This is a genomic window from Enterobacter cloacae complex sp. HYC080_NIDB, from assembly GCF_056673325.1.
The window spans coordinates 743635-858977 of record NZ_CP114212.1 but is presented as its reverse complement, the minus strand read 5'-3'; the positions used below and the strand labels follow the sequence as shown (position 1 = coordinate 858977).

Below are 115343 nucleotides of genomic sequence, written 5' to 3'. Positions count from 1 at the left end.
CTCCACCATCAGCGTACCCGCAACCGGGAACGACATGGTTGGTGCGTGGAAGCCGTAGTCGATCAGACGCTTGGCGATATCCAGTTCGCTGATACCCGTCGCTTCTTTCAGCGGACGAATATCGAGGATGCACTCGTGTGCCACACGCCCATCGCGGCCGGTGTAAAGCACCGGGAAAGCCGACTTCAGGCGAGTCGCAATATAGTTAGCATTCAGGATCGCGACCTGGCTTGCCTGTTTCAGCCCTTCCGCGCCCATCATGCGGATGTACATCCAGCTGATTGGCAGGATTGAAGCGCTACCGAACGGTGCAGCAGAGACCGCGCCCTGACGGGTCAGCATACCTTCTATCTGCACGACGCTGTGACCCGGCACGAACGGCGCCAGATGCGCTTTCACGCCGATAGGCCCCATGCCCGGACCGCCACCACCGTGTGGGATGCAGAAGGTTTTGTGCAGGTTCAGGTGCGACACGTCCGCGCCGATGAAGCCCGGAGAGGTAATGCCCACCTGAGCATTCATGTTCGCGCCGTCGAGGTACACCTGACCGCCGAACTGATGCACCACTTCACACACTTCGCGGATGGTTTCTTCGTACACGCCGTGAGTCGACGGGTAGGTCACCATGATGCAGGAGAGCTTATCGCCCGCCTGCTCGGCTTTCGCGCGCAGGTCGGCCAGGTCGATGTTACCGTTCTTATCACACGCCACGACCACCACTTCCATGCCCGCCATCTGGGCAGACGCCGGGTTGGTGCCGTGGGCAGAGCTCGGGATCAGGCAGATATCACGGTGGCCTTCGTTACGGCTTTCGTGATAGTGACGGATTGCCAGCAGCCCCGCATATTCACCCTGCGCGCCGGAGTTCGGCTGCATACAGAGCGCGTCATAACCGGTCAGTTTCACCAGCCAGTCGGAAAGCTGGTTGATCATGACATGATACCCTTCCGCCTGCTCTGGTGGGCAGAACGGGTGCAGCTCGGAGAACTCAGGCCAGGTGATAGGGATCATTTCTGCCGCGGCGTTCAGCTTCATGGTGCACGAGCCCAGCGGGATCATCGCCTGGTTCAGCGCCAGATCTTTGCGCTCCAGAGAGTGCATATAACGCATCATCTCGGTTTCGCTGTGATAACGGTTGAACACAGGATGCGTCAGGATAGCGTCATTGCGCAGCATGCTCTCCTGAATAGAGCGGCTGTCATGCGCGACCTCTTTGTCCAGCGCATCAATATCCAGACCGTGCGCATCGCCCAGCACGACATTAAACAGGTTGACGATATCGTCGCGCGTGGTGGATTCATCAAGAGTGATGCCCACGGCATGATGAATGTCGCTGCGCAGGTTAATTTGTGCGGCATCCGCACGTGCCAGCACCGCCGCTTTATCCGCCACGTCCACGCACAGCGTGTCGAAGTAGTGCTCATGACGCAGCTTCAGGCCTTTCTGCTGCAGGCCACAGGCCAGAATATCCGCCAGACGGTGGATGCGGCCGGCAATGCGTTTCAGCCCAACCGGGCCGTGGAAGACGGCGTACAGGCTGGCGATGTTTGCCAGCAGAACCTGAGAAGTACAGATATTAGAGTTCGCTTTCTCGCGACGGATATGCTGCTCGCGAGTCTGCATCGCCATGCGCAGCGCGGTGTTACCGGCGGCATCTTTCGATACGCCAATAATGCGGCCTGGCATGGAACGTTTAAATTCATCTTTCGCGCCAAAGAATGCCGCGTGCGGTCCGCCGTAGCCCATCGGCACGCCGAAACGCTGGGCCGAGCCGAATACAATATCCGCACCCTGTTTGCCCGGAGCCGTCAGCAGCACCAGCGCCATAAAATCAGCGGCAACGCTGACCACCACTTTGCGGGATTTCAGCTCGGCAATCAGCGCGCTGTAATCATGCACTTCGCCGGTGGTGCCAACCTGCTGTAGCAGCACACCAAAGACGTCCTGATGATCCAGCACTTTGTCAGCGTCGTCGACAATCACATCAAAACCAAAGGTTTCCGCACGGGTACGCACCACGTCCAGCGTCTGCGGATGCACGTCCGCCGCCACGAAGAAGCGGTTGGCATTTTTCAGCTTGCTGACGCGTTTTGCCATCGCCATGGCTTCAGCTGCCGCGGTCGCTTCATCCAGCAACGAGGCGGAAGCGATATCCATCCCGGTCAGGTCGAGCGTCACCTGCTGGAAGTTCAGCAGCGCTTCAAGACGGCCCTGGGACACTTCCGGCTGATACGGGGTATAGGCGGTGTACCAGCCCGGGTTTTCCAGCATATTACGCAGGATAACCGGCGGTAACTGCACGTTGGTGTAGCCCATGCCAATGTAAGACTTATAGCGCTTGTTAAGGCCAGCGATGGCCTTCAGCTCCGCCAGTGCGGCGAATTCCGTGGTGGCTTCTCCCACCTGAGGCGGCGTGGCAAGCTGGATGTCTTTTGGCACGATCTGGCCGATCAGTGCGTTTAATGAATCCGCGCCAACCGTTTTCAGCATCTCCTGCTGTTGCTGAGCATCCGGCCCAATGTGACGTTCAATGAAAGCGCCACGGTTTTCAAGCTGGCTTAAAGTCTGTGTCATGAGCGATGGTTCCTGAAACGTGCAGTGAATTTAAGTTCCCTCTCCCCTCGGGAGAGGGTTAGGGTGAGGGGAAGATGGGCACCCTCACCCCTGCCCTCTCCCGGAGGGAGAGGGGGATTAACAATTACTCGTCTTCTAACAGGGCTTCGTACGCGGTCGCATCCAGCAGCGCGGCAACCTGAGATTCGTCACTGGCTTTGATCTTGAAGATCCAGCCACCTTCATAAGGCTCGCTGTTCACCAGCTCCGGCGAATCGCTCAGCGCGTCGTTTACGGCCACAATTTCACCGCTTACCGGTGCGTAGATATCGGATGCTGCTTTAACGGACTCCGCCACGGCGCAGTCATCGCCCGCGCTCACGGTTGCGCCCACTTCCGGCAGGTCAACAAACACCATGTCGCCCAGCAGCTCCTGCGCATGCTCGGTGATCCCTACGGTGTAAGTGCCGTCCGCCTCTTTGCGCAGCCACTCGTGTTCTTTGCTGTATTTCAGTTCTGCTGGCACATTGCTCATTGAAGTTCTCCTGATAAAAATAGTTAGGCGACCGGCTTACCGGCGCGAACAAAAATCGGTTTGGTCACGTTGACCGGCATTTCGCGGTTGCGGATTTGCACCACCGCCGACTCGCCAATGCCCGCCGGCACGCGAGCCAGTGCAATACTGTAGCCCAGCGTCGGGGAGAAGGACCCGCTGGTGATCACGCCTTCGCGCGGATTGCCGTCGGCATCGGTAAAACGCACCGGCAGTTCTCCGCGCAGCACGCCTTTTTCCTTCATCACCAGGCCAACCAGCTGTTCAGTGCCCTTCTCGCGCTGCATTTCCAGCGCTTCACGGCCAATAAACTCACGGTCAGCGGGTTCCCATGCGATGGTCCAGCCCATGTTGGCCGCCAGCGGAGAGACGCCTTCGTCCATCTCCTGACCGTAGAGGTTCATCCCCGCTTCAAGGCGCAGCGTATCGCGCGCGCCCAGGCCAGCCGGCTTCACGCCCGCTTCCACCAGCGCACGCCAGAAATCAGCTGCTTTCTCGTTTGGCATGGCAATTTCATAGCCCGCTTCACCGGTATAGCCGGTCGTGGCAATAAACAGATCGCCCGCCTGCACGCCAAAGAAGGGCTTCATCCCTTCGGTGGCTTTACGCTGCTCGTCGCTGAACAGAGACGCGGCTTTCGCCTGCGCGTTCGGCCCCTGCACGGCAATCAGCGACAGATCGTCACGGACGGTGATGTCGATGGCATAAGGTTCGGCGTGTTGGGTGATCCAGAAGAGGTCTTTTTCGCGGGTGGCGGAGTTTACAACGAGGCGGAAGAAGTCTTCGGTGAAGTAGTAGACGATAAGGTCATCAATCACGCCACCCGAGGCGTTCAGCATACCGGTATAGAGCGCTTTCCCCGGTGTCTTCAGCTTCGCGACATCGTTCGCCAGCAGATAACGTAGAAACTCCCGGGTGCGGCTACCGCGCAGATCGACAATCGTCATGTGGGACACGTCGAACATACCGGCATCGGTGCGCACCGCGTGGTGCTCATCAATTTGCGAGCCGTAGTGCAGCGGCATCATCCAGCCATGGAAATCCACCATGCGGGCGCCGCATAACACGTGCTGTTCGTACAAAGGAGTCTGTTGAGCCATCTTGTCCTCGTTGAAAAATTCACCGTGAAACCCGGTATCGGCCTCGTTTCCGAATGCCGACGCAAACGTTCTCTTTTACCTGAACTTACCACCGAAACCGGCGGTTAACCATAAGGTAAAACGGGTCATCACATTAGCTTATGACCAAAAAACGCTGAAAAGCCTACAGAGTTATTCACTGGAAAAATGCGATTAACCCCGCACAAAATTAACAATGATCTAACAGGATTTAGCACATGATGATATTTCATGCGGAAAAACGGGCCGAATTTCCGTCACATAAAAATCATGACATTAGATTATCTAATGCGAAAAATGACGTGGAATTAGAATATTTCAAACGAGGGAATTTTCCCGGCACAGAGGCCGGGAAAAGAAAGTGTGACGGGGGTCTATTTTATTTCAGCCAGTCCGGCAGGTCGTTAAGACCCATCGCCTGACGCAGGAGTTGAGGTTTGACGCCAGGGAGGGTATCGGCGAGCTTGAGCCCAATATCACGCAGCAGTTTTTTCGCCGGATTTGCCCCGGCAAACAGCTCACGGAAGCCCTGCATGCCTGCAAGCATCATCGCCGCACTGTGCTTGCGGCTGCGCTCGTAGCGACGCAGATACACATGCTGCCCAATATCTTTACCCTCTCGCTGCAGACGACGCAGCTCTTCTACCAGCTCCGCCGCATCCATAAAGCCGAGATTAACGCCCTGCCCGGCCAGCGGATGAATGGTATGGGCCGCGTCGCCCACCAGCGCCAGACGGTGCGCGGCAAACTGACGCGCATAGCGTCCGGTTAAGGGGAAGACCTGACGCTCGCTCTCAAGAGTACAAAGCCCCAGACGGTTATCAAACGCCACGCACAGTGCCTGGTTAAAGGCCTCTGGCGTCGCCTCCTGCATCTGCTGCGCTTTTTCCGGCACCAGAGACCAGACAATTGAGCAGAGATGCGGATCGCTTAACGGCAGGAATGCCAGAATGCCGTCGTTGTGGAAAATCTGGCGCGCCACGCCGCCGTGCGGCTCTTGGGTACGGATCGTCGCCACCATGGCATGATGGCGGTAATCCCAGTAGGTCAGCGGAATATCCGCTTTATTGCGCAGCCAGGAGTTAGCGCCATCGGCACCGACCACCAGACGCGCGGTGAGCATATCGCCACTTTGCAGGGTGATAAACGCCTCGTTTTCGCCCCACGCAACCTGCTGGATTTGCGCAGGCGCAACCAGCGTTACGTCGCTGCACTGCTGAGCTTTCTGCCACAGCGCGTGGTGGATCACCGCATTCTCAATGATGTGACCCAGATGGCTATAGCCCATGCTTTCATCATCAAAAGCAATATGACCAAAGCTGTCTTTGTCCCATACCTCCATGCCGTGATAGCAGCTCGCACGCTGGGCTACGATATCTGACCAGACGCCAAGGCGCGTCAGCAGCTTTTCGCTGGCCGCATTTATTGCCGACACGCGGAGTTCCGGCGGGGCATCAGGTGCGACGGGCTGAGGCTGCTTTTGCTCCAGCACGGCCACACGCAGGCCGCTGCCTTGTAATCCGCAGGCCAGGGCCAGTCCAACCATTCCGCCGCCAACGATGGCAACATCAACATTTTGCACAGTGATAACTCCTTAACGCGCGACCCAACCCAGGGTCCGCTGCGCCAGCACGTCGCGTGCCGGAATGAACAGTTCCATCGCCATCAGCCCGAGGTTGCGACCGGCAACCAGCGGCGCCCAGCGATTGGCAAAGAGATGGACTAAACCATCGGTAACGCCGATTGTCGCCTCTTTATCGGCCTGACGTCGCTTCTGGTAATGGCTGAGTACCGGGTATGCGCCGCAATCTTTCTGTTCGCTCCACGCTTGCGAAAGCGCTTCGGCCAGGCTCATCACATCCCGCAGACCCAGATTAAAACCCTGACCCGCGATGGGGTGAAGCGTTTGCGCGGCGTTGCCGACCAGCGCCACGCGGTGCGGAACAGACTGTGATGCGGTAGTTAACGACAGCGGGTATACCGCACGTTTTCCCGCATGGGTAATGCGACCCAGCCGCCAGCCAAACGCTTTCTGCAGTTCACTGCAAAAACGTTCGTCGGACCAGGCCTGAACGTCTTCCGCCTTTTCCTGCGGATGGCACCAGACCAGCGAGCAACGACCATCCGACATCGGCAGCATCGCCAGCGGACCGTGCTGCGTGAAGCGCTCAAACGCCCGGCCGTTGTGTTCTGCGGCAGTAGAGACGTTCGCAATGACCGCAACCTGCCCGTAAGGCTGCTGCTGCCACTCAACGCCGCACTGGGTTGCGAGCGCCGAGCGCGACCCGTCCGCCGCCACAAGAAGCTGGCCGTCGAGAACGGTGCCATTATCCAGCGTCACGCTGACCGTTTCTTCACTGCGGATAAAGCTCGCAACGCGTGACGGACAATGCAGGGTCACGCCTGGCGCGTCCTGCAACAGACGGAACAGGCGCAGGCCAACATCATGGAGTTCAACGACCTGACCCAGGGCGTCAATACGATAATCATGAGCATCCAGCGTCACAAACCCGGCATGGCCGCGATCGCTCACATGCACGGTATGAATGGCGGTGGCGCAGTCGGCAATCGCCTGCCAGATGCCAATTCGGGAAAGCTGTTGGCAGGTTCCCTGCGCCAGGGCAATGGCGCGAGAATCAAAGCCGGGGTGATTCTTCGTTTGTGGTGCAACCGCCTCAACGAGATGCACCGGAAGCTGCCCCTTCGTCAAATGCGAGATCGCCAGTGCCAGGGTGGCGCCGGTCATGCCGCCGCCAACGATAATCACGCTCATACGCGTGCCGCTGCCATCAGCGCCTCGATATCGTCTGCGTGTTTCACCACGCTCGCGGTCAGGTTTTCGTTACCGGTTTCGGTGATGACGATGTCATCTTCAATACGAATGCCAATTCCGCGGTACGCTTCGGGCACATCGGCATCCGGCGCGATATACAGCCCCGGCTCGACGGTCAGCACCATGCCCGGTTCCAGCACGCGTGAACGGTCGGTACCGTACGCCCCCACATCATGCACATCCAGCCCCAGCCAGTGGCTCAGGCCGTGCATAAAGTACGGACGATGCGCATTTTCGGCGATCAGGGTGTCCACGTCGCCTTTCAGGATGCCAAGCTTCACCAGTCCGGTGATCATGATGCGCACAACTTCGCCGGTCACCTCCTGAATGGACGTGCCCGGGCGATACAGCGTGAGCGCCGTTTCAAGTGATTCGAGAACGATGTCATAAATTGCTCGTTGCGCGGGCGAGAACTTACCGTTCACCGGGAAAGTACGGGTGATGTCACCCGCGTAGCCCTGATATTCGCAACCGGCGTCAATCAGCACCAGATCGCCATCACGCAGCGCACTTTCGTTTTCGGTGTAATGCAGAATGCAGCCGTTCTCCCCGCCGCCGACAATGGTGTTGTATGACGGGAAGCGCGCGCCGTGACGGTTAAATTCGTGTTGAATTTCGCCTTCCAGCTGGTATTCGAACAGACCAGGACGGCATTTTTCCATGGCGCGGGTGTGTGCCAGGGCGCTGATTTCGCCAGCGCGGCGCATCACGTTCAGCTCTTCTTCAGATTTGAACAGACGCATCTCATGCACCACCGGACGCCAGTCCGTCAGCGTGGCCGGCGCGGACAGATTCTGACGCGAGCCTTTGCGCAGCTTATCCAGAGCGGTGAAAACAATCTCATCGGCGTACGCATATTCGCCCTGCGCGTGATAAAGCACGTCGAGGCCGTTGAGTAACTGATAGAGCTGCTGATTGATTTCGCTAAACGCCAGCGCGCGGTCGACGCCCAGCTTCTCCGGTGCGGCCTCTTGCCCTAAGCGGCGGCCAAACCAGATTTCAGCGGTTAAATCGCGTACGCGGTTAAAAATCACGCTGTGGTTGTGGGTGTCATTGCTCTTAATCAGCACCAGGACCGCTTCCGGCTCGTTAAAGCCGGTGAAGTACCAGAAATCGCTATTCTGGCGATAGGGGTATTCGCTGTCGGCACTGCGCGTCACTTCCGGCGCGGCAAAAATCAGCGCCGCACTGCCAGGCTGCATTTTTGCCAGCAGCGCCTGACGACGGCGCAAATACTCTTGTTGCGAGATAATCATGACACCCTCCTGTGCGTTATTTTTCTTAATGTAAGGTTGGCTTACGAACTTCCGGCGCGGTCGGCTGTGAGCGCGTAAAGTTGTCGTGGCACAACAGCGCCGCCACGCGCACGTACTCAATAATCTCTTCGAGGGACATTTCCAGCTCTTCCTGGTCTTCCTCTTCATCGTAGCCGAGCTGGGCGATGTTACGCAGATCGTCGATCGCTTCACCCGCTTCGCCGGTCACTTTATCAAGCTTAGGCTGGGTTACGCCCAGGCCAAGCAGATAGTGGTTTACCCAACCCGCGAGCGCATCGGCACGATCGAAGACGCTGACGTCATCACCTTCAGGCAGATAAAGCTGAAAAAGGAAGCCATCGTCTTCCAGCGAATCACTGGTTGCCGCATGCATTTTACGCAGCGATTCTGCCAGCTCGTGGCCAAACGCCAGCCCTTCGTTCGTGAGGTCGTGGATCAGCGGCTGCCATGAGCTGTCGCTGTTTCCGCCGCACAGTATGCCGCTGATCAGACCGTGCATTTCCGCAGGGGTAAGTCCTACTCCCTGCTGGTTCAGTAACTGGTTTAAATCCTTGTAACCAGGCATTTCGTTCTGTATAGACATACGCATTCGTCATCAAAGGGAGGATATTCATGATATGCTACCACTTTGGACCCTGGTGATACCAGAAAAGGGCTTGTATCTTCACATCAGGGTAGCTATAGTGTCGCCCCTTCGCAGCCCCCGGGGCAGTAAGCGAAGGCAGCGCAGTCAATCAGCAGGAAGGTGGCATGTCTGCACAACCCGTCGATCTCCAGATTTTTGGCCGTTCACTGCGAGTGAATTGTCCGCCTGAACAAAGGGATGCTTTGAATCAGGCTGCGGACGATTTGAATCAGCGGTTGCAAGATCTAAAAGAACGCACTAGAGTCACAAATACTGAGCAGCTGGTTTTCATCGCCGCGTTGAACATCAGCTATGAACTGACTCAGGAAAAAGCGAAGACCCGCGACTACGCGGCTAGCATGGAGCAGCGCATTAAAATGCTCCAGCAGACCATAGAACAGGCATTGCTTGATCAAGGTCGCAATCCCGAAAGACCGGGACCAAAGTTTGAATAACACTTCTCAGTTGACTATGGTAGAGTAACTGTGAAGACAAAATTTCTCTGAGATGTTCGCAAGCGGGCCAGTCCCCTGAGCCGATATTTCATACCACAAGAATGTGGCGCTCCATGGTTGGTGAGCATGCTCGGTCCGTCCGAGAAGCCTTAAAACTATGACGACACATTCACCTTGAACCAAGGGTTCAAGGGTTACAGCCTGCGGCGGCATCTCGGAGATTCCCTCTTTCTTCTTCTACCTACTACCATGACTCAATTCCCTGAAGTTTCTGCCTCACGCCAGGATATCCGTCAACTTATTCGCCAGCGTCGTCGTGCACTTACGGCTGAACAACAGTCGCATTTTGCCCAGCAGGCCGCCGCCCGCATGATGGCGTGGCCCCCGGTGGTTATGGCTAACACGGTCGCTCTGTTCCTGTCGTTTGATGGCGAGCTCGATACCCAACCACTTATCGACCAGCTCTGGCGCGCCGGGAAGAAGGTTTATCTGCCGGTGCTGCATCCTTTTAGCAAAGGCAATCTTCTGTTTCTGCACTACCATCCGCACAGCGAGCTGGTGGTGAATCGTCTGAAAATTACCGAGCCCAAACTCGACGTGCGCGACGTGCTCCCGCTGTCACAGCTGGACGTGCTGATTACGCCGCTGGTGGCGTTTGATGAACAGGGTCAGCGCCTGGGTATGGGCGGCGGTTTTTATGACAGAACGCTGCAAAACTGGCAGCAGTACGGATTACAGCCGGTGGGGTATGCGCATGATTGCCAGGCTGTAGAAGCGTTGCCCGTCGAGAAATGGGATGTGCCGTTGCCAGCGGTAGTGACGCCATCGACGTTGTGGGAGTGGTGAAACAGGCGTGCAGCCTGATGCCCTCACCCCAGCCCTCTCCCACAGGGAGAGGGTGAAAACATAAAAAACGGTAACGATAGTTACCGTTTTGCATTTACCTCGCCACCCGACACCATCAGTAAAGCAGACGCGCGCGAATCGTCCCCGGAATAGCTTTCATGCTCTGCAGCGCTTTCTCGGCAACATCTTCATCCGCTTCGATATCAATTACCACGTAACCCATCTGCGAGTTGGTTTGCAGGTACTGGGCGGCAATGTTGACGCTCTGCTCGGCAAAGATTTGGTTGATAGCCGTCAGCACGCCAGGACGGTTTTCGTGGATGTGCAGCAGACGGCGACCACCGTGCAGCGGCAGAGACACTTCCGGGAAGTTCACCGCAGAGAGCGTGGAACCGTTGTCGGAGTATTTGCTCAGCTTACCCGCCACTTCAAGGCCGATATTCTCCTGCGCTTCCTGAGTAGACCCGCCGATGTGTGGCGTCAGGATCACGTTGTCGAATTCGCAGAGCGGAGAGTTAAACGGATCGCTGTTGGTGGCTGGCTCCGTCGGGAACACGTCAATGGCCGCCCCCGCCAGATGCTTACGCTTCAGAGCATCGCACAGCGCAGGGATGTCGACCACCGTACCGCGCGCGGCGTTGATCAGCAGTGAGCCTGGTTTCATCAGCGCCAGCTCTTCTGCACCCATCATGTTTTTGGTGGACGCATTTTCCGGCACATGCAGGCTTACCACGTCGCTCATGTTCAGCAGGTCAGAGAGATGCTGCACCTGCGTCGCATTCCCTAGCGGCAGCTTGCTTTCGATATCGTAAAAGTAGACGTGCATCCCCAGAGATTCCGCCAGAATCCCCAGCTGAGTACCGATGTGGCCATAGCCGATGATACCCAGTTTTTTACCGCGCGCTTCGTATGAGCCCGCAGCCAGTTTGTTCCACACGCCGCGGTGCGCTTTGGCGTTAGCCTCCGGAATACCGCGCAGCAGCAGCAGTAATTCGCCAATCACCAGCTCCGCCACGGAACGGGTGTTGGAGAACGGGGCGTTAAATACCGGGATACCGCGTTTGGCGGCAGCATTCAGATCAACCTGGTTGGTACCGATGCAGAAACAGCCAATCGCAACCAGCTTCTCCGCCGCAGCAATAACGTCTTCCGTCAGTTGAGTACGGGATCGCAGGCCAATGAAATGGGCATCACGGATGGACGCTTTCAGCTCTTCGGTATCGAGCGCGCCCTTGTGAAATTCGATGTTGGTGTAACCCGCCGCACGAAGGCTATCAAGCGCTTTCTGATGCACGCCCTCGACCAGCAGGAATTTAATCTTGTCTTTCTCCAGTGATACCTTTGCCATTTCCCCGACCCTGTTTTTTATCTGAACTGATGTTGTGCTGGATTGAAATCCGCTGTAGCCAACATATCAAAAAAAACTATTGCAGCAATATGAACGTTTGCGTCGGCACTCTGAAGAAAAGTCATACAGGGCAAAATGGCAGAGCAAAATGCTAAGGAAAATTACAAACGTGGCAGGATCGGCAAAAGAGGTGGAAAAACGTGACACAAGTCACCGAATTTAGCTTTTCAAAAATTTTTTAGCGGGGGGAGCGCTCCCCCCGTCAGATCATTTTACGATGGTTTTCACACCGTCAGCGGTGCCGATCAGCGCCACATCCGCGCCACGGTTGGCGAACAGCCCTACGGTGACAACGCCTGGAATACCGTTAATCGCATTTTCCAGGGCAATCGCGTCGAGAATTTCCAGGCCGTGCACGTCGAGGATGACGTTACCGTTATCAGTGACCACACCCTGACGGTATTCCGGACGACCACCCAGCTTCACCAGCTGACGGGCAACCGCACTCCGCGCCATCGGGATCACTTCGACCGGCAGCGGGAAATTCCCCAGAATATCGACCTGCTTGGAGGCGTCAGCGATGCAGATAAATTTGTCTGCAACGGAAGCGATGATCTTTTCACGGGTCAGCGCTGCGCCACCGCCTTTGATCATCTGCATGTGGCCGTTGATTTCGTCTGCGCCATCAACGTAAATCCCAAGACGATCCACTTCGTTGAGATCGAAAACGGTAATGCCGAGGCTTTTCAGCTTTTCCGTGGACGCATCAGAGCTCGAAACCGCGCCCTCGATCTGCCCCTTCATCGTGCCCAGCGCATCGATAAAGTGTGCCGCCGTTGACCCCGTACCAACACCGACAATGGTACCTGGCTGTACGTACTGGAGAGCGGCCCATCCTACTGCTTTTTTCAGTTCATCCTGCGTCATGATCGTTTTGCCTGTGGTGTGAAAACTCAGGGCGCATTATAGAACACGTCGAATGGATTTCGTCTGCCACAAAGGGAAAATTGTGTCATAGTGCAGATTAAGCAAAATTTAGGAGCCAGCCAGAGCAATGAAACGTCCGGACTACAGAACACTACAGGCACTTGATGCAGTTATTCGTGAACGCGGTTTTGAGCGCGCAGCGCAAAAGCTGTGTATCACCCAGTCCGCCGTATCACAGCGTATCAAACAGCTTGAAAACATGTTCGGGCAGCCGCTGCTGGTGCGTACCGTGCCGCCTCGCCCAACGGAGCAAGGTCAAAAGCTCCTCGCCCTGCTGCGCCAGGTTGAGCTGCTGGAAGACGAGTGGCTGGGTGACGAACAAACGGGCTCCACGCCGCTGCTGCTCTCTCTGGCGGTCAACGCCGACAGTCTGGCAACCTGGTTACTGCCCGCCCTTGCCCCGGTCCTGGCCGACTCCCCGATTCGCCTGAATCTACAGGTTGAAGATGAAACCCGTACCCAGGAACGTCTGCGTCGCGGTGAAGTGGTTGGGGCGGTCAGTATTCAGCCTCAGGCGCTGCCAAGCTGCCTGGTGGATCAACTGGGGGCGCTGGACTACCTGTTTGTGGGTTCAAAAGCCTTTGCGGAGCGCTACTTCCCTAACGGCGTCACCCGCGCCGCGCTGCTGAAGGCGCCTGCCGTGGCGTTTGACCATCTGGACGATATGCATCAGGCGTTCCTGCAGCAGAACTTTGACCTGCCGCCGGGCAGCGTGCCGTGCCATATCGTCAACTCGTCTGAAGCTTTTGTGCAGCTTGCGCGTCAGGGCACTACCTGCTGTATGATCCCGCATCTGCAGATTGAGAAAGAGTTGAAAAGCGGTGAGTTGATTGATTTAACGCCGGGGCTGTATCAGCGCCGGATGCTCTACTGGCATCGTTTTGCGCCGGAAAGCCGCATGATGCGCAACGTCACCGATGCACTGCTGGCGTATGGGCATAAGGTGTTGAGACAGGATTAAAAAGAAAAAGCCGGGTGGCGGCTACGCCTTACCCGGCCTACAGGTTACTGAGCCGGTTTCGGCTGTGCTGCAACGGGCTCCAGCTGGAACACCACATCCACCTGATCGTCGAACTGAATGGTTGGCTGCTCGTAAGTTTCCTGCGCAGAAACCGGTGCCGCGTCAGCCTTCATCATCCGTACCATCGGGCTTGGCTGATAGTTAGAGACGTGGTAACGCACGCTGTATACCGGGCCAAGCTTGCTCTTGAAGCCGGACGCCAGTTGTTCAGCCTGGTGAATGGCATCATCAATCGCCGCTTTACGCGCTTCGTCTTTGTATTTCTCCGGTTGCGCAACGCCCAGCGACACGGAACGGATTTCGTTCAGACCGGCCTTCAGCGCACCATCCAGCAGTGAATTCAGCTTGTCCAGCTGACGCACGGTCACTTCAACCGTACGCACGGCACGGTAGCCTTTCAGGATGCTTTTGCCGTTCTGGTAGTCGTAATCCGGTTGGGTACGCAGGTTAGCAGAGCTGATGTCTTTCTTGGCGACACCGTTCTGTTCCAGGAAGGAGAGATATTGCGCAACGCGGTCGTCCGCCTGTTTTTTGGCAGAGGCGGCATCTTTCGCAGCCACGTTGACTTCAATTGCCAGGGTTGCAACATCCGGTACCGCGTCCACGCTTGCGGTGCCTGACGTGACAATGTGCGGGCCATCCGGCAGTTCACTCGCCTGCGCCGACACCGCACCTAAACTCACTAATGCCGCCAGGGCCATCACTTTAAACTTCACTGTCATTCCTCCATGTTGCGAAGAGTGCCCCAGAAACAGGGCGCATGCCAGCAAGCTTAGCGGGTCTGGCTCAGTTGTCCATAAGACAACGCTTAGTTGAGCAAACCCTGAACATGATGAACGCCCTCTTTCGCCAGCTGGAAAGCGATAAACCACATCACCAGACCGACCAGCGTATTAATGATGCGCTGGGCTTTGGCGGTCCGCAGTCGTGGCGCCAGCCACGCCGCCAGAATCGCAAGACCGAAGAACCACAGGAACGACGCGCTGACGGTTCCCAGCGCAAACCAGCGTTTAGGCTCAACGTCTAACTGTCCGCCGAGGCTACCCAGCACCACGAAGGTATCCAGATAGACATGCGGGTTAAGCCAGGTCACCGCCAGCATGGTGACGATAATCTTCCAGCGCCCCTGCTTCATCACTTCAGCGCTTGCCAGTTCGAGGTTACTGCTCATCGCCGTTTTCAACGCACCGAATCCGTACCACAGCAGGAAGGCCACACCGCCCCAGGTCACCAGCGCCAGCAGCCACGGCGACTGCATCAGAAGCGCACTCCCGCCAAAAATCCCGGCGCAGATCAGCAGCAAATCGCTCACCGCGCACAGCAGGGCAATCATCAGATGATACTGGCGGCGAATACCCTGGTTCATCACGAACGCATTCTGGGGGCCGAGGGGAAGGATCATGGCCGCACCTAAAGCAAGCCCTTGAAAGTAATAGGATAACATGACGAAATTCTCACAGTAATGTTCTGGATGCAGACTATACTGCGCGAATCACATTAGAGGAAATGGATAATATTAATTGGGGATTAGCGGGGCTTATAAAAGTAAAGCCCGGTGGCGCTGACGCTTACCGGGCCTGGGTGTGACGTTACTCTGCTTCTTTGACTTTTTTGACGTTTACGTCCATCTGCGGATACGGGAAGCTGATGCCGTTGGCGTCAAACTCACGCTTAATACGTTCCAGCACGTCCCAGTATACGTTTTGCAGATCGCTGCTTTTGCTCCAGATACGCACCACGAAGTTGATAGAGGACGCGCCCAGTTCGTTCAGGCGTATAGTCTGCTCTTTATCCTTCAGAATACGATCGTCGGAGGCAATGATGTTGCTAATCAGTGACTTCACCTGATCGATATCAGAGTCGTACGCTACGCTGATAATCAACTCATTACGACGTACCGGCTCACGGGAGAAGTTGGTGATGTTCCCGTCGATGACCTTCTTGTTCGGCACTATCACGATTTTACCGTCTATCGAACGCAGCGTGGTGGAGAAAATCTGCACATTCAGCACGGTACCCGCCGTGCCGCCAAGATCGACATATTCACCGGCGCGGAACGGACGGAAGGTGACCAGCAGAACGCCAGCCGCCAGGTTAGCGAGCGAGCCCTGAAGTGCCAGACCAACGGCCAGACCGGCGGCACCCAGCACGGCAATGACGGAGGCGGTCTGAACACCAACACGGCCTAATGCCGCAATGAGGGTAAACGCGATAATGCCATAGCGCACCAGCGCTGACAGGAAATCAGCAACCGTGGCGTCAATGTGGCGAGTGAGCATGACGCGATTGATGGCTCGGGAAACGGTACGGGCAACAATCATCCCCACGACAATAATGGCAATTGCCGCCGCAATATTCACGGCGTAGCTGATGAGCAGCGCCTGATTGCGCACCAGCCAGGAGCCAGCGTTATTGATGCTATCTACAACACCGAGATCTTCCATTTATCTTTCCTTATGCTCTTATAAACAACAAAAACCATCCCATAGCGAGACAGGCAGGTCAGTAAAGGGTAAACAAAAAGTACGCGTATTGCCAAGCAGATCACAAAAACAGGTATTGCAGGGTATTGAAAAAGCATAAAAAAAGGCCCGCTATTGCGGGCCTTTTAACGCTTTCAGCAGCTCAAATTACAGAACGTCAACCGCGTTCAGTTCTTTGAATGCCTGCTCCAGACGAGTAATCATTGAAGTCTGTGCAGCGCGCAGCCATACGCGTGGATCGTAGTATTTCTTGTTCGGCTGGTCTTCGCCTTTCGGGTTGCCCAGCTGACCCTGCAGGTAAGCTTCGTTAGCTTTGTAGTACTGCAGGATACCGTCCCAGGTAGCCCACTGGGTGTCGGTATCGATGTTCATTTTCACCACACCGTAGCTGACGGAGTCTTTGATTTCCTGAGCAGAAGAACCGGAACCGCCGTGGAAGACGAAGTTCAGGCTGTTGTGAGGCAGGTTGTGTTTCTTAGAAACGTATTCCTGAGAATCACGCAGGATGGTTGGAGTCAGAACCACGTTACCTGGTTTGTAAACGCCGTGTACGTTACCGAAGGACGCTGCAATGGTGAAGCGTGGGCTGATTTTGCTCAGCTCGGTGTACGCGTAATCAACGTCTTCTGGCTGGGTGTACAGGGCAGAAGCGTCCATGTGGCTGTTGTCCACGCCGTCTTCTTCACCACCGGTGCAACCCAGTTCGATTTCCAGAGTCATGCCCATTTTGGCCATGCGCGCCAGGTACTTAGAGCAGATTTCGATGTTTTCGTGCAGTGACTCTTCAGACAGGTCGATCATGTGAGAAGAGAACAGTGGTTTACCGGTGGCTGCGAAGTGTTTTTCACCCGCGTCCAGCAGACCGTCGATCCACGGCAGCAGTTTCTTCGCGCAGTGGTCGGTGTGCAGGATAACAGGAACACCGTAATGCTCAGCCATCTGATGTACGTGGTGCGCACCAGAGATAGCGCCCAGGATAGCAGCACCCTGAGGAATGTCAGTTTTCACGCCTTTGCCCGCGATGAACGCAGCACCACCGTTAGAGAACTGAACGATAACCGGTGCTTTAACTTTGGCAGCGGTTTCCAGTACGGCGTTGATGGAGTCGGTACCTACGCAGTTAACTGCTGGCAGAGCGAAGTTGTTTTCTTTAGCTACCTGGAACACTTTCTGTACGTCATCACCAGTGATCACGCCAGGTTTTACGAAATCAAAAATTTTAGACATGTTGCTTAGTCCTGTATCTTCGGCCGTTAGAAAAGGTGCGAGCTCTGATAAGCGCGCTGAAAATTGGGCAGGTTTCCCTGCCCTTGAATGGCTTACTTCTTAGCGCGCTCTTCGAGCATTGCTACTGCTGGCAGTACTTTGCCTTCCACGAATTCGAGGAATGCACCGCCACCAGTGGAGATGTAGGAGATCTTGTCAGCGATACCGAACAGATCGATAGCTGCCAGGGTGTCACCACCGCCTGCGATAGAGAACGCTTCGCTGTCTGCAATAGCGTTAGCCACGATTTCAGTCCCTTTGCGGAAGTTCGGGAATTCGAACACGCCAACAGGACCGTTCCACAGGATAGTTTTTGCGTTTTTCAGGATATCAGCCAGTTTCTGTGCAGAAACGTCGCCCAGGTCCAGAATCTGCTCTTCATCTTTGATGTCGTTAACAGATTTCAGGGTCGCGGTTGCGGTTTCGGAGAACTCGGTCGCCACGCGAACGTCGGTTGGAACCGGGATGTCACAGGTGCCCAGCAGGCGTTTCGCTTCGTCAACCAGGTCCGCTTCGTACAGGGATTTACCCACGTTGTGGCCTTGAGCAGCAACGAAGGTGTTCGCGATACCACCGCCAACGATCAGCTGGTCAGCGATTTTTGACAGGGAATCCAGCACGGTCAGTTTGGTAGACACTTTAGAACCACCAACGATAGCGACCATTGGACGAGCAGGTTCTTTCAGCGCTTTGCCCAGTGCTTCCAGTTCGTCAGCCAGCAGAGGACCCGCACATGCTACGTCTGCAAATTTACCGATACCGTGGGTAGAGGCCTGAGCACGGTGCGCCGTACCAAATGCATCCATCACGAAGACGTCGCACAGTGCAGCGTATTTCTTAGACAGGGTTTCGTCGTCTTTCTTTTCGCCTTTGTTGAAGCGAACGTTTTCCAGAACAACCAGCTCACCAGCAGCCACTTCAACGCCGTCCAGGTAATCTTTTACCAGGCGAACCGGGTTGGACAGTTTGTCTTTCAGGTAATTAACCACTGGCAGCAGAGAGAACTCTTCGTTGTACTCGCCTTCGGTAGGACGACCCAGGTGGGAGGTGACCATCACTTTCGCGCCCTGCTTCAGAGCCAGTTCGATGGTTGGCAGGGATGCACGGATACGCGCGTCGCTGGTCACTTTACCCTCTTTAACCGGTACGTTCAGATCAGCACGGATGAAAACGCGTTTACCAGCCAGATCCAGATCGGTCATCTTAATTACAGACATGGTGAATCCTCTCGTTGATTCTTAAAGTTTTGCAGACGCACGATGCGTCTTACCTGAAACCTTGAGCGGCCATTGCTAACGTGGTGTCGAGCATCCGGTTAGCAAAGCCCCATTCGTTATCACACCAGACCAGCGTCTTGATAAGGTGTGCGCCACTGACCCTCGTTTGCGTGCCATCAACAATAGCGCTGTGCGGGTCGTGGTTAAAATCTACTGAGACCAACGGTAATTCCGTATAGTCAACTATACCATGAAATGCTCCCTGTGCCGCTTTTTGCAGCAACAGGTTGACTTCACAGGCTTTTACCGGTTTTTTCACCGTCACGCTCAGGTCGATTGCGGTGACGTTAATCGTCGGGACACGCACGGCAATCGCTTCAAAACGGTCATTAAACTGCGGGAAAATTCGGGTGATCCCTGCCGCCAGTTTCGTATCTACCGGGATGATTGACTGGCTCGCCGCGCGAGTGCGTCGTAAATCCGGATGGTAGGCATCAATAACCTGCTGGTCGTGCATGGCGGAGTGAATCGTGGTCACGGTGCCGGACTCAATGCCATACGCATCGTCTAACAGTTTGATGACCGGAATAATGCAGTTGGTGGTACAGGAGGCGTTGGAAACGATGAGGTGTTCAGCCTGCAGCTCATGCTGGTTGACGCCAAACACGACGGTCGCGTCGAGGTCGTTACTGCCGGGATGAGAAAACAGGACTTTTTTCGCACCGGCTGCCAGGTGAGCTTCGCCATGTTCGCGATTGCCGTAAACCCCGGTACAGTCGAGCACCACATCCACGCCCAGCTCACGCCACGGTAGCCCTGCGATACTGCTTTCATGCAGCACGCGGATGGCATCGTCACCGACAAACAGCTGCTCTCTTTCCTGGCGAACATCCCAGGCAAAGCGGCCGTGGCTGGTGTCATATTTCAACAAATGCGCCATGCCCGCAGCATCCGCCAGTTCGTTGATTGCCACCACGGTTATTTCCGCACGACGCCCGGATTCATATAAAGCACGAACCACGTTGCGCCCGATGCGACCGAAGCCATTAATCGCTACGCGTACGGTCATAGATCTCCTGCAAAGCTATCCCTGAGTTTGAGGTGGCTGAAAGAGTAATCCAGCTACGCCCGAAGGGGAATCTTTGCTATCACAAACTGCGATTGATTGGTCAATTGTCGAACATTTAATCGACTGAAACGCTTCAGCAAGAATAAGCGAATCGAGGAATAAAAGGAATGGCTGTCCAGATGAATAAGCGTGCTATATGACATGCGTCACATTTTCGGTGGAATAATGCCGGGGAGGTAAAAGCAAAACGGTAACCCAAAGGTTACCGTTTTTAGTGTTTGCACCCTCTCCCTGTGGGAGAGGGCTGGGGTGAGGGCGTCAGCCCGCACCGTACAAGCAATTACAGCAGTTCTTTCGCCTTAGCGACAACGTTATCAACGGTGAAGCCGAACTCTTCGAACAGCAATTCTGCTGGCGCAGACTCACCGAAGGTGGTCATACCGACGATAGCGCCATTCAGGCCCACGTATTTGAACCAGTAGTCAGCGATACCCGCTTCCACTGCCACACGCGCAGAAACCGCTTTAGGCAGAACAGATTCACGGTAAGCCGCATCCTGTTTGTCGAACGCATCGGTAGACGGCATGGAGACCACGCGCGCCTTAACGCCTTCGGCAGTCAGTTTTTCCCATGCTGCAACCGCCAGTTCAACTTCAGAACCGGTCGCGATGAAGATCAGCTCAGGCTGGCCTGCACAGTCTTTCAGCACGTAACCACCGCGAGCGATGTTCGCCAGCTGCTCTGGCGTACGCTCCTGCTGTGCCAGGTTCTGACGGGAGAGGATCAGCGCAGTTGGGCCGTCCTGACGCTCAACGCCGTATTTCCACGCTACCGCAGATTCAACCTGGTCACATGGACGCCAGGTGCTCATGTTCGGGGTCACGCGCAGGGAAGCCACCTGCTCTACCGGCTGGTGAGTTGGACCATCTTCGCCCAGACCGATGGAGTCGTGGGTGTAGACCATCACCTGACGCTGTTTCATCAGCGCAGCCATACGCACGGCGTTACGCGCATACTCTACGAACATCAGGAAGGTAGAGGTGTACGGCAGGAAACCGCCGTGCAGGGAGATACCGTTGGCAATCGCGGTCATACCGAATTCACGTACACCGTAATGGATGTAGTTACCGGCAGTGTCTTCGTTAATTGGCTTAGAACCAGACCACAGAGTCAGGTTAGATGGCGCCAGGTCAGCGGAACCGCCGAGGAATTCAGGCAGCAATGGACCAAATGCTTCGATCGCATTCTGGGACGCTTTACGGCTGGCGATTTTAGATGGGTTCGCCTGCAGCTTAGCGATGAATTCGTTCGCTTTCGCGTCGAAGTCAGACGGCATATCGCCTTTCATACGACGGGTAAACTCAGCCGCTTCCTGAGGGAAGGCTTTCGCATAGGCGGCGAATTTCTCGTTCCAGGCAGCTTCTTTCGCCTGGCCCACTTCTTTTGCATCCCACTGAGCATAGATCTCAGATGGAATTTCGAATGCAGGGTGTTTCCAGCCCAATGCTTCACGGGTCAATGCGATTTCCGCGTCGCCCAGCGGTGCGCCGTGGGAGTCATGCGTACCCGCTTTGTTCGGAGAACCGAAGCCGATGATGGTTTTGCACATCAGCAGGGACGGTTTATCGGTGACCGCGCGCGCTTCTTCTACTGCACGTTTAATCGAGTCAGCATCGTGGCCATCAACGCCACGCACAACGTGCCAGCCGTAGGCTTCGAAACGTGCTGCGGTGTCGTCAGTGAACCAGCCCTCAACGTGACCGTCGATGGAGATGCCGTTGTCATCATAGAACGCAACCAGTTTGCCCAGCTTCAGGGTACCTGCCAGGGAGCACACTTCATGAGAAATGCCTTCCATCATGCAGCCGTCGCCCATAAACGCGTAGGTGAAGTGGTCAACAATGTCATGACCAGGACGGTTGAACTGCGCCGCCAGCGTCTTCTCAGCAATCGCCATACCCACTGCGTTAGCAATACCCTGACCCAGTGGGCCGGTGGTGGTTTCTACGCCAGCGGTGTAACCCACTTCCGGGTGACCTGGAGTTTTGGAGTGCAGTTGGCGGAAGTTTTTCAGCTCTTCAATAGGCAGATCGTAGCCAGTGAGGTGCAGCAGGCTGTAGATCAGCATAGAGCCGTGGCCGTTAGACAGCACGAAACGGTCGCGGTTAGCCCATGCCGGGTTCTGCGGGTTGTGGTTAAGGAAATCACGCCACAGGACTTCGGCGATATCTGCCATACCCATAGGGGCACCCGGGTGGCCGGATTTGGCTTTCTGTACTGCATCCATGCTCAGCGCACGAATAGCATTAGCAAGCTCTTTACGTGAGGACATTTTAACTCCAGATCGGACTGTTAAAGGCCATGCCCTTGACGACAGCGCGTTTTGGGCTACGCCGGAAAAAAGTGCCAACAATGTAACCCAAGCCGCAAGGCATGTACATGGACCATTCTTTTGCAGCTTAAGAAATCTCTGGATCATGCTCGCATGTTGCGCAATCTGCTCGCCCGCGCCTGTAGATATTCCTTATACTTATCCCGGCCCCGGCTTCGTTGCGGGTGCACTTTTCGGATTTTATTGAGATTAACAAGTACGGAAGCAACTTCATGAAAATGCGTGCAATAGTGCTGGCCCTGGGTACAACGCTCATGCTGAGCGGCTGTCAGAATATGGATTCTAACGGTCTGATGACGTCAGGCGCAGAAGCCTTTCAGGCCTACTCCCTGAGCGATGCGCAGGTTAAAGCGCTGAGCGATCAGGCCTGTAAAGATATGGACGGAAAAGCCACGATTGCGCCGGCTAACAGTACCTACACACAGCGTCTGAATAAGATTGCTTCCGCGCTCGGCGATAACATCAACGGTCAGCCGGTGAACTATAAGGTTTACATGGCTAAAGACGTCAACGCCTTCGCGATGGCAAACGGCTGCATCCGCGTCTATAGCGGGCTGATGGATATGATGACCGACAACGAAGTGGAAGCGGTTATCGGCCATGAAATGGGTCACGTTGCGCTCGGCCACGTGAAAAAAGGGATGCAGGTTGCCTTAGGCACCAACGCCATCCGTGCGGCGGCTGCCTCTGCGGGCGGTATCGTGGGCAGCCTGTCTCAGTCACAGCTCGGCGATGTCGGAGAAAAGCTGGTCAATTCCCAGTTCTCCCAGCGCCAGGAGTCCGAAGCGGATGACTACTCTTACGATCTGTTGCGCAAACGCGGGATTAATCCGTCAGGTTTAGCCACCAGCTTCGAAAAACTGGCGAAGCTGGAAGCGGGACGCCAGAGCTCCATGTTTGACGATCACCCGGCCTCAGAAGAACGTGCACAACATATTCGCGACCGTATGGCCGCAGATGGAATTAAATAACTCTGGAAGGAGGCAAATTTGCCTCCTTTTTATTTCGCATGAATTGCCAACTTAATCGCACGTATCGGTAACTCCCGCAAAACCCTCTCCATATCCGGCTCTTAGCGCTGAAACGTCTGGACACATAATTATTGCAATCATTAACCATTCGGGTAATTATCCGACCTGCAGTAATTCATTTTAATATATTAAGACAGAGACGTTCCCTCCGTGAAAAAAGAATTATCGTTAATTGCTTTAGGTTTATTCGCCGCATTACCCGCCGCTGCAAGCCAGCAATCCGACAGTCAGGGTTTTATTGACGACAGCCATCTGGACCTGTTTTTACGCAATGCGTATATCAGTCGCGACTATCATCAGGGCCAGCAGGATAAAGCCGAATGGGGCCAGGGTATTATTGCCACCTTCACATCCGGTTATACCGAAGGGCTGGTGGGCTTTGGTGTAGACGGCATTGCACAGTATGGCGTTCGTCTGGACGGTGGCCGTGGAAAAAGCGGTGCGGGCGGTATCGACTTCTTTAAACAGGAAGACGATGGCCGGGCAAAATCCGATTTAGCGAAATTTGGCGCAACCGCCAAAATGCGTATCTCAAATACCGTGCTGAGCTACGGTAGTCAGCGTCCTGAGCTGCCGATCGTGAATGCCGACAACTCCCGCCTGCTGTTTGAAAGCTACACCGGCACCCTGCTGACCTCAAAAGAGATCGACGGTCTGGAAGTCAACGCCGGTTACTTCACCGACGAGCAGCGCAAAAGTGATGACCGCCACGACAGCGGCCTGAAGAGCCTGACCTTCGGTGGCGCGAGCTACCAGTTTAACGAGCAGTTCAGCGGTGCGGTGTATGCCTCGCATAATGAAGAGGTAATGAACAAGCAGTACCTGGGCCTGAATTTCAAACAACCGTTCAGCACCGGGCAGCAGCTGGTACTCGACTTTAACGGCTATAACTCGCGTCTGGAGCAGGGTTACGCCGACAGCCTCGACACGGGCCGCAGCAACACCATCTGGAGCCTGGCAGCGAGCTATATCTGGGACATTCACACGTTCAAGGTGGCATACCAGCAGAGCAGCGGCAGCACCGGCTACAACTACGGTGGCTACCGCGACCAGGGCGGTGTGGGTGACGGCGGCAACACCATCTGGCTGGCTAACTCCTACTGGTCTGATTTCAACGGCGAAGACGAACGCTCATGGCAGGCATCGTACGGCCTGGACTTTGGCGGACTCGGCCTGCCGGGCCTGAGCTGGACCACCGCCTACGTGCGTGGCGATAACATCAAAACCTCTGAAACCAGCAACGGCAAAGAGCATGAGTGGTTCAACCAGATCCAGTACCAGGTGCAGGATGGTCCGGCGAAAGATCTGAAGCTGAAGCTGCGCTATTCCGTGCTGCGTGTCTCCAGCAACGCCAGCGATTACAACGTGGGTGGGGATGAGATCCGTGCTTACGTGGAATACCCGTTTAACGTGTTCTGATGAAAAAAGCCGGGTGGCGGCTTCGCCTTACCCGGCCTACGGTTTTTTCGCTGTTATTGTGTGAGAAACCGTAGGCCCGGTAAGCGCAGCGCCACCGGGCGATATCCACGATATCAATACAGCGTCTTCTGCGGCGGCCCGGCAAACTTCAGGGCGCCAATCTGCCCCATCCGCACTTCCACTACCGACGGGCCCGGCATCGCCAGCGCTTCTGTCATAACGGCATCAAAATCATCGGCACGCTCAACGCTCCATGCCTGCAGGCCAATCGCCTGCGCCAGCAGAGTGAAGTCCGGCGTATGCAGCTCGTTGTAATACTGACGCCCGCCGAAATACTTATCCTGAATACCACGCATTACGCCGTACCCCCCGTCGTTCATGATCAGCAGCGTCACGTTGGCTTTCTCCTGGGCCAGCGTCGCCAGTTCGCCTAGGTTCAGACTCAGACCACCATCACCCACCAGCCCCACAACCTTGCGCTGCGGGTTAGCTATCGCGGTGCCAATGGCCATCGGCAACCCCATACCAATGGCTCCGGCCAGCGAGTGAATGTTCATCAGCGGGCCGTTGGCGCGGAACAGGCGGCTGCCCCACAGGCTGCCGGACACGGTGATATCGCGCACCAGCAGGCCGTCCTGCGGAAGCGCTTTCTCGATGGCATAGTTAAGTCTCGCATAGGGGCCGCACTGATCGCGCAGGCCCTGCCCGGCTTGCTCAACCGCCTGTTGAACCAGCGCGTCCCACTGCGCGTTGCCCCACTCACGCCCCTGTACGTTGTCGGCCAGCGCGCTAAGCAACGCGGAACAATCGGCTATCAGCGTGTTATCCATCAGATAATTACGGCTCGCCGCCGCCGGGTCGATATCTACCTGTACCCGTGGAGACGGCAGCGCCAGCGTCCATGAGCGGGTTTCGTTGCTGCGCAGGCGTGAACCGGCGATCAGCGTAAAGTCACATTGCGCGATGAGCGCTTCAACGGATGGCGAGTTGTGAAACGCCCGCAGACTACCGCGATGGCTGTCCGGCAGCACGCCGCGCGCGTGGGTGCTGGAGATGACGGTGATGCCTGCATCCGCCAGTTTTTTCACCGCATCAGCGCTTCTCAGCGCTCCGCCGCCCAGCCACAGCAACGGCTGTTTTGCCTGCTTCAGCTGTGCCCAGAGTGCGTCAACTATCGCGGGGTCCACGGTGGCGACCGACGTAGGTTTCATCGGTGCGGTCACCAGCGAAAGCGGAATATTGGCACTCTGAATATCAATCGGGATCTCAACAGAGACCGGCCCGCACGGCGGCGTCTGCGCGTCCTGAATCGCTTTGTGCAGGATAGCTATCGCCTGGTTGGCGTTGCTGATGCGGTACGCCCGTTTGGAGCTGGCCTTCAGGAAGGTCAGCTGGTCGCGGGTTTCATGGATAAATCCGGTATCGGCATCCAGCCAGGCTTTTTCGACCTGTCCGGTTAAATGCAGCAGCGGCGTGCAGGCGTTCATCGCTTCTACCAGCGCGCCTACCGCGTTACCCGCACCCGCACCGGTGCTGGTCAGCGCCACGCCGAGACCGGAAAAACGTCCGTGGGCGTCGGCCATGGTCACGGATCCCGCTTCACCGCGCGCGGGCACGAAGCGAATGTTGCCGCGCTGCCCGACTGCATCCGCGATTGGCAGGTTGTGAATGGAGATGACGCCGTAGATGGCCTCAACCTGATACTGCTCCAGCGTTCTGGCGATGGCGTCGCCGACGGTTATCATTTCGCTCATTGCTCACCCTTTCTCAGTCGCACCAGTGGTTGACGCTGTTACCCGTCGCCAGATAAATGCTCTTTTGCTGCATCCAGGCTTTCAGCCCCTGAATGCCCTTTTCGCGGCCCAGACCGCTCTCTTTAAAGCCCCCGAACGGGGTTGAAATCGCAAAGACTTTGTAGGTGTTGATCCACACCGTGCCCGCCTCAAGCTGTTCGCTCAGGCGCAGCGCGCGCCCGGCATCGCGCGTCCAGATCCCCGCCGCCAGGCCGTACACCGAGTCGTTGGCCTCGCGGATAAGCGTGGCCTCGTCGCGAAACGGCATCGCCACCAGTACCGGGCCGAAGATCTCCTCCTGACACGCGCGGGCGCTGTTGCTCAGCCCTTCGATGAGGGTGGGCAGGAAGAAACTGCCGTTTGCCAGCTCAGGATCGGCCGGGATCTCCCCGCCGCACAGCACGCGGCCCCCTTCGCGCTTCGCCAGCTCGACGTAATCCTGCACGCTCTGACGATGTTTAGGGTTAATCAGCGGCCCGACATGGGTGCCGTCGGTAAACGGATGTCCGACGCGCAGCCCGCGCGTGAGCTCAAGCAGCCGCGACATCAGCGGCGCGTAAATGCTCTCGTGGATAAACAGCCGTGAACCGGCAATGCACGCCTGCCCTGCCGAGCTAAAAATGCCGTAGCAGATGCCGCGCGCGGCCTGCTCGATGTCTGCGTCTTCCAGCACGATGGTCGGTGATTTTCCGCCCAGCTCCAGCGATGCCGGGATCAGCTTTTCCGCCGCCACGTGTGCAAGATAGCGGCCCGTAGTGGTGCCACCGGTAAAGGAGATTTTGCGCACCTTAGGGTGACGCGCCAGCGCATCGCCAATCACCGAGCCTTTACCGGGTAGCACGCTCAGCAGCCCGGCGGGCAGCCCGGCCTGTTCAAAAATACGCGCCAGCTCCAGTGCCATCAGCGGCGTGGCCTCGGCAGGTTTGAGGATCACCGCATTTCCGGCGGCAATCGCCGGGGCAACCTTTTGCATTTCGCTGGCAATCGGCGAGTTCCATGGCGTGATGGCAGCCACCACGCCGAGCGGTTCATAGCGGCTCAGGGTCAGCAGATCCGGCTGGCGTGGCGTCGGGAGTTCCCCTTCCAGCAGCTCGCAGGCAGAGGCAAAGTAGCGCGCCGTCCCTGCCGCACTCATCACCAGCCCACGCGCCTCCGCGAGCGGCTTGCCGTTATCGCGGCTCTGCATTTTCGCCAGTTCCTCGACGCGGGATTCAATCAGATCCGCGACCTTATGCAGAATCCTCGCGCGCATGTGCGGCAGGCTGCTGCGCCACGCGGGATCGCGCCACGCCCGCTCGCCGGCCTCGATTGCGTCATTCAGATCGTCGAGACTTGCCGCATTCAGCGTCGCATTGATCGACCCGTCTGCCGGGAAATGGCTCTGCATCGGGTTGCCTCCACCATGTCGCCAGTGGCCGCCGATAAAAATCTTCAGATCGTCCATCGTCGCTCCTCAGCTCAGGGCCAGCTCGCGGCAGGCGCGTACCGCGCTCAGTGCTGCAAGAGTGGAGGTTTTAGGGTTAGACGCCAGCGGCAGCCCGCTCAGCTCAAGATGGAACTCGCCGAACACGCCTTCGACATGCAGCGTGTGGGTATTGCGCTTCGTTGCCGGGTCGACCATCAGCTGCACGCGCGTCTCGTCCATCCCGACGCCACCGAGCGCCACCGTCGCCGCCACGTTGGCGTTCGCCGGGAACAGGCGCGCCGCCTCGCGGGCGCTGCCTTCAAAGAAAACGCTCGCCTCAGACACCGCGTTAAGGTCGATAAGCTGCTCAGCATAACTGCCGCGCCAGCTGGCCGGGCTTTTGCGCGACTGATAGGTCACGCGTTCCAGCCCGCCCTCTTTCGCCGCCGCAAGCCCGTCGATACCGGCAACCGCGCCGGAGAGCAACGTCAGCTTGCCGCCAGCACTGAGCAAACGCTGCTCCAGCGCGCTGTCCGCCAGCGCGCCGGTGGAGATCACCGCCAGATGCCAGCCGCGACGCAGTATGTCCTCACCGTACTGCGCCACCGCCTGCTGGCTGGCGCACTCCAGCACCAGATCGGGCGTGTCAGCGCACGCCACCGGCGTACCGAGCGCCATCACTGCATCACCAAACTGTGTGTGAATCGCCGCATGATGAGATTCACGCGCCACGATCCAGCCGATAGCCACGCCCACGGGTAAACGCTCAATCACCGCCTGCGCCATGGCGCCAAAACCAATTAACATGATCTTTTTCATAATGTTTCCTTACAGGTGGCGGCAGAAGCCGCCGGAAACGTCCAGCGCGGCGCCGGTGGTGAATGACGCCAGCGGCGAGGCGAGGAACAGCAGCGCCTGCGCGGGCTCCTGCGGCTTGCCGAGACGCGCCATCGGGATGCCACGTTTACGCGCGATATCCGCCGTCCACTCCGGCCAGCTCTGACTTTTGTCCGTCCGGCTCTCAAAGCGGCGCTGCCACTGCCCGGACTCCACCATGCCGAGCAAAATGGAATTCACGCGGATACCTTTACCCACCAGCTCTTTTGAGAGCGTCAGCGTCATATTCAGCAGCGCAGCACGGGCGGCAGAAGTGGCGATCATGTGCTCCTCCGGCTGCAGCGCCAGCAGAGAGTTCACGCAGGTAATGGAGGCGATATCGGACCGCTCCAGCAGAGGCTGAAACGCCTGCACCGGGTTGATCACCCCGAACAATTTCAGTTCGGCTTCGTGCAGCCACGCTTCGCGCGGGGTATCGCTGAAATGCGCCACATAGCCCTGCCCGGCGTTGTTAATCAGCATGTCCGCCGCGCCAAAGCGGGCCTGAACGGCATCCGCAAAGCCCTGGACTTCGGCAGCGTTTAGCACGTCGCAGCGGTAGGAGAAAATCTCGCCGTCGGGGTATTCGTTTTGCAGCGTCGCGTGGGCGCTGGCGAGCCGGTCCGGGTCTCGGCCGCAGAAAGCCACTTTTGTCCCCTCGCCCAGCAGCAGGCGCAGCGTTTCAAAGCCAATGCCAGAAGAACCGCCGGTGACTACCGCTACGCGCCCGTCAATTTGTGCATTCATCGCGCACCTCTTCGTTAATGCGTAAAAGCTGTTGGTTAAAAAACGCCGCGTTATCGAGATAGCTGGCGTGCCCGGCCTGGGGAATGGCGGTAAACGGCATGCCGTAGCGCAGTGCCAGCCCCTGCACCAGCTCGGGCTGCGTGATCGCATCCTGCTCGCCGCACCAGACCTCAAACGTGCCGGAGTAACGTTTAAGCCAGCCGTGAATATCGTCGTGTGCCAGCATCCACGCGGCGGCAAGGTAGCCCTCAGGACGCAGCTTGCGCATGCCCGACGCGACGGTGGCGATATCTTCCCCGCGGGCGCCGGGGCGCAACAGCTTCGCCGCGCGGGTCTGGGCAAGGATTTCACCGCCCAGCGCCATCTGCTGCTCGCGGCTGCGCCAGACCTGCTCGCGTTGCTCCGGTGCGGCCTGACCGTAGCCCTGCGCGGCATCTGCCAGCACCAGATGCCGCACCCGGTCGGGAAACTTCGCCGCAAAGGCGCTGGCGACCAGAGCCCCGAGAGAATGGCCGACCAGTACCGCCTGCCAGACGCCCGCGCGGTCAAGCATTGCCGCCAGTGCATCGGCGTAATCTCCCGCACTCGCCCGTTCTACGGTCAGCATCGGGCTTTCGCCATAACCGGGCATGTCCCACGCCAGCACGCGAAAACCCTTCAGCGCCATCTGCTTATGCCAGGAGGCAGCCCCCGAGCTGATCCCATGCAGCAGCATCAGCGGAATGCCGCTTCCCTGTTCACGAAAACCCGTCATCATGCCCCCTTAGTTCCGCTTCACTTTTGAAAGCGGATGATCGGCGGGATAGGTCGGGATTTCCGGCTTATTGGTCCCCAGCATGACGCACATCAGCGCCTCTTCTTCCCCGTGGTTAAACAGGCCGCGATAGATACCCGGCGGGACGGAGATCAGGTCACGCTCGCGCAGCACGGTTTCGGTGTAGTGTTCGCCGTCCTGGATCATCAGCGTGATTTGCCCTTTAAGCATGAAGAACACCTCTTCCACGTCGTCATGCAGGTGCAGCGGCCCTTCACACTTCGACGGCAGCACCATGGTGGAGAAGGTGAAATGGTCCGCCTGCACGGTGTTGGTGTCGTTCGCCACGCCCGTTGCGCCGGTGCCGATGTAGCGCATCTGCGCCCGGCGATATTTCGGGTCATAGTCGGCCTGGAACTTCAGCGCGTTCCAGTCGTACTTACGGCCTTCAAAGCGCGCGATGCGCGACTCGACCCACTCTTCCATCGTCAGGTGCTCAGGTTTGATGCCTGATTTATGGGTTACGGTTGAATCAGTCATGACACTCTCCTCAGTAACGTCTCAGCAGCGGCAGTAACAGGACGCAGCCCACCGCCGCCATCACCGCCAGAAAAATCAGCCCGGAATCCATGCTGTGGGTGAAGGCGATAAGCGCCCCCATCACCGCTGGCGACAGTGCGCCCGCGAAGTTTCCCAGCCCGTTGAAAATGCCGCCCGCCGTCGCGCTCACCCGTGGATGAGTGGCCTTCGCCAGCAGGGCAAAAATGTTGGGTGCGCCAGTGCCCCACATAAAGGTGCTGAAGCTCATCGCGGCGATGATAGTCAGCGGGGTGTCGAGGTGCATGACCGCCGCCAGCCCGACAGCCGCGCCCGCCATGGAGATAAAGCAGGCTGCCGCACGCTTATCGACCCGGTCAGAGAGCCACGCGCCAATCACTTCGCCGGCCAGCATGGCGATGAACGGCATCGAGGACAGCCAGCCCGCATGCTCCAGGTGAATGCCTTTGCTTTTGATCAGGTAGCCCGGCAGCCAGCCATTGATGCCCCACAGGTAGGTCAGGAAGGCGATGTTAAAGATGCAGATGATCCAGAAGTGCGGGCTGACGAACAGCTCGCGCCGCGCGGCACGCCGCTCATCCTGAGACGCCTGCGTGGTGCCAGGTTTCGCCTCCAGGCGGATACCACGCAGACCGACGCGCACGAAAATCAATACCGGCACGGTAAGCATCGCCATCACGAAGAAGGTGCTCTGCCAGCCGAAGGTGTTCAGCAGCCAGAGGGAGAGCGGAAAACCAATCGCCGCGCCCACCGGCGTGCCAAGCAGCCACAGCATGGTGGCGCGCGCCTGCAGATGCTGCGGGAAGTTGTGACGCACAATGGCGAAGGCCAGCGGGAACAGCGGCCCCTCCGCCACCCCCAGCAGAATGCGCAGCACGATCATCAGCGTATAGTTGTGGGTAAAGCCCATCGCCACCATCAGCACGCACCAGATCGCCATCATCCCGGTCAGCAGGCGCAGCGGCGCGATTTTATCTCCCAGCCCGCTGAGAAAGACTGACGAAAAACCGTAGCTCAGCAGAAAGGCGCTCATCAGAATGCCGAGGCGCGTGGTGTCGAAATCGATCCCCATCGCCTGCTGGAAATGGCTGTCAGAAAACAGCGCCGCAATACTGATTTTGTCGAAAAACGCCAGCAGCACGCAGGCCAGCAGCGACAGCGGGATAGCCCAGCGCACTGCTTTTTCAGGCGTGCGGGTTCCCTCACCGCCTGCCTCAACGGGCGCGGTGTTGGTCTCTAATGTGGTCATCTCTCCCCCTACGGGTGCGGGTTAGCTATCGCAATGACATCAGTGAAAAAGTCGGGTCGGCGAGCGGTACGTCCGATAAATCCCGCCCTGCCGCCATCCAACGTTTCGCCAGCTTGACGGTGCGCGCATCGTTAAACGCCACCAGCTGCGTCAGTCGTCCGTTTTCATCCAGCGAGAAAAAGAGCGAATCTTCACGCGCTATCGTGTTGCTGCCCGGATGCGGAATGCCGAGGATCTGAATATTGTGCTGGTATTGATCCGACCACAGCCACGGCGCGTCGTCGTAGCCTGGCGCATCGGGGTTGAGCATCGCTTTCGCCGTCGCCACCGCCTGATTCTGGGCAAATGCCCACGACTGAATGCACAAGCCGTAGTGGTGATGCTGAGCCACATCGCCAGCCGCAAAGATGAACGGATCCGAGGTACGCCCCTGAGCATCCACCACGATCCCGCGCCCGGTATGAAGCCCCGCATCGCGCGCCAGTTCCAGATTGAGATCGACGCCGATCCCGACCACCACCGCATCAAAGGTTTCGCGCTGGCCATCACAGTGAATAACCGGCAGGCCATTGTCGTCCTCCAGCTCCAGCGCACCGCAGCCGGTACGGATGTCGACGCCCTGTTCGCGATGGATGGCCGCTAAGCGTTGCGATACTTCTCCACTCACCGACCGCATGCACAGCGCGGGCTGCTGCTCGAACAGCGTGACCGCCACGCCGTTTTTGCGCGCGGAGGCGGCGATCTCAAGGCCGATCCAGCCGCCGCCCACTATCGCCAGGGTTTTACTCTGCGCCAGGCGCCCCTTAAGACGCTGCGCGTCCTGCCAGTGGCGCAGGGTATAGACCTGCGGATGCGCCGCCCACGCCTCGCCCGGCAGACGCGCCCGCCCTCCGGTGGCAATCAAAAGAATGTTGTAACTAAGACGCGTACCGTTGCTTAAACACACCGTTTTTGTCTGACGGTCGATCTGCTCCGCACGCAGTGGGCGGTACCAGGTCAGATCCAGCGCCAGCTGTGCCTCTTCGGAAAACAGCCGCGGGAGCGCCGCGTCAGGCTCCAGCAGAGACGCCTTCGACAGCGGCGGACGTTCGTAGAAATCCCACGCTTCTTCCGCCACCACGCAAATCTCGCCCTCGAAGCCCTCGTCGCGGAGGGTTTTTGCCGCCCAGCCGCCCGCCTGACCGCCGCCGATAATGACAATGCGCGACGTCATACCGCCTCCGGCTTTTTCTGCTGACGGCGCGTGTCGTGGTCGATGCCGCCTTCCACCGCCCATTCGGTGAAGGAGACCAGCGAATGCTCCAGCTCGCGCGGCTGCCAGTTTTCAGTCAGGTAGTCATCATTGGTGTAATACTCAAACGCGCCGCCGGTCGGGCTGTTGACGTACCAGAAATAGGCCGACGACACCGGATGACGGCCCGGCCCAATAAACGTGCTCCAGGCGTTTTTATTCATCGCGATACCGCCGCCGATCACCTCGTGGATGTCGCGCACCGTAAACGCAACGTGGTTTAGCCCGCGCTTACGGTTCGGTAATTGCAGCAGGAACAGGTTGTGATGGCCGCCGCGCACGCCGCAGCGCAGGAATACGGCGCGGTTGATGTAGCGGTCAGAGACCTGGAAGCCGAGCACCTCGCGATAAAATGTCTCCACCGCGGCCAGCTCCTCAACGAAAAACACCACGTGCCCGACGTTAATCGGCTGGGCGCGATCGTAGACCGGGCTGGGGGTGTCGATTCGGCGAGCGTCTCCCCACTGGTTAATCGGCTCAACGTTCAGCTCCACGTCGGTCTGCTGGCTGACCTGCACGCGCAGCGTCATGCCGTTCGGATCGCGGCACTCCAGGACGTCACCCACTTCACGAAAGCCAGGCTGCCCGGCAAGCTTCGGGCGCAGCGCATCGAGGTCTGCCGGGGTGGCCACCGCCCAGGCCATGCGGCGCAGGGTGTTGCCCGCTTCAAAGGCTGGCGGCAGGTCGGGGCTGTCGATCGGATTAAGCTCCACGCGCGCGCCGCTCAGGGTGGTAAAACGTTGGCCGCTGGCATCGCCCGTCAGGCCAAAATCACGCATAAATTTGGCGCAGTGCGTCAGGTCTTCCACGCCAAATTCCAGCTTTTCAATTCCGGTTACACTCATCGTTCGTTGCCTCATCTGGCCCAAATTGGGCGTAAAACATGCCCGACGCACTGAAGCGCCTGACGTTAACTCACTGATTTAACTGGCCTGTGACAGGTACCCTAAGAAGCCAGAAATTTTATCTGCCGCGAGGCGAACCTCGTTCTGGAGCCGCTCGCGGTCGGTCTGCGGGATCTCCTCCGACGGCACCAGAATGCTGACCACCGCCGCCACGCGCTGGCTTCGGTCATACACCGGATAGACGATGGAAGAGATGCCGTGGCGGAAGAAAGACTCGCCAATCACATATCCGCGGGCTTTGTCCTGCTGCACCATCTGCCACAGGGCTTCGCGGTCGTGAAGCTGCCCCGGCGTGTTGCCCGGCAGCCGCTCGTGCGGGAACAGCTGTTCAAAATCGGCGCGGGAAATATCGGTCAATAACATGCGTCCAAGCGAGGTACAGTGCACCGGCAGACGGGTGCCAATGCTGACCTGATTGATACGCGACCCGGCGGCGCTGACGCGGGCAATGTAAATAATGTCGCGTCCGTCGCGGATCGCCAGATGGCTGCTGCACTGGCTGACATCGCGAAGCTGCTCGATCACCGGCTGGCCTACCTGCGCCACATCCAGCGAGGCGATGTACTCAAAGCCCAGGCGCAGCACGTTCATGCCCAGCGAGAAGGTATTGGTGCGCGCATTGCGCTCCAGAAAACCCATATACTCCAGCGTCTGCACCACGCGGTAGGCAGTGGCCTTCGGCATATCCACCAGCCGGTGTAGCTCGGCAAAGGTCAGCTCGCGATGCTGCTCGCCGAAGGCCAACAGCAGCTGCAAACCGCGTTCAAGCCCCGGCACCAGATACTTCACTTCCTGATCGTTTGCCATAATCGCCATACCTTAGTTAAAGACAAAACCGCCGTTGACCGGGATCAGCTGCCCGGTGATAAACCGCGACAGATCGCTTAAGAGCCAGACCACGCTGCCGGTGACATCCTCCGGCTGCTGCGCGCCCGTTAACGCGCGGCCATTTTCGTAGAGCTGATGGCGTTCGGCGGGCACATATTCGGTGGCCTCGACGCGGGTCAGCCCCGGCGCGATAGCGTTGATTCGAATGCGTTTTTCTCCCAGCTCGCGCGCCATTGAGCGGGTCATCGCAATCACCGCCTCCTTACTGGCCACGTAGGCCATCAGGCGCGGCGCGCCCCACAGCGCGGTATCTGACGCCACGTTCACAATCCCTGCCCCTTCGCGCAGCAGCGGCACGGCGGCACGCGTCACCAGCCAGGTGCCCTTGACGTTCACGCTCATCACCCGATCCCAGAGATCCGGATCGTAATCCAGCATGTTTTTACCGCCCACGCCGGTCGCCATTGCCGCGTTGTTCACCAGGCCGTCAATCTGCCCCAGCTTGCCAATGGCGCTGAATACCTGCTCGATGGACTGCGGATCGGCCAGATCGATAACGTGCGATTCGGTTGCATACCCTTGCTCGTTCAGACGGTGGGCGCTTTCGGCCAGCTCGCCTTTGAGGATGTCGCACATCACCACGCAGGCACCTTGCGCAGCGCAGGCGCTGGCAAAGTGGTAACCCAGCCCGCGCGCGGCGCCGGTCACGACGATGCGCTTCCCGCTCAGCAGTCCGTTCATCAGGCGGCTCCCTGCTGCGCTTCGCGCATCGCCAGCTGTTCTTTCGCGGCCTTTTGCATCATGCGGCGCAGGCGCGAGAGCCCGACGTCGTGCTGGTAGAGGTATTCATGGTCACGGGCATTTGGCGCCAGGCTTTCCAGCACCACGCGGTCCTGCTCCAGCACTTCCCAGTGCAGTTTTTCCAGACGATTGCGGTACATAAAGCGCCACATATCGCGCTGCCAGCCCTGCACGCGGCGGATGCGCCAGAAGAAGACGCGGCAGTTGTCGTTATCTTCCGGCACCACCATGCCGACGATAAAGAAGTGGCCGCCCGGTCCGAAACGCTTCTTATACGGAATGGAGAGACGCATCCAGCAGGTGCCGCTGTTGCCCAATTCCACCCAGTCGAAATTGACGCCGCTCTGCCCCTTTTTCTCGAAGATGAAGCCGGTTTTGGTCGGCTGAAGCACCATGTCGGCCTTGCGATCCCCTTCTGCCATCGAATGTGACGACGAATGCAGATAGGTGCCGTGCATCGGGTCCATGACGTTTTCCAGCGCGTACTGGTAATTGCATTTCCACGCGGCGGTGCAGAGGAAGTTGCTGAAACTGTCCGTGTCGGCGAGCTCATCCGGGAAAGTCAGCTCGTCCGGCTGCTGGTCAGCAGTGACGCCGAACCACAGGAAAATGGCGCCGTGCGCCTCCTGCACGTTATAGCTGCGCACGCACTGCTGGCCGACCAGCGGGCATTTGTCCACGGCGGGCACATCTTTCACTTCGCCATTGCCCGCCACTTCCACGCCGTGGTACCAGCAGGCAATACGGTCCCCAAGGTTCCAGCCCATCGACAGGCGTGCGCCGCGGTGCGGACAGCGGTCTTCCAGCGCCTGCACCTGGCCGTCTTTATTGCGCCAGACCACAATCTGCTCGCCCAGGCGGGTAATCCCCACCGGCGCGGACTGCACTTCCCAGCTCGCCAGTACCGGATACCAGAGGCCGCGCAGACCTTTATCCAGATAGTTTTGTACGGTAGTCGTCATCGCGTTGTCCTCAGTAGCCGTTAACCTGTAAGAATGCCTGGAAGCTGGCGTCGCTCCAGGGCTCGCCCTGCTGGTCGTGCATGCGCACCGCGTTCAGCCCGTTCACCAGCTCCGGCAAGGTTTCAACGCCCTGCTCGAAGAGATCTTCCAGCGTCGCGATCAGGTTCATCTCCCAGTTTTCCGGCTCACGGCTGCGGGTTTGCCAGATCAGGTTCTGGTAATCGCCTGGCTTATGAATGGCACCGTTACCGCCTTCTGCAGGCGGAGTAAACTGGCGGCTTTCCGGCAGCGCCGGGTTGTAGTTCAGGGTGTCGCTCATGCCACGCTCTCCTCGACGAAGGTAATCTGGATTTGGTTTTCAAAGACCCGAACCGGGTAGCGGTTAAGGTTGCGACCACCGGGGCCATGCAGGCACTGGCCGGTTTTGACGTCGAACACCGCCTCGTGTAGCGGGCATTCCACCTTGCCATCTTCGACGAAGCCCTGCTCAGCAGGGCATATGCGTGCGGGCATACGTCTTCCAGCGCGTAATATTCACCGTCAATCAAATAAACGCCGATCTCTTTACCGTCGACGTTGCCGCTAAAAGGGAAATCTTCCTGTACTTGTTCTGCGTCACATACGCCTATCCAGCTCATCACGATCCTCCAGGCTTTTGTTTCATATATGAAACTCTGTTTCTTATTTAATACGGTCAATATAAAAGCGATGAATGTTTCGTCAAGCGCGAATGTGACGAATTTGTTAACCAGGAGGTAATTAATTAACTAAGTGTGCAAAGGATCACGAAAAAATGCAGCGATATGAAATTTTCATTATTGCCGCGTGAAAGAATACGATTTTTCGATAGTCTAAAATTTCAAAAAACAGATATTGACTTCTTTTCTTTTTGCTCATTAAAAATAAAAAGGTGGCACGTCATCGTGTTTCACCTGTGAAACTTATTTTTACTTTATTCTTAATAAACAATGAGTTTCACAGGTGAACCATTTTACACCCGTGACAATCACTCTGATAAAAAATATTCACACGCGCAGACATAAGGCAGGCATCATGACGGCAAGATGGCAAGGTACAATTGCACTGTTATTACTCATCATTATTTCCTACATCGACCGTGTGAATATCTCGGTAATGATTTTACACCCGGAATTTGCCACACATTTTCAGTTAAATGAAAACAGAATGTTACAAGGAATGCTCATGACCTGCTTTCTGCTGGGTTATGGTTTTTCGGCTTTATTATTAACGCCAGTTATTGAAAGCAAACTTCATTATCGGCAGGGATTATTAAGCAGCATTGCGATTTGGGCCGCGGTCTGTGCGATTTCGCCCTTGCTCGGCTCGCTGATGGGGATGCTCATTGCGCGCGTGATTCTGGGGATTGCGGAGGGGCCGCTCTTTTCATTAAAAACGCGCTTTATCAGCGAGCGCTTTGACGCAGAAGAGATCGGCAAACCCAACGCGGTGACCGCGCTGGGCGTCTCGCTCGGGCTGGCGGTGGGCTTTCCACTGATCACCTGGCTGATGGCGCATCTGGGCTGGGCGGGATCGTTCTACGCGTTGGCCGTCATGAATCTTGTGCTGGGTGGCGGGTTAATCTGGCGCTTTCTGCCTGCGCCCCAGAGCCGGGGGAAGATGAAAAAGCCGGGATGGGTGCAGACCTTCACCCTTGCCTGGCAAACGCCGCTGCTGGGCTGGATCCTGTTGGTTGAAATCGCCACGCTGAGCTATCTCTGGGGGAGCAGCGCCTGGCTGCCCGCATGGCTGCGCGATGAACATCACTTCTCACTGCATGCTACGGGCCTGCTTGCAGCCATTCCCTTCCTGCTGAGCCTGGGATCGAAATTTTTGGGCGGCGTGCTGCTCGACAAAATGCGCCCGGAACAGGCACCGCTGCTGTTTGTGGTGGGAGGCGCGTTAACGGCGCTGTCCGTGGTCGCGCTGATGCTCAGCCATCAGCCTGTCTGGCTGGGGATGTTTATGTTGTCCGCCAATGCGTTCTGGGGACTTCAGGGAGCTGCGATCCCTGCGGTGATCCAACATCATGCCGCGCGGGAAGCGGTGGGTAGCGCGTATGGGATCATTAATGGCATAGGGAATATCTGTGCGGCGTTTATTCCGCTGCTGATGGGGGTGGTGATGAAATCGGTCGGGTCGGTCAGCTCTGGCTTTTCGGTCCTGGTCGTGTCGCAGGCGATCACCCTTCTGGCCGGAGGAATGTTGCTGCTGCGCATGCGTCGCGCAGCAGCAATCAGCGCCTAAGGCTTATTCGCCTTTTTTCGCCGCCTGAATGTAGAGCATTTCCAGTGCCAGGGTCGCTGCCGCCAGGGCCGTGATTTCGGACTGATCATAGGCTGGCGCCACTTCCACCACGTCCATCCCGACGATGTTCAGATCCTTCAGGCCACGCACCAGCTTGATGGCGCGGTCGGACGTCAGGCCACCGATCACCGGCGTACCGGTGCCTGGCGCAAAGGCAGGATCCAGGCAGTCGATGTCGAAGGTCAGGTAGACTGGCATATCGCCGACGATCTGCTTCACCTGCGCGATGATGTCATCCACGCCGCGATCGTTCACCTGGCAGGCATCCAGCACGGTGAAGCCGTTGTCTTTGTCGAACTCAGTACGAATACCGATCTGCACGGAGTGGTTCGGATCGATCAGGCCTTCGTTCGGTGCAGTGTAGAACATAGTTCCGTGGTCAAACTCGCAGCCGTTCGCGTAGGTGTCGGTATGCGCATCGAAATGGACCAGCGCCATTTTGCCAAAGTGTTTCGCGTGGGCGCGCAGCAGTGGCAGAGTCACAAAGTGGTCGCCACCGAAGGAGAGCATACGCTTACCGGCTGCCAACAGTTTCTCGGCGTGGGCCTGCAGCTTTTCGCTCATCTCACGCGCGTCGCCGAAGGCATACACGAGGTCACCGCAGTCAACCACGTTCAGGCGCTCGCGCATGTCGAAGTTCCACGGGAAGCGGTTGTGCTCCCAGGCCAGGTTGGTGGAAACCTGACGGATCGCCGCCGGGCCATGACGTCCACCGGCACGACCCGAGGTTGCCATATCGAACGGCACACCGGTGATCACCCAGTCAGCATCGCTGTCGTAGGGCTGGAAGTTCATCGGAAGGCGTAAAAAACCAAACGCGTTAGATACCAGAGAGTTGTCGTACTGATGACCTAAAGTGCTCATGTCCTGACCTCTTAAAAGTCGTTGCATTAGATACAGATGAAAAAAAATCCCCTCCGCGTCGTTAAACCCGACGAGGAAGGGATTGATGTCCTTACTGCTTTTGCCTAATGCTAGCCTCTGGAACGTGAAGATTCAAGCTCACTTTTCAAAACATAAATCAATTGTGTTGCCAGACTTTTACGGCCTCTAATTATTCACCATACCGATAAAATTCATTTTTAGAATTGATATTATCTTAAGCCCCCCATTTCTTCGCATTATTTGCGTTTAAAAGTTTGAAGCAAAACTTAATTCATAAATTTAATAAATATACCATTTTAAAACTAGGAATATATTTAGGCCTGGCCGATAGCGGTGGAGGAGATGACCTCTATACAATAGCCCCCCCAATGAAATGATATGGATATTTTTATGAAGAAGTTATCTAAGCTGGCAATCCTGGCCGTTCTTTCAACCATCGGTACCGCCGCGGCAGCAGAAGATGGCACGATTACTTTTCAAGGTACTATTAGCGACGCAACCTGTACTATTACCGGCGGTGACGCACAGGGCGAATCTGAAAGCCCAGACTTTACCGTTCATTTACCTTCTATTAGTACAACCGCGCTTGCAACGGATGGACAGCGCGCAGGTGATACCCCATTCCACATTACGTTAAGCGGCGCAAACTGCACCAATGGCAAAGTTGCCAGCGTATTCTTCGAACTGGCGCAAAGCACCAATATCGATGCCACCACCGGTAACCTGAAAAATACCGTGGCTAAAGCGTCAGGCGGAGCTGAGAAAGTTCAGGTTGGTTTACTGGATTCTTCAAAAGCAAAACTGAACCTGAATACCGCAAACGATAGCGCTAAAACCGTTACGGTTGCCGGTAATACGGCTCGCTTTGATTACTGGGCACAATATGTGGCGACGGGTGGTGCATCTACTGCCGGTCAAGTCTCAACCGACGTTGTGTACTCCATTAAATATCAGTAATCGCGCGCCCCGCGGGTTTATCCGCTAAGAGTATCACCTAAAGGATTAGGCCAGATGTTAAAAAAACTTGTTATATCTTCTGTATTCATGATGACGCTGGCCTTTTCCTTTGCGGCCAGTGCAACGATTCAAATTATGACGACCCGCGTGGCATTCAACGCCGGGGAGAAAGAACAAACGATTCGTATTAATAACGTCAGCAAAGCGCCTGAACTGGTTCAGGTGTGGCTTTCCAGCACCGATAAGAGTGACGGCATCGCCAAAGAAGATTTGCCTTTCTTTATCACCCCACCGGCGGCCAGAATTAACGGCCAAAAGGGGAAAGTTTTCCGCATATTCCAGACGGAAGGCGCCGCCGCGAAATATCCAAAAGATCGTGAAACGGTTCTGTGGCTCAATGTCCTGGATATTCCGCCTGAAATGGCGGACGACGTAGATAAAAATCAGCTAAAGATGGCGTTCAGAACGCTGATTAAATTTTTCTATCGCCCGGTTGGTCTGAAAGGTAATCCGATGAAAGCGGCGGATGAATTAACCTGGCAATTGAAAAAAGCAGCCAACGGTTATGACGTCGTTGGAACAAATAATTCGCCTTTCCATGTAAGCATGACAAATGTCTGGCTCCGAGATACTCAGGGTAAAGATGTCATGATTGATGGCGAGATGATCGCGCCATATAGCACGCTGGTATATCACTTCCCGCAGGTTAATGCCGTGCAGGGGAAAGGGACATTCCAATACAATTATATTACCGATCTGGGTGCCTATATTAAGCGCACGTATAACTTCTGATTAGTAATCATATTGACCAGGACGGTGATATGTCGATGTTTTACAAGAAAACTAACATTCTGCGGGTGATTAGTGGCTTTGTCATTTCGGTGACCATTGCGCCACTCGCAGTATATGCCAGTGATACCAGTAAGCCGATGACATTTTCTCGTGGGTTTATGAAGTATTACGATAGCGGAATCGATCTGACACAATTTGACGGCGTTGAAAAAATACTGCCGGGGAAATATACGCTTGAGGTTTACAGCAACCTCAAGCCGGTTAATACCTGGACCGTTACCTTTGTGGCTGCAAATAATGAGCAGGGATTCAACGCCTGCATGACGCCCGAAATGGTCGTCCGCTTTGACGTCGACACATCAAAACTTCCCCCCGACTGGAAGCAGAATACCTGCATTATTCTCCCTGAGCTGATTAAAGGCGCGACGGTTAATTATAATGCGGTAGAAGAACAGCTGGATGTCACGATTCCTCAGGCAATGCTGCTGAATACGCCTGCGGGTTACGTAAGCCCGGAGTTATGGGATAACGGCGTACCGGCGCTGATGTCCTCCTATACCCTTAGCGCCACCAGTTCACGTTATCGCCCCGCTCAGGACAACGCGACCTATCTCTACAGCAATTTGCACAACACCCTCGCACTGGGGGCATGGCGTTTTACGACCTACGACAGCCTGAGCTCCGGCAGCGACACGGAAAATACCGGCGTACAGCATATCCAGGCCTATGCAGAGCGGGCCATTGCGCCGCTGCAATCGCAGATAGTGCTGGGCGATCTGAACACCACCGGTGATTTTTTTGACACTACCGCCCTGCGTGGCGTTCGTCTCGCCACGGACGATCGCATGCTTCCCGACTCGGTACGCAACTATGCCCCGGTGGTGCGCGGCATCGCCAACAGCAACGCCACGGTGACCATCAAGCAGGCTGGCAACACCCTGTATGAAAAAGTGGTGCCGCCTGGGGAGTTCGCCATCAGCGATCTCTATGCGACCGGCTATAACGGCGATCTTGAGGTCACCGTAAAAGAGACAAACGGCAAAGAGTCCTACTTCGTGGTCCCCTACTCCAGCGTGCCGCAGCTGCTGCGCGAAGGTTACTCCCGCTACTCTGTGGCTGCGGGTGAAATCCGCGATACCTGGCTGAAAGAGGATCCGAAAGCGGTTGAGGGCACGTTTCAGTACGGCTTATTCAATAACTTTACCGGCTACGTTGGCGGACAGAGCGCGTTCGAAGGTGATTATGCGGCGCTGATGACCGGTTTTGCGATTAACACCCGTCTGGGCGCATTAGGCGTAGACGTGACGCGCTCTTTCACCCGCTTCGAGGGGCAGCCGGACACCGCAGGCTGCGGCACGTTCTGCAATATGAGCCTGCGCATTAGCCTGGCGAAGACCCTCCCGACAACCGGGACGAACTTCAGCCTGATTGGCTATCGCTACTCCAGCGCGAATTTCTACTCCCTGAGCGACGCGGTCAGCCTGAAGCGCTCGATTGAAGCCGATGAAGAAGACTTTCTCCCGGAACGCTATCGCGAGCGACTGGAAGCCAACATCAACCAGACGCTTCCCGCCGGTTGGGGAAGCTTCTACGTCAGCGGGTTTGTGGGCAACGTCTGGAATAACGAGCAGGGCCGGAATGAAAAGTCGAACTTCGTGCTGGGCTACAACAACCAGTTTGGCATCACGACCTGGGGGATCTCCCTTGGCCGCACCAATAACGACGATGGCGACCACGAAGATACGCTCTACCTGAACGTGAGCATGCCGCTTGGCCACCACTACGAGAAGCAGGCTCGCCTGGGGGCCAACTTTAGCTATAACAGCGAAGAAGCCAACTTCCGTACCTCGCTGAACGGCTCCGCCGGGGAACGCTCACAGTTTGGCTTTGGCGGCTATTTCAGCCAGTCCAACACACCGGAAACTAACTTCGGCATGAACCTCTCCTACACGGGCGAGAGCGCCTCGGGCGGGATGACCTACAGCCAGTCCCGGGACTCCTTTATGGGAGGGGTCAACCTGAACGGCGGCGTGGTGGTGCATGAAGGCGGCATCAACTTTGTGCCGACCCTCGCAGACACCATTGGCATCGTGGAAGCAAAAGGCGCAGAAGGCTCCCGCATCTACCCGGATTCCCAGGCCGTCATCAAAGACAACGGCTACGGCATTGTCGGGTATCTGGTGCCTTACAAGTACAACGAGGTGTACGCCGACCCGAAAGGCACCGCGTATACCGTCGAGGTCGACGACACCCGCCGAACCATCGTGCCAACCTCCGGCGCGGCAGTGCTGATCAAAATGGACACCCAGGCCAATCGCCAGAGCTTTGTGCGCTTTATGCAGCCTTCCGGCGAAGTGATCCCATTTGGTGCGTCGGTACTGGACGAATCGCACAACGCGATCGGCATGGTCGGTCAAAACGGCGTGGCGATGGTGGCGCTTAAGGAAGGCCAAAACGTCTTTACCCTCCAGTGGAAGAAAAATAAAAAGCCCGCGCAGTGCGGTGCGCGTTATGTGAAGCAAGGCACTGAGGACCGACCAACCGAGGAAGAAGCGTTTAAGGCTATTGAAATTACCTGCATCAATAACGGGGCAACACCATGAAACGGATTTTTACGGCTGCGCTGATTCTTTTATCCACGGCGTTTATCTCTTTAACGTGCAACAACGCCTATGCGGCGTTGTGCACCCTCACGTCCCCGTTGGCGACGCTGAATATCATGGACGACATCACGCTTAACGTCATAAAGCAGCGTGAAGTCGGCAAGGTTTTATGGAGCAAAACCTATCAGGTGCCGGACGTCAGCTACACCTGCGACGCGTCCACCCAATCTTCATGGCATTCAAGCTATTCGCGAAGCTATATCCGGTCGCAGATTGATCATGTCTATAACACCGAAATCCCGGGGATAGGCATTCGCATGCGATGGCCCACGCAGACCGAATCTTCATGGCTGCCGGGTAACTCGGGTTCGCCGACCACGTGCTCCACCGGTTGTGGAGTGAAAAACAGTACGGTTCTGGTGGAAATGGTCCAGACCGGCTCGATGCCTGAAGGGGAATACTTTATTCCAGCGGGTAAGGTGGCGGAGGCACTGGTGATCCCGTCCGCCGATGAAAGCGAAAAACTGCCGATTATGGCCATCAACTTTGGTGTTGCCATTAAGGTGGTTACCGCCTCGTGCTCCATTTACCCCTCGGCAACAAACGTCGATTTAGGCACCTATAACATCGCCGATTTTCAAAACGACGATACTTTTCAGGGTGTTAAAAAAGACTTCAGCATCACCGTGGGCTGCCCTTCTACGGAACAAATTGGCATCACTTTCAACTCCTTAATTAACACCCCTTTAGGCGCGTTGACCGGTGTGATCGGCGTTGAAAGCGGCGATGGCTATGCAAGCAATTTCAGTATTCGCCTTTTTGAGAAGAACTCAACCGCGATCACGCTGGGTAAGGAGAAGGTCTATACCGCCTCCACGCTCACCAAAAACTATCAGGCACAAATCTATGTTGGCGGCGGGGTCGATCGTAAGACGGCCCTCACCCCCGGCAAAGTTGTCGGCGCCGTTCAATACACCGTTGTCATTAAATAACGCTCAGGGAGAGAGTGATGCGTTGTCATTTTAAAATCAAAAACGTCCTGTTTTTACTGCCTTTATTACAGGTGGCCCATGCCGCCATACTGCCCTCAGTTCAGAACAAGCAGGAACTTGACCGCCTGGAGCGGCAGAGTAACCAGTATCTGATTGAAGAGGCGAAAAGAACGGAAGCGTTGCTGCAACAGCAGCGCGCAATTCGCGGCGAAGACGCGGAGACCGGCCTGCCGGCAAATTCATCGTGGAAGTTCAACGTAACCCGGATCGAGATCCTCGACGATCATCTGTTCGACGGATCGCCGCAGCGCGAGGAGATCGTCCAGCGCTATCTGGGTAAGGATCTTGGTAAATCTGACATTTTCACCTTAGTGAAAGAGTTAACGGATTTTTATATTTCCCGTGGCTATGCCACCACTCTTATCAGTATCGACCCCGGCAACATCAAGAGCGGTACGCTTAAGCTTCGCGTGCTGTGGGGAAAGATTAACGATTTTAAGGTGAACGGCCAGACACCGGGCCTGCGTGATAGCACGCGTCTTTTTACCGCCTACCCGTTTGCCAAAGACAAGATCCTCAATATGCAGGATGTCGACCAGATGGTTGAGAACCTGATGCGGGTCTCGGAGAGGGATAATATTAGCGTTGAACCCTCAATCATTAATGGCTATTCCGATCTTAACCTGATTCATCAGCCCTCATTTCCGATTGACGCGGCGGCGGGGTTAAATAACTCCGGGAGCAAATCAGAAGGCTGGCAGCAATATTACGGCAGCCTGACGGCAAAAAATATTGCCGGATTAAACGACATTTTTAATGCGTATTACTCGTGGAACGATCTGAAAAATAATAATGATAAACAGGACTCCTGGTCATTTAGCTACAGCGTGCCGCTGGGCTATTGGGGGTTTGATACCAGCTATTACAAATCCGAATGGCTTTGTTGAATAAATCAGATTTCGGGTAAGTCTCCCCCGTAGCGGGTTGTGTTTTCAGGCAATACGCACGCTTTCAGGCATACCTGCTTTCGTCATTTTGTTCAGCGCTCGTACCAGGGCCATAGCCTCTGCAACCTGACCATCGTAGTCACGCAGTGTCAGTGAACCCCCGAACAGCTGTTTTACCCGGTACATCGCCGTTTCCGCTATCGAGCGACGGTTGTAATCTGTTGTCCATTTCCACCGCGCATTACTCCCGGTCATTCGCTGATTAGCCACTGCACGGTTACGGTCTGCATATTCACCGGGCCAGTAACCCGCACCTTTTCGGGGAGGGATAAGCGCGCTGATTTTCTTACGCCGCAGTTCATCGTGACATAGCCGGGTATCGTAAGCGCCATCGGCGGCGGCTGACCTGATTTTCCGGTGGGTTTGCCGGATTAACCCGGGGAAGGCCTCTGAGTCCGTAACGTTGTTCAGCGACAGGTCAGCGCAGATGATTTCATGTGTTTTACTGTCAACGGCGAGATGCAGCTTACGCCAGATACGGCGGCGTTCCTGGCCATGCTTTTTGACTTTCCACTCGCCTTCACCGAAGACCTTCAGCCCGGTGGAATCAATTACCAGGTGTGCGATTTCACCCCGGGTGGGCGTTTTGAAACTGACATTAACCGACTTTGCCCGCCTGCTGACACAGCTGTAATCCGGGCAGCGTAGCGGAACGTTCATCAGAGAAAAAATGGAATCAATAAAGCCCTGCGCAGCGCGCAGGGTCAGCCTGAATACGCGTTTAATGACCAGCACAGTCGTGATGGCAAGGTCAGAATAGCGCTGAGGTCTGCCTCGTGAAGAAGGTGTTGCTGACTCATACCAGGCCTGAATAGCTTCATCATCCAGCCAGAAAGTTATGGAGCCACGGTTGATGAGGGCTTTATTGTAGGTGGGCCAGTTGGTGATTTTGAACTTTTGCTTTGCCACGGAACGGTCTGCGTTGTCGGGAAGATGCGTGATCTGATCCTTCAACTCAGCAAAAGTTCGATTTATTCAACAAAGCCGTGATGACCCTGAAAAAGCGCTCTGGTACAACGCCGTCGTGATGACCGGCAACGAGTCCACGCTTTTCAACAAAATGATGTCCGACATCTTCGGTGAAACCTGGCAAACCACCGACTACGGTACAATGTGCGGTATCTGGGCGAGCGTAACAGCCTCCAATAATGAGGCATTAAAAAACAATAAAACCTACTTCGTTCCTTCTGAAAAAGGCGAGATCACCGCGGGCGGTAACTTTACGCATAACGGCGGCACGCTGGATAACGGTATTGCGGACGCTGGGGTGATTAACAGCCACAGCGACGTAAGCGATATCGACGTGGGTGAATACACCGTGGATACGGTCATTGCCGGTTACGATGTCCAGGTAAATACCAAGAAAATTGACGAGCTGGCGATGGGCATTAGCCCGATGCCAACCATCAAGGATATGGTCTCCATTCCGGGCATGTTTGAAGTCTCAACCGACTTTAAGAAAACCGCCGAAGCGGAAAAAAATGGCACGGCTTATCCGGGGCCAGCCAACAATATCGTTCCGATCTTTGAAACGCGTCCGTCAATGATCGATCAGAGCGCTTACACAGGATCGGATTACTTCTTCGATCAGGTGGGCTATGACCCGCAGAAGCCGGTTAACGTTATTGGTGATAACTACTTCACCTCAGAATTGATCCGCCGTGAGATCAACAGCTCGGTGGGCAGTTTCTTTTCGATCCGTGATGGTCTGGAAGGCGACGCGCTGGTGCAGGCCCTGATGGATAATGCAGGCTTGGCAGCACAGGACAGCGAGCTGGGGCTGGTTGTTGGTCAATCCCTGACCGAGGAGCAGCGCAACGGACTGGACGCCGATATCGTCTGGTTCGTCAATCAGACGGTGAACGGCGTGGACGTGATGGTCCCGGTCGTGTACCTGTGCCCTGAAACGCTTCGTCAGATGGAGAGCGGAGACGTTAACGGCGGCACCGCGACCGTTCATGCCGGTGGCGATATGAACGTCGACGCGAACAGCATCAATAACGCCAACGGTACAATCTCATCCAAAGGCGACATGACGCTGGTCTCTGATGGGGATATCAACAACGTTAGCAACGGCATGAGCGCGGGTATCTCTGCGGGCGGCGACATCAATATGTCCAGCACCAGCGGCAATATCAATAACAACGGCGCGGCGATTAACGCTGAGGGCGACGTGAACATGTCCGCAGCTCAGGGTGACATCACCATGACGGCCAGCGTAGGGCGCGATGAGAGCGGCAAGCAGGTGATCCACGCCTTTGAGGACGGCGTTACCGCAGGCGGCAGCATTAACATGGAGGCTAAATCAATCACCTCCAACGCGTCGGATATTACGGCGGGTCAGGATGTAAGCATGAAGGCCACCGACGGCGACGTCACCTTCAATGACCTGCATGAAATTGACGCCACGCGTATCATTGATAACGACGTCAGAAGCGCGCTCAACTACACGATGTCTGATACCTCAACCACCACGGGCAAAGCCATTGGCGCGAATGTTTCCGCTGGCGGCAACATGAGTATCGAGGCCAAAAACGACGTGGTGATGGAAGGGGGGACCTACAACGCCCAGACCGGCAGCATCACCGCTGAAAATGACGTGACGATCAAAACGTCCCAGGACGTTGCTCACGAAGAACAGCACAGCTCGTCACGCGAGTTTGTCATCAGCGCGGGCGTCAGCGGCGGCGGCCAGTCGGTTAACACCAGCTACGGCACCATGGACGGCGGCAGCACCGAAACGACCTCCGGCGACTATGTCAGCGCAGGATCAGAATCCGACACCTCCGCTATCGGCAAGAAGCCTGGCCGTGCGCCGGTGAATGATACGGCTGGCTTCACGTTTGGCATGAGCACCTCCAGTGACTCGTCCGTCACCGACAGCAAAAAGAACACCAATGCCGCAATCAACTTTGGCCAGTCCGGGACGATTGAAGCCGGTAAGACCGCTGACATTGGTGGGGCGGATCTCAGCGCGGGCAATGCCCTGACCATCAACGCCGAGGACGTCGCGACCACGAAATATGAAGATGAGATGAAAAACACCTCATCCCATAAAGCGACGTCGTTTGGTATCACGGGTGAAGCCCACAGCACCCTTGTAGATACCTTTGATAAAGCCGGTAACCTGATTGAAAAAGGCACCGAAGGCCAGTCTGCCAACGCCGGAACAACGGCTGCGGAAGTGCTGGGCGAGGCCTCTAACCTGCTGCTCAACGATCTGGCTGGCGGTTCCGTTACCATTGGCGGCAGTTCGTCTAAATCGCACTCGACCTCCACCTCCACGGCGGAAAACATTAACCACATCAGCGCCAATAACGTTTCGATCAACACCAAAAAAGACACCACGTTGAACGGAACAGACATTAGCGGCCAGAACGTTGAAATTAACGCAGGCGGCGATGTGAACATGAATGCGGCGAAATCCACATCCAGCTACAGCAACACCACCGAGGAGCACTCGGCGGGCATCTCGGCTGGCGTGGGCGTGGATCTCTCCGGCGTGAGCGGCGGCGCGTCTGTCGACTACAGCGGCAGCAAAGAGACCGGAACAGGCAACAGCACCAGCTACACCAACAGCACCATTACGGCAGGCGACGTCAAAATTAAGTCCGGCGGCGACATGACCATGAGCGGTGCCAACATTGACGCCAATACCGCGGACGTGGATGTTGCAGGGGATATGACCGTGAACTCCCTTCAGGATACGGTTCACACGGACAACGAGCGTGCCAACTGGGGTGCATCCGTCGGTGTAGCCGTGTCGACGAAAGGCGTGATGCCTACCGGGGCCGTTAACGGCGGCGGCGGCTCAGAGGCTTATGACTCGGCAACCACCGCGAAGCAGTCCGGCATTCACACCACGGGGGACGTGCAGGTGAAAACCGGCGGCGACCTCAACATGGCGGGGGCCAATATCGTCTCTGATAATGGCACCGGTAACGTCAACGTTGCGGGCAATATCAACGCCAAAGACCTGCAAGATACCGTTGAGCAGGACGGCCTGTACGGCGGTGGCGGCGTAGGTATCGGTGGTTTGCCGGGTAAAAAAGGCGGCATTCCATCGGCTAACATCTACGTGGATACGGTCGATGAGATCCACCGTAACGAAACGCAGAAATCCACCATTTCCGTGGGGGGCACCACCAGCAAAGGTACGACTGGCGAGATCAACACCAACAAGGATGAGATGTCCGTTGTCACCCGTGACGAAAAAGAAGCGGGTAACAATATCTCCTATACCCTTGCGGATCCTGGTATCGGTAAGAAGAAAAAAGGCAGTTACGACGTCGATACGCCGAGCGACCACCGCAATGGCGGCGGCTCGTCGAAGCATTCAGGCGATGGCACGAAGAAGAAAGAGGATACGCCAGCGAAACCTGCGCACAGCGAAGCGGTGCCTGCCGTTACGCCGTCGAAAGCGGACAATCTTAAGCCTGCGCCAAAACCGGCTGACAGCACGACGAAGACGGATACCACCCCGTCTGGAACCGCGCACAGCGAAGCGGTGCCTGCCGTTAAGCCGTCGAAAGCGGACGATCTGAAGCCTGCGCCGAAACCGGCTGACAGCACGACGAAGACGGATACCACCCCGTCTGAAACCGCTCACAGCGAAGCGGTGCCTGCCGTTACGCCGTCGAAAGCGGATGACCTGAAGCCTGCACCGAAACCGGCTGACAGCACGACGAAGACGGATACCACCCCGTCTGAAACCGCGCACAGCGAAGCGGTGCCTGCCGTTACGCCGTCGAAAGCGGATGACCTGAAGCCTGCACCGAAACCGGCTGACAGCACGACGAAGACGGATACCACCCCGTCTGAAACCGCGCACAGCGAAGCGGTGCCTGCCGTTACGCCGTCGAAAGCGGACGATCTGAAGCCTGCGCCGAAACCGGCTGACAGCACAACGCCGAAGAAAAAATGGGACGTTCCAAATACGAATTACCCAACGCTTTCTCCGGGTTCTGCAACCGGTAAAACCGGCAAAGATATGCCGAAAACGCCAGAGCACAGAAAGTGGAACGGCGACATGACCAACGGCGTGGCGCCGTCGAGCAACCCGAAAGGCACCGACGTCAAGCTCTCGCCAGGTTCGTCCACCGGTCAGACCGGCATGGACATGCCGAAAACGCCTGAGCACAAGCAGTGGAACGGCGACATGACCAACGGTGTCACGCCGTCGAGCAACCCGAAAGGCACCGACGTCAAGCTCTCGCCGGGTTCGTCCACCGGTCAGACCGGCATGGACATGCCGAAAACGCCTGAGCACAAGCAGTGGAACGGCGACATGACCAACGGCGTGGCGCCGTCGAGCAACCCGAAAGGCACCGACGTCAAGCTTTCGCCGGGTTCTTCCACCGGTCAGACCGGCATGGACATGCCGAAAACGCCTGAGCACAAGCAGTGGAACGGCGACATGACCAACGGCGTGGCGCCGTCGAGCAACCCGAAAGGCACCGACGTGAAGCTCTCGCCGGGTTCGTCCACCGGTCAGACCGGCATGGACATGCCGAAAACGCCTGAGCACAAGCAGTGGAACGGCGATATGACCAACGGCGTGGCGCCGTCGAGCAATCCGAAAGGCACTGACGTCAAGCTCTCGCCAGGTTCGTCCACCGGTCAGACCGGCATGGACATGCCGAAAACGCCTGAGCACAAGCAGTGGAACGGCGATATGACCAACGGCGTGGCGCCGTCGAGCAATCCGAAAGGCACTGACGTCAAGCTCTCGCCAGGTTCGTCCACCGGTCAGACCGGCATGGACATGCCGAAAACGCCTGAGCACAAGCAGTGGAACGGCGATATGAGCGCAACAGCACAGCCGAAGCAGTGGCTGCCGCTAATGGCGGAAACGCCAATTAATATCTATGCGAAGGTGACCATTACGTTCCAGGACGAACAGCTGAGTTAACCCCCCTCTCCCCGTCGTTCACCGGCGGGGTTTTCATGTAGCCATAAAAAAGGGTCTGACCACGGTCAGACCCTTTTCATATTTAACTGGCGGAATAATTATTCGTCTTCGAGATAAGTATACCCGTACAGCCCCGCCTCAAACTCTTCCAGGAACTGCTGCTGCAATGCATCGTCGAGACCGGTGTTTTTCACCTGGTCGCGGAACTGGGTCAGCAGCGTTTTCGGATCGAGCTGAACGTATTCCAGCATGTCTGCCACGGTATCCCCCTCGTCAGACAGCTCAACTTCCACGCTGCCGTCAGGGAAGACAAACACGTCAACCGCTTCGGTATCACCGAACAGGTTGTGCATGTTGCCGAGGATCTCCTGGTACGCCCCAACCATAAAGAAGCCCAGCATCGGCGGGTTCTCCGGGTCGTACTCCGGCATTGGCATGGTGGTGGCGATACCGTCGCCGTCAACGTAGTGGTCGATAGCACCGTCGGAGTCACAGGTGATGTCCAGCAGCACCGCGCGACGTTCCGGGGCGTGGTTCAGCCCTTCCAGCGGCAGAACGGGGAACAGCTGGTCGATACCCCATGCATCCGGCATCGACTGGAACAGCGAGAAGTTGACGTAAATCTTATCCGCCATACGTTCCTGCAGCTCGTCGATAATCGGACGGTGCGCGCGGTTGCTCGGGTCGAGCTGCTTCTGCACTTCATGGCACATGTTCAGATAAAGCTGCTCCGCCCACGCACGCTCCTGCAGGCTGAAGGTGCCTGACGAGTAGCCGACGTGAATATCGTGCAGATCCATCTGGCTGTCGTGCAGCCATTCGCGCAGGGAGCGACGCGTGCCCGGCTCGTGCATCTCCTGCCAGGTTTCCCACATGCTTTGCAGGGAACGCGGTGCATCATCCTGCGGCGGCGTCGCTTCGGAAATTTCGCTACGCTCAACGCCGATGATATTAGAGACCAGCACCGTATGGTGCGCGGTCACCGCGCGACCGGATTCGGTGATCACCGTCGGGTGCGGCAGGCCGTGCTCTTCACAGGCATCACCGATCGCCCAGATGATGTTATTGGCGTATTCATTCAGACCATAGTTCACCGAGCAGTCAGACTGCGAGCGGGTCCCTTCGTAGTCCACGCCCAGGCCACCGCCCACGTCGAAGCACTGAATATTCACGCCAAGCTTGTGCAGCTCAACGTAGAAACGGGCTGATTCACGCACGCCGGTGGCGATATCGCGAATATTGGCCATCTGCGAACCGAGGTGGAAGTGCAGAAGCTGAATGCTGTCCAGACGACCGCGCTCGCGCAAAATTTCCACCAGCTGCAGTACCTGGTTCGCCGCGAGGCCGAATTTGGATTTTTCACCGCCGGAGGACTGCCATTTACCGGAACCCTGAGACGCCAGACGCGCACGCACGCCGAGGCGTGGCACCACGTTAAGACGTTCAGCCTCTTCCAGCACGATCGCGATTTCAGTCATCTTCTCGATAACCAGATAGACCTTGTGGCCCATCTTCTCGCCAATCAGCGCCAGACGAATGTACTCACGGTCTTTGTAGCCGTTACAGACAATGACCGAACGGGTCATGCCCGCATGCGCCAGAACCGCCATCAGCTCCGCTTTGGAGCCGGCTTCGAGGCCCAGCGGCTCGCCGGAGTGGATAAGGGACTCAATCACGCGGCGGTGCTGGTTCACCTTAATCGGGTAAACCAGGAAGTAGTCGCCTTTATAGCCGTAGGATTCACGCGCGCGCTTGAAGGCGGCGTTAATAGAACGCAGGCGATGTTGCAGGATCTGCGGGAAGCAGAACAGTGCAGGCAAACGCTGGCCCTGTGCTTCACGGGCTTTCACCAGTTTGGCGAGGTCCACGCGCGCTTCAGGGACGTCCGGATCCGGGCAAACGCTGATGTGGCCCAGTTCGTTGACGTCGTAGTAGTTATTGCCCCACCAGGCAATATTGTATGTGCGCAGCATCTTGCTGGCTTCCTGGGAGCTCATCGCAACCTCCTGCATAGAACGTAGTACACCCTGTTCGCCCGCTGACGAAGGCGAAAAAGAAGACATGTCGTCAGACATAGCGAACCTCAACTCTTTGTATTAAGTGTAAAACAGTTGACTACTATCGCAGCGTTATACGGCGATAACAACCCATAAACGGCTCCGTTTCCCAGCAGAGTATGCTGAAATCCAGACCGTGCGACCGGTTTCTTATTCATATCATTGTAAAACACGTATCCGAACTCTGTATGACAAGGTTCGGCGAAACCACGAGAAAACTCTTGTATTAACAAGAGCGCCCTTGTTCAGTTTTCACACAGCCTGACCGGCCCTGGAATCCTGAGAAGCGCCGAGATGGGTATAACATCGGCAGGTTTGCAGACTAGAAATGCGGGTTGCGGGAATCAAATGCGCGCCAGAACGGCTGCGCTGAATTAGCGGAAAACGATGGTTCATTATCTCGTATCACCTCCACGGCCGCCTCTGCTGAAACGGACCCCAAGCCAAAGCTAAAAGTTCACTGCTTAACCCGGCTGGAAGTGGCGACTCGATGAGTTCATCGAGCGCTTATTTTGTATGAGCCGCGCGCCGCGTTTTATACCGAGAAGGGGGCTAAAAAGCAAAACAAAAATGCGTGGGTTGCCAGCGCCGTCAGGAAAAATTTCCAGCAGACATTTCAACGCCGTGAGAGATGAATCAAAAAAAACTGGAAATCGGGCGAAGAAGTGACCTAAAATAGCCATCCAGATGTTAATCCATCTATACTGATTAACACTCATACTGCCAGTGTCAAAAACCTGCAGGCCTTGGTAGAATTATCTCCTTTGGCTATTCCACACAGCAGCTTGAGCTAACCAAATTCCTCTTAGGTGAAATAAAACATGGCAAAACACCTGTTTACGTCCGAGTCCGTATCAGAAGGACATCCTGATAAAATTGCTGACCAAATCTCCGATGCGGTGCTGGATGCGATCCTGGCGCAGGATCCTAAAGCGCGCGTCGCGTGCGAAACCTATGTCAAAACTGGCATGGTTCTGGTTGGCGGTGAGATCACCACCAGCGCATGGGTTGATATCGAAGAGATCACCCGTAACACGGTGCGTGAAATCGGTTATGTGCATTCTGATATGGGCTTTGATGCCAATTCTTGCGCGGTGCTGAGCGCCATTGGCAAACAGTCTCCAGACATCAACCAGGGCGTTGACCGTGCCGATCCACTGGAACAGGGCGCGGGCGACCAGGGCCTGATGTTTGGCTACGCGACCAACGAAACCGACGTGCTGATGCCAGCCCCGGTCACCTACGCGCACCGTCTGGTACAGCGTCAGGCTGAAGTACGCAAAAACGGCACCCTGCCGTGGCTGCGCCCGGATGCAAAAAGCCAGGTCACCTTCCAGTACGATGACGGCAAAATCGTTGGCATCGATGCGGTGGTACTGTCTACCCAGCATTCCGAAGAGATTGACCAGAAATCCCTGCAAGAAGCAGTGATGGAAGAGATCATCAAGCCGGTTCTGCCGACCGAATGGCTGAGCTCTGCGACCAAATTCTTCATCAACCCAACCGGACGCTTTGTTATCGGCGGCCCAATGGGCGACTGCGGTCTGACCGGACGTAAAATCATCGTTGATACCTACGGCGGCATGGCACGTCACGGCGGCGGTGCGTTCTCTGGTAAAGATCCGTCTAAAGTTGACCGCTCTGCGGCATACGCGGCACGTTATGTTGCGAAAAACATCGTTGCTGCCGGCCTGGCTGACCGCTGTGAGATTCAGGTTTCTTACGCCATCGGCGTGGCTGAGCCAACCTCCATCATGGTTGAAACCTTCGGTACCGAGAAAGTGCCTTCAGAACAGCTGACCCTGCTGGTACGCGAGTTCTTCGACCTGCGTCCATACGGACTGATTCAGATGCTGGATCTGCTGCACCCAATCTACAAAGAAACCGCGGCATACGGTCACTTTGGTCGTGAACATTTCCCATGGGAAAAAACCGACAAAGCCGCCCTGCTGCGTGAAGCTGCCGGTCTGAAATAATCGACTGACAAGAGCGTTAAAAAAGCCAGCCTTTGTGCTGGCTTTTTTTTGTTTGGAACCGCTTACACGCCAGTCCATGTACCTCGCTTTCGGAATAATCTCTTTGCGTGATGGCATTTCTTGTGCTGTTACATTTCCTTTCAGTTAAGTCTGAAATGTATTCTTTCGCGATGCATATCACCTCATTTACCTCTATATTTTCAAAGCTTTAATAATTTTTACGGTTACACACCAGTGTAACCGATTACACCAATGTGATTAATCTCACATATTTTTACGGGTCACTCACCTACCCTTAACATCAATAAAACTGATAACCCAACTGGAGGGCATAATGCCTGACAATAAAAAACAGGGGCGTACGTCCAACAAGGCGATGACATTCTTCGTCTGCTTCCTCGCCGCCCTGGCAGGTTTACTTTTTGGCCTGGATATCGGCGTGATTGCTGGCGCCCTTCCCTTCATCGCAGACGAATTCCAGATTAACGCGCATACCCAGGAATGGGTGGTCAGCTCGATGATGTTTGGCGCAGCGGTTGGTGCTGTCGGCAGCGGCTGGCTCTCCTTCAAGCTCGGACGTAAAAAGAGCCTTATGATTGGTGCCATTCTCTTCGTCGCCGGTTCACTCTTCTCTGCTGCCGCCCCTAACGTTGAAGTGCTTATTCTTTCCCGCGTACTGCTGGGGCTGGCCGTCGGCGTCGCGTCCTACACCGCCCCGCTCTATCTCTCTGAAATTGCGCCAGAGAAAATTCGCGGCAGTATGATTTCGATGTACCAGCTGATGATTACCATCGGTATTCTCGGGGCTTATCTTTCCGATACCGCGTTCAGCTACAGCGGCGCATGGCGCTGGATGCTTGGCGTGATCATCATCCCGGCCATTTTGCTGCTGATTGGCGTCTTCTTCCTGCCGGACAGCCCGCGCTGGTTTGCCGCAAAGCGCCGCTTCCACGATGCCGAACGGGTGCTGCTGCGCCTGCGCGACACCAGTGCGGAGGCGAAAAACGAGCTGGAAGAGATCCGCGAAAGCCTGAAGGTGAAGCAGTCTGGCTGGGCGCTGTTTAAAGAGAACAGCAACTTCCGTCGCGCAGTATTCCTCGGCGTGCTGCTGCAGGTGATGCAACAGTTCACCGGGATGAACGTCATCATGTATTACGCGCCAAAAATCTTTGAGCTGGCGGGTTATACCAACACCACCGAGCAGATGTGGGGCACCGTCATCGTCGGCCTGACCAACGTGCTGGCGACCTTTATCGCGATCGGCCTGGTGGACCGCTGGGGACGTAAACCTACCCTGACGCTGGGCTTCCTGGTCATGGCGATCGGTATGGGCGTGCTGGGCACCATGATGCACGTCGGCATCCACTCCCCAACCGCACAGTATTTTGCGGTAGGCATGCTGCTGATGTTTATCGTCGGGTTCGCGATGAGCGCCGGTCCGCTGATTTGGGTACTGTGTTCTGAGATCCAGCCGCTGAAAGGGCGTGATTTTGGTATCACCTGCTCAACTGCAACCAACTGGATTGCCAACATGATTGTCGGCGCGACGTTCCTGACCATGCTCAATACCCTGGGCAATGCCAACACCTTCTGGGTCTACGCCGGCCTGAACATCTTCTTTATTGTGTTGACCATCTGGCTGGTTCCAGAAACCAAACATGTTTCACTGGAACATATTGAACGTAACCTGATGAAAGGTCGTCCACTGCGCGAAATCGGCGCACACGACTAATCCTCTTGCGGGAGGCGCCTCTTGCGCCTCCCCGCTTCGCGCTTTATGCTCTGCCCCTATGAAAGCTCCCCGTCTCCCCATCGCCCTTCAGCAAGCCGTTATGCGCAGCCTGCGGGAAAAACTCGCCCAGGCGAACCTGAAGCTCGGTCGGAATTACCCTGAACCGAAGCTCGTCTATCAGCAGCGTGGCACCGCGGCGGGTACTGCCTGGCTGGAATCGTATGAGATCCGCCTGAACCCGGTGTTGATGATGGAAAACCAGCAGGCGTTTATTGAGGAAGTGGTGCCGCATGAGCTGGCTCACCTCCTGGTGTGGAAACATTTTGGTCGCGTCGCGCCGCACGGAAAAGAGTGGAAGTGGATGATGGAGGCAGTACTGGGCGTTCCGGCGCGCAGAACTCATCAGTTCGAGCTGGAATCTGTACGTCGCAATACGTTCCCCTACCGCTGCCAGTGTCAGCAGCATCAGCTTACCGTCCGCCGCCATAATCGCGTGGTCCGCGGCGAGGCGACCTACCGCTGCGTCAAATGCGGCGAACCGCTGATTGCGGAGTAATCATTTGAACATTCAGGAACTTTCCTGATCTGACTGATTGCATACAGGAAAAACATTCGTTACGTTGCGGGCTCGTTTTGACACGGAGTGTAAGATGTCCCGTAATTTTTCTCTCGCGGTCGCCTTTCTGACGACAGCGTTCTCAGGCCATGCTCTGGCCGATGGTATCAACAGTTTTTCCCAGGCCAAGGCAGCAGGCGTGAAGGTGAACGCCGATGTGCCGGGCGATTTCTACTGCGGCTGTAAAATTAACTGGCAGGGTAAAAAAGGGGTCGTGGACCTGGAGTCCTGCGGCTATAAGGTGCGTAAAAACGAAAACCGCGCCAGCCGCATCGAATGGGAACATGTCGTTCCGGCATGGCAGTTTGGCCACCAGCGCCAGTGCTGGCAGGATGGCGGTCGTAAAAACTGTTCTAAAGATCCTGTCTACCGCCAGATGGAAAGCGATATGCATAACCTGCAGCCCGCCGTGGGTGAAGTGAACGGTGACCGCGGCAACTTTATGTACAGCCAGTGGAACGGTGGCGAAGGCCAATATGGCCAGTGCGGCATGAAGGTGGATTTTAAAGAAAAAGTCGCCGAGCCGCCTGCCCGCGCGCGCGGCAGCATCGCCCGCACTTACTTCTACATGCGTGACCGCTACGACCTCAACCTCTCCCGTCAGCAGACGCAGCTGTTCAATGCGTGGGATAAGCAATATCCGGTGACGGAGTGGGAATGTCAGCGCGACGAACGCATCGCCAGAGTCCAGGGGAATCATAACCCGTACGTCCAGCGGGCTTGCCAGGCGCAAAAGAGCTAACCTACACTACGGCAATTCGCTTATCTCGCATGACATATGGAATTTCTGACTATGCGCATTCCTCGCATTTACCACCCTGAACTGATTACCGCAGGTCGCGAAATCGCCCTGTCTGACGACGCCGCCAACCACGTTGGCCGCGTGCTGCGCATGGGGGCTGGCCAGGCAATACAGCTTTTCGACGGCTCTAATCAGATTTTCGAGGCGGAAATCACCCGGGCGGATAAAAAAAGCGTGCATGTGAATGTGTTGCGCGGTGAAGTGGACGACCGTGAATCGCCGCTGCACATCCACCTGGGCCAGGTGATGTCCCGCGGGGAAAAGATGGAATTCACCATTCAAAAATCCATTGAGCTGGGTGTAAGCCTCATTACGCCACTTTTTTCCGAGCGCTGTGGCGTTAAACTGGATGCGGAACGTCTGAACAAAAAGATCCAGCAGTGGCAGAAAATTGCCATTGCGGCGTGTGAACAGAGCGGCCGCAACCGCATACCGGAGATCCGCCCGGCAATGGACCTGGAGGACTGGTGTGCCGAAGAGGAGAGCGGGCTGAAGCTCAATCTTCATCCGCGCGCCAGCGCCAGCATTAATACGCTGCCGCTGCCCGTTGAACGTGTACGCCTGCTGATTGGCCCCGAAGGCGGCCTGTCGGCGGAAGAAATTGCGATGACGGCGCGTTACCAGTTTACTGATATTCTGTTGGGACCTCGCGTTCTGCGCACTGAGACAACGGCACTCACGGCCATTACCGCGCTACAGGTACGGTTTGGCGATCTGGGTTGAAGTATAAACGGAGAAGAACATGATTAAGCTCGGCATCGTGATGGACCCCATCGCAAACATTAACATCAAGAAAGATTCCAGCTTCGCTATGTTGCTGGAAGCGCAGCGTCGCGGCTATGAGCTCCACTATATGGAGATGAACGATCTTTACCTGATCAACGGTGAAGCCCGCGCGCGTACCCGCATCGTTAACGTCGAGCAGAACTACGACAAATGGTACGAGTTTGGCACCGAGCAGGATATTGCCCTGGCCGATCTCAACGTTATTCTGATGCGTAAAGATCCGCCGTTCGACACCGAATACATCTACTCCACCTATATCCTTGAGCGTGCCGAAGAGAAAGGGACGCTGATCGTCAATAAGCCGCAGAGCCTGCGCGACTGCAACGAGAAGCTTTATACCGCCTGGTTCTCAGACCTGACGCCTGAAACGCTGGTGACCCGCAGCAAAGCTCAGTTGAAGGAGTTCTGGCAAAAACACGGCGATATCATCATGAAGCCGCTGGACGGCATGGGCGGCGCGTCTATTTTCCGCGTGAAGGAAGGCGACCCGAACATTGGCGTGATTGCCGAAACCCTGACCGAACTGGGTACCCGCTACTGCATGGCCCAGAACTATCTGCCCGCCATTAAAGATGGCGACAAACGCGTTCTGGTCGTGGATGGCGAACCCGTACCTTACTGCCTGGCACGTATCCCACAAGGTGGCGAAACGCGCGGTAACCTGGCGGCCGGTGGACGCGGTGAGCCGCGCCCGTTGACAGAAAGCGACTGGGAAATTGCCCGCCGCGTTGGCCCAACGCTTAAAGCCAAAGGCCTGATCTTTGTTGGCCTGGACATCATTGGCGATCGCCTGACGGAAGTGAACGTCACCAGCCCAACCTGCATTCGCGAAATCGAAGCGGAGTTCCCGATCTCGATCACCGGAATGCTGATGGACGCTATCGAAAAACGTTTACAGAAATAATCTGTGACAGCGCCCGGCTTTATCCCCATACTGGGCGCTGTCGCTTTTTAAACCAGGAAACAGTACCTCTGACAATGAATTTACAGCATCACTTTCTTATTGCCATGCCTGCTCTCCAGGATCCGATTTTTCGCCGCGCCGTGGTTTATATTTGTGAATACAATGAAGACGGCGCGATGGGCATTATCATCAATAAGCCGCTGGAAAACCTGCAGGTTGAAGGGATTCTGGACAAGCTGAAAATCCCGGCTGAAGCGCGACTGCCGGAGATCCGGCTCGATAAACCGGTGATGCTGGGTGGACCACTTGCAGAAGATCGCGGCTTTATCCTGCATACCCCGCCGGTATTCTCTTCCAGTATCCGCATCTCCGATAACACCGTGATCACCACCTCGCGCGACGTGCTCGAAACGCTGGGTACCGCAGAACAGCCTTCCGAAGTGCTGGTGGCGCTGGGGTACTCGTCGTGGGAGAAAGGCCAGCTTGAGCAGGAAATCCTCGATAACGCCTGGCTTACCGCACCAGCGGACATGAATATTCTGTTTAAAACCCCGATAGCCGATCGCTGGCGCGATGCGGCAAAACTGATTGGCATTGATATTCTGACCATGCCTGGTGTCGCGGGGCACGCCTGATGAGCGGAACACTTTTGGCCTTTGATTTTGGTACCAAAAGCATTGGCGTCGCTGTGGGTCAGCGCATCACAGGTACCGCGCGCCCGCTCACGGCCCTGAAGGCCAACGACGGCACGCCCGACTGGAATCTTATCGAACGTCTGCTGAAAGAGTGGCAACCGGATGATGTTATCGTTGGGCTGCCGCTGAATATGGACGGCACCGAACAACCCCTTACCGCCCGCGCGCGTAAGTTCGCCAATAAAATCCATGGCCGCTTTGGCGTCTCCGTGAAGCTTCACGACGAGCGTCTTAGCACCGTCGAAGCGCGTGCTGGCCTGTTTGAGCACGGCGGCTTCCGGGCGCTCAACAAAGGCAGCGTAGACTCCGCCTCTGCCGTCATCATCCTCGAAAGCTATTTCGAACAGGGCTATTAATCTCAGGGGCCTATAGCCGCCCCTGCGCCCGTCTCTCCGCCATGCTTTGATCAAAGTTCTGCATTCCCGCCTGCTGGCCTGTTTGAATGATACCGGGCAGTTGCCAGGTTTTTCCTTCACGAATCAGATTTGCCGCCGCCGGGGTATTCACCAGCAGTTCATACAGCGCGACACGCCCACCCTGCAGGTCGGGAAGCAGCCTCTGTGCCAGCACCGCACGCAGGCTACCGGCCAGCTGGTTACGTACCGGGTCTTTCTCCTGCGCCGGGAAGGTGTCCACCAGCCGCTCAATGGCCTGCGAGGCACCCCGCGTATGCAGTGTCGCCAGCACCAGATGCCCGGTCTCCGCCGCCGTCAACGCGAGACGGATCGTCTCTGCATCACGCAGCTCCCCCAGCAAAATCACATCTGGATCCTCGCGTAACGCTCCGCGCAGCGCCTCGACAAAAGACGGGCAGTGCTGACCTATTTCCCGCTGCTGAATCAGGCAGCGTTCGCTCCGGTACAGATACTCCACCGGATCTTCAAGCGTGAGGATATGCCCGTCAGTATGGTGGTTGAGGAAATCGACCATCGCCGCCAGAGTGGTAGATTTGCCGCTGCCGGTCGCCCCCGTCACCAGAATCAACCCGTTGTCACTGGATAACAGTTCCGGAATGGCACGCGGCACGCCCAGCAAAGAGAGTGGCGAACAGGTGCGTGGCAGCAACCGCAGGGCGATGGACACCCCGTTAATCTGCTTAAACGCACTCCCGCGCAGACGCTGGCCTTCTGCCACCGTCACGGCAAAATCGACCTGACCGTGAGCCCACCAGCTTCCCTGCTGCTCATCATTGAGCCACGCTTTTAATAACGCTCCGACATCTGGCGGCGGAAACGGCGCGGGTTCAAGGCGTCCTGACCGGCGCCAGCGGGGTGGCGAATCACTGCACAGGTGTAGATCGGAGACGTTATGCTTTACACTAAGGGCCACCATTTCTTCCACATCCATAGACTACTCCTCGGAAAATGAACGACATTGCGCATAACCTGGCACAGGTCCGGGACAAAATCTCAGCTGCCGCAACGCGTTGCGGCCGTGCTTCAGAAGAAATTACGCTCCTTGCAGTCAGCAAAACCAAGCCTGCGAGCGCCATCGCAGAAGCGATTGATGCAGGCCAGCGCGCATTTGGTGAGAACTACGTGCAGGAAGGCGTGGATAAAATTCGCGACTTCCGGGAAAAGGGGAATACGGATCTTCAGTGGCACTTTATTGGTCCACTGCAGTCGAACAAAAGCCGTCTGGTGGCAGAGCACTTCGACTGGTGCCATACGATTGACCGTCTGCGCATTGCCACACGCCTGAACGAACAACGCCCGGCAGAGATGCCAGCGCTTAACGTGCTGATACAAATCAACATCAGCGACGAAAACAGCAAGTCTGGCATTGCGCTAAGCGAGCTGAATGCGCTGGCCGCAGACGTGGCCGCCCTGCCACGCTTAACCCTGCGTGGGCTGATGGCTATTCCGGCGCCAGAGTCAAGTTATGAAAGGCAGTTTGCCGTGGCACAGCAAATGGCTGTAGCATTTGAGGCGCTTAAAGCGCGCTACAACACGGTAGACACGCTTTCTCTGGGCATGTCGGATGATATGGAAGCCGCCATCGCGGCAGGCAGCACTATGGTGCGCATCGGTACCGCCATTTTCGGTGCGCGCGACTACTCCAAATAATAAGGAAACCTGAGGAACGCCATGAAGACGTTGACTTTCCTGCTCTCAACGGTCATTGAGCTGTATACGATGGCGCTTTTGCTGCGCGTCTGGATGCAGTGGGCCCGTTGTGATTTTTACAATCCGTTCTCCCAGTTTGTCGTGAAAATCACGCAACCTATTGTCGGGCCCCTGCGCCGCATTATCCCGGCCATGGGTCCCATCGACAGCGCTTCGCTGCTGGTAGCGTTTATTCTTAGCGTTATCAAAGCCATCGTGCTGTTTATGGTCATCACCTTCCAGCCGATTATCTGGATTGCCGCCGTGCTGATTCTGATCAAAACCGTCGGTCTGCTGATTTTCTGGGTGCTGCTGGTGATGGCCATCATGAGCTGGGTGAGCCAGGGGCGTAGCCCGGTAGAGTATGCCCTGATTCAGTTGGCCGAGCCGCTGCTGCGTCCGATCCGTAACTTACTTCCCTCTATGGGCGGCATCGACTTCTCCCCGATGATTCTGGTTCTGCTGCTCTATGTGATCAACATGGGGATCGCTGAACTGCTGCAGTCTACGGGCGACATGCTGTTGCCGGGGCTGTGGATGGCGCTATGAGTGCCGTAAGCACCTGCGCTGACGGGCTGGTTTTGCGGCTGTATATTCAGCCGAAAGCCAGCCGTGACAGTATTGTTGGACTGCATGGCGACGAGTTAAAAGTCGCCATCACCGCCCCGCCGGTTGACGGTCAGGCAAACGCGCATCTGACCAAATATCTGGCAAAACAGTTTCGCGTGGCCAAAAGCCAGGTCATCATTGAAAAAGGCGAACTGGGGCGGCATAAACAGGTAAAAATCCTCAACCCGCAATCCATCCCGACGGAAGTCGCGGCTTTGACAGAACAGGACTAAACCATGCAGAAAGTTGTTCTCGCGACCGGCAACGCCGGTAAAGTGCGCGAGTTGGCCTCGCTATTAAATGATTTTGGGCTGGATGTGGTCGCTCAGACCGATCTTGGCGTAGATTCTGCCGAAGAGACGGGGCTGACGTTTATTGAAAACGCGATCCTGAAAGCACGCCATGCCGCGCAGATTACCGGTCTGCCCGCCATTGCCGATGACTCCGGTCTGGCCGTCGATTTTCTTGGCGGCGCGCCGGGGATTTACTCTGCTCGTTATTCCGGTGTTGATGCAACCGACCAGCAGAATCTGGAAAAGCTGCTTGTTGCCCTGAAAGACGTACCGGACGAACAGCGGACCGCACAGTTCCACTGCGTGCTGGTCTATCTGCGTCACGCAGAGGACCCGACGCCGATCGTCTGCCACGGTAGCTGGCCGGGCGTGATTACCCGTGAAGCTGCGGGCAACGGCGGTTTTGGCTACGACCCGATTTTCTTTGTCCCGTCCGAGGGCAAAACCGCAGCGGAACTGACCCGCGAAGAGAAAAGCGCGATTTCCCACCGTGGGCGCGCACTGAAACTGTTACTGGAAGCACTGCGTAATGGCTAATTTGCCACCTCTGAGTCTTTATATTCACATCCCGTGGTGCGTGCAGAAATGCCCGTACTGCGATTTCAACTCGCACGCGCTGAAAGGTGAAGTGCCGCACGATGACTACGTTGCGCATCTGCTGGCTGACCTGGACGCCGATGTACCTTACGCACAGGGACGTGAAGTTAAGACCATTTTCATTGGTGGCGGTACGCCGAGCCTGCTGTCAGGCCCGGCGATGCAGACGCTGCTGGACGGCGTGCGTGCGCGCCTGAACCTGGCCGCGGATGCTGAAATTACGATGGAAGCCAACCCCGGTACCGTTGAGGCCGATCGTTTTGTCGAGTATCAGCGTGCTGGCGTGAACCGTATTTCCATCGGCGTGCAGAGCTTTAGCGAGCCAAAACTGAAGCGCCTGGGGCGCATTCACGGCCCTGAGGAAGCAAAGCGTGCGGCAAACCTGGCGACAGGACTGGGTCTGCGCAGCTTTAACCTCGATTTGATGCACGGCCTGCCGGACCAGTCGCTCGACGAAGCGCTGGACGATCTGCGCCAGGCGATTGAACTTAACCCGCCGCATCTGTCCTGGTATCAGCTCACCATTGAACCCAACACGCTGTTTGGTTCCCGTCCTCCGGTTCTGCCGGATGACGACGCGCTGTGGGATATTTTCGAGCAGGGCCACCAGTTGTTAACCGCTGCGGGGTATCAGCAGTACGAGACGTCTGCGTATGCGAAACCGGGGTATCAGTGTCAGCACAACCTGAACTACTGGCGTTTTGGCGACTACCTGGGAATTGGCTGCGGCGCGCACGGTAAGGTGACTTTCCCGGACGGTCGCATTCTGCGTACCGCCAAAACCCGCCACCCGCGAGGGTATATGGAAGGCCGTTATCTCGAGCGCCAGCACGACGTTGAGGCGGCGGATAAACCGTTTGAGTTCTTTATGAACCGCTTCCGCCTGCTGGAAGCCGCGCCGCGCGCGGAATTTGCGCGTTACACCGGTCTGCCGGAGTCAGTGATTCGTCCTCAGATTGACGAGGCGCTGGCGCAGGGGTATCTGACTGAGTGTGAAGATTACTGGCAGATCACCGAGCACGGCAAACTGTTCTTAAATTCCCTTCTTGAGCTGTTCCTCGCCGACGATTCCTGAAGGCTAATTCAGGTTTTTGCATCCCGTTCTGCCGGCTGAAGGAAAAGCTGGCAGAGTGTGGGGATGGAAAACTCAAAACAACTTCGCAAACAAATGACGCCCGAAGAATTTCGCCTCTGGTATTTGCTCAGAGGTCGTCGGTTCTTTGGCTATAAGTTTCGCCGCCAGATGCCGATTGGGCCGTATGTTGCAGATTTTGCCTGTTTTAAGGCGAAATTGATTATTGAGCTCGACGGAGGGCAACATCAAAGCAAAGAGAAATACGATTCACGTCGTACAGAGTTTTTGCATACAAATGGCTGGGAAGTCGTGCGATTCTGGAACAATGAATTTACTTCTCAGGAAGAGGAAGTGCTGACGGTTATACTTCAAAAATTGCAGAGCCTGATGCCCTCACCCTAACCCTCTCCCACAGGGAGAGGGCCGGGGTGAGGGGCCCAGCGCGCAGAGGATTACTTCAACGTCCCCACCAGCGCCTTCCGGCTATCTTCCAGCGACACCACGCGTTTACACACGTCTTTGCCGAACTGCTGGAAATCATCTTCCTGGTTCTTCCACTCGTTCTGAATTGAGGTCTGCAAGCCACCCAGACTGCCCAGCACGCCCTGCAGCGGGTTACCGCCGCCCTTCAGGACCGCTTTAGCCCCCATCTCGTTGATGCTGTCCTGCAGGATGCCGCCCATCGCCTGGTTCACCAGCTGCTGTCCGTCAGCACGGACCTGATCAATCGCCTTGTAGTGGAACGTCAGGCCATCAGAGCGCGTCTCGATAATCCGGTTCATCTGCTCTTTGAGCTGCTTATCGAGCTTCGTCAGGCGGGAGCGCATATTGCTACTCTCCCCCACCTCTTTGGTAATGATCTTATCCAGTGCAACACGGCTTTTTTCGACGCGCGTCAGGGCACCTTCATTAATCCATGGCAGCGCGGTACGCAAATCGGCCTGATAGTCTTTCGCCTGCTCACGCTGTGCGGCTGTCAGATTGTACTCTTTGCCGTTAAAGGTGACGTTCCCTTGCGGCGTAATCACCAGATTGCCGTTCTCGCCTTTGACCTGCACGGTTTGCGGGCTTAACACCACGTCATCACGCGGGGTGACGCTACATTTATACTCCGCATGGGCGGTGAATCCGGTTGCCATCAAAGCAACAGCCAGCAACGTTTTGCGCATCTTAAACACTCCCTCAGACAAAATGGGCCAGCTAATGCTGGCCCCGTACTTGCTTTATTAGTCCCACCAAACGTCGAAAAGTTCGCTGACGCGGACATCTTCCAGCTTGTGGTCTTCAAGCCATTTACGAACCAGCGCCTGATGTTCTTCGGTGCATTTACCCACTTCCTGGGTGCAGATCAGACCTTCCCACGCCAGGTAACCGCTACCGTCGAAGGCCAGCTTGTTGGGCTCAATCACGTCGTTGATGAAGGCATCCACGTCCTGATCGATCTGTTCTACACTGGTGCCTTCCGGGAAACGCCACGCAACGGAGAAACCCACTTCCTGGAATTCTTCGATGTGCATTTTTTTACGCAGACGACGGCTACGATTCTTTGCCATTATTTCACCCTCTCGAACATTAAGTCCCATACACCGTGACCAAGACGATGGCCACGCTGTTCAAATTTCGTTACCGGACGTGAATCCGGACGCGGAACATAGTCGTTGCTTTCAGACTGGTTTTTATACCCGTCCAGAGACGACATCACTTCCAGCATATGTTCCGCATAAGGTTCCCAGTCGGTCGCCATATGGAAGACGCCGCCCAGTTTCAGCTTGCTTTTCACCAGCTCGGCAAACGGTGCCTGAACGATACGGCGTTTATTATGACGTGCTTTGTGCCACGGGTCAGGGAAAAAGAGCTGAACCATGGTTAAAGAATTGTCAGGAATCATTTTGTGCAGCACTTCCACCGCGTCATGACACATGACGCGCAGGTTCTCTACACCCTCTTCATGGGCAGTTGCGAGACACGCGCCGACGCCCGGGGAGTGCACTTCAATACCGAGGAAGTTCTGCTCCGGGCGAGCTTGCGCCATGGTCACCAGAGAGGTGCCCATACCAAAACCAATCTCCAGCGTGACTGGCGCTTCGCGGCCAAACAGCCCGGCAAAGTCCAGCGGCTGCTCGCTGAACTCAACGCCCATCACCGGCCAGTAGTTGTCCAGCGCATGTTGCTGCCCTTTTGTCAGGCGGCCCTGACGACGGACAAAGCTGCGAATACGGCGCAGCGGGCGACCATTTTCATCAAATTCCGGTGAAATGACGTCGTTTTTCATAAAAGAGTTGTCTGCTTGTGAGAATGTTCGGGAAACGGGCATTATCCAAAGTTAAGGCGTCTATGCAAGCATGGGAAAGATCCGGTTTACAGCAGATTGACGCTGTGCTGCAATCTGCGTCCCTGATTATGTGAATCGATGACCATGCAAGCCTCTCAATTTTCAGCCCAGGTGCTGGACTGGTACGACAAATACGGGCGTAAAACCCTGCCCTGGCAAATTGAAAAAACGCCTTACAAAGTATGGCTCTCCGAAGTGATGTTGCAACAAACGCAGGTCGCCACGGTGATCCCATACTTTGAACGTTTTATGGCACGCTTCCCGACGGTAACAGACCTGGCGAATGCCCCGCTGGACGAGGTATTGCACCTGTGGACAGGCCTGGGCTATTACGCCCGCGCGCGTAATCTGCACAAAGCCGCGCAGCAGGTCGCCACGCGCCACAACGGTAAATTCCCGGAAACTTTCGATGAAGTGGCAGATTTACCCGGGGTCGGGCGTTCAACGGCGGGAGCCATTCTCTCTCTCTCTTTGGGTAAGCATTTCCCGATCCTCGACGGCAACGTGAAGCGCGTGCTGGCACGTTGCTATGCGGTGGACGGCTGGCCCGGTAAAAAAGAGGTTGAGAAACGTCTGTGGGAGATCAGTGAAGCGGTTACCCCGGCCAACGGCGTCGAACGTTTTAACCAGGCGATGATGGATCTGGGTGCGATGGTTTGCACGCGCTCAAAACCCAAGTGCGAACTCTGCCCGCTCAATACTCTCTGCGTGGCCTACGCTAATCATTCGTGGTCGCAATACCCGGGGAAAAAACCGAAGCAGACGCTACCGGAGCGCACCGGTTACATGCTGCTGATGCAGCACGGCGACGAGGTGTTCCTGGCCCAGCGTCCACCGAGCGGCCTGTGGGGCGGTCTATACTGCTTCCCACAGTTTGAAGATGAAGATTTGCTGCGTGAATGGCTTAAACAGCGCGGTATTGCTGCCGATAACCTGACGCAGCTGACCGCGTTTCGCCATACCTTCAGCCATTTCCACCTGGATATTGTGCCGATGTGGCTTCCCGTGTCCTCATTTGCCTCGTGCATGGATGAAGGCACCGCTCTCTGGTATAACTTAGCGCAACCGCCATCAGTCGGGCTGGCGGCTCCCGTGGAGCGCCTGTTACAGCAATTACGTGCCGGTGCAATGGTTTAGCATCGACAAGAAAAAGAGGAATGAGTATGGCCAGAACGATTTTTTGTACTTTCCTGCAGCGTGACGCTGAAGGCCAGGATTTCCAGCTTTATCCGGGGGATCTGGGTAAACGCATTTATAACGAGATCTCCAAAGAAGCCTGGGGACAGTGGCAGAAAAAGCAGACCATGCTGATTAACGAGAAAAAGCTCAGCATGATGAACCCGGAACACCGCAAGCTGCTGGAACAGGAGATGGTGAACTTCCTGTTTGAAGGCAAAGACGTGCACATCGAAGGCTATACGCCTCCAGAAAAATAATATTGAGCGGCTGTTGCCGGGTGGCGCTGCGCTTACCCGGCCTACAAAACCGTAGGCCCGTGCAAGCGAAGCGCCGCCGGGCAATAGCAACGACTAAGCAAACACAACACGCACGCCCGGAATGATGAAAAAACTTTTAGCGCTAGCCCTTGTTGCGCCGTTGCTGGTCTCCTGTTCGTCAAAAAAAGGCGATGATTACAACGAAGCCTGGATCAAAGACACCAACGGTTTTGACATTTTGATGGGGCAGTTTGCCCACAACATCGAGAACATCTGGGGATTTAACGAAGTTCTTATTGCCGGACCGAAGGACTACGTTAAGTACACCGACGCCTATCTGACCCGTAGCCACATCAACTTTGATGAGGGTACGATCACCATTGAAACCATCGCGGGTACTGACCCTGCGGCACGACTGCGTCAGGCGATTATCAAAACCCTGCTGATGGGTGACGACCCGGGATCTATCGATCTCTACTCCGATGCCGACGATATCACCATCTCGAAAGAGCCGTTCCTGTACGGTCAGGTTGTCGATCAAACCGGCCAGCCAATCCGCTGGGAAGGTCGCGCCACGAAATTTGCCGACTATCTGCTGCAGACGCGACTGAAGAGCCGCTCTAACGGCCTGAAGATAATTTATAGCGTCACCATCAACCTCGTGCCGAACCACCTCGACAAGCGTGCGCATAAGTATCTTGGCATGGTGCGTCAGGCATCACGTAAGTACGGCGTGGATGAGTCGCTGATCCTGGCGATTATGCAGACCGAATCGTCGTTCAACCCTTACGCAGTTAGCCGTTCCGACGCCCTGGGGCTGATGCAGGTAGTCCAGCACAGCGCCGGTAAGGACGTCTTCCGCGCGCAGGGCAAATCCGGCACGCCGAGCCGTAGCTATCTGTTCGATCCCCAGAGCAACATTGATACCGGCACGGCCTATCTGGCGATGCTGAACAATGTTTATCTCGGCGGCATCGATAACCCGACCTCACGCCGCTATGCCGTAATCACCGCCTATAACGGCGGCGCGGGCAGCGTGCTGCGCGTCTTCTCGAACGACAAAGTGCAGGCCGCAAACATCATCAACAGCATGGCGCCGGGGGATGTTTACTCAACCCTCACCACCCGCCACCCATCAGCGGAGTCCCGCCGCTATCTGTATAAGGTCAATACGGCGCAGAAGAACTATCGTCGTCGATAATCAACACACCTTCTCCTGCAAGGAGAAGGTGTTCTGCTTTCCCTCTCCCCGTGGGAGAGGGTCAGGGTGAGGGCATCAGGCCGCACTCACTCACCCCACCCATACGAAAATGTTATTTGCATCACAATCCAAACTGCAAATTAATGTGGATTGCATTTTTTTGCGGGAGGTAACAAAACATATCGTTGCCAACTGATAGAATTGCATCAAATAACAACCCTGAATGTTCCAAAAACAACATATCTCCCGCTCACTTGTGAGGAAAGTAACATGAACCTTAAGCTGCAGCTTAAAATATTGTCGTTTCTGCAGTTCTGCCTGTGGGGTAGCTGGCTGACTACACTCGGCTCCTATATGTTTGTGACGCTCAAGTTCGATGGTGCGTCAATCGGTGCCGTCTACAGCTCGCTGGGTATCGCGGCGGTCTTCATGCCAACACTGCTCGGTATCGTGGCGGATAAATGGTTAAGTGCGAAATGGCTGTACATGCTTTGCCATCTGGTGGGCGCAGGGACGCTGTTTATGGCGGCCGAAGTGACCACGCCAGGGGCAATGTTTATGGTGATCCTGCTTAACTCGCTGGCCTATATGCCAACGCTTGGGCTGATCAACACCATCTCTTACTACCGCCTGAAATCTGCCGGGATGGATATCGTGACCGATTTCCCGCCAATCCGTATCTGGGGCACCATCGGCTTTATCATGGCAATGTGGGGCGTGAGCTTCGCAGGCTTTGAACTGAGCCATATGCAGCTCTACATCGGTGCCGCGCTCTCCGTGCTGCTGGCGATCTTCACCCTGACGCTGCCAACCATTCCGGTTTCAAACCAGCAGAAAAACCAGAGCTGGAGCACCATGCTCGGTCTGGACGCTTTCGCGCTGTTTAAAAACAAACGGATGGCGATCTTCTTTATCTTCTCCATGCTGCTGGGCGCAGAGCTGCAGATCACCAACATGTTCGGCAACACCTTCCTGCACAGCTTCGATAACAATCCGCTGTTTGCCGGAAGCTTTATCGTTGAGCATGCGTCGGTGATGATGTCCATCTCTCAGATCTCTGAGACGCTGTTCATCCTGACCATCCCGTTCTTCCTGAGCCGCTACGGCATCAAGAACGTCATGCTGATCAGTATCGCGGCATGGATGTTGCGCTTTGGTCTGTTCGCCTACGGCGACCCGAGCGCATTCGGCACCGTACTGCTGGTGCTGTCGATGATTGTTTACGGCTGTGCCTTCGACTTCTTCAACATTTCCGGTTCCGTATTCGTGGAAAAAGAAGTGAAGCCTGAAATCCGCGCCAGCGCACAGGGCATGTTCCTGATGATGACCAACGGCTTCGGCTGTATTCTGGGCGGCGTGGTGAGCGGTAAAGTGGTAGAGATGTACACCACCAACGGCATCACCAACTGGCAGCCGGTGTGGCTGATCTTCGCCGCATACTCGCTGGTGCTGTTCTTCGCGTTCATCGCGCTGTTCAAGTACAAGCACGTGCGTGTGCCGAACGGTGCGCAGCCGATCGCGCACTAATCTTTGGTGTGTTGTGCCCGGTGGCGCTAACGCTTACCGGGCCTACAAAACCAAACCGTAGGCCGGGTAAGGCGAAGCCGCCACCCGGCTATTTTATTGCAGAAAGCACCCACCCCACCGACAGCAAATCCGCGCTGCCCCCCGGACTCAGATTGCGTTCTATCAATGCGATATCCATTTTAAGCAACGCTTCGCGGTCCCAGCCGTTAGCCAGCAATTCCCGCGCGTAGTCCTGAACGTAGCGCAGCCCTTCCATGCCACCGCGCGACACCAGATTGCTGTCCTGATTGACTGACATCAGGCGTAACAGCAGGCTGTGAAGCGACCGTCCGTTCCACAGCGCCAGCGCCTTACGCACCGTGGCAAAGCCGCTTTCCGCCTCACCGCGCGCGCCGGTTAAGCCGTACTGCTGAAACTGCCGCTCGCCCGCCGTCGCCTGCCCGCTGCGCGCGGCCAACTCTCGCGACACCAGCCCGCGGCAGATGTTACCCACCTCACAACAGAGGCTGTCCGCAGAAAGATTGTTCACACGTCCGGCGGCGAAGCACAGTAAACCCAGGGCAAAAATCCCGCCTTTGTGCGTATTCACGCCGTTCGTCGCGGCGTACATCGCCTGCTCGCAGGCCATCCCCATTGGGCGGATAATCCGTAGCTGTGCGTCAGCGGGCTTATCCGCATGCGCGTTACCAAGTTCAGCAAAGCGCGCAAACCACGGCGTAATCGCCGCAATGCTGCGGGCAAACAGCGCGTGGTCCATATCGCGGTGGGAACCGTTATTGAGCTTGTCCACCAGCCCCGGTTTGGGCGTCAGCTCCAGCTCCTGCCACAGTGCCGCTTCGGCAAGCGCGGGCACGTCCGCAATGCGGGGTTTAGTCGCGAGCAAACCAGTCATCAATCATCTTCTCCACCCGGGAAACCACCTGCTCAACGGGATGGTTCCGCGAGCGGGAACAGGCATGCGCAGGTTCGTCGCAGATCAGGCAGCGTCTGAGATTTGCCCCCAGCGACTGACGCCCGACGTGGCCATGCTGAGGGCAGATAACATCCAGATCCCACAGCCTGCCGAGCGGGTGCGTCTGCTCCAGATCCGCGCAGTGCGCTTTAATTTCCGCTGCCGGATGAGCCACGCACCACAGGGCCTCGGACCCGGTCGGAAGCCACAGCACCTGACGGTCCAGCACCTGCCAGCGGTTCTCCCATAGCAGCTGGTCGCACGTCTGGAGCGCTACGCCCATGGTGTTGCGATAGCGCAGGCTGTCTTTAATTTCCCCTGGCGTGACCAGCGTGAGGGAAATCACCGGTTGTTGATAGTGCTCAAGCATGTCAGCCTGACGCGCTGCGCGGCGCTCTTTCGCCGCCAGCAGTTCGTCCAGGCTGACACCCGTCCGCACGGGTGTCGCTACTGTCATAATCACTCCTTCACCTGTCGCACGGTGTCGATCACGCTGCCGTCGCGGTAGCGGATCACCCCGACGATTTTGTCGGTAAACTCAATCGGCTTCGGTACGCCCGTCAGCGATATCGCCCGTTCATAGAGCGCGTTGATATCCACAATCTTCAGCCCGGCAGCCATCAGCCGCTCACGCACCTCCGGGCGCGCCGGGTTAACCGCAATGCCGTGATCGGTGACCAGCACGTCGATGCTCTCACCCGGCGTGAGGCGCGTGGTGACGCGCTTCACGACCGTCGGAATGCGGCTGCGCAGCAGCGGCGCGACGACGATGGTGAGGTTCGCCGCAGCGGCCACGTCGCAGTGTCCGCCGGACGCGCCGCGCATCACGCCGTCGGAGCCTGTGATGACGTTGACGTTGAAATCAACATCGATTTCGAGGGCGCTGAGGATCACCACGTCGAGCTGGTCGCAGCTTGCCGCCTTGCTGCCGGGGTTGGCGTAAACATTGGTGGAGATCTCCACGTGGTTCGGGTTGCGCGCCAGAGACGCCGCCGCCTGGCCGTCAAAGCACTGGGTGTCGAGCAGCTTTTCGATGAGCCCCTTCTCGTGCAAATCCACCAGGCTGCCGGTGATGCCGCCAAGCGCGAAGCGCGCCTTCACGCCGCTGCGCTCCATTTTCTCTTCCATAAAGCGCGTGCAGGCGGTCGCCGCCGCGCCGGAGCCGGTCTGCATTGAGAAGCCCGGGTTAAAGTAGCCGGAATGTTCAATCACGTCCGCCGCATAGCGGGCGATCATCAGCTCGCGCGGGTTGCTGGTGACGCGCGCCGCGCCAACGCTGATTTTCGCCGGGTCACCGACGCTCTCAACCTGCACGATGTAGTCCACCTGGTCCTGCACCAGGCCGGCGGGCATATTGGGGAACGGCACCAGTTCTTCGGTCAGCAGCACCACCTTGCGGGCAAAGTGCGCATCCACCATGGCGTAGCCCAGCGAGCCGCAGCAGGATTTACCGTGGGTGCCGTTGGCGTTGCCAAACTCATCGCTGCACGGCACGCCGAGAAACGCCACGTCGATATTCAGCTCGCCGTCCTGCAAGAGCTTCACGCGCCCGCCGTGGGAGTGAATTTGCACCGGCTCGTCCATCAGCCCGTGGGAGATGGCATCCGCCAGCCTGCCGCGCATTCCGGAGGTGTAAATCCGGGTGATGACGCCGCTTTCAATATGCTCGATCAGCGCGTCATTGCAGGTCATCAGCGAGCTGGAGGCCAGCGTCAGGTTTTTGAAACCCATTCGCGCCAGCAGCGCCACGACGGTGTTGATCACCCGGTCGCCTTCGCGAAACGCGTGGTGGAAAGAGATGGTCATCCCGTCCTGCAGGCCGCAGCGCTTCACCGCCTCTTCAACGGAGGCGCAGAGTTTGCGGCTGTGCTTCGCGTCAGCATCCGCCAGCCACGGCGTCGCGCTGTGGGCGGTATCAAACGGTTTTAAGCCCCGCAGATGGGGGAAATTCATATGGAGAAGTTCAGTCTGGTTCATTCTGTCATCCTTACCGACGCACGCCGGAGGCCGCCGCGCGCTCCAGCACCACCTGCGCGTGGTTAATAATCGGTGCATCCACCATTTTGCCGTTGAGCGACACCACGCCCAGGCCGTTACGCTCGCCCTCTTCTGCCGCCTCAATCACTCGCTTCGCGTGTTCCACCTCTTCCTGCGTCGGGGCGTAGGCGTTATGCAGCAGGTCAATCTGGCGCGGGTTAATCAGCGATTTGCCGTTAAAGCCCATCTTGCGGATCAGATCGACCTCGCGCAGGAACCCGGCCTCGTCGTTAACGTCTGACCACACCACGTCGAAGGCGTCGATGCCCGCCGCACGGGCGGCGTGCAATACGGCGCAGCGGGCGTAGAACAGCTCGGTGCCGTCGCCGCGCTCGGTCTGCATATCCATCACATAATCAAAGGCGGCCAGCGCGATGCCGATGAGGCGCGGGGAGCTGCGGGCAATCGCCACGGCATTTATCACGCCAATGGCCGATTCAATCGCCGCCATGACGCGGGTAGAGCCGACTTCGCGGCCGCACTCGCGTTCAATACGCGCCAGGTGCACCTCCAGCTCGTAGATATCGTCCGGGGTATCGGTTTTCGGCAGGCGAATCACGTCCACGCCCGCCCGCACGGCGGCTTCCAGATCCAGCAGGCCAAACGGCGTGCTCAGCGGGTTAATGCGCACCACGGTTTCGATATCCTGATACATCGGGTGCTGTAGCGCGTGGAACACCAGCATGCGCGCGGTGTCTTTCTCGCGCAGGGCAACGGCGTCTTCCAGGTCAAACATGATGGAATCAGGCCGGTAGATAAAGGCGGTGGAAAGCATGGCGGTGTTGGCGCCCGGCAGGAACAGCATACTGCGGCGGAGTTTGCTCATTTCAGCGCCCCCCAGTTGATGGTTTGATCATCGGCGGCACGCATCAGCGCGCTTTGCAGGCGGGCGCGAATAACACAGTCCAGCGCCCCTTTATCTTCAATAATGATGAGTCCCTGGTGCACGTTCATGGTGCGCAATGTGTCGTTGACCACCTGGCGAATCTGCTCGCCAAACTGCTTAATCACTTCACTGTGGATGACTATCTCCAGCTCGCCGTGAGCGGGAGCGATTTTCACCATCAGGTCGCTGGACTCCTGCGTGCCGGCCAGCGCCTCCCTTACAATATTCATGATAAATTCCTGGTAGTTATGCGACTTCGGCACTCGCACGGTAATGCGTTTCGAGATGCGCGAAGGTGGAGTCCGGGACAATCTCCCGGATCCGGGAAAATTGCTGTGCCTTGAGTAAACGGCGCACTTCGGACGCGGAAATGGCGTTGCCGGTGGCCTTGATGCGTGGCATTTCCACCACCTCAATATGCGAGGCCAGCAGATCGTGCAGCGTCTGGTTGTACTGCCGGGTGATATCGCAAAAGGGCTCCGAGCCGATGAAGCGGTGGGTGATGCCCAGCGCCGGGGCAATAAAGTCGCGGAAAATCAGCACGTCGATTTCACTCCACGCCTGCTGCACTTTGCCGGTCTCCTTCAGGAAGTAGGCCGGGAAGGTGGCGCGGGAGATGATGTACTGCGAGCCTTCATGCACCACCACGTTCGGCAGTTGTGCCACGCCCGCCCGCACCATCTCAATGCGCGCGCTAAACGGGAAGAACGACGCATCTTCACGCACCACGAAGAGATGCAGCGCATCGCACTGCTGCGCCGCCTGCTCCACCAGATGGCGATGGCCGAGGGTGAAAGGATTGGCGTTCATCACTATCGCGCCAATGTTCTCCCCGCTTTTGCGCTTCGCGCGCAGGGAACGGCAGTAGCGTTCGATCCCCTGCGGGGTGTTCTCCATCAGCACCGCGTTGTTTCCGCTCTGGGCAATCGGCCAGAAGCCACTGCGGGCAAAGCGCTCCCGGTTGCACGGACGGGTGCAGAGGAAGAGGTGAAAATGGCCGCGCTCCAGCGCCGCATTTTCCACCTCAGCCAGCAGCCGCGCGCTGAGGTTCTCGCCGCGAAGCTGCTCGTTGACCGCCACGCATTTGATGACGTTGGCGGCAAGCCCTGCGCAACCCACCAGCAGCGAGCCGGACCAGGCTTCGACAAACAGCGTGATGTCGTTGTCCAGGCCAAGGCCGCTGTCTGCCAGCAGGTAGCGAATCTGGCTTAAGCGTTCCGGATGCTTCGCCACCAGAGTGTGGCGAAAATCGATGGGTTGACTGTTCATGCCGTTTTACTCAGTGTGCTGCCGCAAGCCCGACGGCGGGCGCTTCCACGATCACGTTGCTCAGATGACCGATATGCTCGATCTCCACCTCAATGCGATCGCCCTCTTTCATAAACAGCGGCGGGTTACGCTTTTTCCCCACCCCGCCCGGGGATCCGGTGATGATCACATCGCCCGGGCTGAGGCGGGTGAAGGTGCTGATGTACTCGATCAGCTCCGCAACCTTGTGGATCATGCTGCTGGTGTTGTCTTCCTGCACCATGCGGCCGTTCAGCCAGGTGCGGATTGCCAGCTGGTGCGGATCCGGGATCTCATCCGCCGTCGCCATCCAGGGGCCAAACGCGCCGGTCTGACGCCAGTTTTTTCCGGCTGTAAACCAGGTGTGCTGCCAGTCACGGGCGGAGCCGTCCATGTAGCAGCTGTAGCCCGCCACGTGGCGCAGCGCGTCGTCGCGACTGATGTTCTCCCCACCTTTGCCGATGATCACCGCCAGCTCGCCTTCGTAGTCGAATTCGCTGGAGTGGCGCGGCTTCAGCACCGGTTCGTTATGGCCGGTCTGTGAATCCGGGAAGCGGACAAACAGCGTCGGGGCCGGGTTATGCTGGTCAAACTCCTTGCGTTTGTCGGCGTAGTTCATGCCCACGCAGAGGATTTTTTCCGGCTGCTCAATCACCGGTAAGAAGGTGATAGCGCTCATCGGCACGTCCACCGCGTCGTTCAGGTAGCGGGTGGCCTGCGCCAGCCCGTTGCCCTCCAGCAGCGCCTTGAGGTCGCTGTAGCGGTCGCCGAGACGGCGGCCTAAATCAATCACGCCGTCGGCCTGGACGATGCCGTAGCTGCGTTTTCCCTGGTATAAAAAGCTTGCGAGTTTCATTGTTCTTTCCTGAAAACTTAAACGAGGAAGTTGCCCAGAATCAGCAGAGAGACAGAGACGTTAATCGCCCCGCCGATACGGGTAGCAATCTGGGCGAACGGCATCAGGCTCATGCGGTTGCCTGCGGTCAGGATCGCCACGTCGCCGGTACCGCCCTGCCCGCTCTGGCAGCAGGAGACGATGGCGACATCAATCGGATGCATACCGATCTTTTTGCCGACGAAGAAGCCGGTCGCCACCAGCGCAGAAACGGTGCTGACAATCACCAGCAGGTTGCTGACGGTGAACGCCGCCACCAGTTCGTGCCATGGGGTGATAGCCACGCCGACGGCGAAGAGGATGGGGTAGGTCACGGAAGTCTGGAAGAATTTGTACACCACCTGCGAGCCCTCCAGCAGGCGCGGAGAGGCGCCGTTGCAGAGCTTCACCAGCACCGCCATAAACAGCATGCCGACCGGAGCAGGCAGGCCAATCAGCTTGTGGCCGAGCATGCCCAGCATGTAGAGCAGCACCGCCAGCAGCGCGCCAGAGGCGATAGTGGTCACGTCCGCTTTACCAGAGAACGCAGGCTGAGAGACGGTGGTATCGGCATTGGCGCGGTTAGGCATCAGCTGGCCTTCACCGGTCAGGTGCGGGTAGCGCTTACCAAGCTGGTTCAGGCAACCGGAGATAATGATCGCGGTCAGACCGCCGAGCATCACCATCGGCAGCACGCGGCCGAGCGCTACGCCCTGGTCCATGTGCAGCAGGGTGGCATAACCGATGGAAAGCGGAATTGCGCCTTCCCCGACGCCGCCCGCCATGATCGGCAGAATGATAAAGAAGAAGATCTGGAACGGCTCCAGGCCCAGCGCGAGACCAACGCCCATCCCCACCAGCATGCCGACGATTTCGCCGCACAGCATCGGGAAGAAGATGCGCAGGAAGCCCTGAATCAGCACCGTGCGGTTCATGCTCATGATGCTGCCGACGATAATGCAGCAGATGTAGAGATAGAGAATATTGGTGGATTTGTAGAACTTCGTGGTGGACTCGACCACCACATCTGGCAGCAGGCCGTAATAGACCAGCGCGGAAGGGATAAAGGTGGCGCAAATCGCCGCCGCACCGAGCTTGCCGACAATCGGCAGGCGCTTGCCAAACTCACCGCAGGCAAAGCCAAAGAAGGCCAGGGTCGCTACCATCACCACGATGTCGCTCGGCAGCTTTCCGCCCAGACAATCAATCGCAATCAGTGCGCCCGCCAGAACAAACAGCGGCAGAGGGATAATCCCGATTTTCCAGGTATCCATAATATGCCACCAACGCTCTTTGAGCGAGGGTCGCTGAATTTCAATCGGGTCGTGGGTAACAGAGAAAGAATCGTCAGTTGTGCTCATAATAAGCCCCTTGGTTATTTTGTGCATTCAGCTTAGAGTCACAAAGGCTTACTTTATGTGAGGGATGACATATTAAAAGCGAAGTTTTAATGGCCACTATGGTTTTAATGGTTTCTTTTATTTAATGTGATTTATGCCTTATTTATTATCGTGGTTTTTATGGTTTCTTTTCTGAATTGAACAAACAAATAACATTTATTCATATAGCCTGAACGAGGTAACCCCTCAGGATAAATCTTTTACAGCACCCGCTGTGCAAGGGATCACAAGTTTTCGGCAAAGCACAGGCAGCCACAGAAAAAAAGATGATATATTGGCGTTCTTTGTCGCTACCTTGCGTGATAGTTATGAAAGTCTCTTTCCAGATTAAGTTGTTTATTTCGCTGGTTGCCTTTTTCTCAGTGCTTTTTGCGTTACTGGGCGGATATTATTATGCCGATGTCGGTAAGCAGCTTTATCAGGAAATGAGTGCGCGCGCAAAAATACAGGCGGAGGAGATTGCGCTTATTCCGTCATTACGCAATGAAGTTGAACAAAAAGATATCACCGCGATCCATGATTTTATGCAGAAAATGGCTGCCCATAGCGATGCCAGCTTTATTGTCATTGGAGATAACACGGGAAAGCACCTTTTTCATTCCGTCTTTGCCGACAGAGTGGGCACAACGCTGGTTGGCGGCGACAATGAGGCCGTCCTGCAGGGGAAAAGCACGACAACCATCCGTAAAGGCGGACTGGGTATTTCGCTGCGCAGTAAAGCCCCTATCTTCAACGATGCCGGGCAGGTGGTTGGCATTGTTTCCGTGGGCTATCTCACCAGCTACCTCGACACCATTACCGTCAGTAAAGTGGTCAATATCCTCATTGCCGCCGTGCTGCTGCTTTTGGCCCTCTTTATCTTCTCCTGGTTCTTTACCCGCAGTATAAAGAAGCAGATCTTCTCCCTCGAACCGCGAGAAATCGGCCTGCTGGTACGTCAGCAAAAGGCGATGATGGAATCTATCTACGAAGGGGTGATTGCCATTGATAACGAGCGGCGCATAGAAGTGATCAACCAGGCGGCGCGCAAACTGCTGGGGCTGAGCCAGCCGGCGCGTGAACTGCGCGGACAGTTGATAAGCCAGGTGATCGACCCGGTCCCGTTCTTCGACACCCAGACGATGCTGGCTAAAGATACCCACGATGAGATTTGCCGTTTTAACGATCTCACGGTGATTGCCAGCCGGGTTCACATCATGCTTGAGGGCTCGCTACAGGGCTGGGTGATCACCTTCCGCGATCGCAACGAAATCGACTCTCTGAGCGCCCAGCTCAGCCAGGTAAAGCGCTATGTCGATAACCTGCGCATTATGCGTCACGAGCAGTTAAACCGGATGACCACCCTCTCCGGCCTGCTGCATATGGGCCGCTATGAGGAGGCGATTGGCTACATACAGGCGCAGTCGGAACATGCCCAGGAGCTGCTGGACTTTATCTCGTCGCGCTTCAGTTCTCCCACCCTGTGCGGCCTGCTGCTCGGGAAAGCCGCCCGAGCGCGGGAAAAAGGCGTCGAGCTGAGTTTCGACCCGGCTTGTCGGCTGGATAAGCCGTTCCTGCCGCTTGGGGAGCAAGAGTTGATTTCGATTATTGGTAACCTGCTGGATAACGCCATCGAAGCAACACAGCGCTCGCCGCTTCCACATGCGCCGGTGGAAGTGCTGATAAAACTCAGCGAGCAGGAGCTGATTATTGAAGTCGCCGACCAGGGCGTAGGCATTAAACCGGAGATCCGTGAGCGGATCTTTGAACGCGGCAGCACCACCAAAACACGCGGCGATCATGGGATTGGTCTGTATCTGATCGAAAGCTACGTTACGCAGGCTGGCGGCGCGATAGAAGTTGCCGATAATACCCCACGCGGCGCCATTTTCTCATTGTTTATCCCGGCCTCGGGAACCGTCCGGCAACTGGAAGACACCGACTATGCAACATGAACTTATCGACGTACTGATTGTTGAAGACGAGAACGAACTGGCACAGCTGCACGCGGAGCTCATCAGCAAACACCCGCGTCTGAGACTGGTGGGGATTGCCTCGTCACTGGCCGACGCGCAGGTTCAGCTTGAGCGTAAACAGCCTCAGCTGATGCTGCTGGATAACTATCTGCCGGACGGCAAAGGCATCACCCTTATCAGTAACCCGATGCTGACCCGCGCCAACTGCTCGGTGATTTTCATCACCGCCGCCAGCGATATGGACACCTGCAGCCAGGCCATCCGCAACGGCGCATTTGACTATATCCTCAAGCCGGTTTCCTGGAAGCGCCTCAGCCAGTCGCTGGAGCGCTTTGTGCAATTTGCCGAACAGCAGCGCGTCTGGAAGATTGTCGATCAGCAAAACGTCGATTCACTGTATCAACTCCAGGCGAAGAACTACCGCCAGGACAACGGCAGCAAAGGGATTGAGGAGAATACGCTGGCCCGGGTGCAGGCGCTGTTCAACGACAAGGCGACGCACTGCTTTACCGTGGATGAGGTGGTGAGCGAAACGGGGTTGAGTAAAACCACTACCCGGCGCTATCTGGAGCACTGCGTGGAGGCGGGGTTTCTGAGCGTGGAGATGCTGTACGGGAAGATTGGGCATCCAAGGAGGATGTACAAGCGTAGTGCGGTTTGATGAAACGTTCCCTCTCCCTGTGGGAGAGGGTTAGGGTGAGGGCAGCAGCCCGCACTACCTCAACACATATCCATACAGCCGTTTAATCCCGTCCGCATCCTTCTCGCTGTATACCCCCTGCAGCTCCGGCGAGAAGCCCGGCAGCAGGTTGATGCCCTCTTCCAGCGCCAGGAAGTAACGCTGTACCGCCCCGCCCCAGACTTCACCCGGCACCACGCACAGCACGCCAGGCGGATAGGGCAGCGCCCCTTCGGCAGCAATGCGCCCTGCGGCATCCCGTATGCGCACCAGCTCCACGTTTCCGCGAATGTAGGCCTGGTTCGCGTCCTGTGGATTCATCACCACCTCAGGCAGGCTCTCCTTGCGGAACATCGCCTTCTGCAGATCTTTTACGTCAAAGCTGACATAAAGATCGTGCATCTCCTGACACAACTGGCGGAGGGTGTAATCCCGGTAGCGCACCGGGTATTTCTGGTAGATGGTCGGCAGTACGTCCGCCAGCGGCGTATCGTCTTCAATATGCTGCTCGAACTGTCCCAGCATTGCCACCAGCTGCGCCAGCTTCTCGCTGCTTTCAGCTGGCGTCAGCAGGAACAGGATTGAGTTGAGATCGCATTTCTCCGGCACGATGCCGTTTTCGCGCAGGTAGTGCGCAAGAATGGTCGCCGGAATACCGAACCCGGTATATTCCCCGGTTTCCGCATCAATACCCGGCGTGGTCAGCAGCAGCTTGCACGGGTCGACAAAGTACTGCTCGCGGGCATAACCCGCAAACCCGTGCCATTTCGCCCCCGGCTCGAAGCTGAAGAAGCGGCGCTCGCTGGCAATGGCGTGCGTCGGATGATCCTGCCACGGCCGCCCCGCCACCACCGGCGGGATAAACGGCTTAATCATATGGCAGTTGGCAATGATCGCCTTGCGCGCCTCAATGCCCAGCTCAACACACTCCGCCCACAACCTGCGCCCACTCTCGCCTTCATGAATTTTGGCATTCACATCCAGCGCTGCAAACAGCGGATAAAACGGGCTGGTGGAGGCGTGCAGCATAAACGCATTGTTCAGCCGCTTATGGGGGCAAAACCGCGCCTGGCCACGAATGTGGTTATCCTTTTTATGGATCTGCGACGTTTGCGAGAACCCGGCCTGCTGCTTATGCACCGACTGGGTCACAAAAATGCCAGGATCGTTCTCGTTCAGCTCCAGCAACAGCGGAGACGTTTCCGCCATCATCGGAATAAATTGCTCGTAGCCCACCCAGGCAGAGTCAAACAGGATGTAATCACACAGATGGCCGATCTTGTTGATCACCTGACGGGCGTTGTAGATCGTGCCGTCATAGGTGCCAAGCTGGATGATCGCCAGGCGGAACGGACGCGCCTCGTCGGCTTTCTCCGGCGCAGCCTCGCGGATAAGATCGCGCAGGTACGCGTCATCAAAACAGTGCTCGTCAATCCCGCCAATAAAGCCAAATGGATTACGCGCAGCCTCAAGATACACCGGCGTGGCCCCAGCCTGAATCAGCGCCCCGTGGTGGTTAGATTTATGGTTATTGCGATCGAACAGCACCAGGTCGCCGCGGGTCAGAAGCGCGTTGGTCACCACCTTGTTGGCCGCCGACGTGCCGTTCAGCACGAAGTAGGTTTTATCGGCATTGAACACTTTCGCCGCGAACTTTTGCGCATGCTTGGCGGACCCTTCGTGGATCAGTAAATCCCCGAGTTTTACGTCAGCATTGCACATGTCGGCACGAAACACGTTCTCACCGAAGAAATCAAAGAACTGTCGTCCCGCCGGATGCTTTTTGAAAAACGCCCCGTGCTGGTGACCAGGACAGGCGAAGGTGCTGTTACCCATCTCCACGTACTGGCTCAGGGTGTCGAAAAACGGCGGCAGCAGATTCTCTTCGTAACGGCTGGCAGCAGTCTCCAGTTCCAGAAACTCCTGCGCTTTCCCCGAGATGACCGCGGTAGCACCGTCAGGCACGTCCGTTTGCTCCTGCGAGAAAATAAACACCGGTAGCTGAAAGCCCGTGCGTTTCAGCAACGCGAGAATACCGCTGCGACTTTCAGCAGTTGTCATGACGACTGCCGCCACATCGGTAAAATCCGTGTTATCCAGCGTCACCTTTTCACGGTGGGTTGAGACAGTGGAGAGCAGCTCGCGGCTGACGGCAATTTTCATGGTTTTCATAGGCGCTAGTTACCCTCACCGAACGGTGAGACAGGGAGGAGAAAATTCGCGCAATAATGTCACCTTTTATTTTGAGGTGCAAGAAGGAATCAATATGCACAAAACCTTCCAAAGCTAAGCGTAATGCCCGCTTTGCGTGTCATAATCATGCAATACCAATGATTAAGTAACAGGAGTTAGCGGTGGTAATTGGACCCTTTATCAACGCCGGCGCAGTGCTGCTGGGCGGCATACTTGGCGGCGTGTTAAGCCAGCGGCTACCGGAGCGTATTCGTACCTCCATGCCGTCTATTTTTGGCCTGGCCTCGCTGGGCATCGGCATCCTTTTAGTCATCAAATGCGCCAACCTGCCCGTCATGGTGCTGGCAACGCTGCTCGGCGCACTGATTGGCGAATTTTGCTATCTGGAAAAGGGCATCAATAACGCGGTAGGCAAAGCCAAAAACCTGATTGCCCGACCCGGTAAGGCGAAAAACGGTTCGCACGAGTCGTTTATTCAGAACTACGTTGCGATCATTATTCTGTTTTGTGCCAGCGGCACCGGGATATTCGGTTCGATGCAGGAAGGGATGACGGGCGACCCGAGTATATTAATTGCGAAAGCGTTTCTCGATTTCTTCACCGCCACCATTTTTGCCACCACGCTCGGTATCGCCGTCGCGGCAATTTGCGTCCCGATGCTGCTGATTCAGCTGGCTCTCGCCACCTGCGCCGCGCTGATACTCCCGCTGACTACGCCGGCAATGATGGCGGACTTTACTGCCGTCGGCGGCCTGCTGTTGCTGGCGACCGGGTTACGCATCTGCGGGATTAAGATGTTTGCCGTGGTGAATATGCTGCCCGCGCTGCTGATCGCCATGCCGCTCTCAGCGCTCTGGACGCGCTTTTTCGCTTAAGAGTGCGGCGAAATGGCGAGAGATTGCGCAGTCTGTAACGAAAACAACATTTTTCGTTGACGGCAGGAAGCAGATCAGGTTTAATGCGCCCCGTTGCCCGGATAGCTCAGTCGGTAGAGCAGGGGATTGAAAATCCCCGTGTCCTTGGTTCGATTCCGAGTCCGGGCACCACTATTTAGAAAACCCAGCCTATGGCTGGGTTTTTGCTTTATGGCTACGGCCGATTTCTGTGCGCTGATAAGCGTGGCTTTAATGCAGGCACGCTTACGCTAATAGCCCGATAAGTTAATACAGGCGGTGGCTCTTTTTTATCACTTAATTTTGCCGGATAAATTGCTGACCTGATTTGAAAGGTTGTCGTTGCTCCGCTTCATGTCATCAAGGCTTCTTTGCAATCGCTCGATCTTACTCTCCTGCTCAGAATTCTTTCTCTCAAGCTGTAAAACCTTCTGAGTTAGCTCATCGACTTTGCGGTTGTCGGACTTCATCTTCCTCAGGCTATCCTGCATCTCCCGTAGGTCCGACTCCCTGAAATCAGAAGGCTCGATTTCATCTGCATCAGAAATTACCGGGATATATCCTCCATTAGCGCTGCTGGGTTTGATACTAACCTGAACTTTATTTAGCCCCGCAGAGTGCGCGTAACCTATTGAAGAAAAATAAAAAAAAGAAACAACACACAGACCAGACAGATATTTATTCATTTCTAACGTCCTTTTAAATTTTTCAATCACTTCCAGGAGTCCCCTTCTGGTATCACCCGCTGAGGATAAAACACATGGCTTAGCCTCTGGCAGTTCAGAAACGGGGTTAAAGAGCAGAAGATACTGTTCGTTTTTCATTATAATACGCGTTTCCTCTCCCCAAAATCCAACCGCCACCCGCTCATTTTCTGCCACCTTATATCCGCCGGTATCGAGATAAGCGCGTTACTACGCACCTTATCAAAGGTATCTCCCATGCCCATCAAAGATATAATCCTGCTTAGCGCCTGCCTGTCAGGGCACCTTGTCCGCTACAACGGTACCGATAAATCCTGTTCCTCAGATCTGCTGCAACACTGGCGCGAAGAAGGCCGTCTGGTCACCCACTGCCCGGACCTGGCGGCGTGGCTGGCGTTGAAAACTGCGCAGAGTCAGGGTGGGATTGAAAATCCCCGTGTCCTTGGTTCGATTCTGAGTCCGGGCACCACTATTTAAAGAACCCGCCCAAAAGGCGGGTTTTTGCTTTTGATCTCTTTTCAATCTAGGGATCGTTCCCAATCACATCCAGCAGTTTATTTTTAAAGATAAACAAACACGCCTCATTGAAGTTCTCCGCCCCCAGCCGTTCCGAAAGCGCCGTTCGTTTGCGGTAGAGGCTTTTCACCGACGTATTCAGCTCATCGGCAACGGCTTCCATCGACATCCCTGCCCTCAGCAACCGCAGCATGATCGCCTCGTGCGTGCTAAGCCGTAAGTTAAGCAGCCATTTGGTTGTCAGACGCCTGCCCTTCATATTGAGCACCAGATTAAACAGCGACGCCATATCCGGCGCGGTGAGCGACGTGTTCATAAACAACTTCATACTGAGTAGATTCTCTTCGCGATGTCGCATATCCAGCATAACGCAGCAGATCGTTTTCCTTGTTCTGGCCGGATGGCGTATCAGGTAATCATATAAACGGAGCGGAGAACGACTATCAATCAATACAGAGTATTCGTCGGCACCATTATCAAATATGTTTCTGTCAATCGAGTCGAGCAGGATAATATCTGGAAAAAAAAGCCTCATGCCCCTGACAAGATAGCGATCCTGAGTCACTAACACTATTGAAGTTGCCACTAACCATCCCTTTTAGATTAAAGCAAGAACGCTCCTTCCGAGAGAAGGCCGCCTTCGTTTTATAGCGCTGTTATATTAACGACAAATGTATTCTGGCTTTGAACATCCCTCAATACACACATTGATGAGTAAGACTTCCTGTAGACCATCATTCAATGTCTGACATTAATTATAAATAAAAAACAATCTCAGAAAAGACACTTCGCTAAACATTAAGAATTTTTGTCATGAAACTTCCCAAACATGCACAAGAAAGTACTTTAATTGATGCTTCCAGGCCTCATTAAAAATATAAACAAATTTGTCACAATAAAAATAAAACACTTAAATATCATAATGTTATAAATACAAAGCCCCTTCAATATAATCATAAAAAACCGCTCACTACAGAATTATCTCAAAACCACCCAGCCTCTATTCACCATATTTATCCGGAAACATATCAGGTGTACATTACCGTTTACCCAATCCACCGAGATAAGGATCCATAATTACCTTTTAGTAAGTACCCCATAACGTTACTGCATTCAGATTTAATGTTCTCATTTATCGCCTTTAACGCACAGTTAAAAGGCAGCCGTGTTATGCAATGGATTCATGATAAACAAATGGCAAATAGATATGGAAAGATCGCTTCGCTTCAATACGTTATTCTTTTATCGCACCCCAGGATTATTGTTACTGTTATTACTCTTTCCTGTTCTGGTTCAGGCAACGGAATCCGTTTATGAACAACAGATTCAACAGGCGCGTAAAGGTAATTACACGCCGTTTCTTGATTATCTGCAGCATTATCAGCAACAGCACGCCCTGACGCCTGAACAGGTCGCAGACTGGTTACAGGTGGCATCCTGGGCAGGTCATGATGATGAGGTGATTGAGGTCTGGCAGCGTTATGGCATTTATATGCCGCTGCCCGCTCGCGGCGTTGCTGCCGTTGCCCAGGCCAGGAGAAATCAAAAAGCGTGGCAGCCAGCCTTATCGCTCTGGAAAGAGGCGTGCAGCCTTGCGCCGAATAACGATGATTATCGTATCGGCTATATCAAAACCCTGGCCGATGCCCGCATGGATGCACTCGCGCTGCAGGAAGCCCGGCAGCTGGTCACCCAAAACCCCACTCAGGCGCATCTTCGGACGCTCTCGTATGTCTGGTTACGCCAGGGAAAAAGCTGGGATCGGCTTCTGGCGGACACGCGCGCACTGGCTACCGCGCCAGAGAATAATGTCCTGCTCAGCGAGCTTGTCGACGCCCTGACGGATAACCGCGTGAATACCCCCGCGCTCGTACTTTCACAGCGGGTGCCGCTGTACCCGGCGGAGCGTCGCCGTCTTGAGCGTAACGCCGCCGCCGAAAGGGTTCGCCTTGCCGATGTGCCAGGCAGAACAGAAAAGGAGCGCCTGCAGCTTGCGCAATCTGCGCTGAATCGTTACGGCGTTCTGCTTTCTCGCTGGAAAAGCGAGCCGCAGGCGGCGGAAGATGTCATCCTTGCGCGTATAGACCGGCTCGGCGCGCTGTACGCCCATGCTGATTATCCGCGGGTCATCAGCGAGTATCAGGATCTTATGGCAGCGCAGCACCCGGTGCCGGACTGGGCAATCGGCTGGGTTATCTCCGCGTATCTTCAGGAGAAAAACGCCGATGCCGCCTTCTCGCTTCTGCAACGCTATCCGCAATATCCCGCCGATCCGCAGGACGAAGAGCACGCGCTTTTCTACGCCTGGCTGGATACCGGGCAGTATCTGGCCGCCCGCCAGTATGTAGAGCGCCAGACCCGTAACGTCCCCTGGACCCGCTACGATTTCGGTTCCCCTACCCCTCAGCCGAACGATCGATGGCTCACCGGGCAGTCTCTCCGTTTTAACTATCTGCTGGCGACCCACGCCCTGCCTGAAGCCGAAAAGCTGTCTCAGCGTCTGGCGACAACGGCGCCGGGCAACCAGGGATTGCAGATTGACTACGCCACTTTGCTACAGGCGCGGGGCCTGCCGCGTGCGGCCGAGCAGAAGCTGAAAATGGCGGAGGCACTGGAGCCATCAAATCTGGAGCTTGAGCAGCAGCAGGCTTACGTCGCCATGGATCTACAGGAGTGGCAAGAGATGGATTTACTGGCCGACGACGTGCTTGCTCGCGCACCGGTCGATCGCAGTGCCCGTCGTCTGGACAGGCTCAGAACGGTTCATCATATGTCCGAGCTGCGCCTCAATGCGAGCAAGGGTTTGCACTCCGATAACCCCGTCAGCGGTACGCACGACCTGAACTGGGACGCCACGCTCTATGGCCCGCCAGTTGCGGATAACTGGCGGCTGTTTGCCGGCACCCGCTATGCAGAGGGTAATTTCGATGAAGGCAAAGGCACCAGCCGCCACCTCCTGGGCGGCGTGGAATGGCGGCCTCGTGACCTCCAGCTCGAAGCCGAGCTTTCCAGTAACCGCTATCACGGCGCGAACAAGCCGGGGGCTCGCCTTTCCACAACTTACTTTCTCACCGATAGCTGGCAGCTCAGCGGCAGCCTTGAACGCGTAGCTCCCACCACGCCCTTACGGGCATTACGCAACGGGATTAGCGCCAACCGGGGGGAAGGCGGCGTGCGCTGGTATCAAAACGAGCGACGTGAGTATCAGTTTAGCGTCGCCGTCAGCCGCTTCTCAGACCACAACCGCCGTCAGGAATACACCCTTACGGGTAAGGAGCGTCTCTGGCAAACCCCGTCCCTGACGCTGGATCTCGAACCGGGGATCGCCGCCAGTAAAAACAGCCTGCGGGACACGCTCTATTACAACCCGGCGCGGGATCTGTCCGTAGCGGCCGCTCTGTCCGTCGATCATGAGATGTATCGCCATTACGACACCCTCTGGAGCCAGCAGTTCGTGGCAGGCGGCGGCAGCTACTGGCAGAAAAACCAGTCCGCCGGGGCCATCACCCTGCTGGGCTACGGACAACGCATCCAGTGGAACAACGTCATCGATACCGGCGTGATGCTGAACTGGGATAAACGGCCTTACGACGGCAAGCGCGAGAGCAATCTCTCCGTCACGTTTGATGCGACTTTACGCTTTTAAGGATGAATATGCTGAACATACGTTTTTCCGTGAGTGTGATACTCATCGGCTGGTTCTGCCTCAGCGCGAGCATTTGCGCCCAGGCACTCCCGTTTATTGCCCCCAAAGAGAGACCCCAGCTGGAGGCGAGCAAGCCCTGGCCAACGAATCGATTTCTGGTGCTGGCCTACCACGACGTCGAAGATGATGCCGCCGATCAGCGCTACCTCTCCGTTCGCACCAGCGCGTTAAACGAGCAAATAAGCTGGCTTTTGCATAACGGCTATCACGCCATCAGCGTGCAGGACATTCTGGATGCCCATGACGGAAAAAAAACGCTGCCGCCGAAAGCCGTTTTGCTCAGTTTTGACGACGGCTACAGCAGCTTTTATACCCGCGTCTGGCCACTGCTTCAGGCCTGGAACGTCCCTGCCCTTTGGGCACCGGTAGGCAGTTGGGTGGACACGCCAGCAAATCAAAAGGTCAATTTTGGTGGTCTGATGACGCCCCGCGATCGCTTCGCAACGTGGGACATGGTGCGCGAGCTCAGCCAGTCTCCGCTGATTGAGATCGGCTCACATACCTGGGCCTCCCATTACGGTATCGTGGCTAACCCTCAGGGAAGCCGCGAGCCTGCCATCGCCAATCGCTTTTACGATAAGGCGACGGGCCGCTATGAAACCGATCGGCAGTTCAGCCAGCGGATCGGCGACGACGTGCGTAAAGTGACCGAGAAAATCACGCAGGTGACGGGCAAAGCACCGCGCGCCTGGGTCTGGCCTTACGGTGCCGCCAACGGTACGTCGCTCGCCATCGCCAGACAACAGGGTTACCAGCTGGCCTTTACGCTGGAAGACGGTCTGGGGGACGTAAATGACCCTGGCAACATTCCCCGTCTGCTGATCGCCGGCAATCCTTCGCTAAAAACCTTTGCCAGTACGGTCAGCCAGATCCAGGAACACGATCCCGTTCGCGTCATGCACGTCGACCTCGACTACGTTTACGATCCCGATCCGGCCCAGCAAACCCAAAATATCAACAGGCTGATCCAGCGAGTCTACGACATGAAAATCAGCCATGTTTTCCTGCAGGCGTTTGCCGACCCGCAGGGCGATGGCCGGATCAAAGCGCTCTATTTCCCCAACCGTCGGCTTCCGGTCCGCGCCGATCTGTTCAATTTTGTCTCCTGGCAGCTCCAGACCCGTGCGGGGGTGAAAGTCTTCGCGTGGATGCCGGTGCTCTCGTTCGATCTCGATCCCTCCCTGCCGCGCGTGCAGCGTCGGGATCGTCAAACGGGCCAGCTGCACGAGGCCACTGAACCTTATATCCGGCTCTCCCCGTGGAACCCGCAGGTTCGCCAGCAGGTGACGGACATCTATGAAGATCTGGCCCGCTATAGCACCTTCAATGGGATTTTGTTCCATGACGATGCGGTGCTGACGGACGTTGACGATGCCGGACAAGACGCCGCTCAGGACACAACGCGTCAGAAAAGCCGTCTGCTGATGGGCTTTACCCGGGCGCTGGGCCAGGCGGTGAAGCACATCCGGGGACCGCAGATCAAAACCGCACGCAATATGTTCGTCTTACCCATCCTTGAGCCTGAAAGCGAAGCCTGGTTTGCACAGAATTTTGATGATTTTCTGGCGGCCTATGACTGGACGGTGCCGATGGCCATGCCGCTGATGGAGTCCGTTCCGGCGAACGAAAGCGACGCCTGGCTGACGCGTCTGGTTAACGTGGTCGCCGCACGGCCCGGCGCGCTCGATAAAACCATTTTCGAACTGCAGGCCAGAGACTGGGAGCAAAAAACGCAGCGTGCCGTTTCCGATAAACAGCTTGTCCAGTGGATGCGCGTTCTCCAGCTGAACGGCGTCAAAAACTACGGCTACTACCCCGACGATTTCATCAACAACCAGCCTGATATCTCCCGCATCAGGCCTGAATTTTCTTCCTACTGGTACCCTGACAATGACTGATCGCATCATCGCTTTTTCTATTTTGTGTCTGGTATTCGGGTTGCCTTTAGGCGTGGCCGCCCTTTTTACCGGCGAACTGATTCTGGATTTTGTGTTCTTCTGGCCGCTGTTCATGTCCGTGCTCTGGGTCACCGGCGGACTCTATTTCTGGTTTCAGCTTGAACGCCACTGGTCGTGGGATAAAGAGACCCCACCACCCTCGCTCGCTGGCGAGCCGCTTATTTCCATTCTGATCCCCTGTTTCAATGAGGAAAGGAACGCCAGAGAGACCATCAGCGCCGCGCTGGATCAGCGGTATAAGAATATAGAGGTTATCGCCATTAACGATGGCTCTTCTGATAACACGGCGGACGTGCTGCAGCAGCTGGCGCAGGAGCAGCCGCGCCTGCGGGTAATTAACCTCGCGGAGAACCAGGGAAAAGCCGTCGCGCTAAAAGCGGGTGCCGCGGCAGCCCGGGGCGATCTGCTGGTCTGCATTGATGGCGACGCCCTGCTCGACCGCGACACTGCGGTTTATCTGGTAGCCCCGCTGATTCAGTATCCTCACGTCGGCGCGGTCACCGGCAATCCACGCATTCGCACGCGATCCTCGCTGATTGGGCGCATTCAGGTGGGCGAGTTCTCGTCCATTATTGGCCTTATCAAACGCACGCAGCGGATCTATGGCCGGGTCTTTACCGTGTCCGGCGTCATCGCCGCCTTTCGCCGCCAGGCGCTGGCGGATGTCGGGTACTGGAGCCCGGATATGATCACGGAAGACATCGACATAAGCTGGAAGCTTCAGCTACGCCACTGGGATATCTTTTTCGAGCCGCGGGCGCTGTGCTGGATCCTGATGCCGGAGACGCTCAAAGGCCTTTGGAAACAGCGCCTGCGCTGGGCTCAGGGCGGCGCGGAGGTGTTTCTGGTCAACCTTCGCAAGGTTGTGCGCTGGGAGCATCATCGCATGTGGCCCCTGTTTCTGGAGTATGCGCTGTCCACGCTGTGGGCGTTCGCTTACGCGATGACGGTACTGCTGTTCATTATCAGCCAGGTCGCGCCGATTCCCGCCAGGCTGACCGTTGAGACCCTGTTCCCACCCGCGTTCACCGGTCTGCTGTTGGGCGTTATGTGCCTGCTGCAGTTCCTGGTCAGTTTGTTCATCGAGCGGCGATACGAGCGGAAGGTGGCAAGCTCGCTTTTCTGGGTGATTTGGTTCCCGATGGTGTACTGGATGATTGGCCTGTTCACTACCCTCGTCGCGTTTCCGAAAGTCATGCTTAAACGTCAGCGTGCCCGCGCGCGCTGGATCAGTCCGGACCGGGGAAAAGGAAGCATTCAATGAACGAAAATACCTTAATTTTGACTGAACATCGGCTGTTACCACGTCTTTTCGATGCCGCGTTAACTCTGGTGGCGTGGGGAGGATTTCTGTTTTTCCTGTATGCCAGGCTGTGGATGCAGTTAACCGAAGAGAGTGAACACCGGTGGAGCGTCATTATTGCCTCCTTTAATACGGTGTTGATCTATTTGCTGTTCGCCGCGCTTAACGGATGGCTGCTGATTTTGTGGTATCAGTACAACCGCCGCCGCACGCATGTGAGGCGTCGTCAGCCGGGCTATTTTCACCAGGAGGAGCTGGCCCGCAGCTTTAATGTCTCACCACAGATCATCTCCGAGATGAGCCAGTACAACCTGCTGACGGTCTATCACGATCGGATTGGCCGTATTATTGATTTAAAGATCAGTCAGCAGGACGAGGAAGAAGAGTGAAGAAACGTCCCCGCAGAATGGTCTGCGGGGAGCTATTTCGAGCGGTTCTGAGTTACTTATCCTTCACCACAATCAGCGGTTCAATATCGCTCTCTTTCTTCACCACCAGCGAGTCATCTCCGCGCAGACAGGTGCCGCCGTAGTTCCCGCCGACGGTAAAGGTGCAGACCTGAATGTATTTGCCGTCGACGTTTGGCAGGCACCACAGCTGCTGGTAAATGTTTTTGCGATCGATAAACTTGCCGCTGGATTTATCCAGCAGTTCGTCCTGGGCGCTAATGAGATCGATATTGCTGCCGCAGCGTCCGGCAATCGGCTTGACGGCATAACCAGTCTGCTTCAGCAGGTCGTTAACCTCAAAATCGGTATCGAGCAGGTAACGGTGGTTCGGGAAAAGCTGCCACAGTACCGGCAGAATGGCTTTGTTACCCGGTATCACCGTCCACAGCGGCTCAAAGACCAGCACTTCCGGACGCAGCAGGACGTCGATCAGGCGCACTTCACCCTCGGGATGTCCGGTCCGAATCGGCACGGCGGCATATTCGGTTTCGCTCACCTCGCGGATTTGCTCTATCGCCGTTTCCCACGCCCAGGTTTTCCACACGCAGTTGACGTGGCGACCTTCGTCGTCAATCAGCTGCCCGGCAGCATCCCAGCTCAGCGCCCCCAGCCCGTGCAAAATTTTGGTTTCAAACCCGGCCTGTAACAGTGAACGCTGAATAAAGAGCGCGTGATAATCCTCTTCGACATCGTTGTCCTGCATGATGTGCACGAACGGACGCGCGTGGCTGTGTTTCCACGCGCCGGTCAGCTCTTCCAGCAACCCTTCTGCCGGGTTATGACCGTGGCCGCGATAACCGTTTTTCACCCACTCTTCGAGAATCAACCCGCCCTCGGTATGGCAGGACGCGGAGTCGGCATTGTACTCGTAGACCTTAATCCCGCGCTCATCCATGCAAAAATCCATACGGCCGGTGATCATATGGTGACGACGCCACTGCCAGGAGAGGCGCAGGCGCGGCCAGAGGATTTTCGGAATGTCGAAAAGCGCCAGCAAATTGTCATTTTTCAGCACCTTGTCCGTCGCGTGCAGGTACATCAGGTGCAGTTCGTTGGTGGCCTTGATCAGCTCCTGCTCGGCGCTTTCGGTGATGGTGAAGTACTGGCAGGGATCTTTATTGATCACATGACCGTTCGCGCGGATATACGCCTGCTGCAGCGCGTCATTTTCGTTGAGCCATTTTCCGTCGAACTGACGTTTGTTTTTCAGCCGCGCACCGCGGATTTTCAGCAGTTCGCCGTCGATTTCCGGCTGGGGAATGCTGTGTTCCGTGTCGTCGGTCTGGATCATCCAGCCGAGAATTTCCGTGTCGCTGAAGGTGTCATGGATTCTGTAACATCCGTTTTCCACGCTCAGCCGCAGCTCGCGCGTCCACTGCTGCCCGAGCGGCAGCGGGGAGTGCAGGACGTTCTGCTCTGCAATGCGCACCTTGTCGTCCAGAAGCTGGGTGATCACCGCCACGTGGCCGGTCTCATGAAACTCACCGCCCTTTTGCCAGATCAGCAGCGCCCCGGCGCGCGGCGCGCGCTTCGAGCCGTTGGCAAACGCCTGAAGGGGCAGAATGTTATCGTTCACCACCTGACGCAAAAAGCGCAGGGAGAAGATCTCCCACGCCATGCCGACGTCGGTAAACACGAAACCATAGTTGAGGAACAGGAAACGGCGGGCAAACTCAACACACTGCCATTTGTGGCCCATGTATTCGTTGCCGATATAACTGCGAAAATCCGCATCTTCCGGGTATTTTCGCGGGTCCAGACTGCCGTAATTTGAAGAGTAAATCGCCACGCCACCCGGCGCATAGCCTAACAACGTCCCGAATGGCGCATCACTGCTTAACTTTCCTTTACGCATGTATCCAACCTAAAACAGGCAGGCGGCAATTTTTTGAAGGGTTGTCGTCGTCTGCACGTTGTAATTAACCTGACAGAGGTGGAATTATCATACACCTGCCCTGTCCATTACGCTCGCATCGTTAAACGGTTCCCCTGCCACCTGCTAAACTGCCTCAACACAACACCAAAGAGGCAGGCCAACATGTCAGACGAAAACACCTATCAGCCACCGAAAGTGTGGGAATGGAAAAAGAACGGCGGCGGCGCGTTCGCCAATATTAACCGCCCGATTTCGGGCGCGACGCATGAGAAAGATCTCCCCGTGGGCTCCCATCCGCTGCAACTTTATTCGCTGGGAACACCTAACGGCCAGAAAGTGACCATCATGCTTGAAGAGCTGCTGGCGCTGGGCGTGACGGGCGCGGAGTATGACGCCTGGTTGATCCGCATCGGCGAGGGCGATCAGTTCTCCAGCGGGTTCGTTGAAGTGAACCCGAACTCGAAAATACCGGCGCTGCGGGATCACTCCACGACCCCACCAACGCGCGTCTTTGAATCCGGCAATATCCTGCTCTATCTGGCAGAGAAGTTTGGTCACTTCCTGCCGAAAGATCCGGCGGGACGCACCGAAACGCTGAACTGGCTGTTCTGGCTGCAGGGCGCGGCGCCATTCCTGGGCGGCGGTTTTGGTCACTTCTACAACTACGCGCCAGTGAAAATTGAGTACGCGATCGATCGCTTTACCATGGAAGCCAAACGCCTGTTCGACGTGCTGGATAAACAACTGGCGCGCGGCCGTTACGTGGCGGGCGAGGAGTACACCATCGCGGATATGGCGATCTGGCCATGGTTTGGCTGCGTGGCCCTGGGTAGCGTCTATAACGCCGCCGAGTTCCTGGATGCCGAAAAGTACACCAACGTCCAGCGTTGGGCGAAAGACGTGGCGAACCGCCATGCCGTGAAGCGTGGACGCATCGTTAACCGCACCAGCGGCGAGCTGAACGAGCAACTGCACGAACGCCACGCGGCAAGCGACTTCGATACCAACACGGAAGACAAGCGTCAGGCGTAATGCTTTGCCGGGCGGGCCACCGCCCGGCAGATGAGATCCTTGCCAGGGGCATGATTAGCCTAAAGGTTGAGCCGCAATTGCTGGCACTATCTGGCCGTTTTTCTCGCGCAGATGTGAGAAACGACGTATCAATCGACAGCAGTCACAAAGGATCTGTTATGAAACTTCTTAAAACAACGCTGGTCATCAGCGCTCTCCTTTTTTCCACCTCGGGAATGGCCATCGACAAAACCGCCGCTGGCGCGGTAGCGGGCGCCGCCATTGGCGCGGCCACAGGCAAAGATCTGAAATCCACCGTCGGCGGTGCCGTTGTTGGCGCAGGTACAGGTGCCATGTTCAAAAACGGCGAAAAAGGCAAAGACGCACGTAAGGGGGGTGCCGTGGGTGCCGTCGTTGGCGCAGGAGCGGCTGCCGTGACGGGCAAGAGTGTGCTGAAAGGAGCGGCCGTGGGTGCGGGCACGGGTGCACTGATTGGCGAAGCGACCCACTGATAAGTATTGCCGGGCAGCGCTGCGTTTGCCCGGCCACAGCGTTGTTCAATAATCCCCCCCTGCCAAATCTCTCGTTTTTGCGATCCGCTTTCTGAAAATTATCTTCCCACTCAGTTATTACGATGCAAACAATTGCCTGTCGTAGCCTGAAGATTACAATGCTTTGCTTATCGTAAACTACAGGCTACAATAATGGCTAACGTTAAACACTACATTACAGCTGATGGATATGATCCTTTTGATGCATATCTGCGAAGTTTGAAAGATCCCATAGCAAAAGCCATGATTGCCACGCGTGTCGCCAGAATGTCGACGGGTAACTATGGCGATTGCAAACCATGCAGAGAGAGTGTGTCAGAGCTCAGAATTGACCGGGGACCCGGCTATCGTGTCTATTTTAGTGAAGTCTCCGATCCGGCAGAAGGCGCAGTAAGTCTGGTGCTATTGACTGGAACGAAAAAAAAGCAAAATGCAGACATTGAAAGGGCCGTTGAGTACCTCAACGACTACAAGCGCAGAATATAAGAGGAAATCGCAATGGCTAAATCAGTACTTCATGATGACGCAATGGTACAACTCCTGAAAGATTCTCCGGATTTCGCGCCCGTCTATCTTCACCAGGCTTTCATTGAAATTGACGAGCCAGGAGGCTATGAGGCGTTCATGCTCGCCTTACGGCATGTGATCGAAGCCTCTGGCGGGATGACTGTTATTGCAAAACGTGCTGGCATTTCTCGCGAATCACTTTATAAATCACTCTCACCAAACGGTAACCCCTCATTTAAGCGTATCGCAGAAGTGGCATCTGCAACGGGATATCCGATTTCCCGAATTGCAACAGCAGGGTTAAACGATAATACAAGGCCGCATCAGGCGGCCTTGTAACGTTGTGTTATGCCGTCAGGCGGAACTTCTGCACCGAACGCTGAAGCTCTTCGGTCTGACGTTCCAGCGCGGCGGCTGCCGCGGAAACCTCTTCCACCAGCGAGGCGTTTTGCTGGGTGACGCCGTCCATCTGCGTAATGGCAATCCCGACCTGCGAAATGCCCTTGCTTTGCTCTTCAGAAGCGGAAGCGATTTGCTTCATAATGGTCGTCACTTCCGTCACGTCGCGTAAGATGGCATCCATGGTCGTGCCCGTGTCGCCCACCAGCTGTGCCCCCTGTTCTACGCGATTAACCGAATCAGCAATCAGCCCCTCAATTTCCTTGGCCGCGTTGGCGCTGCGGCTTGCCAGATTACGGACTTCCCCCGCGACGACGGCGAAACCGCGGCCCTGCTAGCCTGCGCGTGCCGCTTCAACGGCTGCGTTGAGCGCCAGGATATTGGTCTGGAAGGCAATACTGTTGATGACGTTGGTGATTTCAGCAATTTTCTTCGAGCTTTCGGAAATACCGCTCATGGTGGTAACCACCTCTTCCACCAGCGAACCGCCGCGGCTGGCAGTGGTTGAAGCCACATCGGCAAGCTGGCTGGCCTGACGCGCGCTTTCCGCGTTCAGTTTCACGGTGGCGGTCAGCTGTTCCATGCTGGCCGCCGTCTCTTCCAGTGCGGCAGCCTGCTCTTCGGTGCGCGAAGAGAGATCGTTATTGCCGCTGGAGATTTCCGTCGCCCCGCGCCAGATATTTTCACTGCCCGAGCGAATCGTACTGACGGCTTCACGCAGGCTGTCCTGCATGGCACTCAGCAGGGGAACCAGTTGTCCCACACAGTTGCGGCCGAACGGCGCAATGGGCTGGCTGAGATCGCCCTGGGCAATCTGGCGGAACTGCTGGCGGATACGCTCCAGCGGTTTTACCAGCATCGCCACCAGGTAACGGTCGGTAAAGAGCAGAATCAGCAGACCGATAATCGTGGCGACGATAATCACCGTGCGGGTCATACTGGTCAGGCCGTCCACCACCACGCGGGTACTGTCGAGCGTATTCGCGGCGGCAGTGTTGAACGCCTCGGCAGCCGCACCGAACGCACGGCTCAGCGGTGGCGTGACGTTGTTGGCCTGCTGGCGGTAGCCTTCCAGAGCCCCCTGCTTCGCCTGCGCCATTTGCGGCGTCACGCCCTGGTCGAGCAGCGCCTGCCAGGAGCCGATCACCCGGGATGCGATCGCCTCATCCATCGGGCCAGGTGACATCGCTTTCATCTCGGCCAGTTTCTTGCCCATGTTATCCAGCGCCTGTTGGGCGGAGGACAAATCGGGCGTGCCGCCAGCGGCTTTGACTTCCATTGCGCGGCTCAGGCGGGTCACGAAGCGGAAATACTGATCGTTGCCCTGGCTCAGTACCGTCATCTGTTTCACCAGATGGCGATCAACTTCATTGCCCTCTGAAACGCGTGACAAAGACCAGGTGCTGTACAGCCCAACGCCCGCCCACATTAAACAAAAGATCCCGAGAATCGTCAGCATGACGAAGCGGATCGTGAAATTACGTAGCATATTCATAAGATTTCCTTGCCGTGAGGGTGAATTCGCCCAGAGGCGAGTACTCCTCTCTTTATCGGCAGGCAGCGCGGAAATTATAACCTTTTGTGATTATTTTTAATTAGCGCGGCTTCACAGGTCGCACAGCCAGGGTTAATTATTACCTTTCAATATGAAGGGGTTAAACCCTGTCATCGCTTCTGTGAACAATTTATGATTTGATAAACGCAGAATAAAAACGCTGTTTCGAAAATTCATTAAATAAGAAAGGAGACATCATGTCCTGGCACCCTTCCCCTGACCGCTACGAGAACATGCAGTACCGCTATTGTGGAAAGAGCGGCCTGCGCCTGCCAGCGCTGTCGCTGGGTCTGTGGCATAGCTTTGGCCACGTCCAGCCTCTCGATGCCCAGCGCGCACTGCTACGTAAAGCCTTCGATCTCGGCATTACCCATTTCGATCTTGCCAACAACTACGGCCCACCGGCAGGGAGCGCAGAGGAGAACTTTGGCCGCCTGCTGCGAGAGGACTTTGCCGCGTACCGCGACGAGCTCATCATCTCCACTAAAGCCGGTTACGACATGTGGCCGGGGCCGTACGGTTCAGGCGGTTCACGCAAATACCTGCTCGCCAGCCTCGATCAAAGCCTGAAACGCATGGGGGTCGAGTACGTTGATATTTTCTACTCCCACCGCGTGGATGAAAATACGCCGATGGAAGAGACGGCCTCAGCGCTGGCTCACGCCGTGCAGAGCGGTAAAGCGCTGTACGTCGGGATCTCGTCCTACTCAACGGAGCGCACTCAAAAAATGGCCGGGTTACTGCGCGAGTGGAAGATCCCACTGCTCATCCACCAGCCGTCCTATAACCTGCTTAACCGCTGGGTCGATAAGACCGGATTGCTGGATGCGCTGGAAGCAAACGGTACGGGGTGCATTGCCTTTACCCCGCTGGCGCAGGGTCTGCTGACCGGGAAATACCTGAACGGCATTCCGGAAGGTTCACGCATGCAGCGAGAAGGGCATAAGGTGCGCGGGCTGACAGAGAAGATGCTGACCGACGCCAACCTGAGCAGTCTTCGTCTGCTCAATGAGATGGCACAGGCGCGTGGCCAGACCATGGCGCAAATGGCGTTGAGCTGGTTACTGAAAGATGCGCGCGTGACGTCAGTGCTGATTGGTGCCAGCCGTCCGGAACAGCTTGAGGAGAACGTCCGGGCGCTGGATAACCTGCGCTTTACAGAGGACGAACTCACGCGGATTGACCAGCATGTTGCGGATGGGGAGTTGAATCTGTGGCAGGCGTCGTCGGATAAATAGTGCAGATTGATGCCCTCTCCCCTCTGGGGAGAGGGATATGCACTTTACTTTTTACTGATCTTATCCAGATACCCCATCACAAACGCCGACAGCACAAACGTCAGGTGGATAATCACGTACCACATCAGTTTATTATCCGGGACATTCTTCGCGTCCATAAACACGCGCAACAGGTGGATAGAGGAGATCGCCACAATCGACGCTGCCACTTTATTCTTCAGCGACGAGGCATCCATTTTGCCCAGCCAGTTGAGCTTCTCCTTGCGCTCGTCGATATCAAGCTGGGAGACAAAATTCTCGTAGCCGGAAAACATCACCATCACCAGCAATCCCCCCACCAGGGTCATATCCACCAGCGACAGCAGAACCAGAATCAGGTCCGCTTCGGCAATGGAAAAAATGTTCGGCAGAACATGCAGGATTTCCTGAAAAAACTTAATCGTCAGCGCGATAAGTGCCAGCGAAAGGCCAAAATAGACGGGAGCCAGTATCCAGCGGGAGGCGTACATGGCATTTTCAAAGAAGCGTTCCATAAAGTCCTGTTTGCAAAAGAAACCAGCGCCCAGTATATCTCAACGGCGCTGGCTATTTGCAAGAACTCAACTGTTCATGACTTAGACGTTGTCCGGATTAACCTCCGGACGCGCATACTCCGGCCAGACCAGCACCACAAGTTCGGGGTAGGCTTCCAGACTGAACTCACGAAAACACTGGCGAAGGTTTAATACGTCCAGGTCTGAATACGAGACCTTCTCTCCGTTAAGACAGCGCTTTTTGATATTGTCGTAATATTTATAAACCGCTGAATTCAGGTCGCTGCAACGACGCTGCGCCTCAAACAGACCGGGCGTGTCGTTAATTTCGGACATTTTCATACGCTTAATTGTCGCGTGTAAAAAGTCGATATATTCGTGATTTACCCGCCAGTACCAGACAGGCGTAACAGAGTTCATCAAAACAGAGAAATGGTCTTCACCTTCCTCTTTTGTCATCAGTTCAGGCTGTGGAGGTTCACTGGTGTCTTTCGACACTTTCGTTTTATTGAACTCCTGCATCAATAAAAGCACACCAGCGGTCAGTAATAGTAATGTGATGACCGTAAAAAAGATGCTGTTCATGGGTTGGCTCCATTTTTTTTGATTTTAAAATTGCCTCATGATATTGTCAACGAATCTCACGCCTTTACCAACCCCACCCTGTTGAAAATAAAGGAAATTAAAAAATGCTGCCCGACTATCTCGTCCCGGCTAAGTACCACATTACGCCTGTGGAACAGCAACCGACGGAAGAAGAAAAAAAGGCCAGTTTCACTCAGGGGAAAAGAAAGCTCTCCGATTTCGAGCCTGATATATTAATTGGTGTTTCCCGCACTGGCAAATCCCGTAATATGTTGCTGGAGGAGCACGATCGCCATATAAAAGACCGCTTATTTCGCGCTATAAAAATTGAGGCCTTCGTCCACCTGCTGAATGACCTCCAGGCTGAAGGCGAAATAGATGCTCAGAAACTAAGTCAAATAATGGCTGAAAAAACAAAAGAAATAAATGAAGCGGGCAATGAAATTTGGCTTAATCTAATTACGCGCGAAAAAAACAACCCTATTTTTTATACCCTTGGGGAAGATTAACGTGAAAGAAGTTAAAGACAACGACGTTTATTTGACTTTAGATGATAAAAAAAGTGATGAATTTATCTTAAAGCAAAATCTCGACGCCCTGAGAAACACAAAAAATATCGAGATGACGCGTATTACGCAAGACCTGGTATCGATTCCGGCGACGCTGGTGCGGCTGAAATGGCAGAATCGCCGCGAGATTTACCCGCTACAGGTCAAAGAAGAGATTTACGGTGCGGTGATAAATAGCCTCATCGAGCAGCAACCCGAGCTGAAAGAGAAGCTGCTGGGCCGGCTAGAGGCCAACTATCAGTATCTGCTTGCCAGAGAAGTCGCCACCCTGCGCCTGACGCGCAAGCTGTCAGCCGGTGAGTACCGTACCTCAAACGTCACCTGCGTTGCGCTCGACGAAGACACGCTGGCAACCTCCTCTGCCGCGCAGACGGATAATAAAAACGCATAAACCGACAGACATAAAAAAAGCCGGCTTTCGCCAGCTTCTTTACTATTTTTTGGCCGCTTTCTCTTCGCCGACCAGTCCAATCTTCAGATAACCCGCCTGATGCAGCGTGTCCATCACCTTCATCATGGTTTCGTAGTCGACGGTTTTGTCCGCACGGAAGAAGACGGTGGTGTCTTTCTTGCCGCCGGTAAGCTCATCCAGCGCCGGAATAACCGAAGCATCCGTTACCGGGTCGTTACCCAGGAACATCGATTTATCCGCTTTCACCGAAAGATAGATGGGCTTTTCCGGACGCGGCTGCGGCTGGCTGGACGAGGCCGGGAGGTTCACCTTCACGTCCACCGTCGCCAGCGGCGCAGCGACCATAAAGATAATCAGCAGAACCAGCATGACGTCGATAAACGGCGTCACGTTGATCTCATGCATTTCACCGTTATCGTCCAGATTTTCGTTTAGACGCATCGCCATAATATCAACCTACGCGCAGTTTAGACGCCGCATGCACCGGTTTCACGGCGCTGGCATTCAGGTCGAGATCGCGGCTTTGCAGCAGCAGAACCTGAGCAGCAACGTCACCGAGCGTGGCTTTGTAGCTGCCAATCATACGCGCGAAAATGTTATAGATAACGACTGCCGGAATCGCCGCGACCAGACCAATGGCCGTCGCCAGCAGCGCTTCTGCGATACCGGGCGCAACAACCGCCAGGTTGGTGGTTTGAGTCTGAGCGATACCGATAAAGCTGTTCATGATGCCCCAGACCGTACCGAAAAGACCGACGAACGGCGAAATTGCGCCGATGGTAGCCAGATAACCATTACCACGTCCCATGTGTCGGCCAACGGCCGCAACGCGACGCTCCAGACGGAAACCGGTACGCTCTTTAATGCCCTCGTTATCTTCACTGCCAGCGGAGAGTTCCAGCTCGTTCTGCGCTTCGTTCACTAACAGGGTGGTCAGGCTTTTTGCGTGGAAGGATGAGGTCATATCAGACGCCTGATCCAGAGAGCGGGCTTCTGCCAGCTGCTGCTGTTCCCGCTTGAGGCGACGCTTCTGCGAAAGCAGCTCGGCGCTTTTGCTGAAGAAGATAGCCCAGGTGACAACGGACGCCAGAATCAGGCCGATCATCACAATCTTAACCACGATGTCAGCATGTTGATACATGCCCCAAACGGAGAGATCCGTCTGCATCAAATTATTACCCACTCTGTATCTCCAGGACGCAAATCACAAAATCTGAACGTAATAATATCAAAACGTCGTCGAATTGATAGTAGTTCTCATTAGTATTTGCATGGTGCCGTAATTTTCGCTCACTTTCCTTGCGCTTACGCAGTAAAAATTTCTTATGCGGTTTTTTGGTAATATTTTCTGCTTATTCGATAAGCATGCGGGTGCAGTTTTTCACAATCGTGGTAGTCTGGACGTCCAGACGTATAAAAACAGGGTTAGCGAACATGACTAAGAAGCATCTTGATACCACGCTGGTACAGGCCGGACGCAGCAAAAAATATACGCAGGGTTCGGTTAACAGCGTGATTCAACGCGCCTCCTCCCTGGTGTTTGACACCGTTGAGGAGAAAAAAATCGCCACGCGTAACCGCGCAAAAGGCGGGCTGTTTTATGGCCGTCGCGGCACGCTAACCCATTTTTCTCTGCAGGAAGCGATGTGCGAGCTGGAAGGCGGTGCGGGCTGCGCGCTGTTCCCGTGCGGTGCGGCTGCGGTCGCCAATACCATTCTGGCGTTTGTGGAACAGGGCGACCATATCCTGATGACCAACACCGCCTATGAACCCAGCCAGGACTTCTGCACCAAAATACTCAGTAAACTCGGCGTCACTACCGGGTGGTTCGATCCGCTGATTGGCGCAGGCATTGCCGAACTTATTCAGCCAAACACGCGCATCGTGTTCCTGGAGTCTCCCGGTTCAATCACCATGGAAGTGCACGACGTACCGGCTATCGTGAAGGCCGTGCGCAGCAAAGCGCCGGAGGCGATCATCATGATCGACAACACCTGGGCGGCGGGCGTGCTGTTTAAAGCGCTGGAATTCGACATTGATATCTCGATTCAGGCGGCGACGAAATACCTGATTGGCCATTCAGACGGGATGATTGGCACAGCAGTGTCTAACGCGCGCTGCTGGGATCAGCTGCGTGAAAATGCCTACCTGATGGGCCAGATGGTCGATGCAGATACGGCCTACATGACCAGCCGCGGTATCCGCACGCTGGGGGTTCGCCTGCGTCAACACCATGAAAGCAGCCTGAAAGTGGCAGAGTGGCTGGCTCAGCATCCACAGGTTGAGCGCGTTAATCATCCTGCGCTTGCGGGCAGTAAAGGCCATGAGTTCTGGCAACGTGACTTTACGGGCAGCAGCGGGTTGTTCTCGTTTGTGCTTAAAAAACGGCTAGATAATGACGAACTGGCAAACTATCTGGATTACTTTACCCTCTTCAGCATGGCCTACTCCTGGGGCGGTTTTGAGTCCCTGATCCTGCCTAATCAGCCGGAGCAAATCGCGGCTCTGCGCCCTGGCGGCGAAGTGGACTTCAGCGGCACCCTGATTCGCCTGCACATCGGTTTAGAAAATGTGGACGATTTAATTGCGGATTTATCAGCAGGGTTTGAACGTATCGTGTAGAGTGCTCGCTGAAAATGTACTCCCCGGACGCTTTTCTTAACACTGCAAGCAGAAAAGTCTGCATGAGTTGCGCCTGCGATCAATCCCGGCAGGTATAATTGGGAGTACAATAGCGTTATCTCTGCTGTTCCACAGGAAAGTCCATGGCTGTTATTCAAGATATTATCGCGGCGCTCTGGCAACATGATTTTGCCGCACTGGCGGATCCGCACGTTATAGGCGTCGTCTATTTCGTGATGTTCGCAACGCTGTTTCTGGAAAATGGATTACTGCCAGCCTCGTTTTTACCCGGTGACAGTTTGCTTTTGCTTGCCGGGGCATTGATCGGTAAAGGCGTTATGGACTTTACGCCAACGATGGTTATCCTCACCTCTGCCGCGAGCCTGGGCTGCTGGCTGAGCTATCTGCAGGGCCGCTGGCTGGGGAACACGCGCGTCGTGAAAGGCTGGCTGGCGCAGTTACCGCATAAATACCATCAGCGGGCGACCTGTATGTTTGACCGACACGGCCTGCTGGCGCTGCTGGCCGGACGTTTTCTGGCTTTTATTCGCACCCTGCTGCCCACCATGGCGGGTATTTCCGGCCTGTCGAACCGCCGTTTTCAGTTCTTCAACTGGCTGAGCGGCCTGCTGTGGGTGGGGGTCGTGACCACGTTAGGCTACGCGCTGAATATGATCCCCTTTGTGAAACACCACGAAGATCAGGTGATGACATTCCTGATGGTGCTGCCGATTTTCCTGCTGGTAGCCGGGCTGGTGGGAACCATTGCGGTGGTGATTAAGAAAAAGTACTGCAGCGCATAAACAAAAGCCGGGTGGCGGCTACGCCTTACCCGGCCTACGTTTCTCGTCAGGCGCCCTGCATCGTTCGTATACGCGACGCATCTTCTCCCGGCGTGACGCCAAAATAGCGCTTAAACTCCCGACTAAACTGCGACGCACTCTCATAGCCCACCCGCATTGCCGCCGCGCTGGCCTTCATGCCATCGTGGATCATCAGCATCCGCGCCTTATGCAGCCGGTAGGTCTTGAGGTATTGCAGCGGCGAGGTGCTGGTCACCGATTTAAAGTTATGGTGAAACGCCGAGACACTCATGTTCGCTTCCGCGGCGAGCTGATCGACGCTGAGGTTTTCCGTGTACTGGCTCTCAATACGCTTGAGCACGCGGCTTATCAGACTGAAGTGGGTCTGTCGGCTCACCAGCGCCAGCAACGCTCCCCCGCCGGGGCCCAGCAGCACATGATAGAGAATTTCGCGAATGATCTGCTTGCCCAGGATACGCGCGTCCAGCGGCCGCTCCATGACGTCCAGCAAACGCTCGATGGCGCACAGGATCTCTTCAGACAGCGTGGCCGAGTTAATCCCGCTTGAAGCCATCGACGGCTGGAAGAGTTCATCTTCGCCTATCTCCATCAGCAGTTCCTGCAACTGAAGGATATCGACATTAACGCGAATACCCGCCAGCGGGACCTCCTCTGTCGCGAAAGTTTCACATTCAAAGGGTAAAGGTACTGTCAGAAGCAGATATTCATTGGTGTCGTAGCGGAACACGCGGTCATTGATATAACCAATTTTATGGCCCGAAAAGAGAAAAACGATGCCCGGCTGGTACATCACTGGCGTGCGCGTCCCGGGCTGCGTGCCATAGAGCAGACGAATATCAGGCAACTGATCGCTGACACTATTTTCATTATCTATCAGTCTCTTAATCTGCGCGGTAAGCTGAAGGCAGATCGCTTCACGGTTCATTTTTCGTTACTCCGGGTACGTTTTCCGACTTTCACAGTTTGCGCACTTTCCCGAGGTTTCTCCAGCGCTCTGTAGAAATGGGCAAGACATTGGCAGGAATGTGCATTGAGAGCATAGCCCCGGAGCGCCACAATGTGCAGCATCAGGCAGGCATCAGTGCCGCCACGGTTTTTCACCCACTAAAGGGAACGAGCAATGAACAATTTTAATCTCCATACCCCAACCCGCATTCTGTTTGGCAAAGACGCAATCGCTGACCTGCGTGCGCAGATCCCCGCTGATGCGCGTGTCCTGATCACCTACGGTGGCGGCAGCGTGAAAAAAACCGGCGTGCTGGATCAGGTTTACAGCGCCCTGGACGGTCTGGACGTGCGTGAGTTCGGCGGCATCGAGCCAAACCCGTCTTACGAAACGCTGATGAATGCGGTAAAAATCGCCCGTGAAGAAAACATTACTTTCCTGCTGGCGGTCGGTGGCGGTTCCGTTCTGGATGGCACGAAGTTCATCGCGGCGGCAGCGCACTACGCTGACGGCGTTGACCCGTGGCACATTCTGGAAACCCGCGGCAGCGACATTAAAAGCGCAATCCCGATGGGCTCCGTGCTGACACTGCCAGCCACCGGTTCCGAATCCAACAAAGGCGCAGTGATCTCCCGTAAAACCACCGGTGACAAACAGGCCTTTATGAACGAGCACGTGCAGCCTGTCTTCGCGATCCTCGACCCGGTTTACACCTATACCCTGCCTGCACGTCAGGTAGCGAACGGTGTGGTTGATGCCTTTGTTCACACCGTTGAGCAGTACGTGACCTACCCGGTGAATGCCAAAATTCAGGATCGTTTCGCGGAAGGCATTCTGCTGACGCTGGTTGAAGAAGGTCCTAAAGCGCTGAAAGAGCCGGAAAACTATGACGTTCGAGCCAACGTCATGTGGGCGGCAACGCAGGCGCTGAACGGTCTGATCGGCGCAGGCGTGCCGCAGGACTGGGCGACCCACATGCTGGGTCACGAACTGACGGCGATGCACGGTCTCGATCACGCTCAGACGCTGGCGGTGGTTCTGCCTGCGCTGTGGAACGAAAAACGGGATACCAAACGCGCCAAACTGCTGCAGTACGCAGAGCGCGTGTGGAACATCACCGAGGGTTCTGACGATGCGCGTATTGACGCGGCCATAGAAGCGACACGCAACTTCTTCGAAAGCCTGGGCGTACCAACGCGCCTGTCTGGCTACGGCCTGGATGGCAGTTCTATCCCTGCTCTGCTGGAGAAACTCGACGCGCACGGCATGACTCAACTGGGCGAGCACGGTGACATTACGCTGGACGTCAGCCGCCGTATCTACGAAGCGGCACGCTAAGCGTTTTTGTCCTCCCGACTTTCGTTTTTTGACATTTCGTCCAGACTTAATGCACACCCCATCGCCGGAGCCCCCCTCCGGCGATGCGCACCTGAAGGAGGAAAAATGGCAAACCAAACCGTAATCAAGCTGCAGGATGGCAACGTGATGCCCCAGTTGGGGCTAGGTGTATGGAAAGCCGGTAACGACGAGGTCGTCTCCGCCATTCATAAAGCCCTGGAAGTCGGCTATCGGTCAATTGATACCGCCGCCGCCTACAAAAACGAGGACGGCGTAGGCACTGCACTGGCCAGCGCCGGCGTCCCCCGCGATGAATTATTCATTACCACGAAACTGTGGAATGACGATCAAAAACGCCCTCGCGAAGCCCTGCAGGAGAGTCTGGAGAAACTTCAGCTCGATTTCGTCGATCTGTATCTGATGCACTGGCCGGTTCCCGCCATCGACCATTATGTTGATGCCTGGAAAGGGATGATTGAACTGCAAAAAGAGGGGCTGGTGAAAAGCATCGGCGTCTGTAACTTCCAGGTTCATCACCTGCAGCGCCTGATTGATGAGACAGGCATCGCACCGGTGATTAACCAGATCGAGCTGCACCCGCTGATGCAGCAGCGCCAGCTTCACGCCTGGAATGCGACCCACAAGATCCAGACCGAATCCTGGAGCCCCCTGGCGCAGGGTGGCGAGGGGGTCTTCGATCAGAAAATCATCCGCGACCTGGCGGATAAATACGGCAAAACGCCCGCACAGATCGTCATTCGCTGGCATCTGGACAACGGCCTGGTCGTCATTCCGAAATCAGTCACGCCATCACGTATTGCCGAGAACTTCGACGTCTGGGATTTCCGCCTGGACAAAGATGAGCTGGGTGAGATTGCGAAGCTGGAGAAGGGCAAACGCTTAGGGCCGGACCCGGATCAGTTTGGCGGTTAAAAAAAGCCGGGTGGCGGCTTCGCCTTACCCGGCCTACGTGTCTACATAAAAAACCCCGGCTTGCCGGGGTTTTTTATTTACGCTTTGCGCTTCACGGGCTTCTTCGCATTCGAATTACCGTTCGAACGCTGATGCACAATCGGCGTGTGCTTGGTCAGCGCCGGGCGCGTATTGCGGTTCTGGCGACGCGCTTCGCGCATCTCATCCAGCGTCGGGGCCGGTACCAGACAGTCGCGGCGTGAACCGATCAGGTGTTTTTTACCCATCTCTTCCAGCGCCTGGCGGATCAGCGGCCAGTTTTTCGGGTCATGATAACGCAGCAGCGCTTTATGCAGACGACGCTGTTTATCCCCCCTTGGCACCACCACCTCTTCACTCTTGTAGCCAATCTTACTCAGCGGGTTCTTGCCGGTGTAATACATGGTCGTCGAGTTGGCGAGCGGTGACGGGTAGAAGTTCTGCACCTGATCCAGACGGAAGCGACGCTGCTTCAGCCACAGTGCCAGGTTCACCATATCCTCATCACGCGTGCCGGGGTGCGCGGAGATAAAGTACGGGATCAGGTACTGCTCTTTGCCCGCCTGCTTTGAATACGTGTCGAACAGCTCTTTAAAGCGGTCATAGCTGCCCATACCCGGCTTCATCATCTTCGACAGCGGACCTTCTTCGGTGTGCTCCGGCGCAATCTTCAGGTAGCCGCCCACATGGTGGGTCGCCAGCTCTTTGATGTAGCGCGGATCTTCCACGGCGATGTCGTAACGCACCCCCGAGGCAATCAGGATCTTCTTGATGCCCTTCAGGTCGCGGGCACGACGATAGAGATTGATCGTCGGCTCGTGGTTGGTATCCATATGCTCGCAGATGCTCGGATAGACGCAGGAGAGACGACGGCAGGTTTGCTCCGCGCGCGGCGACTTACAGCGCAGCATATACATGTTCGCGGTTGGGCCGCCAAGGTCGGAGATCACACCGGTAAAGCCTGGCACCGTGTCGCGAATCGCTTCGATCTCATTGATGATCGAATCTTCAGAGCGGCTCTGAATAATACGGCCTTCGTGCTCGGTAATAGAGCAGAATGAGCACCCGCCGAAGCAGCCGCGCATGATGTTGATCGAGAAACGGATCATCTCATACGCCGGGATACGGGCGTTGCCGTACGCCGGATGCGGTACGCGCTTGTACGGCAGCGCAAAGACGCTGTCCATCTCTTCGGTGGAGAGCGGGATCGCTGGCGGGTTGATCCAGATAAAGCGCTCGCCGTGCTTCTGCATTAACGCGCGGGCACAGCCCGGGTTGGTTTCGTGGTGCAAAATACGGGACGCATGGGCGTAGAGAACTTTGTCAGCCTTCACCTTCTCGTAAGACGGCAGCAGCACGTAGGTTTTTTCCCACGGTTTCGGGCGCGGCGGCTGCACGACAATCGCCTTTGCTTCCGCTTTCTTTGGCTCAACCGGTTTATTATCCGCACACGGCAAATCTTCGCCGTACGGGTGTGGGATAGGATCTATTTTGCCCGGCATATCAATGATGCGGGAATCCACCCCGCTCCAGCCCGGCAGCGCCTCTTTCACCATGATGGCGGTATTGCGCACGTCGCGGATGCTGCTCACCGGTTCACCCTGCGAGAGACGATGCGCCACTTCCACCAGCGGACGTTCACCGTTGCCGTAAATCAGCATATCGGCTTTGGAATCCACCAGCACCGAGCGGCGAACGGTATCTGACCAGTAGTCGTAATGCGCGGTGCGGCGCAGACTCGCCTCAATGCCACCCAGGATCACCGGCACGTCTTTCCAGGCTTCTTTACAGCGCTGGGTGTAGACGAGGGTAGCGCGGTCCGGACGTTTGCCCGCCACGTTATCCGGCGTATAGGCATCGTCATGGCGCAGCTTACGGTCGGCGGTATAGCGGTTGATCATCGAATCCATGTTGCCCGCGGTCACGCCGAAGAACAGGTTCGGTTTACCCAGACGCATAAAGTCGTCTTTGCTGTTCCAGTCAGGCTGGGAGATGATCCCCACACGGAAGCCCTGCGCTTCGAGCATACGGCCGCAGATGGCCATGCCGAAACTCGGATGGTCAACATAGGCATCGCCTGTGACCAGAATGATATCGCAGCTGTCCCAGCCAAGTTGGTCCATCTCTTCCCGGGACATCGGCAGGAACGGCGCCGGTCCAAAGCAGGCCGCCCAGTACTGGGGCCAGGAGAAGAGGTCACGATCCGGCTGGATCAGGGAAATGGCGCTCATAATGCTTCCGAAGAAAAAATAGACAAAAGGAGCGGGATTATACGCTGTTCATCCATCCAATTTGAAGAAAAGGATGCAGGAAGCAGACATAAAATCGCGGAAGTCGTTAAAATACAGCGCCCTGTTAATTTTGCATCATAATTACCCCTGACGCCTCCGGTTCTCTGCCGCCGGAAGGCATTCTGGCGTGGAGTTTCCGTGTGAAGTTCAACGATTCGTTACATGTGTCTCAACTGCGGGTTGTGCTCCACCTCTGCGGTTTCCTGGTTCTGCTGTACAGCCTTTCAATGCTGCCGCCGATGGTCATTGCCCTGCTGCACAAAGAGCGGACCTACTTTGCGTTTTTAACCACGTTTCTGACCTTTTTCAGCCTCGGGGGGTTAACCTGGCAGGCAACCCGTCACGCCGGCATACAGCTGCGCACCCGTGACGGTTTCGTGATCATTGTGCTGTTCTGGCTGCTGTTTTCAGTGATCAGCGCCATGCCGCTATGGATGGATGATGGTCTGCATCTCTCTTTTGCGGATGCGCTCTTCGAAGGGGTGTCCGGAATCACCACCACCGGGGCAACGGTGATCGGGGACGTCAGCGCCCTGCCTAAGTCGTACCTTTATTATCGCGCCCAGCTCAACTTCATTGGCGGGTTAGGCGTCATCGTGCTGGCCGTCGCGGTACTGCCGCTGCTGGGCATCGGGGGCATGAAGCTGTATCAGTCAGAAATGCCAGGACCGTTCAAAGAGGAGCGCCTGACGCCCCGGCTTGCCGATACTGCGCGTACCCTGTGGCTGACCTATTTCGCGCTGGGCGTGACCTGCACGCTGGCCTACTGGCTGGCGGGGATGCCCGTTTTTGACGCCATCTGTCACGGGCTTTCAACTGTGTCACTGGGCGGGTTTTCTACCCGCAGCGAGAGCATTGGCTTTTATGACAGCCACGCAATTGAACTGGTTGCCGGGGCCTTTTCGCTGCTTTCTGCCTTTAACTTTACCCTCTGGTACGTCGCCATTGTCAGACGCACCCTGAAGCCGATCCGCCGCAGCCCGGAGGTCAAATTCTTTCTCAGTGCCGCCGCGGTGATTATCCTCATCACCGCCTGGCAGGTCTGGCATGCGGGAATGTACAACCCGACGGATAGCCTGGTACACGCATTCTTCCTTGCCAGCTCGATGATGACCGATAACGGTCTCGCGACGGCCGACTATGCCCAATGGCCTGCCCACACCATCTTTTTACTGTTGAGCGCCAGCTTCTTTGGTGGCTGCGTCGGCTCGACCTGCGGCGGGATCAAAGCGCTGCGTTTTCTCATTATGTTTAAGCAGAGTATTCAGGAGATGAATCAGCTGGCCCATCCGCGCGCGCTGCTGAGTATTAAGGTGGGCAAAAGCGTGGTGAATGAACGCGTTCTGCGTTCGGTATGGAGCTTCTTTTTTCTCTACGTGATGATTACCGGATTTTTTGTCTGGGCGCTTAATCTGATGGGCTATGACCTGTTTACGTCATTCGCCACGGTTGCCGCCTGTATCAACAATATGGGGCTGGGTTTTGGCGAGACAGCATCAACGTTTGGCACCTTAACCGAAGGGGCAAAACTGCTGATGTGCGCGGCAATGATCTTAGGGCGTCTGGAAATCTACCCGGTGCTGATTCTGTTCTCGCGCTTTTTCTGGCGGGCATAACACATTCCCGGCGAACCGGGAATGTCAGGGGGTTATGGCGCGGGGTTGATCAACATCTGCCCCACGGAGCCCCTATCCATCATCTCCAGCGTCTGGCTATGGAACAGGAACGGGAAGTGCGGCCACGAAGGCTGACCATAGTAGACAAGCAGTTCGACCTGACCATCCACCCAGACGGTATCTTTCCAGCCGCGATCTTCCGGGAACGGCATCGCACCGTTGACGTTACGGATCAGGAAGGACACCCCTTCAATATGGAACGACTGCGGCATATCTGAACGGACCGTCCAGCGCTCCCAGGTGCCCTGCTGGGCGGTGATGTCGATACGGTTGACGTCCCACAGCGCGCCGTTGATGCCCGGATCGTCGCCCAGGCTGATATCACGGCTGCGCACCGGCGAACCGCCCATGATCTCCTGCGGCAGCAAACGCATCGGCAGGCTATCGGTGACCAGCGGCAGCAGGCCGGTTGGACGCAGGGTTAACACCAGCGTGGAGACCAGAATGCTCGACGGCTCGAAGAACCCGCGAATACGGTCAACAATGCTCGCGGCTTCGCCACAGGTGACAGAGACTTCATCCCCGTTGGTCATATCCACCAGAATTTCCCGACGTTCCCCCGGCGCCAGCGCCAGTTGCTTAACGGAGACCGGCGCAGGTAAAAAGCCCTGGTCACCGGAGATCACGTGGAGCGGGCGGCCATCGCTCATCTGCAGCTGATAACGACGGGAGTTAGAGGCATTAAGCAAACGCAGACGCACCCAACCGCGGGAAACTTCGACATACGGGCTTTGCGCACCGTTTACCAGCAGCGTATCGCCAACAAAGCCACCGCTCCCCGGCTCGCTGT

At 56.1% G+C, this 115343-nt stretch carries 108 protein-coding genes, 1 tRNA gene, 1 other RNA gene and 2 pseudogenes (2 of these 112 only partly in view); 52 read left to right on the top strand and 60 right to left on the bottom strand.

Annotated elements, in window-relative coordinates; all coding sequences use genetic code 11:
* The 7 genes from gcvP to O1723_RS04070 all read right to left on the bottom strand — a co-directional run.
* Positions 1 to 2574 carry the 5' portion of an aminomethyl-transferring glycine dehydrogenase gene (gene gcvP / locus O1723_RS04100; RefSeq protein WP_023331246.1) on the bottom strand. 300 nt of this gene lie to the left of the window's left edge, so only the first 2574 of its 2874 coding nucleotides appear in the window; the start codon lies at positions 2572 to 2574; its stop codon lies off the left edge, out of view.
* Positions 2575 to 2698: 124 nt separating this feature from the next.
* Positions 2699 to 3088: a glycine cleavage system protein GcvH gene (gene gcvH, locus O1723_RS04095; RefSeq protein ID WP_014885143.1), complete on the bottom strand. Its 390-nt coding sequence runs from the start codon at positions 3086 to 3088 to the stop codon at positions 2699 to 2701.
* A 23-nt stretch (positions 3089 to 3111) separates the two neighbouring features.
* A complete protein-coding gene (gene gcvT, locus O1723_RS04090) occupies positions 3112 to 4206 on the bottom strand; it encodes a glycine cleavage system aminomethyltransferase GcvT (protein ID WP_023337731.1) in 1095 nt (364 codons plus the stop codon).
* Positions 4207 to 4603: 397 nt separating this feature from the next.
* Entirely contained in the window at positions 4604 to 5806 is a 1203-nt protein-coding gene (ubiI, locus tag O1723_RS04085; protein WP_023337733.1) for an FAD-dependent 2-octaprenylphenol hydroxylase, read from the bottom strand.
* A gap of 12 nt (positions 5807 to 5818) precedes the next feature.
* A complete protein-coding gene (gene ubiH / locus O1723_RS04080) occupies positions 5819 to 6997 on the bottom strand; it encodes a 2-octaprenyl-6-methoxyphenyl hydroxylase (RefSeq protein ID WP_023337734.1) in 1179 nt (392 codons plus the stop codon).
* Positions 6994 to 8307, bottom strand: a complete 1314-nt coding sequence (pepP, locus tag O1723_RS04075) for a Xaa-Pro aminopeptidase (protein WP_088555739.1) — start codon at positions 8305 to 8307, stop codon at positions 6994 to 6996. Before pepP ends, ubiH begins: the two co-directional genes overlap by 4 nt.
* A 31-nt stretch (positions 8308 to 8338) precedes the next feature.
* Positions 8339 to 8917: a YecA/YgfB family protein gene (locus O1723_RS04070; RefSeq protein WP_014885148.1), complete on the bottom strand. Its 579-nt coding sequence runs from the start codon at positions 8915 to 8917 to the stop codon at positions 8339 to 8341.
* Positions 8918 to 9084: 167 nt separating this feature from the next.
* Between O1723_RS04070 and zapA the strand changes: the two genes are divergently transcribed.
* The 3 genes from zapA (at position 9085) to O1723_RS04055 (ending at position 10260) form a co-directional block, all read left to right on the top strand.
* On the top strand, positions 9085 to 9414 hold the full coding sequence (gene zapA / locus O1723_RS04065; protein WP_006811891.1) for a cell division protein ZapA: 330 nt from the start codon (positions 9085 to 9087) through the stop codon (positions 9412 to 9414).
* 41 nt (positions 9415 to 9455) lie between these two features.
* Positions 9456 to 9639, top strand: a non-coding RNA gene (gene ssrS / locus O1723_RS04060) — 6S RNA.
* A gap of 24 nt (positions 9640 to 9663) precedes the next feature.
* Complete coding sequence (locus O1723_RS04055; protein ID WP_014885149.1) at positions 9664 to 10260, top strand: 5-formyltetrahydrofolate cyclo-ligase; 597 nt, start codon at positions 9664 to 9666, stop codon at positions 10258 to 10260.
* Between the two features lie 115 nt (positions 10261 to 10375).
* On the opposite strand, the gene serA is transcribed toward O1723_RS04055, so the two are convergent.
* Together serA and rpiA are read right to left on the bottom strand one after the other, a co-directional pair.
* Positions 10376 to 11608 (bottom strand): phosphoglycerate dehydrogenase, encoded by a 1233-nt coding sequence (gene serA / locus O1723_RS04050; protein ID WP_014885150.1) that lies wholly within the window; start codon positions 11606 to 11608, stop codon positions 10376 to 10378.
* A gap of 267 nt (positions 11609 to 11875) precedes the next feature.
* Positions 11876 to 12535, bottom strand: a complete 660-nt coding sequence (rpiA, locus tag O1723_RS04045; protein ID WP_003860091.1) for a ribose-5-phosphate isomerase RpiA — start codon at positions 12533 to 12535, stop codon at positions 11876 to 11878.
* Between the two features lie 127 nt (positions 12536 to 12662).
* Between rpiA and argP the strand changes: the two genes are divergently transcribed.
* The gene (gene argP / locus O1723_RS04040) at positions 12663 to 13556 is read left to right on the top strand and encodes a DNA-binding transcriptional regulator ArgP (RefSeq protein WP_008499727.1); all 894 of its coding nucleotides are present in this window, start codon (positions 12663 to 12665) and stop codon (positions 13554 to 13556) included.
* A gap of 44 nt (positions 13557 to 13600) precedes the next feature.
* On the opposite strand, the gene O1723_RS04035 is transcribed toward argP, so the two are convergent.
* The 7 genes from O1723_RS04035 to tkt form a co-directional block, all read right to left on the bottom strand.
* Positions 13601 to 14332 (bottom strand): oxidative stress defense protein, encoded by a 732-nt coding sequence (locus O1723_RS04035; RefSeq protein WP_014885152.1) that lies wholly within the window; start codon positions 14330 to 14332, stop codon positions 13601 to 13603.
* 92 nt (positions 14333 to 14424) lie between these two features.
* Complete coding sequence (gene argO, locus O1723_RS04030) at positions 14425 to 15060, bottom strand: arginine exporter ArgO (protein WP_023338768.1); 636 nt, start codon at positions 15058 to 15060, stop codon at positions 14425 to 14427.
* Positions 15061 to 15205: 145 nt separating this feature from the next.
* On the bottom strand, positions 15206 to 16060 hold the full coding sequence (mscS, locus tag O1723_RS04025) for a small-conductance mechanosensitive channel MscS (protein ID WP_023331254.1): 855 nt from the start codon (positions 16058 to 16060) through the stop codon (positions 15206 to 15208).
* Between the two features lie 186 nt (positions 16061 to 16246).
* Complete coding sequence (gene fbaA / locus O1723_RS04020) at positions 16247 to 17326, bottom strand: class II fructose-bisphosphate aldolase (RefSeq protein ID WP_014885155.1); 1080 nt, start codon at positions 17324 to 17326, stop codon at positions 16247 to 16249.
* Between the two features lie 92 nt (positions 17327 to 17418).
* Positions 17419 to 18582 carry a phosphoglycerate kinase gene (gene pgk / locus O1723_RS04015; RefSeq protein ID WP_014885156.1) on the bottom strand — a complete coding sequence of 388 codons (1164 nt, stop codon included), beginning with the start codon at positions 18580 to 18582 and terminating at the stop codon, positions 17419 to 17421.
* A gap of 49 nt (positions 18583 to 18631) precedes the next feature.
* A complete protein-coding gene (epd, locus tag O1723_RS04010) occupies positions 18632 to 19651 on the bottom strand; it encodes an erythrose-4-phosphate dehydrogenase (RefSeq protein WP_014885157.1) in 1020 nt (339 codons plus the stop codon).
* A 340-nt stretch (positions 19652 to 19991) separates the two neighbouring features.
* Entirely contained in the window at positions 19992 to 21983 is a 1992-nt protein-coding gene (gene tkt / locus O1723_RS04005; RefSeq protein ID WP_023337738.1) for a transketolase, read from the bottom strand.
* A 272-nt stretch (positions 21984 to 22255) separates the two neighbouring features.
* On the opposite strand from tkt, the gene loiP reads away from it, so the two are divergent.
* Both loiP and O1723_RS03995 read left to right on the top strand, forming a co-directional pair.
* Positions 22256 to 23014 (top strand): metalloprotease LoiP, encoded by a 759-nt coding sequence (gene loiP, locus O1723_RS04000; RefSeq protein ID WP_023331256.1) that lies wholly within the window; start codon positions 22256 to 22258, stop codon positions 23012 to 23014.
* Between the two features lie 210 nt (positions 23015 to 23224).
* Positions 23225 to 24493, top strand: coding sequence for an OprD family outer membrane porin (locus O1723_RS03995; RefSeq protein ID WP_023337739.1), 1269 nt, complete (start codon positions 23225 to 23227; stop codon positions 24491 to 24493).
* Positions 24494 to 24606: 113 nt separating this feature from the next.
* On the opposite strand, the gene O1723_RS03990 is transcribed toward O1723_RS03995, so the two are convergent.
* The 14 genes and pseudogenes from O1723_RS03990 to O1723_RS03925 all read right to left on the bottom strand — a co-directional run bounded on the left by O1723_RS03990 (position 24607) and on the right by O1723_RS03925 (position 37300).
* Positions 24607 to 26247, bottom strand: coding sequence for a thiamine pyrophosphate-binding protein (locus tag O1723_RS03990; protein WP_023337740.1), 1641 nt, complete (start codon positions 26245 to 26247; stop codon positions 24607 to 24609).
* 13 nt (positions 26248 to 26260) lie between these two features.
* Positions 26261 to 27730 carry an aldehyde dehydrogenase gene (locus O1723_RS03985; RefSeq protein ID WP_023337741.1) on the bottom strand — a complete coding sequence of 490 codons (1470 nt, stop codon included), beginning with the start codon at positions 27728 to 27730 and terminating at the stop codon, positions 26261 to 26263.
* Between the two features lie 9 nt (positions 27731 to 27739).
* Complete coding sequence (locus O1723_RS03980) at positions 27740 to 28510, bottom strand: aspartate dehydrogenase (protein ID WP_023337742.1); 771 nt, start codon at positions 28508 to 28510, stop codon at positions 27740 to 27742.
* Between the two features lie 9 nt (positions 28511 to 28519).
* The gene (locus O1723_RS03975) at positions 28520 to 29314 is read right to left on the bottom strand and encodes an SDR family oxidoreductase (protein ID WP_014885164.1); all 795 of its coding nucleotides are present in this window, start codon (positions 29312 to 29314) and stop codon (positions 28520 to 28522) included.
* Entirely contained in the window at positions 29298 to 30068 is a 771-nt protein-coding gene (locus O1723_RS03970; protein WP_023337743.1) for an alpha/beta fold hydrolase, read from the bottom strand. Before O1723_RS03970 ends, O1723_RS03975 begins: the two co-directional genes overlap by 17 nt.
* A gap of 9 nt (positions 30069 to 30077) precedes the next feature.
* Positions 30078 to 30608 carry a cupin domain-containing protein gene (locus O1723_RS03965; protein WP_014885166.1) on the bottom strand — a complete coding sequence of 177 codons (531 nt, stop codon included), beginning with the start codon at positions 30606 to 30608 and terminating at the stop codon, positions 30078 to 30080.
* Between the two features lie 10 nt (positions 30609 to 30618).
* Positions 30619 to 31875 (bottom strand): MFS transporter, encoded by a 1257-nt coding sequence (locus tag O1723_RS03960; protein ID WP_023337744.1) that lies wholly within the window; start codon positions 31873 to 31875, stop codon positions 30619 to 30621.
* Positions 31876 to 31900: 25 nt separating this feature from the next.
* A complete protein-coding gene (locus tag O1723_RS03955) occupies positions 31901 to 33088 on the bottom strand; it encodes an NAD(P)/FAD-dependent oxidoreductase (protein WP_023337745.1) in 1188 nt (395 codons plus the stop codon).
* Positions 33085 to 34011: a VOC family protein gene (locus O1723_RS03950; RefSeq protein ID WP_023337746.1), complete on the bottom strand. Its 927-nt coding sequence runs from the start codon at positions 34009 to 34011 to the stop codon at positions 33085 to 33087. Before O1723_RS03950 ends, O1723_RS03955 begins: the two co-directional genes overlap by 4 nt.
* A 78-nt stretch (positions 34012 to 34089) precedes the next feature.
* Positions 34090 to 34878, bottom strand: coding sequence for an IclR family transcriptional regulator (locus tag O1723_RS03945; protein WP_014885170.1), 789 nt, complete (start codon positions 34876 to 34878; stop codon positions 34090 to 34092).
* A 12-nt stretch (positions 34879 to 34890) separates the two neighbouring features.
* The gene (locus O1723_RS03940) at positions 34891 to 35640 is read right to left on the bottom strand and encodes an SDR family oxidoreductase (RefSeq protein WP_248190701.1); all 750 of its coding nucleotides are present in this window, start codon (positions 35638 to 35640) and stop codon (positions 34891 to 34893) included.
* Positions 35640 to 36662 carry an aromatic ring-hydroxylating oxygenase subunit alpha gene (locus O1723_RS03935; RefSeq protein ID WP_014885172.1) on the bottom strand — a complete coding sequence of 341 codons (1023 nt, stop codon included), beginning with the start codon at positions 36660 to 36662 and terminating at the stop codon, positions 35640 to 35642. Before O1723_RS03935 ends, O1723_RS03940 begins: the two co-directional genes overlap by 1 nt.
* 10 nt (positions 36663 to 36672) lie before the next feature.
* On the bottom strand, positions 36673 to 36981 hold the full coding sequence (locus O1723_RS03930) for a recombinase-like helix-turn-helix domain-containing protein (RefSeq protein WP_014885173.1): 309 nt from the start codon (positions 36979 to 36981) through the stop codon (positions 36673 to 36675).
* Positions 36978 to 37300: pseudogene (locus O1723_RS03925) on the bottom strand (Rieske (2Fe-2S) protein). The gene O1723_RS03930 and the pseudogene O1723_RS03925 overlap by 4 nt, the downstream one beginning before the upstream one ends.
* Before the next feature lie 415 nt (positions 37301 to 37715).
* Between O1723_RS03925 and O1723_RS03920 the strand changes: the two are divergent.
* Entirely contained in the window at positions 37716 to 38927 is a 1212-nt protein-coding gene (locus O1723_RS03920; RefSeq protein ID WP_023337748.1) for an MFS transporter, read from the top strand.
* 3 nt (positions 38928 to 38930) lie between these two features.
* On the opposite strand, the gene speB is transcribed toward O1723_RS03920, so the two are convergent.
* Entirely contained in the window at positions 38931 to 39851 is a 921-nt protein-coding gene (speB, locus tag O1723_RS03915; protein WP_002434404.1) for an agmatinase, read from the bottom strand.
* A 411-nt stretch (positions 39852 to 40262) separates the two neighbouring features.
* On the opposite strand from speB, the gene O1723_RS03910 reads away from it, so the two are divergent.
* Genes O1723_RS03910 through O1723_RS03890 form a run of 5 tightly spaced genes read left to right on the top strand, consistent with a single transcriptional unit; the run spans position 40263 to position 46163 of the window.
* The gene (locus O1723_RS03910) at positions 40263 to 40829 is read left to right on the top strand and encodes a fimbrial protein (protein ID WP_023337750.1); all 567 of its coding nucleotides are present in this window, start codon (positions 40263 to 40265) and stop codon (positions 40827 to 40829) included.
* A 54-nt stretch (positions 40830 to 40883) separates the two neighbouring features.
* Complete coding sequence (locus O1723_RS03905) at positions 40884 to 41621, top strand: fimbrial biogenesis chaperone (protein WP_023337751.1); 738 nt, start codon at positions 40884 to 40886, stop codon at positions 41619 to 41621.
* A gap of 29 nt (positions 41622 to 41650) precedes the next feature.
* On the top strand, positions 41651 to 44224 hold the full coding sequence (locus O1723_RS03900; RefSeq protein WP_023337752.1) for a fimbria/pilus outer membrane usher protein: 2574 nt from the start codon (positions 41651 to 41653) through the stop codon (positions 44222 to 44224).
* Positions 44221 to 45216, top strand: coding sequence for a fimbrial protein (locus tag O1723_RS03895; RefSeq protein ID WP_014885179.1), 996 nt, complete (start codon positions 44221 to 44223; stop codon positions 45214 to 45216). Before O1723_RS03900 ends, O1723_RS03895 begins: the two co-directional genes overlap by 4 nt.
* A 17-nt stretch (positions 45217 to 45233) precedes the next feature.
* Entirely contained in the window at positions 45234 to 46163 is a 930-nt protein-coding gene (locus tag O1723_RS03890) for a ShlB/FhaC/HecB family hemolysin secretion/activation protein (RefSeq protein WP_248190705.1), read from the top strand.
* 45 nt (positions 46164 to 46208) lie between these two features.
* Here O1723_RS03890 and O1723_RS03885 read toward each other — a convergent pair whose 3' ends face one another.
* Positions 46209 to 47177: an IS5-like element IS903B family transposase gene (locus tag O1723_RS03885; RefSeq protein ID WP_000654804.1), complete on the bottom strand. Its 969-nt coding sequence runs from the start codon at positions 47175 to 47177 to the stop codon at positions 46209 to 46211.
* Positions 47178 to 47250: 73 nt separating this feature from the next.
* Between O1723_RS03885 and O1723_RS03880 the strand changes: the two genes are divergently transcribed.
* Positions 47251 to 52134, top strand: a complete 4884-nt coding sequence (locus tag O1723_RS03880; RefSeq protein WP_479983875.1) for a hemagglutinin repeat-containing protein — start codon at positions 47251 to 47253, stop codon at positions 52132 to 52134.
* Positions 52135 to 52232: 98 nt separating this feature from the next.
* Here the strand turns inward: O1723_RS03880 and speA are convergent, their stop codons facing one another.
* The 4 genes from speA to O1723_RS03860 form a co-directional block, all read right to left on the bottom strand.
* Complete coding sequence (gene speA, locus O1723_RS03875; RefSeq protein WP_014885182.1) at positions 52233 to 54209, bottom strand: biosynthetic arginine decarboxylase; 1977 nt, start codon at positions 54207 to 54209, stop codon at positions 52233 to 52235.
* Positions 54210 to 54217: 8 nt separating this feature from the next.
* Positions 54218 to 54349: an acid stress response protein YqgB gene (gene yqgB, locus O1723_RS03870; protein ID WP_127312443.1), complete on the bottom strand. Its 132-nt coding sequence runs from the start codon at positions 54347 to 54349 to the stop codon at positions 54218 to 54220.
* A 94-nt stretch (positions 54350 to 54443) separates the two neighbouring features.
* Entirely contained in the window at positions 54444 to 54587 is a 144-nt protein-coding gene (locus tag O1723_RS03865; protein WP_418251728.1) for a hypothetical protein, read from the bottom strand.
* A 68-nt stretch (positions 54588 to 54655) separates the two neighbouring features.
* Positions 54656 to 54874 carry a hypothetical protein gene (locus tag O1723_RS03860; protein WP_014885183.1) on the bottom strand — a complete coding sequence of 73 codons (219 nt, stop codon included), beginning with the start codon at positions 54872 to 54874 and terminating at the stop codon, positions 54656 to 54658.
* Between the two features lie 138 nt (positions 54875 to 55012).
* On the opposite strand from O1723_RS03860, the gene metK reads away from it, so the two are divergent.
* From metK to ruvX, 8 genes are all read left to right on the top strand, one after another.
* The gene (metK, locus tag O1723_RS03855; RefSeq protein ID WP_014885184.1) at positions 55013 to 56167 is read left to right on the top strand and encodes a methionine adenosyltransferase; all 1155 of its coding nucleotides are present in this window, start codon (positions 55013 to 55015) and stop codon (positions 56165 to 56167) included.
* Between the two features lie 334 nt (positions 56168 to 56501).
* Complete coding sequence (gene galP / locus O1723_RS03850) at positions 56502 to 57899, top strand: galactose/proton symporter (protein ID WP_014885185.1); 1398 nt, start codon at positions 56502 to 56504, stop codon at positions 57897 to 57899.
* 58 nt (positions 57900 to 57957) lie between these two features.
* Complete coding sequence (locus O1723_RS03845) at positions 57958 to 58455, top strand: SprT family zinc-dependent metalloprotease (protein ID WP_014885186.1); 498 nt, start codon at positions 57958 to 57960, stop codon at positions 58453 to 58455.
* A gap of 94 nt (positions 58456 to 58549) precedes the next feature.
* Complete coding sequence (gene endA / locus O1723_RS03840) at positions 58550 to 59257, top strand: deoxyribonuclease I (protein WP_014885187.1); 708 nt, start codon at positions 58550 to 58552, stop codon at positions 59255 to 59257.
* Positions 59258 to 59308: 51 nt separating this feature from the next.
* Entirely contained in the window at positions 59309 to 60040 is a 732-nt protein-coding gene (gene rsmE, locus O1723_RS03835) for a 16S rRNA (uracil(1498)-N(3))-methyltransferase (protein WP_023337758.1), read from the top strand.
* Positions 60041 to 60059: 19 nt separating this feature from the next.
* The gene (gene gshB / locus O1723_RS03830; RefSeq protein ID WP_023331278.1) at positions 60060 to 61007 is read left to right on the top strand and encodes a glutathione synthase; all 948 of its coding nucleotides are present in this window, start codon (positions 60060 to 60062) and stop codon (positions 61005 to 61007) included.
* Between the two features lie 74 nt (positions 61008 to 61081).
* Positions 61082 to 61642 carry a YqgE/AlgH family protein gene (locus O1723_RS03825; protein WP_008499752.1) on the top strand — a complete coding sequence of 187 codons (561 nt, stop codon included), beginning with the start codon at positions 61082 to 61084 and terminating at the stop codon, positions 61640 to 61642.
* Positions 61642 to 62058 carry a Holliday junction resolvase RuvX gene (ruvX, locus tag O1723_RS03820; RefSeq protein WP_006811925.1) on the top strand — a complete coding sequence of 139 codons (417 nt, stop codon included), beginning with the start codon at positions 61642 to 61644 and terminating at the stop codon, positions 62056 to 62058. The genes O1723_RS03825 and ruvX overlap by 1 nt, the downstream gene beginning before the upstream one ends.
* A gap of 10 nt (positions 62059 to 62068) precedes the next feature.
* On the opposite strand, the gene O1723_RS03815 is transcribed toward ruvX, so the two are convergent.
* Entirely contained in the window at positions 62069 to 63049 is a 981-nt protein-coding gene (locus O1723_RS03815; protein ID WP_023337759.1) for a type IV pilus twitching motility protein PilT, read from the bottom strand.
* A gap of 17 nt (positions 63050 to 63066) precedes the next feature.
* On the opposite strand from O1723_RS03815, the gene O1723_RS03810 reads away from it, so the two are divergent.
* The 6 genes from O1723_RS03810 to O1723_RS03785 all read left to right on the top strand — a co-directional run bounded on the left by O1723_RS03810 (position 63067) and on the right by O1723_RS03785 (position 66783).
* Positions 63067 to 63768, top strand: coding sequence for a YggS family pyridoxal phosphate-dependent enzyme (locus O1723_RS03810; RefSeq protein ID WP_023337760.1), 702 nt, complete (start codon positions 63067 to 63069; stop codon positions 63766 to 63768).
* Between the two features lie 21 nt (positions 63769 to 63789).
* Positions 63790 to 64356: a YggT family protein gene (locus tag O1723_RS03805; protein WP_014885192.1), complete on the top strand. Its 567-nt coding sequence runs from the start codon at positions 63790 to 63792 to the stop codon at positions 64354 to 64356.
* The gene (yggU, locus tag O1723_RS03800; RefSeq protein WP_014885193.1) at positions 64353 to 64649 is read left to right on the top strand and encodes a DUF167 family protein YggU; all 297 of its coding nucleotides are present in this window, start codon (positions 64353 to 64355) and stop codon (positions 64647 to 64649) included. The genes O1723_RS03805 and yggU overlap by 4 nt, the downstream gene beginning before the upstream one ends.
* Before the next feature lie 3 nt (positions 64650 to 64652).
* On the top strand, positions 64653 to 65246 hold the full coding sequence (locus O1723_RS03795) for an XTP/dITP diphosphatase (protein ID WP_023331280.1): 594 nt from the start codon (positions 64653 to 64655) through the stop codon (positions 65244 to 65246).
* Entirely contained in the window at positions 65239 to 66381 is a 1143-nt protein-coding gene (gene hemW / locus O1723_RS03790; protein WP_014885195.1) for a radical SAM family heme chaperone HemW, read from the top strand. Before O1723_RS03795 ends, hemW begins: the two co-directional genes overlap by 8 nt.
* 63 nt (positions 66382 to 66444) lie before the next feature.
* Positions 66445 to 66783, top strand: coding sequence for an endonuclease domain-containing protein (locus O1723_RS03785; RefSeq protein WP_023331282.1), 339 nt, complete (start codon positions 66445 to 66447; stop codon positions 66781 to 66783).
* A 50-nt stretch (positions 66784 to 66833) separates the two neighbouring features.
* On the opposite strand, the gene O1723_RS03780 is transcribed toward O1723_RS03785, so the two are convergent.
* The 3 genes from O1723_RS03780 to trmB are packed head-to-tail and all read right to left on the bottom strand — an operon-like array spanning position 66834 to position 68653.
* Positions 66834 to 67550 (bottom strand): YggN family protein, encoded by a 717-nt coding sequence (locus tag O1723_RS03780; protein ID WP_014885197.1) that lies wholly within the window; start codon positions 67548 to 67550, stop codon positions 66834 to 66836.
* 57 nt (positions 67551 to 67607) lie between these two features.
* Positions 67608 to 67934, bottom strand: coding sequence for a YggL family protein (locus O1723_RS03775; RefSeq protein WP_014885198.1), 327 nt, complete (start codon positions 67932 to 67934; stop codon positions 67608 to 67610).
* Positions 67934 to 68653 (bottom strand): tRNA (guanosine(46)-N7)-methyltransferase TrmB, encoded by a 720-nt coding sequence (trmB, locus tag O1723_RS03770; RefSeq protein WP_014885199.1) that lies wholly within the window; start codon positions 68651 to 68653, stop codon positions 67934 to 67936. The genes O1723_RS03775 and trmB overlap by 1 nt, the downstream gene beginning before the upstream one ends.
* Positions 68654 to 68797: 144 nt before the next feature.
* Between trmB and mutY the strand changes: the two genes are divergently transcribed.
* The 4 genes from mutY (at position 68798) to O1723_RS03750 (ending at position 72877) form a co-directional block, all read left to right on the top strand.
* Positions 68798 to 69850 (top strand): A/G-specific adenine glycosylase, encoded by a 1053-nt coding sequence (gene mutY / locus O1723_RS03765; RefSeq protein ID WP_014885200.1) that lies wholly within the window; start codon positions 68798 to 68800, stop codon positions 69848 to 69850.
* Positions 69851 to 69876: 26 nt separating this feature from the next.
* The gene (locus tag O1723_RS03760) at positions 69877 to 70149 is read left to right on the top strand and encodes an oxidative damage protection protein (protein ID WP_003862425.1); all 273 of its coding nucleotides are present in this window, start codon (positions 69877 to 69879) and stop codon (positions 70147 to 70149) included.
* Positions 70150 to 70273: 124 nt separating this feature from the next.
* Positions 70274 to 71350, top strand: a complete 1077-nt coding sequence (mltC, locus tag O1723_RS03755) for a membrane-bound lytic murein transglycosylase MltC (RefSeq protein WP_014885201.1) — start codon at positions 70274 to 70276, stop codon at positions 71348 to 71350.
* A 270-nt stretch (positions 71351 to 71620) separates the two neighbouring features.
* The gene (locus O1723_RS03750; protein WP_014885202.1) at positions 71621 to 72877 is read left to right on the top strand and encodes a nucleoside permease; all 1257 of its coding nucleotides are present in this window, start codon (positions 71621 to 71623) and stop codon (positions 72875 to 72877) included.
* 88 nt (positions 72878 to 72965) lie between these two features.
* Here O1723_RS03750 and citG read toward each other — a convergent pair whose 3' ends face one another.
* Genes citG through O1723_RS03710 form a run of 8 tightly spaced genes read right to left on the bottom strand, consistent with a single transcriptional unit; the run spans position 72966 to position 80274 of the window.
* Entirely contained in the window at positions 72966 to 73769 is an 804-nt protein-coding gene (gene citG / locus O1723_RS03745; RefSeq protein ID WP_023337761.1) for a triphosphoribosyl-dephospho-CoA synthase CitG, read from the bottom strand.
* A complete protein-coding gene (gene citX, locus O1723_RS03740) occupies positions 73747 to 74286 on the bottom strand; it encodes a citrate lyase holo-[acyl-carrier protein] synthase (RefSeq protein ID WP_023337762.1) in 540 nt (179 codons plus the stop codon). The genes citG and citX overlap by 23 nt, the downstream gene beginning before the upstream one ends.
* A 2-nt stretch (positions 74287 to 74288) precedes the next feature.
* Positions 74289 to 75806 carry a citrate lyase subunit alpha gene (citF, locus tag O1723_RS03735; RefSeq protein WP_248191266.1) on the bottom strand — a complete coding sequence of 506 codons (1518 nt, stop codon included), beginning with the start codon at positions 75804 to 75806 and terminating at the stop codon, positions 74289 to 74291.
* Positions 75807 to 75816: 10 nt separating this feature from the next.
* Positions 75817 to 76692, bottom strand: coding sequence for a citrate (pro-3S)-lyase subunit beta (gene citE / locus O1723_RS03730; RefSeq protein WP_248191264.1), 876 nt, complete (start codon positions 76690 to 76692; stop codon positions 75817 to 75819).
* Positions 76689 to 76982 carry a citrate lyase acyl carrier protein gene (citD, locus tag O1723_RS03725; protein ID WP_023337764.1) on the bottom strand — a complete coding sequence of 98 codons (294 nt, stop codon included), beginning with the start codon at positions 76980 to 76982 and terminating at the stop codon, positions 76689 to 76691. Before citD ends, citE begins: the two co-directional genes overlap by 4 nt.
* Before the next feature lie 16 nt (positions 76983 to 76998).
* On the bottom strand, positions 76999 to 78021 hold the full coding sequence (gene citC / locus O1723_RS03720) for a [citrate (pro-3S)-lyase] ligase (RefSeq protein WP_023337765.1): 1023 nt from the start codon (positions 78019 to 78021) through the stop codon (positions 76999 to 77001).
* A gap of 10 nt (positions 78022 to 78031) precedes the next feature.
* Positions 78032 to 78895, bottom strand: coding sequence for a fumarylacetoacetate hydrolase family protein (locus O1723_RS03715; RefSeq protein ID WP_023337766.1), 864 nt, complete (start codon positions 78893 to 78895; stop codon positions 78032 to 78034).
* Positions 78896 to 78912: 17 nt separating this feature from the next.
* A complete protein-coding gene (locus O1723_RS03710) occupies positions 78913 to 80274 on the bottom strand; it encodes a 2-hydroxycarboxylate transporter family protein (protein ID WP_023337767.1) in 1362 nt (453 codons plus the stop codon).
* 347 nt (positions 80275 to 80621) lie between these two features.
* Between O1723_RS03710 and O1723_RS03705 the strand changes: the two genes are divergently transcribed.
* Together O1723_RS03705 and O1723_RS03700 are read left to right on the top strand one after the other, a co-directional pair.
* Complete coding sequence (locus O1723_RS03705) at positions 80622 to 82247, top strand: ATP-binding protein (RefSeq protein WP_023337768.1); 1626 nt, start codon at positions 80622 to 80624, stop codon at positions 82245 to 82247.
* Complete coding sequence (locus O1723_RS03700; protein ID WP_023337769.1) at positions 82237 to 82929, top strand: response regulator; 693 nt, start codon at positions 82237 to 82239, stop codon at positions 82927 to 82929. The genes O1723_RS03705 and O1723_RS03700 overlap by 11 nt, the downstream gene beginning before the upstream one ends.
* A 54-nt stretch (positions 82930 to 82983) precedes the next feature.
* On the opposite strand, the gene O1723_RS03695 is transcribed toward O1723_RS03700, so the two are convergent.
* Positions 82984 to 85119, bottom strand: a complete 2136-nt coding sequence (locus O1723_RS03695; protein WP_023337770.1) for an ornithine decarboxylase — start codon at positions 85117 to 85119, stop codon at positions 82984 to 82986.
* A gap of 182 nt (positions 85120 to 85301) precedes the next feature.
* Between O1723_RS03695 and O1723_RS03690 the strand changes: the two genes are divergently transcribed.
* Both O1723_RS03690 and O1723_RS03685 read left to right on the top strand, forming a co-directional pair.
* Positions 85302 to 86015, top strand: a complete 714-nt coding sequence (locus tag O1723_RS03690; RefSeq protein WP_023331294.1) for a DUF554 domain-containing protein — start codon at positions 85302 to 85304, stop codon at positions 86013 to 86015.
* 95 nt (positions 86016 to 86110) lie between these two features.
* Positions 86111 to 86186, top strand: a tRNA-Phe gene (locus tag O1723_RS03685).
* A 140-nt stretch (positions 86187 to 86326) separates the two neighbouring features.
* Here the strand turns inward: O1723_RS03685 and O1723_RS03680 are convergent.
* Positions 86327 to 86914: a hypothetical protein gene (locus O1723_RS03680; protein WP_226856248.1), complete on the bottom strand. Its 588-nt coding sequence runs from the start codon at positions 86912 to 86914 to the stop codon at positions 86327 to 86329.
* A 60-nt stretch (positions 86915 to 86974) separates the two neighbouring features.
* Here O1723_RS03680 and O1723_RS03675 point away from each other — a divergent pair, with 60 nt between their 5' ends.
* Positions 86975 to 87214, top strand: a complete 240-nt coding sequence (locus O1723_RS03675) for a 2-thiouracil desulfurase family protein (RefSeq protein WP_023337788.1) — start codon at positions 86975 to 86977, stop codon at positions 87212 to 87214.
* 46 nt (positions 87215 to 87260) lie between these two features.
* Here O1723_RS03675 and O1723_RS03670 read toward each other — a convergent pair whose 3' ends face one another.
* On the bottom strand, positions 87261 to 87788 hold the full coding sequence (locus O1723_RS03670; protein ID WP_045134821.1) for a helix-turn-helix domain-containing protein: 528 nt from the start codon (positions 87786 to 87788) through the stop codon (positions 87261 to 87263).
* A gap of 672 nt (positions 87789 to 88460) precedes the next feature.
* On the opposite strand from O1723_RS03670, the gene pgaA reads away from it, so the two are divergent.
* From pgaA to pgaD, 4 genes are read left to right on the top strand one after another with little or no spacing between them, the layout of a single operon-like run.
* Complete coding sequence (gene pgaA, locus O1723_RS03665) at positions 88461 to 90899, top strand: poly-beta-1,6 N-acetyl-D-glucosamine export porin PgaA (protein ID WP_032645303.1); 2439 nt, start codon at positions 88461 to 88463, stop codon at positions 90897 to 90899.
* A gap of 8 nt (positions 90900 to 90907) precedes the next feature.
* The gene (pgaB, locus tag O1723_RS03660) at positions 90908 to 92857 is read left to right on the top strand and encodes a poly-beta-1,6-N-acetyl-D-glucosamine N-deacetylase PgaB (RefSeq protein WP_023337790.1); all 1950 of its coding nucleotides are present in this window, start codon (positions 90908 to 90910) and stop codon (positions 92855 to 92857) included.
* Positions 92850 to 94181, top strand: a complete 1332-nt coding sequence (pgaC, locus tag O1723_RS03655) for a poly-beta-1,6-N-acetyl-D-glucosamine synthase (RefSeq protein WP_023331300.1) — start codon at positions 92850 to 92852, stop codon at positions 94179 to 94181. The genes pgaB and pgaC overlap by 8 nt, the downstream gene beginning before the upstream one ends.
* Positions 94178 to 94609 (top strand): poly-beta-1,6-N-acetyl-D-glucosamine biosynthesis protein PgaD, encoded by a 432-nt coding sequence (gene pgaD, locus O1723_RS03650; RefSeq protein WP_014885222.1) that lies wholly within the window; start codon positions 94178 to 94180, stop codon positions 94607 to 94609. The genes pgaC and pgaD overlap by 4 nt, the downstream gene beginning before the upstream one ends.
* A gap of 52 nt (positions 94610 to 94661) precedes the next feature.
* Here the strand turns inward: pgaD and gss are convergent, their stop codons facing one another.
* Positions 94662 to 96524 (bottom strand): bifunctional glutathionylspermidine amidase/synthase, encoded by a 1863-nt coding sequence (gss, locus tag O1723_RS03645; protein WP_023337791.1) that lies wholly within the window; start codon positions 96522 to 96524, stop codon positions 94662 to 94664.
* A gap of 183 nt (positions 96525 to 96707) precedes the next feature.
* On the opposite strand from gss, the gene yghU reads away from it, so the two are divergent.
* The 4 genes from yghU to O1723_RS03625 all read left to right on the top strand — a co-directional run bounded on the left by yghU (position 96708) and on the right by O1723_RS03625 (position 98953).
* Complete coding sequence (gene yghU / locus O1723_RS03640; RefSeq protein WP_014885224.1) at positions 96708 to 97577, top strand: glutathione-dependent disulfide-bond oxidoreductase; 870 nt, start codon at positions 96708 to 96710, stop codon at positions 97575 to 97577.
* 158 nt (positions 97578 to 97735) lie between these two features.
* Positions 97736 to 98068, top strand: a complete 333-nt coding sequence (locus O1723_RS03635) for a YMGG-like glycine zipper-containing protein (RefSeq protein WP_023337792.1) — start codon at positions 97736 to 97738, stop codon at positions 98066 to 98068.
* Positions 98069 to 98260: 192 nt separating this feature from the next.
* Positions 98261 to 98593 carry a type II toxin-antitoxin system RelE/ParE family toxin gene (locus O1723_RS03630; RefSeq protein ID WP_023338786.1) on the top strand — a complete coding sequence of 111 codons (333 nt, stop codon included), beginning with the start codon at positions 98261 to 98263 and terminating at the stop codon, positions 98591 to 98593.
* Between the two features lie 12 nt (positions 98594 to 98605).
* Positions 98606 to 98953, top strand: coding sequence for a helix-turn-helix domain-containing transcriptional regulator (locus O1723_RS03625; protein ID WP_014885227.1), 348 nt, complete (start codon positions 98606 to 98608; stop codon positions 98951 to 98953).
* A 7-nt stretch (positions 98954 to 98960) separates the two neighbouring features.
* On the opposite strand, the pseudogene O1723_RS03620 reads toward O1723_RS03625, so the two are convergent.
* Positions 98961 to 100508, bottom strand: a pseudogene (locus tag O1723_RS03620) (methyl-accepting chemotaxis protein).
* A 257-nt stretch (positions 100509 to 100765) separates the two neighbouring features.
* On the opposite strand from O1723_RS03620, the gene O1723_RS03615 reads away from it, so the two are divergent.
* Positions 100766 to 101806: an aldo/keto reductase gene (locus O1723_RS03615; RefSeq protein ID WP_023331302.1), complete on the top strand. Its 1041-nt coding sequence runs from the start codon at positions 100766 to 100768 to the stop codon at positions 101804 to 101806.
* Positions 101807 to 101850: 44 nt separating this feature from the next.
* Here the strand turns inward: O1723_RS03615 and O1723_RS03610 are convergent, their stop codons facing one another.
* Positions 101851 to 102339, bottom strand: a complete 489-nt coding sequence (locus O1723_RS03610) for a TIGR00645 family protein (protein ID WP_014171606.1) — start codon at positions 102337 to 102339, stop codon at positions 101851 to 101853.
* An 81-nt stretch (positions 102340 to 102420) separates the two neighbouring features.
* Complete coding sequence (locus tag O1723_RS03605) at positions 102421 to 102924, bottom strand: ESA_00282 family adhesion-associated protein (protein WP_008499806.1); 504 nt, start codon at positions 102922 to 102924, stop codon at positions 102421 to 102423.
* Positions 102925 to 103028: 104 nt separating this feature from the next.
* Between O1723_RS03605 and O1723_RS03600 the strand changes: the two genes are divergently transcribed.
* Positions 103029 to 103433, top strand: coding sequence for a hypothetical protein (locus tag O1723_RS03600; RefSeq protein WP_014885230.1), 405 nt, complete (start codon positions 103029 to 103031; stop codon positions 103431 to 103433).
* Between the two features lies 1 nt (position 103434).
* On the top strand, positions 103435 to 103884 hold the full coding sequence (locus O1723_RS03595) for a hypothetical protein (RefSeq protein ID WP_014885231.1): 450 nt from the start codon (positions 103435 to 103437) through the stop codon (positions 103882 to 103884).
* A gap of 42 nt (positions 103885 to 103926) precedes the next feature.
* Here O1723_RS03595 and exbD read toward each other — a convergent pair whose 3' ends face one another.
* Entirely contained in the window at positions 103927 to 104352 is a 426-nt protein-coding gene (exbD, locus tag O1723_RS03590; RefSeq protein WP_023337793.1) for a TonB system transport protein ExbD, read from the bottom strand.
* A gap of 4 nt (positions 104353 to 104356) precedes the next feature.
* Positions 104357 to 105088: a tol-pal system-associated acyl-CoA thioesterase gene (exbB, locus tag O1723_RS03585; RefSeq protein WP_014885233.1), complete on the bottom strand. Its 732-nt coding sequence runs from the start codon at positions 105086 to 105088 to the stop codon at positions 104357 to 104359.
* Positions 105089 to 105339: 251 nt separating this feature from the next.
* Here exbB and metC point away from each other — a divergent pair, with 251 nt between their 5' ends.
* The gene (gene metC, locus O1723_RS03580) at positions 105340 to 106527 is read left to right on the top strand and encodes a cystathionine beta-lyase (protein ID WP_023337794.1); all 1188 of its coding nucleotides are present in this window, start codon (positions 105340 to 105342) and stop codon (positions 106525 to 106527) included.
* 143 nt (positions 106528 to 106670) lie between these two features.
* A complete protein-coding gene (yghB, locus tag O1723_RS03575; protein ID WP_014885235.1) occupies positions 106671 to 107330 on the top strand; it encodes a DedA family general envelope maintenance protein YghB in 660 nt (219 codons plus the stop codon).
* Positions 107331 to 107376: 46 nt separating this feature from the next.
* Here the strand turns inward: yghB and O1723_RS03570 are convergent, their stop codons facing one another.
* Entirely contained in the window at positions 107377 to 108276 is a 900-nt protein-coding gene (locus O1723_RS03570; RefSeq protein ID WP_023337795.1) for an AraC family transcriptional regulator, read from the bottom strand.
* A gap of 195 nt (positions 108277 to 108471) precedes the next feature.
* Here O1723_RS03570 and yqhD point away from each other — a divergent pair, with 195 nt between their 5' ends.
* Together yqhD and dkgA are read left to right on the top strand one after the other, a co-directional pair.
* Positions 108472 to 109635, top strand: coding sequence for an alcohol dehydrogenase (gene yqhD, locus O1723_RS03565; RefSeq protein WP_023331305.1), 1164 nt, complete (start codon positions 108472 to 108474; stop codon positions 109633 to 109635).
* 105 nt (positions 109636 to 109740) lie between these two features.
* A complete protein-coding gene (dkgA, locus tag O1723_RS03560) occupies positions 109741 to 110568 on the top strand; it encodes a 2,5-didehydrogluconate reductase DkgA (RefSeq protein ID WP_014885238.1) in 828 nt (275 codons plus the stop codon).
* A 77-nt stretch (positions 110569 to 110645) separates the two neighbouring features.
* Here the strand turns inward: dkgA and O1723_RS03555 are convergent, their stop codons facing one another.
* On the bottom strand, positions 110646 to 112817 hold the full coding sequence (locus tag O1723_RS03555) for a YgiQ family radical SAM protein (RefSeq protein ID WP_032666142.1): 2172 nt from the start codon (positions 112815 to 112817) through the stop codon (positions 110646 to 110648).
* A gap of 200 nt (positions 112818 to 113017) precedes the next feature.
* On the opposite strand from O1723_RS03555, the gene O1723_RS03550 reads away from it, so the two are divergent.
* Complete coding sequence (locus O1723_RS03550; RefSeq protein ID WP_023337799.1) at positions 113018 to 114493, top strand: TrkH family potassium uptake protein; 1476 nt, start codon at positions 113018 to 113020, stop codon at positions 114491 to 114493.
* Between the two features lie 32 nt (positions 114494 to 114525).
* Here O1723_RS03550 and ftsP read toward each other — a convergent pair whose 3' ends face one another.
* Positions 114526 to 115343, bottom strand: partial view of a cell division protein FtsP gene (ftsP, locus tag O1723_RS03545; protein ID WP_023331309.1) — the 3' portion only. Its footprint extends 595 nt past the window's final position; the window shows 818 of its 1413 coding nt (coding positions 596-1413); the start codon falls outside the window, past its right edge; its stop codon occupies positions 114526 to 114528.

Coding starts and splice junctions, on each gene's coding strand:
- O1723_RS03970 (WP_023337743.1), bottom strand. CDS start 30,068: ATGACGGGTTTTCGTGAACAGGGAAGCGGCATTCCGCTGATGCTGCTG.
- fbaA (WP_014885155.1), bottom strand. CDS start 17,326: ATGTCTAAAATTTTTGATTTCGTAAAACCTGGCGTGATCACTGGTGAT.
- O1723_RS03705 (WP_023337768.1), top strand. CDS start 80,622: ATGAAAGTCTCTTTCCAGATTAAGTTGTTTATTTCGCTGGTTGCCTTT.
- O1723_RS03625 (WP_014885227.1), top strand. CDS start 98,606: ATGGCTAAATCAGTACTTCATGATGACGCAATGGTACAACTCCTGAAA.
- O1723_RS03985 (WP_023337741.1), bottom strand. CDS start 27,730: ATGGACGATCTGAAGATTTTTATCGGCGGCCACTGGCGACATGGTGGA.
- citF (WP_248191266.1), bottom strand. CDS start 75,806: ATGAACCAGACTGAACTTCTCCATATGAATTTCCCCCATCTGCGGGGC.
- hemW (WP_014885195.1), top strand. CDS start 65,239: ATGGCTAATTTGCCACCTCTGAGTCTTTATATTCACATCCCGTGGTGC.
- endA (WP_014885187.1), top strand. CDS start 58,550: ATGTCCCGTAATTTTTCTCTCGCGGTCGCCTTTCTGACGACAGCGTTC.
- metK (WP_014885184.1), top strand. CDS start 55,013: ATGGCAAAACACCTGTTTACGTCCGAGTCCGTATCAGAAGGACATCCT.
- O1723_RS03865 (WP_418251728.1), bottom strand. CDS start 54,587: ATGAACCATCGTTTTCCGCTAATTCAGCGCAGCCGTTCTGGCGCGCAT.
- O1723_RS03890 (WP_248190705.1), top strand. CDS start 45,234: ATGCGTTGTCATTTTAAAATCAAAAACGTCCTGTTTTTACTGCCTTTA.
- pgaB (WP_023337790.1), top strand. CDS start 90,908: ATGCTGAACATACGTTTTTCCGTGAGTGTGATACTCATCGGCTGGTTC.
- pgaD (WP_014885222.1), top strand. CDS start 94,178: ATGAACGAAAATACCTTAATTTTGACTGAACATCGGCTGTTACCACGT.
- O1723_RS03555 (WP_032666142.1), bottom strand. CDS start 112,817: ATGAGCGCCATTTCCCTGATCCAGCCGGATCGTGACCTCTTCTCCTGG.
- gcvT (WP_023337731.1), bottom strand. CDS start 4,206: ATGGCTCAACAGACTCCTTTGTACGAACAGCACGTGTTATGCGGCGCC.
- O1723_RS03760 (WP_003862425.1), top strand. CDS start 69,877: ATGGCCAGAACGATTTTTTGTACTTTCCTGCAGCGTGACGCTGAAGGC.
- citX (WP_023337762.1), bottom strand. CDS start 74,286: ATGACAGTAGCGACACCCGTGCGGACGGGTGTCAGCCTGGACGAACTG.
- pgaA (WP_032645303.1), top strand. CDS start 88,461: ATGGAAAGATCGCTTCGCTTCAATACGTTATTCTTTTATCGCACCCCA.
- O1723_RS03615 (WP_023331302.1), top strand. CDS start 100,766: ATGTCCTGGCACCCTTCCCCTGACCGCTACGAGAACATGCAGTACCGC.
- O1723_RS03810 (WP_023337760.1), top strand. CDS start 63,067: ATGAACGACATTGCGCATAACCTGGCACAGGTCCGGGACAAAATCTCA.
- O1723_RS03955 (WP_023337745.1), bottom strand. CDS start 33,088: ATGACGTCGCGCATTGTCATTATCGGCGGCGGTCAGGCGGGCGGCTGG.
- O1723_RS03920 (WP_023337748.1), top strand. CDS start 37,716: ATGACGGCAAGATGGCAAGGTACAATTGCACTGTTATTACTCATCATT.
- rpiA (WP_003860091.1), bottom strand. CDS start 12,535: ATGACGCAGGATGAACTGAAAAAAGCAGTAGGATGGGCCGCTCTCCAG.
- O1723_RS03905 (WP_023337751.1), top strand. CDS start 40,884: ATGTTAAAAAAACTTGTTATATCTTCTGTATTCATGATGACGCTGGCC.
- mltC (WP_014885201.1), top strand. CDS start 70,274: ATGAAAAAACTTTTAGCGCTAGCCCTTGTTGCGCCGTTGCTGGTCTCC.
- O1723_RS03825 (WP_008499752.1), top strand. CDS start 61,082: ATGAATTTACAGCATCACTTTCTTATTGCCATGCCTGCTCTCCAGGAT.
- O1723_RS03700 (WP_023337769.1), top strand. CDS start 82,237: ATGCAACATGAACTTATCGACGTACTGATTGTTGAAGACGAGAACGAA.
- O1723_RS03795 (WP_023331280.1), top strand. CDS start 64,653: ATGCAGAAAGTTGTTCTCGCGACCGGCAACGCCGGTAAAGTGCGCGAG.
- yggU (WP_014885193.1), top strand. CDS start 64,353: ATGAGTGCCGTAAGCACCTGCGCTGACGGGCTGGTTTTGCGGCTGTAT.
- O1723_RS03980 (WP_023337742.1), bottom strand. CDS start 28,510: ATGAAAAAGATCATGTTAATTGGTTTTGGCGCCATGGCGCAGGCGGTG.
- O1723_RS03965 (WP_014885166.1), bottom strand. CDS start 30,608: ATGACTGATTCAACCGTAACCCATAAATCAGGCATCAAACCTGAGCAC.
- O1723_RS03935 (WP_014885172.1), bottom strand. CDS start 36,662: ATGACGACTACCGTACAAAACTATCTGGATAAAGGTCTGCGCGGCCTC.
- pgk (WP_014885156.1), bottom strand. CDS start 18,582: ATGTCTGTAATTAAGATGACCGATCTGGATCTGGCTGGTAAACGCGTT.
- gss (WP_023337791.1), bottom strand. CDS start 96,524: ATGCGTAAAGGAAAGTTAAGCAGTGATGCGCCATTCGGGACGTTGTTA.
- O1723_RS03880 (WP_479983875.1), top strand. CDS start 47,251: ATGACCGGCAACGAGTCCACGCTTTTCAACAAAATGATGTCCGACATC.
- exbD (WP_023337793.1), bottom strand. CDS start 104,352: ATGGCGATGCGTCTAAACGAAAATCTGGACGATAACGGTGAAATGCAT.
- ruvX (WP_006811925.1), top strand. CDS start 61,642: ATGAGCGGAACACTTTTGGCCTTTGATTTTGGTACCAAAAGCATTGGC.
- O1723_RS03975 (WP_014885164.1), bottom strand. CDS start 29,314: ATGAATGCACAAATTGACGGGCGCGTAGCGGTAGTCACCGGCGGTTCT.
- tkt (WP_023337738.1), bottom strand. CDS start 21,983: ATGTCCTCACGTAAAGAGCTTGCTAATGCTATTCGTGCGCTGAGCATG.
- O1723_RS03815 (WP_023337759.1), bottom strand. CDS start 63,049: ATGGATGTGGAAGAAATGGTGGCCCTTAGTGTAAAGCATAACGTCTCC.
- citC (WP_023337765.1), bottom strand. CDS start 78,021: ATGAACAGTCAACCCATCGATTTTCGCCACACTCTGGTGGCGAAGCAT.
- O1723_RS03775 (WP_014885198.1), bottom strand. CDS start 67,934: ATGGCAAAGAATCGTAGCCGTCGTCTGCGTAAAAAAATGCACATCGAA.
- O1723_RS03900 (WP_023337752.1), top strand. CDS start 41,651: ATGTCGATGTTTTACAAGAAAACTAACATTCTGCGGGTGATTAGTGGC.
- gcvH (WP_014885143.1), bottom strand. CDS start 3,088: ATGAGCAATGTGCCAGCAGAACTGAAATACAGCAAAGAACACGAGTGG.
- O1723_RS03945 (WP_014885170.1), bottom strand. CDS start 34,878: ATGGCAAACGATCAGGAAGTGAAGTATCTGGTGCCGGGGCTTGAACGC.
- yqhD (WP_023331305.1), top strand. CDS start 108,472: ATGAACAATTTTAATCTCCATACCCCAACCCGCATTCTGTTTGGCAAA.
- trmB (WP_014885199.1), bottom strand. CDS start 68,653: ATGAAAAACGACGTCATTTCACCGGAATTTGATGAAAATGGTCGCCCG.
- O1723_RS03670 (WP_045134821.1), bottom strand. CDS start 87,788: ATGAGGCTTTTTTTTCCAGATATTATCCTGCTCGACTCGATTGACAGA.
- gshB (WP_023331278.1), top strand. CDS start 60,060: ATGATTAAGCTCGGCATCGTGATGGACCCCATCGCAAACATTAACATC.
- O1723_RS03990 (WP_023337740.1), bottom strand. CDS start 26,247: ATGAGCGAAATGATAACCGTCGGCGACGCCATCGCCAGAACGCTGGAG.
- O1723_RS04055 (WP_014885149.1), top strand. CDS start 9,664: ATGACTCAATTCCCTGAAGTTTCTGCCTCACGCCAGGATATCCGTCAA.
- O1723_RS03750 (WP_014885202.1), top strand. CDS start 71,621: ATGAACCTTAAGCTGCAGCTTAAAATATTGTCGTTTCTGCAGTTCTGC.
- O1723_RS03960 (WP_023337744.1), bottom strand. CDS start 31,875: ATGACCACATTAGAGACCAACACCGCGCCCGTTGAGGCAGGCGGTGAG.
- yghU (WP_014885224.1), top strand. CDS start 96,708: ATGTCAGACGAAAACACCTATCAGCCACCGAAAGTGTGGGAATGGAAA.
- O1723_RS03630 (WP_023338786.1), top strand. CDS start 98,261: ATGGCTAACGTTAAACACTACATTACAGCTGATGGATATGATCCTTTT.
- galP (WP_014885185.1), top strand. CDS start 56,502: ATGCCTGACAATAAAAAACAGGGGCGTACGTCCAACAAGGCGATGACA.
- O1723_RS03675 (WP_023337788.1), top strand. CDS start 86,975: ATGCCCATCAAAGATATAATCCTGCTTAGCGCCTGCCTGTCAGGGCAC.
- O1723_RS03940 (WP_248190701.1), bottom strand. CDS start 35,640: ATGAACGGACTGCTGAGCGGGAAGCGCATCGTCGTGACCGGCGCCGCG.
- citG (WP_023337761.1), bottom strand. CDS start 73,769: ATGACTGGTTTGCTCGCGACTAAACCCCGCATTGCGGACGTGCCCGCG.
- epd (WP_014885157.1), bottom strand. CDS start 19,651: ATGACCGTACGCGTAGCGATTAATGGCTTCGGTCGCATCGGGCGCAAC.
- O1723_RS03950 (WP_023337746.1), bottom strand. CDS start 34,011: ATGAGTGTAACCGGAATTGAAAAGCTGGAATTTGGCGTGGAAGACCTG.
- citD (WP_023337764.1), bottom strand. CDS start 76,982: ATGAATATTGTAAGGGAGGCGCTGGCCGGCACGCAGGAGTCCAGCGAC.
- mutY (WP_014885200.1), top strand. CDS start 68,798: ATGCAAGCCTCTCAATTTTCAGCCCAGGTGCTGGACTGGTACGACAAA.
- pgaC (WP_023331300.1), top strand. CDS start 92,850: ATGACTGATCGCATCATCGCTTTTTCTATTTTGTGTCTGGTATTCGGG.
- yghB (WP_014885235.1), top strand. CDS start 106,671: ATGGCTGTTATTCAAGATATTATCGCGGCGCTCTGGCAACATGATTTT.
- speA (WP_014885182.1), bottom strand. CDS start 54,209: ATGTCTGACGACATGTCTTCTTTTTCGCCTTCGTCAGCGGGCGAACAG.
- O1723_RS03805 (WP_014885192.1), top strand. CDS start 63,790: ATGAAGACGTTGACTTTCCTGCTCTCAACGGTCATTGAGCTGTATACG.
- mscS (WP_023331254.1), bottom strand. CDS start 16,060: ATGGAAGATCTCGGTGTTGTAGATAGCATCAATAACGCTGGCTCCTGG.
- O1723_RS03605 (WP_008499806.1), bottom strand. CDS start 102,924: ATGAACAGCATCTTTTTTACGGTCATCACATTACTATTACTGACCGCT.
- yqgB (WP_127312443.1), bottom strand. CDS start 54,349: ATGAATAAGAAACCGGTCGCACGGTCTGGATTTCAGCATACTCTGCTG.
- argP (WP_008499727.1), top strand. CDS start 12,663: ATGAAACGTCCGGACTACAGAACACTACAGGCACTTGATGCAGTTATT.
- dkgA (WP_014885238.1), top strand. CDS start 109,741: ATGGCAAACCAAACCGTAATCAAGCTGCAGGATGGCAACGTGATGCCC.
- O1723_RS03600 (WP_014885230.1), top strand. CDS start 103,029: ATGCTGCCCGACTATCTCGTCCCGGCTAAGTACCACATTACGCCTGTG.
- serA (WP_014885150.1), bottom strand. CDS start 11,608: ATGGCAAAGGTATCACTGGAGAAAGACAAGATTAAATTCCTGCTGGTC.
- O1723_RS03895 (WP_014885179.1), top strand. CDS start 44,221: ATGAAACGGATTTTTACGGCTGCGCTGATTCTTTTATCCACGGCGTTT.
- O1723_RS03930 (WP_014885173.1), bottom strand. CDS start 36,981: ATGAGCGACACCCTGAACTACAACCCGGCGCTGCCGGAAAGCCGCCAG.
- O1723_RS03710 (WP_023337767.1), bottom strand. CDS start 80,274: ATGAGCACAACTGACGATTCTTTCTCTGTTACCCACGACCCGATTGAA.
- O1723_RS03610 (WP_014171606.1), bottom strand. CDS start 102,339: ATGGAACGCTTCTTTGAAAATGCCATGTACGCCTCCCGCTGGATACTG.
- O1723_RS03860 (WP_014885183.1), bottom strand. CDS start 54,874: ATGGCTATTTTAGGTCACTTCTTCGCCCGATTTCCAGTTTTTTTTGAT.
- speB (WP_002434404.1), bottom strand. CDS start 39,851: ATGAGCACTTTAGGTCATCAGTACGACAACTCTCTGGTATCTAACGCG.
- O1723_RS03695 (WP_023337770.1), bottom strand. CDS start 85,119: ATGAAAACCATGAAAATTGCCGTCAGCCGCGAGCTGCTCTCCACTGTC.
- loiP (WP_023331256.1), top strand. CDS start 22,256: ATGAAAATGCGTGCAATAGTGCTGGCCCTGGGTACAACGCTCATGCTG.
- zapA (WP_006811891.1), top strand. CDS start 9,085: ATGTCTGCACAACCCGTCGATCTCCAGATTTTTGGCCGTTCACTGCGA.
- ubiH (WP_023337734.1), bottom strand. CDS start 6,997: ATGAGCGTGATTATCGTTGGCGGCGGCATGACCGGCGCCACCCTGGCA.
- rsmE (WP_023337758.1), top strand. CDS start 59,309: ATGCGCATTCCTCGCATTTACCACCCTGAACTGATTACCGCAGGTCGC.
- O1723_RS03845 (WP_014885186.1), top strand. CDS start 57,958: ATGAAAGCTCCCCGTCTCCCCATCGCCCTTCAGCAAGCCGTTATGCGC.
- citE (WP_248191264.1), bottom strand. CDS start 76,692: ATGAGCAAACTCCGCCGCAGTATGCTGTTCCTGCCGGGCGCCAACACC.
- O1723_RS03570 (WP_023337795.1), bottom strand. CDS start 108,276: ATGAACCGTGAAGCGATCTGCCTTCAGCTTACCGCGCAGATTAAGAGA.
- O1723_RS03785 (WP_023331282.1), top strand. CDS start 66,445: ATGGAAAACTCAAAACAACTTCGCAAACAAATGACGCCCGAAGAATTT.
- O1723_RS03910 (WP_023337750.1), top strand. CDS start 40,263: ATGAAGAAGTTATCTAAGCTGGCAATCCTGGCCGTTCTTTCAACCATC.
- O1723_RS04070 (WP_014885148.1), bottom strand. CDS start 8,917: ATGTCTATACAGAACGAAATGCCTGGTTACAAGGATTTAAACCAGTTA.
- O1723_RS03635 (WP_023337792.1), top strand. CDS start 97,736: ATGAAACTTCTTAAAACAACGCTGGTCATCAGCGCTCTCCTTTTTTCC.
- O1723_RS03715 (WP_023337766.1), bottom strand. CDS start 78,895: ATGAAACTCGCAAGCTTTTTATACCAGGGAAAACGCAGCTACGGCATC.
- argO (WP_023338768.1), bottom strand. CDS start 15,060: ATGTTATCCTATTACTTTCAAGGGCTTGCTTTAGGTGCGGCCATGATC.
- O1723_RS03780 (WP_014885197.1), bottom strand. CDS start 67,550: ATGCGCAAAACGTTGCTGGCTGTTGCTTTGATGGCAACCGGATTCACC.
- metC (WP_023337794.1), top strand. CDS start 105,340: ATGACTAAGAAGCATCTTGATACCACGCTGGTACAGGCCGGACGCAGC.